At 68.8% G+C, this 113,559-nt stretch carries 107 protein-coding genes, 1 tRNA gene, 1 other RNA gene and 1 pseudogene (1 of these 110 only partly in view); 52 read left to right on the plus strand and 58 right to left on the minus strand.

Going from position 1 to position 113,559, the window contains the following annotated elements; translation table 11 throughout:
* The 3 genes in view from NF4_RS13585 to NF4_RS13595 are tightly spaced (each overlapping or abutting the next) and all read right to left on the minus strand, a layout consistent with a single transcriptional unit that may run on beyond the window.
* Positions 1-199, minus strand: partial view of a hypothetical protein gene (locus NF4_RS13585; protein ID WP_063127711.1) — the 5' end (the start) only. 494 nt of this gene lie to the left of the window's left edge; 199 of the gene's 693 nt are visible here — the first part of the coding sequence; it begins with the start codon at positions 197-199; its stop codon lies off the left edge, out of view.
* Positions 196-1,113, minus strand: coding sequence for an ABC transporter ATP-binding protein (locus NF4_RS13590; RefSeq protein ID WP_063127712.1), 918 nt, complete (start codon positions 1,111-1,113; stop codon positions 196-198). The genes NF4_RS13585 and NF4_RS13590 overlap by 4 nt, the downstream gene beginning before the upstream one ends.
* Positions 1,110-1,430, minus strand: coding sequence for a GntR family transcriptional regulator (locus NF4_RS13595; RefSeq protein ID WP_396941607.1), 321 nt, complete (start codon positions 1,428-1,430; stop codon positions 1,110-1,112). The genes NF4_RS13590 and NF4_RS13595 overlap by 4 nt, the downstream gene beginning before the upstream one ends.
* Positions 1,431-1,703: 273 nt before the next feature.
* On the opposite strand from NF4_RS13595, the gene NF4_RS13600 reads away from it, so the two are divergent.
* A complete protein-coding gene (locus NF4_RS13600; protein ID WP_232330452.1) occupies positions 1,704-3,254 on the plus strand; it encodes an FAD-binding oxidoreductase in 1,551 nt (516 codons plus the stop codon).
* A 7-nt stretch (positions 3,255-3,261) separates the two neighbouring features.
* On the opposite strand, the gene NF4_RS13605 is transcribed toward NF4_RS13600, so the two are convergent.
* On the minus strand, positions 3,262-4,086 hold the full coding sequence (locus NF4_RS13605; protein ID WP_063127714.1) for a cyclase family protein: 825 nt from the start codon (positions 4,084-4,086) through the stop codon (positions 3,262-3,264).
* A gap of 174 nt (positions 4,087-4,260) precedes the next feature.
* Complete coding sequence (locus NF4_RS13610) at positions 4,261-4,569, minus strand: hypothetical protein (protein ID WP_063127715.1); 309 nt, start codon at positions 4,567-4,569, stop codon at positions 4,261-4,263.
* Between the two features lie 373 nt (positions 4,570-4,942).
* Here NF4_RS13610 and NF4_RS13615 point away from each other — a divergent pair, with 373 nt between their 5' ends.
* Both NF4_RS13615 and NF4_RS13620 read left to right on the plus strand, forming a co-directional pair.
* Positions 4,943-6,082, plus strand: a complete 1,140-nt coding sequence (locus tag NF4_RS13615; RefSeq protein ID WP_063127716.1) for a C40 family peptidase — start codon at positions 4,943-4,945, stop codon at positions 6,080-6,082.
* A 111-nt stretch (positions 6,083-6,193) separates the two neighbouring features.
* Positions 6,194-6,484: a hypothetical protein gene (locus tag NF4_RS13620; protein WP_063127717.1), complete on the plus strand. Its 291-nt coding sequence runs from the start codon at positions 6,194-6,196 to the stop codon at positions 6,482-6,484.
* 138 nt (positions 6,485-6,622) lie between these two features.
* On the opposite strand, the gene NF4_RS13625 is transcribed toward NF4_RS13620, so the two are convergent.
* The gene (locus tag NF4_RS13625) at positions 6,623-6,841 is read right to left on the minus strand and encodes a DUF4287 domain-containing protein (RefSeq protein WP_030523994.1); all 219 of its coding nucleotides are present in this window, start codon (positions 6,839-6,841) and stop codon (positions 6,623-6,625) included.
* Between the two features lie 313 nt (positions 6,842-7,154).
* Here NF4_RS13625 and NF4_RS13630 point away from each other — a divergent pair, with 313 nt between their 5' ends.
* Together NF4_RS13630 and NF4_RS13635 are read left to right on the plus strand one after the other, a co-directional pair.
* A complete protein-coding gene (locus tag NF4_RS13630; protein WP_063127718.1) occupies positions 7,155-7,853 on the plus strand; it encodes an IQM protein middle domain-containing protein in 699 nt (232 codons plus the stop codon).
* A 3-nt stretch (positions 7,854-7,856) separates the two neighbouring features.
* On the plus strand, positions 7,857-8,459 hold the full coding sequence (locus NF4_RS13635; protein WP_063127719.1) for a hypothetical protein: 603 nt from the start codon (positions 7,857-7,859) through the stop codon (positions 8,457-8,459).
* A 206-nt stretch (positions 8,460-8,665) separates the two neighbouring features.
* Here NF4_RS13635 and glnA (NF4_RS13640) read toward each other — a convergent pair whose 3' ends face one another.
* Positions 8,666-10,102 (minus strand): type I glutamate--ammonia ligase, encoded by a 1,437-nt coding sequence (gene glnA, locus NF4_RS13640; RefSeq protein ID WP_063127720.1) that lies wholly within the window; start codon positions 10,100-10,102, stop codon positions 8,666-8,668.
* Positions 10,103-10,391: 289 nt separating this feature from the next.
* On the opposite strand from glnA (NF4_RS13640), the gene NF4_RS13645 reads away from it, so the two are divergent.
* Complete coding sequence (locus tag NF4_RS13645; RefSeq protein ID WP_063127721.1) at positions 10,392-10,847, plus strand: RDD family protein; 456 nt, start codon at positions 10,392-10,394, stop codon at positions 10,845-10,847.
* A gap of 28 nt (positions 10,848-10,875) precedes the next feature.
* Here NF4_RS13645 and NF4_RS13650 read toward each other — a convergent pair whose 3' ends face one another.
* Positions 10,876-11,613 carry a DUF4191 domain-containing protein gene (locus NF4_RS13650; protein WP_063127722.1) on the minus strand — a complete coding sequence of 246 codons (738 nt, stop codon included), beginning with the start codon at positions 11,611-11,613 and terminating at the stop codon, positions 10,876-10,878.
* Positions 11,614-11,751: 138 nt separating this feature from the next.
* Here NF4_RS13650 and NF4_RS13655 point away from each other — a divergent pair, with 138 nt between their 5' ends.
* Together NF4_RS13655 and NF4_RS13660 are read left to right on the plus strand one after the other, a co-directional pair.
* Positions 11,752-13,155: a M20 family peptidase gene (locus tag NF4_RS13655; RefSeq protein WP_063127723.1), complete on the plus strand. Its 1,404-nt coding sequence runs from the start codon at positions 11,752-11,754 to the stop codon at positions 13,153-13,155.
* Between the two features lie 48 nt (positions 13,156-13,203).
* Positions 13,204-14,064 carry an alpha/beta hydrolase gene (locus tag NF4_RS13660; RefSeq protein ID WP_232330453.1) on the plus strand — a complete coding sequence of 287 codons (861 nt, stop codon included), beginning with the start codon at positions 13,204-13,206 and terminating at the stop codon, positions 14,062-14,064.
* A 42-nt stretch (positions 14,065-14,106) separates the two neighbouring features.
* Here the strand turns inward: NF4_RS13660 and NF4_RS13665 are convergent, their stop codons facing one another.
* Complete coding sequence (locus tag NF4_RS13665) at positions 14,107-15,546, minus strand: neutral zinc metallopeptidase (protein WP_063127724.1); 1,440 nt, start codon at positions 15,544-15,546, stop codon at positions 14,107-14,109.
* A gap of 217 nt (positions 15,547-15,763) precedes the next feature.
* Here NF4_RS13665 and NF4_RS13670 point away from each other — a divergent pair, with 217 nt between their 5' ends.
* Positions 15,764-16,105: an HPr family phosphocarrier protein gene (locus NF4_RS13670; protein ID WP_063127725.1), complete on the plus strand. Its 342-nt coding sequence runs from the start codon at positions 15,764-15,766 to the stop codon at positions 16,103-16,105.
* Here NF4_RS13670 and NF4_RS13675 read toward each other — a convergent pair.
* The 3 genes from NF4_RS13675 to NF4_RS13685 form a co-directional block, all read right to left on the minus strand.
* A complete protein-coding gene (locus tag NF4_RS13675; RefSeq protein WP_063127726.1) occupies positions 16,048-19,059 on the minus strand; it encodes a bifunctional [glutamine synthetase] adenylyltransferase/[glutamine synthetase]-adenylyl-L-tyrosine phosphorylase in 3,012 nt (1,003 codons plus the stop codon). The genes NF4_RS13670 and NF4_RS13675 overlap by 58 nt on opposite strands.
* A gap of 248 nt (positions 19,060-19,307) precedes the next feature.
* Positions 19,308-20,645 (minus strand): type I glutamate--ammonia ligase, encoded by a 1,338-nt coding sequence (gene glnA, locus NF4_RS13680; RefSeq protein ID WP_063127727.1) that lies wholly within the window; start codon positions 20,643-20,645, stop codon positions 19,308-19,310.
* Positions 20,646-20,709: 64 nt separating this feature from the next.
* Positions 20,710-22,251, minus strand: coding sequence for an alpha/beta hydrolase (locus NF4_RS13685; RefSeq protein ID WP_439956753.1), 1,542 nt, complete (start codon positions 22,249-22,251; stop codon positions 20,710-20,712).
* A 157-nt stretch (positions 22,252-22,408) separates the two neighbouring features.
* Between NF4_RS13685 and panB the strand changes: the two genes are divergently transcribed.
* The 4 genes from panB (at position 22,409) to NF4_RS13705 (ending at position 25,663) form a co-directional block, all read left to right on the plus strand.
* Positions 22,409-23,281 (plus strand): 3-methyl-2-oxobutanoate hydroxymethyltransferase, encoded by an 873-nt coding sequence (gene panB, locus NF4_RS13690; RefSeq protein ID WP_063127812.1) that lies wholly within the window; start codon positions 22,409-22,411, stop codon positions 23,279-23,281.
* Positions 23,282-23,371: 90 nt separating this feature from the next.
* On the plus strand, positions 23,372-23,818 hold the full coding sequence (locus NF4_RS13695) for a hypothetical protein (RefSeq protein WP_063127728.1): 447 nt from the start codon (positions 23,372-23,374) through the stop codon (positions 23,816-23,818).
* The gene (gene pip / locus NF4_RS13700) at positions 23,818-24,789 is read left to right on the plus strand and encodes a prolyl aminopeptidase (protein WP_063127729.1); all 972 of its coding nucleotides are present in this window, start codon (positions 23,818-23,820) and stop codon (positions 24,787-24,789) included. Before NF4_RS13695 ends, pip begins: the two co-directional genes overlap by 1 nt.
* Entirely contained in the window at positions 24,782-25,663 is an 882-nt protein-coding gene (locus NF4_RS13705; RefSeq protein WP_063127730.1) for a CHAD domain-containing protein, read from the plus strand. Before pip ends, NF4_RS13705 begins: the two co-directional genes overlap by 8 nt.
* Positions 25,664-25,807: 144 nt before the next feature.
* Here NF4_RS13705 and NF4_RS13710 read toward each other — a convergent pair whose 3' ends face one another.
* Positions 25,808-26,104, minus strand: coding sequence for a hypothetical protein (locus NF4_RS13710; RefSeq protein WP_232330454.1), 297 nt, complete (start codon positions 26,102-26,104; stop codon positions 25,808-25,810).
* 422 nt (positions 26,105-26,526) lie between these two features.
* Here NF4_RS13710 and NF4_RS13715 point away from each other — a divergent pair, with 422 nt between their 5' ends.
* A complete protein-coding gene (locus NF4_RS13715) occupies positions 26,527-26,916 on the plus strand; it encodes a hypothetical protein (RefSeq protein WP_063127732.1) in 390 nt (129 codons plus the stop codon).
* Between the two features lie 114 nt (positions 26,917-27,030).
* On the opposite strand, the gene NF4_RS13720 is transcribed toward NF4_RS13715, so the two are convergent.
* The 3 genes from NF4_RS13720 to rnpB form a co-directional block, all read right to left on the minus strand.
* Positions 27,031-27,861 carry an NAD(P)H-binding protein gene (locus NF4_RS13720; protein WP_063127733.1) on the minus strand — a complete coding sequence of 277 codons (831 nt, stop codon included), beginning with the start codon at positions 27,859-27,861 and terminating at the stop codon, positions 27,031-27,033.
* Between the two features lie 57 nt (positions 27,862-27,918).
* Positions 27,919-28,458: a hypothetical protein gene (locus NF4_RS13725; protein WP_063127734.1), complete on the minus strand. Its 540-nt coding sequence runs from the start codon at positions 28,456-28,458 to the stop codon at positions 27,919-27,921.
* Positions 28,459-28,632: 174 nt separating this feature from the next.
* An RNA gene (gene rnpB, locus NF4_RS13730) (RNase P RNA component class A) lies at positions 28,633-29,047 on the minus strand.
* Positions 29,048-29,162: 115 nt separating this feature from the next.
* Here rnpB and NF4_RS13735 point away from each other — a divergent pair.
* Positions 29,163-30,050 (plus strand): alpha/beta hydrolase, encoded by an 888-nt coding sequence (locus tag NF4_RS13735; protein ID WP_063127813.1) that lies wholly within the window; start codon positions 29,163-29,165, stop codon positions 30,048-30,050.
* Between the two features lie 87 nt (positions 30,051-30,137).
* On the opposite strand, the gene NF4_RS13740 is transcribed toward NF4_RS13735, so the two are convergent.
* Complete coding sequence (locus NF4_RS13740; RefSeq protein WP_063127735.1) at positions 30,138-30,587, minus strand: DUF4870 domain-containing protein; 450 nt, start codon at positions 30,585-30,587, stop codon at positions 30,138-30,140.
* Positions 30,588-30,916: 329 nt separating this feature from the next.
* Here NF4_RS13740 and NF4_RS13745 point away from each other — a divergent pair, with 329 nt between their 5' ends.
* On the plus strand, positions 30,917-31,669 hold the full coding sequence (locus NF4_RS13745) for an SDR family oxidoreductase (RefSeq protein WP_063127736.1): 753 nt from the start codon (positions 30,917-30,919) through the stop codon (positions 31,667-31,669).
* 103 nt (positions 31,670-31,772) lie between these two features.
* Here NF4_RS13745 and NF4_RS13750 read toward each other — a convergent pair whose 3' ends face one another.
* Complete coding sequence (locus NF4_RS13750; RefSeq protein ID WP_084533107.1) at positions 31,773-32,903, minus strand: M20 family metallopeptidase; 1,131 nt, start codon at positions 32,901-32,903, stop codon at positions 31,773-31,775.
* 263 nt (positions 32,904-33,166) lie between these two features.
* On the opposite strand from NF4_RS13750, the gene NF4_RS13755 reads away from it, so the two are divergent.
* Complete coding sequence (locus NF4_RS13755; protein ID WP_063127737.1) at positions 33,167-33,652, plus strand: GNAT family N-acetyltransferase; 486 nt, start codon at positions 33,167-33,169, stop codon at positions 33,650-33,652.
* A gap of 69 nt (positions 33,653-33,721) precedes the next feature.
* Here the strand turns inward: NF4_RS13755 and NF4_RS13760 are convergent, their stop codons facing one another.
* Positions 33,722-34,348, minus strand: a complete 627-nt coding sequence (locus tag NF4_RS13760) for a Fic family protein (RefSeq protein WP_063127738.1) — start codon at positions 34,346-34,348, stop codon at positions 33,722-33,724.
* A 388-nt stretch (positions 34,349-34,736) separates the two neighbouring features.
* On the opposite strand from NF4_RS13760, the gene NF4_RS13765 reads away from it, so the two are divergent.
* From NF4_RS13765 to NF4_RS13780, 4 genes are read left to right on the plus strand one after another with little or no spacing between them, the layout of a single operon-like run.
* A complete protein-coding gene (locus NF4_RS13765) occupies positions 34,737-35,135 on the plus strand; it encodes a TOBE domain-containing protein (protein WP_063127739.1) in 399 nt (132 codons plus the stop codon).
* Between the two features lie 2 nt (positions 35,136-35,137).
* Positions 35,138-35,935, plus strand: a complete 798-nt coding sequence (gene modA, locus NF4_RS13770) for a molybdate ABC transporter substrate-binding protein (RefSeq protein WP_063127740.1) — start codon at positions 35,138-35,140, stop codon at positions 35,933-35,935.
* Between the two features lie 32 nt (positions 35,936-35,967).
* On the plus strand, positions 35,968-36,771 hold the full coding sequence (modB, locus tag NF4_RS13775; RefSeq protein ID WP_157120315.1) for a molybdate ABC transporter permease subunit: 804 nt from the start codon (positions 35,968-35,970) through the stop codon (positions 36,769-36,771).
* The gene (locus tag NF4_RS13780) at positions 36,768-37,817 is read left to right on the plus strand and encodes an ABC transporter ATP-binding protein (RefSeq protein ID WP_063127741.1); all 1,050 of its coding nucleotides are present in this window, start codon (positions 36,768-36,770) and stop codon (positions 37,815-37,817) included. Before modB ends, NF4_RS13780 begins: the two co-directional genes overlap by 4 nt.
* 110 nt (positions 37,818-37,927) lie before the next feature.
* On the opposite strand, the gene NF4_RS13785 is transcribed toward NF4_RS13780, so the two are convergent.
* Entirely contained in the window at positions 37,928-38,338 is a 411-nt protein-coding gene (locus NF4_RS13785; RefSeq protein ID WP_063127742.1) for a hypothetical protein, read from the minus strand.
* Between the two features lie 122 nt (positions 38,339-38,460).
* On the opposite strand from NF4_RS13785, the gene NF4_RS13790 reads away from it, so the two are divergent.
* From NF4_RS13790 to NF4_RS13800, 3 genes are all read left to right on the plus strand, one after another.
* Positions 38,461-39,291 (plus strand): helix-turn-helix domain-containing protein, encoded by an 831-nt coding sequence (locus NF4_RS13790; protein ID WP_063127743.1) that lies wholly within the window; start codon positions 38,461-38,463, stop codon positions 39,289-39,291.
* 191 nt (positions 39,292-39,482) lie between these two features.
* On the plus strand, positions 39,483-39,746 hold the full coding sequence (locus tag NF4_RS13795; RefSeq protein WP_063127744.1) for a type II toxin-antitoxin system Phd/YefM family antitoxin: 264 nt from the start codon (positions 39,483-39,485) through the stop codon (positions 39,744-39,746).
* Positions 39,747-39,760: 14 nt separating this feature from the next.
* Complete coding sequence (locus tag NF4_RS13800; RefSeq protein ID WP_063127745.1) at positions 39,761-40,036, plus strand: Txe/YoeB family addiction module toxin; 276 nt, start codon at positions 39,761-39,763, stop codon at positions 40,034-40,036.
* A 138-nt stretch (positions 40,037-40,174) separates the two neighbouring features.
* On the opposite strand, the gene NF4_RS13805 is transcribed toward NF4_RS13800, so the two are convergent.
* The 4 genes from NF4_RS13805 to cobC form a co-directional block, all read right to left on the minus strand.
* On the minus strand, positions 40,175-41,335 hold the full coding sequence (locus tag NF4_RS13805; RefSeq protein WP_063127746.1) for a bifunctional RNase H/acid phosphatase: 1,161 nt from the start codon (positions 41,333-41,335) through the stop codon (positions 40,175-40,177).
* Positions 41,336-41,382: 47 nt separating this feature from the next.
* Entirely contained in the window at positions 41,383-42,120 is a 738-nt protein-coding gene (locus NF4_RS13810; protein WP_063127747.1) for a zinc ribbon domain-containing protein, read from the minus strand.
* Positions 42,121-42,235: 115 nt separating this feature from the next.
* Positions 42,236-43,357: a Nif3-like dinuclear metal center hexameric protein gene (locus tag NF4_RS13815; RefSeq protein WP_063127748.1), complete on the minus strand. Its 1,122-nt coding sequence runs from the start codon at positions 43,355-43,357 to the stop codon at positions 42,236-42,238.
* A 97-nt stretch (positions 43,358-43,454) separates the two neighbouring features.
* The gene (cobC, locus tag NF4_RS13820; RefSeq protein ID WP_063127749.1) at positions 43,455-44,498 is read right to left on the minus strand and encodes an Rv2231c family histidinol phosphate aminotransferase CobC; all 1,044 of its coding nucleotides are present in this window, start codon (positions 44,496-44,498) and stop codon (positions 43,455-43,457) included.
* A 43-nt stretch (positions 44,499-44,541) separates the two neighbouring features.
* Between cobC and NF4_RS13825 the strand changes: the two genes are divergently transcribed.
* The gene (locus NF4_RS13825) at positions 44,542-45,048 is read left to right on the plus strand and encodes a low molecular weight protein-tyrosine-phosphatase (protein ID WP_063127750.1); all 507 of its coding nucleotides are present in this window, start codon (positions 44,542-44,544) and stop codon (positions 45,046-45,048) included.
* Entirely contained in the window at positions 45,048-45,917 is an 870-nt protein-coding gene (locus NF4_RS13830) for an SURF1 family cytochrome oxidase biogenesis protein (protein WP_063127751.1), read from the plus strand. Before NF4_RS13825 ends, NF4_RS13830 begins: the two co-directional genes overlap by 1 nt.
* A gap of 45 nt (positions 45,918-45,962) precedes the next feature.
* Here NF4_RS13830 and NF4_RS13835 read toward each other — a convergent pair whose 3' ends face one another.
* A complete protein-coding gene (locus NF4_RS13835) occupies positions 45,963-46,916 on the minus strand; it encodes a cobalamin biosynthesis protein (protein ID WP_063127816.1) in 954 nt (317 codons plus the stop codon).
* A 220-nt stretch (positions 46,917-47,136) separates the two neighbouring features.
* On the opposite strand from NF4_RS13835, the gene sigJ reads away from it, so the two are divergent.
* The 4 genes from sigJ to NF4_RS13855 all read left to right on the plus strand — a co-directional run bounded on the left by sigJ (position 47,137) and on the right by NF4_RS13855 (position 49,696).
* Positions 47,137-48,069, plus strand: coding sequence for an RNA polymerase sigma factor SigJ (sigJ, locus tag NF4_RS13840; RefSeq protein WP_063127752.1), 933 nt, complete (start codon positions 47,137-47,139; stop codon positions 48,067-48,069).
* Positions 48,070-48,136: 67 nt separating this feature from the next.
* Positions 48,137-48,652, plus strand: a complete 516-nt coding sequence (locus tag NF4_RS13845) for a gamma carbonic anhydrase family protein (protein ID WP_063127753.1) — start codon at positions 48,137-48,139, stop codon at positions 48,650-48,652.
* A gap of 175 nt (positions 48,653-48,827) precedes the next feature.
* Positions 48,828-49,013 carry a hypothetical protein gene (locus NF4_RS13850; protein ID WP_030524034.1) on the plus strand — a complete coding sequence of 62 codons (186 nt, stop codon included), beginning with the start codon at positions 48,828-48,830 and terminating at the stop codon, positions 49,011-49,013.
* 65 nt (positions 49,014-49,078) lie between these two features.
* Complete coding sequence (locus NF4_RS13855) at positions 49,079-49,696, plus strand: TetR/AcrR family transcriptional regulator (RefSeq protein WP_063127754.1); 618 nt, start codon at positions 49,079-49,081, stop codon at positions 49,694-49,696.
* Positions 49,697-49,702: 6 nt separating this feature from the next.
* Here the strand turns inward: NF4_RS13855 and NF4_RS13860 are convergent, their stop codons facing one another.
* On the minus strand, positions 49,703-51,538 hold the full coding sequence (locus NF4_RS13860) for an Eco57I restriction-modification methylase domain-containing protein (protein ID WP_063127755.1): 1,836 nt from the start codon (positions 51,536-51,538) through the stop codon (positions 49,703-49,705).
* 574 nt (positions 51,539-52,112) lie between these two features.
* Here NF4_RS13860 and NF4_RS13870 point away from each other — a divergent pair.
* The gene (locus NF4_RS13870) at positions 52,113-53,201 is read left to right on the plus strand and encodes a DEAD/DEAH box helicase family protein (protein WP_157120294.1); all 1,089 of its coding nucleotides are present in this window, start codon (positions 52,113-52,115) and stop codon (positions 53,199-53,201) included.
* A gap of 241 nt (positions 53,202-53,442) precedes the next feature.
* On the opposite strand, the gene NF4_RS13875 is transcribed toward NF4_RS13870, so the two are convergent.
* The 6 genes from NF4_RS13875 to aceE form a co-directional block, all read right to left on the minus strand.
* Entirely contained in the window at positions 53,443-54,876 is a 1,434-nt protein-coding gene (locus tag NF4_RS13875; RefSeq protein ID WP_063127758.1) for an acyl-CoA carboxylase subunit beta, read from the minus strand.
* A 123-nt stretch (positions 54,877-54,999) separates the two neighbouring features.
* Entirely contained in the window at positions 55,000-56,250 is a 1,251-nt protein-coding gene (locus NF4_RS13880) for a KasA/KasB family beta-ketoacyl-ACP synthase (RefSeq protein WP_063127759.1), read from the minus strand.
* Positions 56,251-56,260: 10 nt separating this feature from the next.
* Entirely contained in the window at positions 56,261-56,563 is a 303-nt protein-coding gene (gene acpM, locus NF4_RS13885; RefSeq protein ID WP_063127760.1) for a meromycolate extension acyl carrier protein AcpM, read from the minus strand.
* Between the two features lie 128 nt (positions 56,564-56,691).
* Positions 56,692-57,606, minus strand: coding sequence for an ACP S-malonyltransferase (locus NF4_RS13890; protein ID WP_063127761.1), 915 nt, complete (start codon positions 57,604-57,606; stop codon positions 56,692-56,694).
* A gap of 128 nt (positions 57,607-57,734) precedes the next feature.
* The gene (locus tag NF4_RS13895; RefSeq protein WP_063127817.1) at positions 57,735-59,069 is read right to left on the minus strand and encodes a PucR family transcriptional regulator; all 1,335 of its coding nucleotides are present in this window, start codon (positions 59,067-59,069) and stop codon (positions 57,735-57,737) included.
* 10 nt (positions 59,070-59,079) lie between these two features.
* Positions 59,080-62,037, minus strand: a complete 2,958-nt coding sequence (gene aceE, locus NF4_RS13900; protein WP_439956754.1) for a pyruvate dehydrogenase (acetyl-transferring), homodimeric type — start codon at positions 62,035-62,037, stop codon at positions 59,080-59,082.
* A gap of 96 nt (positions 62,038-62,133) precedes the next feature.
* Between aceE and NF4_RS13905 the strand changes: the two genes are divergently transcribed.
* From NF4_RS13905 to NF4_RS39265, 6 genes and pseudogenes are all read left to right on the plus strand, one after another.
* On the plus strand, positions 62,134-62,688 hold the full coding sequence (locus tag NF4_RS13905; protein ID WP_063127763.1) for an Rv2240c family protein: 555 nt from the start codon (positions 62,134-62,136) through the stop codon (positions 62,686-62,688).
* A gap of 129 nt (positions 62,689-62,817) precedes the next feature.
* On the plus strand, positions 62,818-63,240 hold the full coding sequence (locus NF4_RS13910) for a DUF3052 domain-containing protein (protein ID WP_030524044.1): 423 nt from the start codon (positions 62,818-62,820) through the stop codon (positions 63,238-63,240).
* A gap of 64 nt (positions 63,241-63,304) precedes the next feature.
* A complete protein-coding gene (locus NF4_RS13915) occupies positions 63,305-63,769 on the plus strand; it encodes a peroxiredoxin (protein ID WP_063059853.1) in 465 nt (154 codons plus the stop codon).
* A 31-nt stretch (positions 63,770-63,800) separates the two neighbouring features.
* Positions 63,801-63,872 (plus strand) — tRNA-Val (locus tag NF4_RS13920).
* 7 nt (positions 63,873-63,879) lie between these two features.
* Positions 63,880-63,993, plus strand: a complete 114-nt coding sequence (locus NF4_RS39260; protein WP_232330455.1) for a DUF2332 domain-containing protein — start codon at positions 63,880-63,882, stop codon at positions 63,991-63,993.
* A gap of 20 nt (positions 63,994-64,013) precedes the next feature.
* Positions 64,014-64,266, plus strand: a pseudogene (locus tag NF4_RS39265) (DUF2332 family protein); the annotation flags it as partial.
* Positions 64,267-64,703: 437 nt separating this feature from the next.
* Here the strand turns inward: NF4_RS39265 and NF4_RS13925 are convergent.
* From NF4_RS13925 to NF4_RS13950, 6 genes are all read right to left on the minus strand, one after another.
* A complete protein-coding gene (locus tag NF4_RS13925; RefSeq protein ID WP_198165329.1) occupies positions 64,704-65,951 on the minus strand; it encodes an MFS transporter in 1,248 nt (415 codons plus the stop codon).
* A gap of 77 nt (positions 65,952-66,028) precedes the next feature.
* Positions 66,029-66,646, minus strand: a complete 618-nt coding sequence (locus NF4_RS13930; RefSeq protein ID WP_063127764.1) for a TetR/AcrR family transcriptional regulator — start codon at positions 66,644-66,646, stop codon at positions 66,029-66,031.
* A 78-nt stretch (positions 66,647-66,724) separates the two neighbouring features.
* Positions 66,725-67,258 (minus strand): DUF3145 domain-containing protein, encoded by a 534-nt coding sequence (locus NF4_RS13935; protein ID WP_063127819.1) that lies wholly within the window; start codon positions 67,256-67,258, stop codon positions 66,725-66,727.
* A gap of 96 nt (positions 67,259-67,354) precedes the next feature.
* The gene (locus NF4_RS13940) at positions 67,355-68,185 is read right to left on the minus strand and encodes a serine hydrolase domain-containing protein (RefSeq protein WP_063127765.1); all 831 of its coding nucleotides are present in this window, start codon (positions 68,183-68,185) and stop codon (positions 67,355-67,357) included.
* Between the two features lie 284 nt (positions 68,186-68,469).
* Complete coding sequence (locus NF4_RS13945; RefSeq protein WP_039823507.1) at positions 68,470-69,600, minus strand: NDMA-dependent alcohol dehydrogenase; 1,131 nt, start codon at positions 69,598-69,600, stop codon at positions 68,470-68,472.
* 304 nt (positions 69,601-69,904) lie between these two features.
* Positions 69,905-70,969 (minus strand): phosphotransferase family protein, encoded by a 1,065-nt coding sequence (locus NF4_RS13950; protein ID WP_084533110.1) that lies wholly within the window; start codon positions 70,967-70,969, stop codon positions 69,905-69,907.
* 79 nt (positions 70,970-71,048) lie between these two features.
* On the opposite strand from NF4_RS13950, the gene pabB reads away from it, so the two are divergent.
* A complete protein-coding gene (pabB, locus tag NF4_RS13955; RefSeq protein WP_084533111.1) occupies positions 71,049-72,521 on the plus strand; it encodes an aminodeoxychorismate synthase component I in 1,473 nt (490 codons plus the stop codon).
* Positions 72,522-72,601: 80 nt separating this feature from the next.
* Positions 72,602-72,991, plus strand: coding sequence for a hypothetical protein (locus NF4_RS13960; RefSeq protein WP_063127767.1), 390 nt, complete (start codon positions 72,602-72,604; stop codon positions 72,989-72,991).
* 4 nt (positions 72,992-72,995) lie between these two features.
* Here NF4_RS13960 and NF4_RS13965 read toward each other — a convergent pair whose 3' ends face one another.
* Positions 72,996-73,481, minus strand: coding sequence for a hypothetical protein (locus NF4_RS13965; protein ID WP_063127768.1), 486 nt, complete (start codon positions 73,479-73,481; stop codon positions 72,996-72,998).
* Here NF4_RS13965 and NF4_RS13970 point away from each other — a divergent pair.
* Positions 73,480-75,567 carry a TerD family protein gene (locus NF4_RS13970; RefSeq protein WP_232330456.1) on the plus strand — a complete coding sequence of 696 codons (2,088 nt, stop codon included), beginning with the start codon at positions 73,480-73,482 and terminating at the stop codon, positions 75,565-75,567. The genes NF4_RS13965 and NF4_RS13970 overlap by 2 nt on opposite strands.
* Before the next feature lie 19 nt (positions 75,568-75,586).
* On the opposite strand, the gene NF4_RS13975 is transcribed toward NF4_RS13970, so the two are convergent.
* Positions 75,587-77,032 (minus strand): DUF1254 domain-containing protein, encoded by a 1,446-nt coding sequence (locus tag NF4_RS13975; RefSeq protein ID WP_232330457.1) that lies wholly within the window; start codon positions 77,030-77,032, stop codon positions 75,587-75,589.
* A 92-nt stretch (positions 77,033-77,124) separates the two neighbouring features.
* A complete protein-coding gene (locus NF4_RS13980) occupies positions 77,125-77,418 on the minus strand; it encodes a hypothetical protein (protein WP_063127769.1) in 294 nt (97 codons plus the stop codon).
* A gap of 220 nt (positions 77,419-77,638) precedes the next feature.
* Here NF4_RS13980 and NF4_RS13985 point away from each other — a divergent pair, with 220 nt between their 5' ends.
* A complete protein-coding gene (locus tag NF4_RS13985; RefSeq protein ID WP_030524066.1) occupies positions 77,639-77,914 on the plus strand; it encodes a hypothetical protein in 276 nt (91 codons plus the stop codon).
* Positions 77,915-77,957: 43 nt separating this feature from the next.
* Here the strand turns inward: NF4_RS13985 and NF4_RS13990 are convergent, their stop codons facing one another.
* The 3 genes from NF4_RS13990 to abc-f form a co-directional block, all read right to left on the minus strand.
* Positions 77,958-79,106, minus strand: a complete 1,149-nt coding sequence (locus tag NF4_RS13990; RefSeq protein ID WP_063127770.1) for a macrolide family glycosyltransferase — start codon at positions 79,104-79,106, stop codon at positions 77,958-77,960.
* 38 nt (positions 79,107-79,144) lie between these two features.
* Positions 79,145-79,753, minus strand: a complete 609-nt coding sequence (locus NF4_RS13995; protein WP_063127822.1) for a CatB-related O-acetyltransferase — start codon at positions 79,751-79,753, stop codon at positions 79,145-79,147.
* A gap of 94 nt (positions 79,754-79,847) precedes the next feature.
* Positions 79,848-81,455, minus strand: coding sequence for a ribosomal protection-like ABC-F family protein (abc-f, locus tag NF4_RS14000; protein WP_198165330.1), 1,608 nt, complete (start codon positions 81,453-81,455; stop codon positions 79,848-79,850).
* 154 nt (positions 81,456-81,609) lie between these two features.
* On the opposite strand from abc-f, the gene NF4_RS14005 reads away from it, so the two are divergent.
* Together NF4_RS14005 and NF4_RS14010 are read left to right on the plus strand one after the other, a co-directional pair.
* Positions 81,610-82,248, plus strand: a complete 639-nt coding sequence (locus tag NF4_RS14005; protein ID WP_063127823.1) for a TetR/AcrR family transcriptional regulator — start codon at positions 81,610-81,612, stop codon at positions 82,246-82,248.
* A gap of 215 nt (positions 82,249-82,463) precedes the next feature.
* The gene (locus NF4_RS14010; protein WP_063127772.1) at positions 82,464-82,703 is read left to right on the plus strand and encodes a DUF6374 family protein; all 240 of its coding nucleotides are present in this window, start codon (positions 82,464-82,466) and stop codon (positions 82,701-82,703) included.
* A gap of 43 nt (positions 82,704-82,746) precedes the next feature.
* Here NF4_RS14010 and NF4_RS14015 read toward each other — a convergent pair whose 3' ends face one another.
* Positions 82,747-84,477 (minus strand): BCCT family transporter, encoded by a 1,731-nt coding sequence (locus NF4_RS14015; protein WP_063127773.1) that lies wholly within the window; start codon positions 84,475-84,477, stop codon positions 82,747-82,749.
* A 343-nt stretch (positions 84,478-84,820) separates the two neighbouring features.
* Between NF4_RS14015 and NF4_RS14020 the strand changes: the two genes are divergently transcribed.
* Together NF4_RS14020 and NF4_RS14025 are read left to right on the plus strand one after the other, a co-directional pair.
* On the plus strand, positions 84,821-85,834 hold the full coding sequence (locus NF4_RS14020) for an NAD-dependent epimerase/dehydratase family protein (RefSeq protein ID WP_063127774.1): 1,014 nt from the start codon (positions 84,821-84,823) through the stop codon (positions 85,832-85,834).
* 141 nt (positions 85,835-85,975) lie between these two features.
* On the plus strand, positions 85,976-86,443 hold the full coding sequence (locus tag NF4_RS14025) for a MarR family winged helix-turn-helix transcriptional regulator (RefSeq protein ID WP_063127775.1): 468 nt from the start codon (positions 85,976-85,978) through the stop codon (positions 86,441-86,443).
* A gap of 23 nt (positions 86,444-86,466) precedes the next feature.
* Here the strand turns inward: NF4_RS14025 and NF4_RS14030 are convergent, their stop codons facing one another.
* A complete protein-coding gene (locus NF4_RS14030) occupies positions 86,467-87,261 on the minus strand; it encodes an acyl-CoA thioesterase domain-containing protein (protein ID WP_063814577.1) in 795 nt (264 codons plus the stop codon).
* Positions 87,262-87,344: 83 nt separating this feature from the next.
* Entirely contained in the window at positions 87,345-88,064 is a 720-nt protein-coding gene (locus NF4_RS14035; protein ID WP_439956755.1) for a TetR/AcrR family transcriptional regulator, read from the minus strand.
* A 131-nt stretch (positions 88,065-88,195) separates the two neighbouring features.
* Here NF4_RS14035 and NF4_RS14040 point away from each other — a divergent pair, with 131 nt between their 5' ends.
* The 4 genes from NF4_RS14040 to NF4_RS14055 are packed head-to-tail and all read left to right on the plus strand — an operon-like array spanning position 88,196 to position 93,095.
* Complete coding sequence (locus tag NF4_RS14040; RefSeq protein WP_063127777.1) at positions 88,196-89,692, plus strand: high affinity choline transporter 1; 1,497 nt, start codon at positions 88,196-88,198, stop codon at positions 89,690-89,692.
* 21 nt (positions 89,693-89,713) lie between these two features.
* Entirely contained in the window at positions 89,714-90,466 is a 753-nt protein-coding gene (locus NF4_RS14045; RefSeq protein WP_063127778.1) for a DUF1989 domain-containing protein, read from the plus strand.
* Positions 90,463-91,086 carry an urea amidolyase associated protein UAAP2 gene (locus tag NF4_RS39270; RefSeq protein ID WP_063127826.1) on the plus strand — a complete coding sequence of 208 codons (624 nt, stop codon included), beginning with the start codon at positions 90,463-90,465 and terminating at the stop codon, positions 91,084-91,086. Before NF4_RS14045 ends, NF4_RS39270 begins: the two co-directional genes overlap by 4 nt.
* An 8-nt stretch (positions 91,087-91,094) precedes the next feature.
* On the plus strand, positions 91,095-93,095 hold the full coding sequence (locus NF4_RS14055; protein ID WP_063127825.1) for a 5-oxoprolinase/urea amidolyase family protein: 2,001 nt from the start codon (positions 91,095-91,097) through the stop codon (positions 93,093-93,095).
* A 56-nt stretch (positions 93,096-93,151) separates the two neighbouring features.
* Here the strand turns inward: NF4_RS14055 and NF4_RS14060 are convergent, their stop codons facing one another.
* The 3 genes from NF4_RS14060 to NF4_RS14070 are packed head-to-tail and all read right to left on the minus strand — an operon-like array spanning position 93,152 to position 95,826.
* Positions 93,152-93,808, minus strand: a complete 657-nt coding sequence (locus tag NF4_RS14060) for an isochorismatase family protein (RefSeq protein ID WP_063127779.1) — start codon at positions 93,806-93,808, stop codon at positions 93,152-93,154.
* A gap of 53 nt (positions 93,809-93,861) precedes the next feature.
* A complete protein-coding gene (locus tag NF4_RS14065; protein ID WP_063127780.1) occupies positions 93,862-95,010 on the minus strand; it encodes an isochorismate synthase in 1,149 nt (382 codons plus the stop codon).
* A gap of 9 nt (positions 95,011-95,019) precedes the next feature.
* Positions 95,020-95,826: an SDR family oxidoreductase gene (locus NF4_RS14070; RefSeq protein WP_063127781.1), complete on the minus strand. Its 807-nt coding sequence runs from the start codon at positions 95,824-95,826 to the stop codon at positions 95,020-95,022.
* An 86-nt stretch (positions 95,827-95,912) separates the two neighbouring features.
* Here NF4_RS14070 and NF4_RS14075 point away from each other — a divergent pair, with 86 nt between their 5' ends.
* Positions 95,913-97,565 carry a (2,3-dihydroxybenzoyl)adenylate synthase gene (locus tag NF4_RS14075; RefSeq protein ID WP_063127782.1) on the plus strand — a complete coding sequence of 551 codons (1,653 nt, stop codon included), beginning with the start codon at positions 95,913-95,915 and terminating at the stop codon, positions 97,563-97,565.
* A gap of 47 nt (positions 97,566-97,612) precedes the next feature.
* On the opposite strand, the gene NF4_RS14080 is transcribed toward NF4_RS14075, so the two are convergent.
* From NF4_RS14080 to NF4_RS14115, 8 genes are all read right to left on the minus strand, one after another.
* Positions 97,613-97,855, minus strand: coding sequence for a phosphopantetheine-binding protein (locus NF4_RS14080; RefSeq protein ID WP_063127783.1), 243 nt, complete (start codon positions 97,853-97,855; stop codon positions 97,613-97,615).
* An 11-nt stretch (positions 97,856-97,866) separates the two neighbouring features.
* Positions 97,867-98,706, minus strand: coding sequence for a siderophore-interacting protein (locus NF4_RS14085; RefSeq protein WP_157120300.1), 840 nt, complete (start codon positions 98,704-98,706; stop codon positions 97,867-97,869).
* Positions 98,706-100,043, minus strand: coding sequence for an enterobactin transporter EntS (entS, locus tag NF4_RS14090; RefSeq protein WP_084533114.1), 1,338 nt, complete (start codon positions 100,041-100,043; stop codon positions 98,706-98,708). The genes NF4_RS14085 and entS overlap by 1 nt, the downstream gene beginning before the upstream one ends.
* Positions 100,040-101,038: an ABC transporter substrate-binding protein gene (locus NF4_RS14095; RefSeq protein ID WP_063127784.1), complete on the minus strand. Its 999-nt coding sequence runs from the start codon at positions 101,036-101,038 to the stop codon at positions 100,040-100,042. Before NF4_RS14095 ends, entS begins: the two co-directional genes overlap by 4 nt.
* 78 nt (positions 101,039-101,116) lie before the next feature.
* Positions 101,117-108,235, minus strand: a complete 7,119-nt coding sequence (locus NF4_RS14100; protein ID WP_198165331.1) for a non-ribosomal peptide synthetase — start codon at positions 108,233-108,235, stop codon at positions 101,117-101,119.
* Positions 108,236-108,387: 152 nt separating this feature from the next.
* A complete protein-coding gene (locus NF4_RS14105) occupies positions 108,388-109,233 on the minus strand; it encodes an ABC transporter ATP-binding protein (protein ID WP_063127786.1) in 846 nt (281 codons plus the stop codon).
* Positions 109,234-109,240: 7 nt separating this feature from the next.
* A complete protein-coding gene (locus tag NF4_RS14110; protein ID WP_063127787.1) occupies positions 109,241-110,320 on the minus strand; it encodes a FecCD family ABC transporter permease in 1,080 nt (359 codons plus the stop codon).
* A complete protein-coding gene (locus NF4_RS14115) occupies positions 110,317-111,285 on the minus strand; it encodes a FecCD family ABC transporter permease (RefSeq protein WP_232330459.1) in 969 nt (322 codons plus the stop codon). The genes NF4_RS14110 and NF4_RS14115 overlap by 4 nt, the downstream gene beginning before the upstream one ends.
* A 635-nt stretch (positions 111,286-111,920) precedes the next feature.
* Here NF4_RS14115 and NF4_RS14120 point away from each other — a divergent pair.
* On the plus strand, positions 111,921-112,565 hold the full coding sequence (locus NF4_RS14120) for an MspA family porin (RefSeq protein WP_063127789.1): 645 nt from the start codon (positions 111,921-111,923) through the stop codon (positions 112,563-112,565).
* Positions 112,566-112,631: 66 nt separating this feature from the next.
* Positions 112,632-113,294 (plus strand): MspA family porin, encoded by a 663-nt coding sequence (locus NF4_RS14125; protein ID WP_063127790.1) that lies wholly within the window; start codon positions 112,632-112,634, stop codon positions 113,292-113,294.
* The last annotated feature ends 265 nt before the right edge of the window (positions 113,295-113,559 follow it).

Genomic DNA, 113,559 nt, shown 5'->3' on the forward strand with positions numbered 1-113,559 from the left:
TCGCGCCCATGTAGAAGGCCATGGTCACACCGAGGATCGAGTAGACGCTGCCGGTTGTGTTCGACTCGGTCGGGTCGAGGAGGGCGAAGATCACCCATGGGATCACGAAGGCGGCGACGAGGATCGCCAGCGGCCAGGCGATCAGCAGCGGCCAGGCCACCGTGTGGATCCGGGACACAGCGAGAGCGCGGGCGATCATGAGATTTCCTTGCCGTGCAGGGGTGTGGTTTCGACGATGAATTGCTGCAACGAGACCGGTTCCACCAGCAGTCCCAGGGTTTTCGCGTGCCGGGTGTCGGTGGCGTTGTCGGTGGTGCGCAGCAGCACCCGGCTCTGGGTGCCCAGGGATTCGCGGCGCAATTCCGGCCTGCCCGCGACGAAACGATCGATATCGGGGGTCGGCCCGGAGACCGTGAGAGCGCCGTCGCGTATCTCGTCGGCGGACGCGTCGGCGACGAGCCGGCCGCGGTCGATGAGCAGTACGTGTTCGAGCAGGTCGGCGACCTCGTCGATCAGATGGGTGGAGAGCACGATCGTGCGCGGATATTCGGTGTAGTCGGCGAGCAGCCGGTCGTAGAAGAGTTGCCGGGCCACCGCGTCCAGGCCCAGGTACGGTTCGTCGAAGAAGGTCAGCGGGGCGCGGGAGGCGAGACCGACGATCACCCCGAGCGCGGAGGTCATCCCGCGGGAGAGCTTCTTCACTTTGCGGTCGGTGGGCAGATCGAAATCGCGCACGAGCTCGCGGGCGAAGTCCTCGTCCCAGTTCGGGAGCAGGTGCCGGGCCGCGTTCAGCACGTGCTTGACCTTGTAATCGGCCGGATAGGCCTGGCTTTCCTTGATGAACGACACCGACCGCAGCACCTCGGTGTTCTCGTGTGGCACCGCGCCGTTGATCCGGACCTCCCCGGATGTCTGGAACATCTGGCCGGTGAGCACCTGCATGAGCGTCGTCTTCCCGGCGCCGTTGCGGCCGAGCAGACCGTAGACGGTGTTCTCGCGCAGATCGAAGGTCACATCGTCGAGCGCGGTGACCGAACCGAAGCGCATGGTCACCCCGCGGACCCGGGCGAGTACCGCGTTGTCGAGTGCCGGATCGATGAAGGTGGTGTTCATCGGGTCCCCTCCCGTTGGTCGAGCAGGGTCTTGAGTTCGTCGATGCCCATACCGAGCTTGTCGGCTTCGGCGATGAGCGGGTCGATGTACTGCTGGGCGAATCGCTCCTTGCGCCGCAGTCGCAACGCACCGCGCGCACCGGCGGTGACGAACATGCCGATCCCTCGTTTCTTGTACAGAATCCCGTCCGACACCAGCTGGTTCAGGCCTTTGGCCGCTGTCGCGGGGTTGATCCGATGGAAGGCCGCGAGCTCGTTCGACGACGGCGCCTGCGCCTCCTCGGGAAGCGACCCGTCGATGATCGAGTTCTCGACCATCTCCGCGATCTGCAGGAAGAGCGGCTTACCGTCCGCGAGCACGGGTCCTCACCTTCCCTGGTTGAGTGGTTCATTACTCATGTAATGAACCATAGAGCCTGGGCTGGGTGCCGCGCAAGACGGAAGTCGGCCGTCGGCCGGCTCGAGCGCGCACGCAACCCCACCGGCAGCCGTGCCGCGACGACGACAGCAGCGGCAATCCACACCGAAAACCCCTGGTGGCGTTACGGTGATCACGCGAATCCATCGGATCGACTGCCAGGGGGTCGAGAATTGCTGTCACGCCGGAAGTTCTTCACCACCGCCGCTCTCGCTGCCGCCGCCGTGGGTACCGGTGGCGCAGCCGCCCACGCCACACCTGCTGTCCTACCCGGACAACGCGAGTACCGCACACTGACCATGCGCGGCTACAACCGGCGCTACGTCGCCCGGCCTCGGCAGATCCATCTACCGGCCACCGCGCAGGAGGTCCGGCAGGCCGTCGCGAACTCGGTCCGGGACGGCCTGCGTATCGCCGCCCGTTCCGGCGGCCATTGCTTCGAAGATTTCGTGGACAGCGCGGAGACGAAGTCACTGATCGACCTGCGGCGGTTGGACCGTGTCGACTGGGACGACGAACATCGCGCCTTCTCGGTGGGTACCGGTCTCACACTGGAAACGCTGTACACGGAACTCGCGCGATGGGACGTCACCGTGCCGGGCGGGATCTGCCGGGCCGTCGGGGTCGGCGGACATATCAGCGGTGGGGGTTACGGCCCGCTGTCGCGCAAGCACGGTGTGGTGGCGGATCATCTGTACGGGGTGGAAGTGGCGACCGTGGCGCGCGACGGGAGCGCCGGCCTGGTCACAGCGACCAGGAACGGGCCACACCGAGACCTGTGGTGGGCCCATACCGGCGGAGGCGGCGGCAATTTCGGGATCGTCACCCGCTACCTGCTGCGTTCTCCCGGGTCCGACGGTTCCGACCCGGCCGCCGCACTGCCCCGGCCGCCGCGTTCGATGCTGAGCACCACGCTCACTCTGCCCGTGACCACCGAGGACTCCTTCGTCCGGTTCATGAGCAACTACCTCGACTTCTATGCGCACCACCGCGAACCCGGAAACCGGTTCGACGGGCTCTACGCGCCGATCAGCTTCCGGCCCACCCTGACCGGACTGGGCGAGATGTTGATCATCCAGGCCGCCGACGGACCCGATGCCCGGGACCTGGTGGACGAGTTCGTCGCGACCATCTGCGCCGGTGTGACACCCGGTGCGATCGTCGCCCCGGTGGTCGAACGATCCTACGCCGATACCGTCGCCCACGTCTACTACGCCGGCACCGCGGACCCACCGCGGGTCAAGACCAAGGCGGCATACCTGCGCCGGCCCTACACCGCCGATCAGTTGCGGACCTGCTACCGGCATATCGTCTCCCCGGCGTTCGTCGGCGAATCGTCGCTGGAGTTCCTGCCGTTCGGTGGGGCCGTCAACGCCGTCGCGCCCGATGCCACCGCGATGCCGGTCCGCGATTCGTTCATGAAGATGCTCATCCATGCCGCCTGGCGGCTGCCCGTCGACGACGACCGGCATATCGGGGTGGCCCGGCAGCTGTACCGCGAGCTGTATGCGGGTACCGGCGGCGTGCCGGTACCCGACGAGCACAACGGCGGCAGCTATATCAACTATCCGGACCCCGATCTGGCGGATCCACAGTTCAACCGGTCCGGTATCCCGTGGCACGCCTTCTACTACGGCGAGAACTATCCGCGGCTACAACGGGTGAAGGCACAGTGGGACCCTGGCGACGTCTTCCGGCACCGACTCTCGGTCGCGCTGCCCTGAAGCCGGATCAGGTCAGCGCGAGTACACGGCACGGTCCGCCGGTGCCGCCCACGTGCTTGGGTGCGCCGACGACCACGGTGGCGCCCGCCGGTGGCACCGCGGCCAGGTTGGCGAGCAGTTCTACGCCGTAACGACCGGAGTCGAGGAAAGCGGTGTGGGCGCCGAAATCCGGGTCGGCGGCCCGGTCGAGGCTCAGGGTGTCCACACCCGCCCCCACGATCGCCCGCTCGCGCACCAGGAACTCGGCGGTCTCCGGCGCGAATCCCGGTGCGTGCGGTGTTCCCTCGCTGTCGAGGTTGACGAAGGCGCCGGGAACCTCCAGCCGTCGTTCCCATCCGGAGTACATCGCCACGAACGCCCGCTCCGGAATCCGGCCGTGCCGCGACTCCCAGGCGCCGATATCGTCCACGGTCACCGCGGTGTCCACATCGGTGCCGGCCCGGGCACTGATATCGATTACCACCAGCGGCGCGACCAGGTCACGGGCGGCGAGCATCTCGGTGGACTGCGTGCCGCGCCGGTGCGTCGGCGCGTCGACATGCGTGCCCGTGTGCTCCCAGTAGGCCAGCAGGTTCTGATCGAATCCACCTACCGCTTCCCAGGCGACCGGAACCATGGAGAACGGTGGTACTCCCGGCCACCTCGGAGTTCGTGCGCTGAGCGCATGGGTCAGGTCCACGACTCCGCCGTCGGCGGCGCGCGCGGGTACCGCGGGCACGGCCACACCCAGGGCTGCCGCCGCGCCGGCGGCACGGAGAAACGCACGCCGACCCGGACGGGGCAGGTCCTCGGCGGCCGCGCGCAGGTCTCGGATTATCTGTGGTGTGCACATTTCGCGGGGAGCTTATTCGAGCCGGGGCCCGATACGGCCGTATGCCACGCGCGAACGCGAAATCCACACGACGGGTTCTGCGCTCGCGGTCCGCACCGGCCACGGGCAGCCCGATACCCCCGAGCTCGTCACGACGCCCCCGGCGATCCGGTGGCGTAATTCGGCGGCGCCGATTCAGTTGGTGCGCCGGTAGGAGAGGTCCGGCCACGGCGGTCGCCGCAGCACGGCGAGAGCGGCGATCACGGCGGCGAGCAACCCGATCCATTCACCCAGCAGCGCGATCCGGTTGACGTCCACCGCGGGAACCCAGGTGGCGGCACTGTCGCGAATGACGAAGATTCCCGCGGGTCGTATCGCCGAACCGGGAAAGCTTCCACGGCGCGAGACGGTGATGACGATGGCACCGTCCGCTGTCTCGAACGGTTCGCCGTAGACCGGCGTGGTATCGACCGCGGCTGCACCCGATCGTTCCCGAATCACCATATGTACCTCTCCGATTCCTCGTCCCGATGTGCACCGTGACCGGTGCCGCGGTATCCGGAAGACTACGGCGCGGACGCGCGGGCCGGAGTCGATCCGTACTACCGGACCGACCCGGGACGACAGGGTGCTCCGGCTGTCACCGCCGTCGACTCGATACGACACCGTCCGGGGTGCGCCCCCGGCCGTTCGAATTCGGCAGCGTGGACGGGGCGGTGAGTGGGTGCGCGAGGGTCTTTCTCGGTGCCGGGAATGTCCGTAAATCGTGCTATAACGCACTGAGGTGCGGCTCCGAGCCGGGCAGGGTTGCCCGGAGCCGGTTCACACCCCGTATTCGTTGTCGTGGCTGTACGGCCGGCGCAGAGAGAAGTGTCCGATGAGTCCGACCACTGTCGAAAAGCTCGAGATCGACCCCCTGCCCCGTCCCTGGGGTGCCGAACGCCTGCACCCCCTCATCGGCGCAGTCGAGGAGTACATCAACCGGTCGATATTGCTGTTGGCTTCGGGAGATCCGGGCAGCGCACCGGATTTCAGCGAATGGGTCGACAGCAAAGGGCTGCCGGGTGACGAGGACTTGGACAACCCGACGAACAAGTCCGACATGATCGATAAGTACACCGCCAGAGAGCGGGATGTGACGCGTCTGACCACGGAGCTGGACCGGAAGAACAACGACATCAAGAACTCCGCTGTGGAGGCGTTCGACACCTCCAATGCGACATACAAGGAAATCACCACGATCGTCGACAGGTTGCGGGCGAAGCTCGAGGACGCGCCGGATCCGACGAGAGGTGAGGACGGTATCTACCGTTTGCCTATCGGCGTGGAGTTCGATCTGCTGGTGGCGCTCTGGAACGCGGCCGATCAGGTGGACGCGGAAGTCGAAGGCGCGGCGAGCGCTATGGAAGCCCAGGCTCGCCAGATCGATGGGTCGGTGCCGACTGTCCCGGCCAGCTATCGCACCAACGTCGGCGGTGTCGTTCCCGTGAGCGCCACTGCCTTCCAGCCCTCGCCCGGCAAAGTCGGCTATACGATCACCAACCCGAACGATCCGGCGGGCAGCACCCTCGAGGTGGCGCGAAGTCAGCTCGGCCTCACCGAGGGCTCCGGGAACCGGGTGAATGCGCCGTACAACATCAACGACGCGTGGTGCGCCTCATTCACCAGCTGGGTGTGGGACCAGGCGGGATACAACGTGGACTGGACCAACAAGAACTACGTGCCCGCTATCTGGAACGACGCCGTCGGCGAGGGTTGGAACAGGCAGAGCATCAACCAGGCCCAGCCGGGGGATCTGATCGTGTTCGACTGGAAGAGCGACGGCACCCCTGACCATATCGGGATCGTAGAATCTGTCAGCGGCGGAGTCATCCACACCATCGAAGGCAACACCGGGAACGGAAGCGGTCCGGACGGGGTGCTGCGAAAAGAGCGTCCCATCAGCGCAGGCAATATTGTCGGAATCATCGCACCGCCGCCCACAAAATCACCGGCAGGATCAGAGGTGCGGGTGTAGGTCGAGGACCGCTGTCACCGTGTCTTCACAGGGCGGCAGCGAGCCGAGCAGACGTCACGGTCGAGCCGAAAGCCCTGTCCCGCAACCTATGCGTATACGTATACTTCTTTTATGGATCCACTGAGCCTTGCGGTCGGCGCCGGCCTCGTCGCGATCGGCTGGCTAGGCGGCCGATTCGGATCACGGCGGCGGGCCGGCTCGACACCGAAACTCACGGCACGCTGCGGCTGCGGACACGACCTGGCGCTGCACGACCGCGAGACCGGGAAATGCCACGCCGAACTCTCCCGCAGAGGTATGCACGGCATGCGCGAATGGGTCGGCTGCAATTGCCGCCGCTATACCGGTCCCATCCCGCTGGAAGAGGTGTTCAGCCCACCGATCCTGCCGCCGGAGTCCTGAGCGCGGCGGGACTGTCGCGAGAGCACGCCAACTTCGACACCGAGGCCGTTCCGGCAGGAGCATCCGACGACGATGCGGAACGATCCGCAGCACCCCTCGTGCGTGTCGGTGCTCCTACCGGGACCTGAACGAATCAGGTCAGGCAGCGGCCCATTTCTCGGGATGGAGATGATGCTGGACGAGTGCGTTCGCGTGCCCGTGCCCGAAACCGTGCTCGGACTTCAGCAATTCGACGAGTTCCTTGTGCGAAGTCGACCCCGCCGCACGGAGGACCGTCTTCCACTCCTCGATGCTGCGGCCGTATTTGGCCTCGATGGACGGGAAGTAGGACGCGGGTCCCTTCGGGGTGGTCGCCATCTTCGATCTCCTTGCTGATTACGAACTCGGTAGGTGAGACGGGAGGCTCGTCGAGATCTCATCGGCCGCGCCGACTATGTGTCGCACGTCACTCGATGATCGTTACGGGCGAAGCTCCCCGCCCGGGGCGGTATCTCGCGCTCGCGCCACGCCGAGTTCGGGTCGACAATCGGTACGTGAGCACTCCCGCTCGAATCGAGCGGACGGCCTCCGACTCCGGACAGAGGCCCTCCTCCGGCAGGCGCCGGCACAGAATGCCCGGCATATCCGGCATGCGCAGGGGGTCCCGCTCCGATATCCCGGTAGATGCGCGATGGGTACCCTGACCCGGTTGGCCGGGAGCCTGCCCGGCAAGATCGCGGAATCCCTGCGGGGCGGATCGCGTTCGATTGCCGGAAGGCTCAATGACATGAGCGGCGGACTGCGGAATGCCGAAACGACGCATCGCGAGCTGCAAAGCCGGCTGCCCCGGGAATTCGATCGGGACGGGACCGCGTTCTTCGATTCGGAGTTCGGGGTCCAGATCCCGCGATCCGCGCCACCGTATTCGACTGTCCCTTTGCGGAGGGAATACGCGGGTGAGAACAAAAGAGGAAGCTGGGCCTGGGGATTCGGGCGAGTGAAGTATTACGACGAAACCAGACGGCAGAAGTTCATGGTGACGGTCCGCGACGGGCTGTTGTACGATTCCCGCGGCAAGCTGCTGTCCACCGACGGCAACGGCTGGAGCAAAGGAAGCTACGGCTTGTTCGTCATGGACGAGCAGGGCCGCGTCTTTGTCACGACCAAGGCCAAGCCCGGCCACTTCCATCACTCGACCCTCGTCGCCGGAGAACCCGTGGCGGCAGCCGGAACCATTCGGGTGTCGAACGGTGTGGTGGAGCAGATAACCGACGCCAGCGGGCACTATCGGCCGGACAGAGCGCACACCCTGCAGATGATCCACCGCCTCCGCAGCCTGGGCGTACCGAAGCTCGACCCCCACAATATCCAATTCACATTCGGGAGATAGCGGATGCCGCGGGAGACGAACGAGTGGGACAGCTTGGTTCGGGCCCTGCTGTATCACGTCCAGTTCGAGCCCGAGGTGGACGATGCGGTGGCACGCCGGGTGGCGACCGCTCTCATCGAGGACCCGCTGTGGCGACTCACGCCCGATCGGGAATACGAAATGATCGCCGCGGCACTGCGTTCCCGAAGCCCGCTACCGCCGGAGCGGCCGTCGCATATGAATGATGGAGAGGTACTGGCGTTCCTCTCCCTGATCGTTTCCCATATGGACGCATTGCGTCCATGGCCGGTCCGGGACTTGACCGTGTTACCAGAGGAAAGATTGGCCGAGTTCGCCTCGCTCGCACCGATCGCCACTGTTGATCTCACCGTGGACGATATCGAGGATCGGCTCGATATCCTCTTCGACTTCGACGAGGATTACGGAGATTTCCTGCTGATCCGTTTGAAGTCGGGGACCGAAGTCGGATTACTGAAACCGATCGACGCGGAGAACGGCCGGGTCGACGTCGTCGGTGCCGCCCCCACTGTCCCGGTGTGGACAGTACTCGACGAACTGGCAGCGGCATCGAATCTGGACAGGGCGTTGTTCGTCGAAGCGGCGTAAGCCACCTCGACGGTACCCGCCCGCGAGCAACGCTCACCGGATCAGCAACACCGGCGAAGCCGACCGGTTTTCGGTGCCCGGACGCAGACGAGTCCACCCGGACCGCAATCGCGGAACGGGTGGACTCGGCTACAGCTGTTGCGGACGTACTGCGGACGGAAGACGGTTCGTGAATGCTCCGCCGCAGGCCGGACCGCTATAGCGGCTTACACGTCGAAGTAGAGCTCGAACTCGTACGGGTGCGGCCGGAGGTTCACCGGGGCGATCTCCTGCTCACGCTTGATGCTGATCCAGGTGTCGATCAGGTCCTCGGTGAAGACATTGCCTTCGGTGAGGTACTCGTGATCGGCCTCGAGGCGGTCGATCACCGAGGCCAGGCTGGTGGGGGCCTGCGGGATGTTCTTGGCCTCCTCCGGCGGGAGCTCGTAGAGGTCCTTGTCGACGGGGGCCAGCGGCTCGATCTTCTTCTTGATGCCGTCCAGGCCGGCCATCAGCATGGCGGCGAAGGCCAGGTACGGGTTGCCCGAGGAGTCCGGCGCGCGGAACTCGATGCGCTTGGCCTTCGGGTTGTTGCCGGTGACCGGGATGCGGACCGCGGCGGAGCGGTTGCGCTGCGAGTACACCAGGTTGATCGGGGCCTCGAAGCCCGGGACCAGGCGGTGGTAGGAGTTCACGGTCGGGTTGGTGAACGCCAGCAGCGACGGCGCGTGGTGCAGGATGCCGCCGATGTAGTGGCGGGCCAGGTCGGACAGGCCGCCGTAGCCGGCTTCGTCGTGGAACAGCGGCTTGCCGTCCTTCCACAGCGACTGGTGCGCGTGCATACCCGAGCCGTTGTCACCGAACAGCGGCTTCGGCATGAAGGTGACGGTCTTGCCCTCGGCCCACGCGGTGTTCTTGACGATGTACTTGAACAGCTGCAGATCGTCCGCCGCGCCCAGCAGGGTGTTGAACTTGTAGTTGATCTCGGCCTGGCCGGCGGTGCCGACCTCGTGGTGACCGCGCTCCAGCTCGAAACCGGCGTTCTGCAGGTTGGTGGAGATCTTGTCGCGCAGATCCACGTAGTGGTCGTACGGAGCGACCGGGAAGTACCCGCCCTTGTTACGAACCTTGTATCCGCGGTTCGGGCTGCCGTCGGGGTTGGTCGCCGCGCCGGTGTTCCAGGAGCCGGAGATCGACTCGACCTCGTAGAAGGCGCCGTTCATGGCGGAGTCGTAGCGCACCGAGTCGAAGATGTAGAACTCGGCCTCGGCGCCGAAGTACGCGGTATCGGCGATACCGGTCGAGCGCAGGTACTCCTCCGCCTTGCGGGCGATATTGCGCGGGTCGCGCGAGTACGCCTCACGGGTGAAGGGGTCGTGCACGAAGAAGTTCATGTTGAGCGTCTTCGCCGCACGGAACGGGTCCAGCTGCGCGGTGCTGAAGTCGGGCAGCAGCAGCATGTCGGACTCGTCGATGGACTGGAAGCCCCGCACCGAGGAACCGTCGAAGGCGAGGCCTTCCTCGGCGAGGTCGGCGGTGAAGGCCTTCGCCGGGATGGAGAAGTGCTGCTGCACACCGGGCAGATCGCTGAACCGGATGTCGACATATTCGACCTCCGAATCCGCGATGTACTTGATGACCTCGTCGGCCGTGCTGAACGTCACTTAGTTCTCCTTACGGATAGATTCCCAGCCAGTATCGAGTGCAGGGCGTCGCGACCCGACGCTATGGACAGGGTGTTTCCCGCCAGTCAAGAGTGTGTTTCGCCAGTGTTACACGTCGTGTCGGTGGCGTGTCCTCGGCCACGCCACGAACTGCGGGTTCGCGCCTCGAGCCCTGGTCGGCGCCGTCCGGCGGCTGTCTGATTTGCCCGGAATCAACCGCTGAGCCCGCGTAACAGAGACCACCCGGGCGCGCGGCGGAGGCGGCTGCGGGCACCTTTATCCTGGGAGCATGGCACGTATCACCGGTTCCTGGCTCTCCGGACCTCCTGTCGCTCCCGGTGCGGGTTCCGGCGACGATTACGCCGGAGCCAGGCTGGGGTTGCCCCGCGAGGGCGCCGGATCGCTGCCGGGCATGTTCCGCCGCGTGGTCGCAATGCTGGTCGACTGGTTGATCGCGGTCGGGATCTCGGCGCTGATCGCACGGGGTATGCCGGCCTCGTCGGTGAACCTGATCCTGTGGTTCGTGATCGGGGTGGCGGCGGTGACGCTGTTCGGCTTCACACCCGGGCAGTACTTCCTGCGCATCCGGGTGATCCGGGTGGATGCCGAGGCGCCGGTGGGATTCCTACGGGCGCTCGGGCGGCAGGCGCTGCTGGTATTCGTGATCCCCGCACTGTTCACCGACGAAGACGGCCGCGGTATGCATGATCGGGCCACCGGCACCGCGGTGGTCCGCTCACGCTGAGCCCGGGACGGCGCGCGACCGCAGCGGGTCAGCGGCGGCGGATTGTGCGCTGCATACCCCGCATCTTGGCGTTGGTCGGCATCGGCCCCTTCGGCATCGCCGGACCGCCGCTGCGCGAGCTGAGGGCACTGAGCCGGCCCTCGATCTGATCCATCCGTTTGGTGTCGATATTGCGCGGGAGCTTGGTCAGGTAACGCTGGAGTTCCTTCAGCGGGACCTGTCCCTCCTCGTTGCCGATCATCACGTCGTAGATCGGGGTGTCGCCGATGAGCCGGGCGGTGCGCTTCTTCTCCTGGGCCAGCAGCGACCGCAGCCGTTGCGGCGATCCCTCCCCCACCAGGATCACCCCGGGCAGCCCGATCACCCGGTGCACGGCGTCGAGCTGGGTGGTGGCGGCGATACCGTTGCTGACCCGCCACTTCCCCTGCAGGTTGTCCAGCACCCAGGCGGCGGCGCCGGCCTGGCCCTCGGCTTTTCCGTAGACGGATTTCTGCACACGGCGGCCGAAGATGATGAAGGCGAACAGCAGCCCGAGCAGCAGCCCCAAAGGCAGCAGGAACCACTGCACACCGAAGAGGAAGCCGATCCCGAACAGCACCAGTGTGGTGACGACCACCGCGCCGATCATCAGCGGCAGCAGCAGCTTGTCCTCTTTGCGCTGCATCTGGAACGCCTGCCAGATCTGCTGACGACGTTCCTTCGACTGTGCTTTGCGCGCCGCTTTCGCCGCGGCCTTCGCCTCTTTGTCGGGCTTGCCTGCTGCCATGGCTCCCAGAATAATGCCCGGCCCGCGACGCTCCGGCCACGGGACGGACTCCGACCACAGGCGGCGGCGCCCGGGCACCGGCACCCGTACCGCCGGATGGTCCGCGCCGGAGGTTGCGCGGACGAGGAGAATGCAGGGATGTCCACCGAACTGGAGGCCGATCCGGCGGCCGGCGCACCGGTCGACGACGCGACGGCGGAGCGCTTGGCCGCGGCACTGCGTTGCGTCACGGTGTCCCGGGAGGAACCCGAACCGGGCCTCGACGGCTCCGGCCCGGCGGCCGATGCGGAATTCCGACGCCTCGCCGAGCACCTGGAGCGGTCCTTTCCCCGGGTGCACGCCGAACTGGAACTCGAGCGCTTCGGGCACAGCCGGCTCTACACCTGGCGGGGTGTGGATCCCTCGCGGACAGCCGCCATCCTGCTCGCGCACCAGGACGTGGTGCCCGCGGACGACCCGGCCCCCTGGACCCATCCGCCGTTCGCGGGCGTGGTGGACGAAGAGTTCATCTGGGGCCGCGGCGCGATCGACGACAAGAGCCGGATGCTGGCCATCCTGGAGGCGGTCGAATCCGCCCTCGCCGACGGGGTGCGCCCCCGGCACACCGTTCATCTGGCGTTCGGCCACGACGAAGAGGTGTTCGGCGACCGCGGCGCCGTGCGGATGGCCGCCCGGCTCCGGGAGCTGGGCGTCCATGCCGACCTGCTGCTGGACGAGGGCGGGGTGGTCACCGAGGGGATCGTGGACGAGGTGACCGTTCCGGTGGCCACGATCATGGTCGGGGAGAAGGGCTATGCCACGGTCCGGTTGTCCGTATCGGAGAAGGGCGGGCATTCGTCCATGCCGGGCCGGCGGACCGCGGTCGGGCGGCTGGCCCGGGCCGTGAGCCGGATCCAGGACGATCCGATGCCGTTACGGGTGACCCCCGTGGTCACCGATATGCTCGCCCGCCTGCGCCCACATCTCCCCGCGACCAAACGCCGGCTGCTCGGGTTCGCGGCGCTCGCGGCGCCGGTGATCACCCGGATCATGGCCTCGGCACCGCAGACCGAGGCGCTGGTGCGGACCACCACGGCACCGACGGTGATCCGCGGCGGAGTGAAGGCGAATGTGCTGCCGCAACAGGCCGAGGCGCTGATCAACTTCCGGATCCTGCCCGGCGATACGGTCGACTCGGTACTCGCCCACTGCCGCCGGACCGTCCGCGACCCCCGGGTGCGGATCGAACTGGTGGGGATGGCGTCGGAACCCTCCCCCGCGACCGGCCCGGGTCCACAGTTCGACCTGATCGCGCGCCTCACCGAAGAGGTGGTGCCCGGTGCCGCGGTGACCACCGGTCTCGTCCCCGGCGCCACCGACTCCCGCCACTACGACGATCTGGCCGCCACCCGCTGCAATTTCGCCCCGATCCGGCTCACGGCCGCGGATCTGGAACGGATACACGGAAACGACGAGCGGCTGTCCCGGGTGAACTACGCTCGCCTCATCGACTTCAACCGGCGCCTGCTCACCGCGCTCGCCGAGCCGAAACAGGCCGGCTGAGCGGCGATACCTCCGCCGATCGCACGTACCGACTTCGAGGGAGGCCTTGTGACCAGCGACCAGGACATACGAGTGGAGCGCGGGGAGTTCGAGCACGCCGGGCACCGGCTGAGCCGGCGTTCCTGGGTGCCCGTGACGGCGGCGCGCGGGGTGATCGTCCTCGTTCACGGCGTGGCCGAGCATTCGGGGCGCTACGAGTACGTCGCACGGACCCTGGCGACCGCCGGGTTCGCGGTGTACGCGTTCGACCATGTGGGGCACGGGGAATCCGCCGACGCGGGCGCGCGCGCCAATATCGGGTCGATCGGCAACGCCGCCGACAATGTGGCGGCTCTCCTCGATCTGGCGCGCACGGAACACCCCGGCGTACCGGCGTTCGTGATCGGCCATTCCATGGGTGCCCTGATCACCCTGTACCTGGCGACCAGGGCGCCACTGGAGGTGGCCGGGGTGGTGGTTTCGGCGCCGCCGTTGATCATCGACGCCGGGAATCCGGCGCAGCGGCTGCTGGCCCCGGTACTCACCCGGCTGGCACCGAATCTCGGTGTGCTGAAACTCGATTCGTCCCAGATCAGCCGCGACCCGGCGGTCGTGGCGGCCTACGACAGCGACGCGCTGGTGTTCCGCGGGAAACTGCCCGCCCGCACGGCGACCGAGATCCTCACGGCCGCCGGCGCCGTGCTCGACCGCCTGCCGGAGTTACGGGTTCCGACGCTCGCGCTGCACGGAACCGGCGACGCCATCGCCGCCCCGGCGAGTACGGACCGGATCGAACAGCGCGCGGGCACCACCGATCTCACCGTCCGCCGCTACGACGGGCTCTACCACGAGATCTTCAACGAACCCGAACGCGACGAGGTACTCGCCGATGTGGTCGCCTGGCTGGATGCGCGGGTCACCGGAGGGTGAGCGCCGGCGTCGCCGCCGCCCGGACCCGCTCGTTCCGTACGTCTACTCGTACTCCGCGAGGCAGGCGTTCTCGCCTTCGAGCACACCCAACCGGAACGCGTCCAGCCGCAGATAGCCCTCGGGGACCACATCGCCGTTGACATCACTGGCGGCCAGTCCGTCGGCGAGCAGGCCCGAGACCGCCTCGTCCAGATCGCCCGCGGACAGGCGCGGATTGCTGTTCTCCCTGCTCAGCGCGGTGGTTACCACACCCGACAGACAGGCGGTACGCAGTCCCGCCGTCTCGGCGCCGACCAGGGAGAGCTGTTTGCCGTTCTGGTAGGCGAGGGTGTAGCGGGAGACGAACACCACGAAGGCGTTGTAGTCGCCGGCGACGATGGCCGACAGCGGTTCGTCCGCACCGCCCGTTTCGCCTGCCCGCTCGGCCAGCGCATCGACATCCGTGCCGATCACATCGGTGACCGGGCAGTACGCGACCGGCTCGGTGGGGGTGGTATCGGAGCAGCGGGCCGGCACGCCGTCGTAGTCGTATTCGGGTGAACCGGGGGCCGGCAGGATATCGGCGAGGGCGGCGGCCATATCCGTGAGGGAATCCTCGGTGACCTCCAGCTGCAGGTACTCCTCTCCGGGTTCCTCGAAGGTCACCGGGAGGCCGGACCGGCGCTCCTCGATCTCCTGCTCGTCGATCTGCGCACACGCCTCGGCGCCGTTCGTATAGCCCGTCTGGACCGCCGTGACCCGCTCGAAGGCGCTGCCGTGCACATTGTCCGGGTCGTCGGGATCCCGGTCGCGGACCGCGACAGTCGCGCCCAGGACACCATTGAGACCCTCGGTGGTGTTGAGCGTGAAATGCCGGGAATCGCCCTCGGCCACATGCCGCAGGAAGACGCCGGCCAGGCAATCGGCCTGCTGTTCGGTGACCAGCCCCGGGGAGTCCTCGGTCGCGATCCCGGCGGGTATCTGCAGGGCGTGCCCGTATTCGTGGGCGAGCACCATCACCACGGCCATTTCGCCGAACTGCTCGACCAGTTCCGGCAGCAGTACACCGCGGTCCCAGCCGATGGTCTCGTCCGTTCCGCAATAGGCGGCGTTCACCAGTTCGTGGGTGCTGACCGTGCAGAACTCGACCGAGTCGCGTTCGGGGGCGGTGGCGTCCCAGGAGATGAGTTGCGATACCGGCCGGAACTCGCCCGGGAAGGTGGCCGAATAGTTCTCCGTCCAGAATTCCTCGATATCGGCGACCGCGTTGAGCGCGAGCCGGTCCATCTCGCCGCCGTCACCGTTTTCGGCCTGCCGGTCGGTGTCGGGTACGCCCTCCCGGGGACCGCTGGGCCCCGTGCTGGTCGTGGCCCCCGTGATCTGCCACGGGTTCTCGGCCTCCCGCTGCGTCGACTTCGCCTGCGAGCACGCCGACAGCGCCGAAACCGTCAATACCGCCGCCGCTACCGCGACGACCAGCCGTGACCACCGTGTCCTGGCCATTTCCGCCTCCCCGTTCCCGACCGGACCCGCGGGCCCGGCGCCGCCCGATCGCGATACCGCCGCGACCGCGCCGAGGAATATCGAATCACAAGGCGGGCAACGGCGTACAGCGCAGAAGGCGGGCGGATCGTTCACTCTGCGGTACAGGAGTCGGCGGGACGGCCGTCGGCACTCGGTCCTGTCCTACGCTGAACTCCATCCGTCCCGAGGAGGTCTGGTGTACATCGAGGAATTCCGCTCGCCCGGCCCGTTGACGGCCGCGGCCGCCGAGGAACTGGCCTTCTGCCTACCGGGCGGTACCTCGCAGGTCACCGTCGCCGCCAACGACCGCTCGGTGAACCTGCCGGTACTCCCTTGGTGCTGGTCCGAGCTCGGGATCGGAAAGGACACCCGGGTGACGATCACCGCGCAGGGCGGTTACCGCCCGGCCGATCTCGAGGACCGCCGAGCGCTGGAGGAACTCGTCACCCGGTTCCGGGCCCTGACCGCTCCGGACGCCGGTCAGACGCCGAAGACCCGCTCCACCACAGCCCTGGCCCGGCGGGTGATCCGCAGGTAGTTGTCGAGGAACTCACCGCCGTCGTGGGTGGGCCAGCCCGCCACCCGGGCCACCGCAGACAGGGTGGTGCCCGGACCGGGCAACTGGTCGGAGGGTTTACCGCGCACCAGGACCAGCGCGTTGCGGGCCGCGGTCGCGGTGAGCCAGGACTGACGCAGCAGGTCGGTGTCCATCGGGCTCAGCAGCTCCGCCTGTTCGATCACATCGAGCGATTCCAGCGTCGAGGTGTTGTGCAGTGCCGGGATCTCGTGCGCGTGCCGCAATTGCAGCAGCTGTACGGTCCATTCGATATCGGCGAGGCCACCGCGACCCAGTTTGGTGTGGGTGGCCGGGTCGGCGCCGCGGGGCAGCCGTTCGGAATCGACTCGGGCCTTGATGCGGCGGATCTCGCGGACCGCGTCGGCGGAGACACCGCCCGCCGGGTAGCGCACCCCATCGATCGTGTGCAGGAAACGCAGGCCCAGCTGCTGATCACCGGCGACCTGGTGGGCGCGCAGCAGCGCCTGGACCTCCCACGGCTGCGCCCACTGGCGGTAGTAGGCGTCGTAGGCGGCCAGGGTGCGCACGAGCGCGCCACTGCGCCCCTCCGGCCGCAGGCCCGCATCGACCTGCAGCGGCGGATCGGTGCTGGGGGCGCCGAGCAGTTTCTGCACCTGCTCGGCGATACTGTTGGCCCATTTCACGGCGACGTGCTCGTCCTCGCCGGGCCGCGGATCGCAGACGAACAGCACATCGGCATCGGAGCCGTAGCCGAGTTCCCGGCCGCCCAGCCGGCCCATCCCGATCACCGCGAAATCGGCGGGCGCGGGCGCGCCGCGTTCGGCGACGCTGGCCCGGATCACCGCGCGCAACGATGCCTCGAGCACCGCCACCCACACCGCGGACAGGGCGGCACAGACCTGCGGCACGTCCAGCAGGCCCAGCAGATCCGCCGACGCCACCCGGGCGAGTTCGTGCCGGCGCAGCGAACGGGCGGTGGCCACGGCCCGCCTGGGGTCGGTATAGCGGTCGGCGGCGGTGAGGATGCCGCCTGCCACCTCGACCGGCTCGGTGCGCAGCAGTAGCGGTCCGTGCGGACCGTCGGCGTACATGCGGATGGTTTCGGGGGCGTTGATCAGCAGGTCCGGGAGATATGCCGAGGAACCCAGCACCATCATCAGCCGCTGCCCGACCGCGCCCTCGTCGCGCAGCACCCGCAGATACCAGTCCTGATCCACCAGCCCTTCCGACACCCGCCGGTAGGCGAGCAGCCCGGCGTCGGGGTCGGGAGTCTCCCCCAGCCACTCCAGCAGGGTCGGCAGGAGTACCGCTTGGATCCGGCCCTTGCGCGAGACGCCGCTGGTCAGTGCGCGCAAATGGCTGAGCGCGTGCTCGGGCGCGGCATACCCGAGCGCGGCGAGCTGCCGGACGGCGGCGTCCGGGCTCAGGCGCAGCGCGTCGGAGTCCAGCCGGGCCACCGATTCCAGCAGCGGCCGGTAGAAGAGTTTGGTGTGCAACCGGCGGATCCGGCCCGTCTGCCGCCGCAGCTCGGCCTGCAATACTCCCGCGGCATCATGTCTACCGTCCGGGCGGATATGCGCGGCGCGGGCAAGCCAGCGCATACCTTCCTCGTCATCGGCGGCGGGCAGCGTATGGGTGCGTTTGAGCCGCTGCAACTGCAGCCGATGTTCGAGCAGCCGCAGGAATTCGTAGGAGGCCGTGAGATTGGCGGCGTCCTCCCGGCCCACATATCCGCGCGCGGCGAGCGCCGCGAGGGCTTCCACAGTGCCCTGGACGTGCAGTTTCGGATCGACCCGGCCGTGCACGAGTTGCAGCAGCTGCACCGCGAACTCCACATCACGCAGGCTGCCGCTGCCGAGTTTGAGTTCGCGCTCGCGCAGGTCGGCGGGCACGAGGTCCTCCACCCGGCGGCGCATCGCCTGCACATCCGGGACGAAGTCCGGCCGCTCGGAGGCCGTCCACACCAGCGCGTCGGTGGCCGACCGGTACTGTTCGCCGAGTTCCAGATCGCCGGTCATCGGCCGGGCCTTGAGCAGCGCCTGGAACTCCCAGGTCCGCGCCCAGCGCTGGTAGTAGGCCAGATGGGAATCGAGCGTGCGCACCAGGGCACCGGCCTTGCCCTCGGGCCGCAGCGCGGCGTCGACCTCGAAGAAGGCCGAGGAACCCACGGTCATCAGTTCGGCGGCCAGGCGGGTGGCGACGGCATCGGCGGGTTCGGCGACGAAGACGATATCGACATCGCTGACGTAGTTGAGTTCGCACGCGCCGCTCTTGCCCATGGCGATCACAGCGAGCCGCACCGGGCACGGCTCGTCGCGGCACACCCGGGCCACCGCGACCGCCAGCGCGGCGGTGAGCGCGGCGTCGGCGAGTGCGGTGAGCTGGCGGCCCACCAGCTCGTAGGGGATCACCGGCTCGTCCTCGACGGTGGCGGCCAGATCGACGGCGGCCAGCAGCATGAGCTGATCGCGGTAGCGCTTGCGCAGCGCCGCGACCACTTCCGGCCCGGAAGTGGTGGCCCGGTACAGCATCGGAGCGGCATTGGGTCCGGACTCCGGTTCGCCGCCGACGACCGCGAGCAGATCGTCGATCAGCTCGTCGCGGTCGGGCAGTTCCTCCCGGCGCAGCAGCACCCAGGCCCCCGGATCGGCCACCAGATGATCGCCGAGTGCGGTGGAGGAACCGAGCAGCGCGAACAATCGACCGCGCAGCATCGTCTCGGCCCGGATCGCCGAATCCAGCTCGGCCCAGTCGTTCCCGAGCGCCTCGGACAATCTGATCAGCGTGTTCAGCGCGAGGTCGGCGTCCGGTGACCGCGACAGCGACCACAGCACGGGAATGCTCTCGATGTTGTCCCAGCCGAGCGTTTTCAGCGAGTCGGCGGCCGACGGTTCGAGCAATCCCAGGCGGCCGACGCCGGGGACGGCGGACCGGGCGGACGGTGGGCGGACCATGAGCTCAAGGTACCGACAACCGGGCACGAAAGGTGCCGGACCCCGCGGTCGCGTGGGGGCGCCGGCCACACCGACGCGGAGTCACGGAACCGGCCGGCCCAGGGCGGGCCGACCGGCTACCGGACCGAGCAAGGCCGTGACCGTCCCCGGCCGAACCGCGGTGCCACCGGCCTCCTCGTCGACGCCGCCGCCCCGAGCGGATCGCGGGGTCTCCCGCCCGCCGGGGCGCCGGGCGTACGAAGAAGAGATCAGAGACCGAGGTATTCGCGCAGCTCGAACGGTGTCACCTGGGCACGGTAATCCGACCATTCCCGACGCTTGTTGCGCAGGAAGAAGTCGAACACGTGCTCACCGAGCGTTTCGGCGACCAGCTCCGAGCGCTCCATCGCGTGCAATGCCTCGTCCAGGGTGCCGGGCAGTTCCTTGAACCCCATGGCACGCCGTTCGGCGGCGGTGAGCGACCAGACGTCGTCCTCGGCCTCCGGCGGCAGCGTGTAGCCCTTCTCGACACCGCGCAGACCGGCCGCGAGCAGCACCGCGAAGGTCAGGTACGGGTTGCAGGCGGAATCGGGGCTGCGGATCTCGACGCGCCGCGACGACGCTTTGTTCGGGGTGTACATGGGCACCCGGACCAGCGCCGAACGGTTGGACCGGCCCCACGAGGCCGCGGTCGGCGCCTCGCCGCCGTGGATGAGCCGCTTGTAGGAGTTCACCCACTGGTTGGTGATGGCACTGATCTCGTGCGCGTGTTCGAGGATGCCCGCGATGAAGGCGCGTGCCGTCGCGGACAGGTTGTCCGGGTCGTCCGGATCGGAGAACGCGTTCGCCTCGCCCTCGAACAGGCTCATATGCGTGTGCATGGCCGAACCCGGGTACTGGGCGAACGGTTTGGGCATGAACGTGGCGCGCACGCCCTCGTCGATGGCCACTTCCTTGATCAGATAGCGGAAGGTCATCACATTGTCGGCCATCGACAGGGCGTCGGCGTAGCGCAGGTCGATCTCCTGCTGGCCGGGCGCGCCCTCATGGTGGCTGAACTCCACCGAGATACCCATGGATTCGAGCGCGTCGATGGCGTGGCGCCGGAAGTTCGGCGCGGAATCGTGGACCGCCTGGTCGAAGAAGCCGCCGGTGTCGGCGGGGACCGGGTCGACGCCGTCGGGCTGGTTCTTCAGCAGGAAGAACTCGATCTCCGGATGCACATAGCAGCTGAAGCCGACATCCCCCGCCTTGTTGAGCTGACGCCGCAGCACATGGCGCGGATCGGCCCACGACGGCGACCCGTCGGGCATGGTGATATCGCAGAACATCCGGGCGGAATGCTGGTGGCCTTTACTGGAGGACCACGGCAGCACCTGGAAGGTCGACGGATCGGGCCGAGCCACCATATCGGCCTCGGAGATCCGGGCGAACCCTTCGATCGCCGACCCGTCGAATCCGATGCCCTCTTCGAATGCTCCCTCGAGCTCGGCGGGCGCGATGGCGACGGACTTCAGATAGCCCAGTACGTCGGTGAACCAGAGACGTACGAAGCGGATATCCCGCTCTTCGAGCGTCCGCAGCACGAATTCCTTCTGGCGATCCATGACCGCGAGAGTAGGCACCCGGCGTTAAATCCGTGTTACATGACGCGCTGCGCTGTGTGTCGGATCAACAGCGTAGGCCCTCGGCGGGGGGCTCGAGGTCCACCAGGTAGCGCACGACCGCATCGTCCACGCAGGTGGAGCCGCCGTTGAAGACCACCGTGTGGCTGTCGCCCTCATGGGTGATCAGTGCCGCACCGAGCTGGTCGGCGAGGTCGACGCCCGCCTGGTACGGCGTGGCCGGATCGCCGGTGGTGGACACCACCACCAGCCGGGGCAGCCCCTCGACGGAGATATCGTGCGGCCGGCTGGTGTTCGGCACCGGCCACTGCGCGCACAGTTCCAGCGGCGCCGCTCCGGTGCCACGGCCGTCGTCCAGGAACGGGGCGGCCCGGCGGTATTCGGTGTCCTGCCGGCCGGCGACCGCGCGATCGGTGACCCGCGGGTCGTCCACACAGCGGATCGCGTCGAAGGCGTCGGTGAGATTGCTGTAGGTGCCGTCGTCGCGGCGGCCGTTGTACATATCGGCGAGCTGTAGCAGCGTATCGCCGCGACCCTGGGCCAACTCGGTGAGCCCGATGGTGAGCACCGGCCAGAAATCGTCCCCGTACAGGGTCTGCTGTACACCGGTGATCGCGTCGTCGTAGCCGAGGCCGCGGGGATCGGTGGTGGCGGCAGGTGCGTTCCACAGCGGATCCACCAGGGCACGGAACCGTGGCACCGCCTGCGCCGGATCGGTACCGAGCGGGCACTCCGGCGACCGGCCGCAGTCCGCGGCGTAGGCGTCGAAGGCCTTCTGGAAACCCGCTGCCTGGCGTAGCGATTCGGCGACCGGGTCCTGCGAGGGATCGATGGCGCCGTCGAGGACCATGGCACGGACATTGCCCGGGAACTTCTCCGCGTACGCGCTACCCAGCCGGGTGCCGTAGGAGTAGCCGAGATAGGTCAGCTTCCGATCGCCCAGTACCGCCCGCATGATGTCCATATCCTGGACCACCTCGCGGGTGCCGACATGGGCGAGGAATTCCGTACCGGTGCGGGCCACGCAGCGGTCGGCGTATTCCCGGTTCTCGGTCTCGGCCTCGGCGATCCCCTCCGGCGAATTGGGCGTCGGGGGTTCGGCCCGTTCGGCATCGGCTTCCGGTGGAGTCAGGCAGTCGACCGCGGGCGTGGAGGCGCCGACCCCGCGCGGATCGAACCCCACCCGATCGAACCGATCGGCCAGCTCGGTCCCCCCGGCCAGCATCACCGTGGACAGCCCGGACATACCCGGACCGCCCGGGTTGATCAGCACCGAACCGATCTTGTCTCCGGTCGCGCGCATCCTGGACACCGCGAGCCGCGCGGTCGGGCCGGCGGGGTCGGCGTAGTCGACGGGTACCTCGATCCGGGCGCACTGCGCCGCGGGCGGCAGCGCTTCGCCCGGGTCGGTGTAGCCGGCACACGACTCCCAGGCCGGTATCTGGCCGTAGAAACGACTCAGCTCGGCGGGGATCGGCGCGGGCTGGTCCGGTTGTTCCCGGGCCCCGCCCGCGCATCCCGCGAGCAGCACCGTCGCCGCAGTCAGCACCGCCAGCACACCCGCCGGCACTCCACACCCGCTCCGCACCGCCGCCATGCTAGCGGGACCGGGCCCGGGTCCCGGGGATGTGACCAACCGCACCTGGTCGCGGGCTTAATTCGGGCTCGGCCGCGGGTGCACACTGGAGGGCGTCAACCAGACCCGGGGACCCGATCAGGGCCTCGAGGAGACGAAAGGGACGATGATGTCCGAATCATCAGGCACGCCCGATTCCACATCGGAAACACCCGCCTACGGTGCCGCCGCGGCGGCGAAACCGGCCCGGCGACCCACCCGCGTCCAGCATCTGCAACAGATGAAGGCGACCGGTGAACGCTGGGCGATGCTCACCGCTTACGACTACTCCAGCGCCCGCCTCTTCGACGAGGCCGGCATTCCCGTACTGCTGATCGGCGATTCGGCCGCCAATGTGGTGTACGGATACGAGACCACCGTGCCCATCACCACCGATGAACTGATTCCGCTGGTGCGGGGCGTGGTGCGGGGCGCCCCGCACGCCCTGGTGGTGGCAGACCTGCCGTTCGGTACCTACGAGAGCTCCCCCGAGCAGGCCCTCGCCACCGCCACCCGGTTCATGAAGGAGGGCGGCGCGCACGCGGTGAAACTGGAGGGCGGCGAACGCGTCGCCGACCAGATCAGGAAGCTCACCGCCGCCGGTATACCGGTGATGGCGCATATCGGCTTCACCCCGCAGAGCGTCAACACCCTGGGTGGCTATCGCGTCCAGGGCCGCGGGGCGGGCGCCGAGGGGCTGCTCGCCGACGCGATCGCGGTCCAGGCCGCGGGCGCGTTCTCGGTGGTGATGGAAATGGTCCCGGCCGAGGTGGCGGGTCAGGTCACCCGCAAGCTCACCATCCCCACCGTCGGCATCGGCGCCGGTGCGGACTGCGACGCCCAGGTGCTGGTCTGGCAGGACATGGCCGGGTTCACCAGCGGGAAGACCGCGAAGTTCGTGAAACGGTTCGCCGCGGTCGGCGACGAACTGCGCGGGGCGGCCGCCGCCTACGCCGAGGAGGTACGCCGCGGCACGTTCCCGGGTCCGGAACACAGTTTCTGACCCCGGTCCGGGCTCGTGAAGGGTCCCCACTCCGGCGCGGGATGGCAAACTCGGTGTCGACGGTTTCGACTCTCGAGTTCTGAGGTACTGATGCGGCGACGCGCTTGGACAACACGGGGTGCCCTCACGGTGGCGGGAGTGTGCGGGGCGGTGCTGCTCACCGCGTGCGGCGGTGTGCAGACAGGTTCGGAGGACACTTCTCCGGCCGCCTCCACTTCTTCCGCCACCACCTCGGCGACCACGAGCAGCGCCGCACCCGCCACCCCGCTCGAGGTCTCCGACAAGGCGGCCCAGAACCTGTGCGACATGATGCGCCCCGAGCTGTCCAACTGGCGGGTCCAGGGCCCGACGCTGGGCCGGATCGGCCTCAACGCCATGGTCCACGAATGGGCGCTCACCAACGGCGGGATCAACGCCCAGGTCCTGGCCGACAAGGCCGTGGTGGACCGGGTGACCCTCGAGGCCTGCTCCGATGTGCACGACGAGGCCGTCCGGGCGCTCGAACTTCCCGACCTGGCCTCCGGCCTGGCGTTCTGATGCCTCCGCTGTACCCGCCGATCGAACCCTACGAACGAGGCATGCTCGAGGTCGGCGACGGCCAGGCGGTGTACTGGGAGACCAGCGGTAATCCGGACGGGAAACCCGCGGTGTTCCTGCACGGCGGTCCGGGCGGCGGCACCACCCCGCACAACCGCCGGTTCTTCGACCCGGACCGCTACCGGATCGTGCTGCTGGATCAGCGCGGCTGCGGCCACTCGACCCCGCATATCGCCGACGGCGCCGACCTCTCGGTCAACACCACCGCGCATCTGATCGCCGATATCGAAGCGCTGCGCACCGCACTCGGTATCGAGCGATGGCTGGTCTTCGGTGGTTCCTGGGGTTCGACCCTGGCGCTCGCCTACGCGCAGCGGTATCCGCAGCGGGTCACCGAACTCGTGCTGCGCGGGATATTCCTGCTGCGCCGCAAGGAGATCGACTGGTACTACAACGGCAGCGCCGGCTACGTCTACCCGGACGAGTGGGAGAAGTTCCTCGCCCCGGTGCCGGCGGCCCAACGCGGCGACGACCTGGTGGAGGCCTACCACCGGTTGTTCGAATCCGCGGATCCGGAGGTCGTCACCGCGGCGGCCCTCGCGTGGACCGCCTGGGAGGCCGCCACCAGTACGCTGCGCCCCGACCCCGAGCGAATGGCCGAAACCTCCGACAGCAGGTTCGCCCTCGCCTTCGCCCGGATCGAGAACCACTACTTCCGGCACGGCGGCTTCCTCGACGAGGCCCAGCTGCTGCGCGATATCGATGCGATCACCCATATACCCGCCGTTATCGTGCAGGGCCGCCACGATATCGTCTGCCCCGCGGTCAGCGCGTGGGATCTGCATCGCGCCTGGCCGGGGTCGCGCCTGCACCTCGTCGACGACGCCGCGCACTCCGCCGCCGAACCCGGTATCACCCATCATCTGGTCGAGGCGACCGATACCTTCGCGGCGGTGGAACACCATGGCTGAGGAACCGATCGCGGCGGCCGACGCCCTCACCGACGCATTACGTGCCGATATCGAACGTCTGCTCACCGCCGAACCGGAGGTACGGGCCGACGCCGACGATTCGGTCCATCAGATGCGGGTCGCGACCCGCCGGTTGCGCAGTGTGCTGCGCTCCTACAAGAAGCTGCTCGACCCGGACGCCGACAACCGGATGCGCACCGAACTCGCCTGGCTGGCCGGGCTGCTGGGAGTGGCGCGCGACGCGGAGGTCCGCGCCGGACGTTTCACCGCGCTGCTCGACCGCTATGCCGATCCCGGGTCGGCCGCCTTCGAACCCACCCGCGACCGCCTTGTCCGCGCCGAACGCGACCGGTACGCCGCCGCGCACGGCGAGGTCCTGACGGCGCTGGACAGCGACCGCTACCGCACCATGCGGCGCGAGCTGGAGAAATGGCGCGACGCTCCGCCGTTGCGCGAATCGGTGGACGCGATACCGGCCGGCGAAATGTTCGAGACGGTACTGCGCAAGGACCGGAAACGGGTGCGCGGCCTGGTGCGGGCCGAGCCGACCGTGGCACCCGCCGACCGGATCGAACTGCTGCACGACATCCGCAAGAGCGCCAAGCGTTTACGGTATTCCTGCGAGGCCGCCACCGCGGTCCTCGGCGATACCGCCGCGGATCTGGGCAAACGTGCCAAGCATCTGCAGACCGTGCTGGGCGATCACCGGGACGCGGTCGAATCCTACGATGCGCTGCGCGCCCGCGCGGCCGAAGCCCGTACCGCGGGCGAGGACACCGCCCTGTTCGAGATACTGGCCGATGCCGAGGACACCGCGGCCGGGCGCCACCTGGCGCAGTATCCCGCGGCGGCCGCCGCCATCGACACGGCCTGAGGCTCGGGCTCCGAAAGCGGAGTGGCAGAAAAGGTTTCGAGGACGCGGCGCAGCGGGCCCCCCTCGCGCCCCGGCCGGAAACGAGCCGGGCCGGTACCGGGTTGCCCCGGTACCGGCCCGACGGTACGGAATCCCGTACGGAGATTACTGCAATGCCAGCATCGAGCCGCTCAGTTCGTGCAGCGGTCCGAATACCGTGAAAGTCACCCGGCCGTTCGGGTAGGTGGAGGAAACGGCCGCGGCCGCGTCCAGCGCCTGACCGAACGACGGAGCCGACGGATGTGGAACACCCGCGACCATCTGCCCGATATTGTTCTGATCCACCCAGCGGGTATCCGCCGGGCTGAGGTCCACCCGCACTCCACCGGGCAGCGGTGTCACCGCGACGGCACCGGCCGAGCCGGCGCCCACGGTAGCGAGAACAGATGCGGCACCGGCCATCAAAGCTCCGGTTGCCAAGGTACGTGCTACCCGCATATGTGTTGTGACCTGTCTTCCGATAGGTATGAATCGGCTCGTTCCGCGAACTCCAGGGCACCGGGCGAGCCTGCCGACCCCGCATACTTTATGACGGCGATCACCATTTATGCCAGTTCTGCACGAATCCCGCCGGAAAAGATCGTGCTCACCGGGCAACTGATACTGTGGCGAACCGTAAGCGTCCGACTACATCCGAGCTGGAGTTTCCTCACGTATGTCCACTCTCATCTATGACTATCTGCTCCCCCTCGTCGGTCCGCAGCAGGCTGCGTCCCTCGCGCAGATGTTCGTGATCGGTCCCTCGGCCTGAGTAGCCGCTGGATGAACATCGTCCCCCGCCGGGCGGGGGGCGGTGTCCATCTCGCGGAGTTACTATCCGGCACGTGCACAGACCTCTGTCCTTACTCACCGCCGTCCTCGTCGCGGTCCTGCCCGCCGTCGCCGCCTGCGGAAGCGACGGCGCCGAATCGACCCCCGCGGCATCCCCGGCGACGGCCGCCGCGACTCCCGATACCGCGCAGTTGGACCAGGTCAAGGCCGGTTCCTTCGTGATCAGCTTCCGCGGTGCCTTCCCCGGTCTGGCCGAAGGCCGCGACGATGCGGCGATCACCGCGATCTTCACCGAAACCTGTGCCGAGATCCGGGCCGGCGAGCCGGAGGACGAGGTGGTCTCCGCGCTGTCCGACCGGCTCGCGGTCGGCGGTACCGAAGCGACCGACGCCGAAACACAGGCCGTGTATCAGATGGTCGCCGTCATGTGCTCGGATCGATAGCCACACGCCGATCCGCACCCCGGTGAATTTCGTAGCCGAGACACGCCGCGGAATTCACCGGAAAAAGACGAGTGGCACGAATCGAGCGGCCCGGGCGAAACGGTGGTTTTCCGATCAACGCCCGCGGGAGCCGGCCTCGCCGAAGAATTCGGTCGCATATCGCGCGGCCCATTGTGCGAAGGTCGTCGCCGGGCGTCCGACTATTTCTTCGACCACCCGGTTCGGGGGCAGCGTGTGCTCGTCCAGCCCGATGAGGACATTGTCGACATACCATTGCGCGTTGTCCCCCATCGCCGGGCGCAGCGCCCGCACGGTCTCCTCGGGAGTGACGGGCACGAAATCGATCGTCCGGCCCAGCGCGGCGGCGATCTCCCGCACCAGTTCGGCCCGGCTCAGTTTCTCCGGGCCGGTCAGCTCGTAGGCCCGCCCCCGATGACCGTCCTCGGTCAGCGCGACCGCGGCGACCGCCGCGATATCGTCCATAGCGATCGGCGTGCTACCGGCCCCGGGGTCGGGTTCGCGCACCGCGCCGGTCGCCCGGATCTGCTGCGCCCACATTCCCGTGTTCTCCATGAAATCCCCCGGCCACAGATGAGTCCAGGCGATCCCGCTGCCCTCGACCGCTGTCGCGATCGCGCCCCACCAGCTGTCCGGCTCCCCGGACAGGTCGACGATATGGCGCACCCCCGCGGCGCGGGCGAATTCGACCACCTCGTCCACCCCGTGGTGCATCGACGCCAGGTACATCCGGTCCACCCCCTCGAACGCGGCTGGCAGCGTTCCGGGTCTGCGCAGGGATCCGCGAACCGCTTCGACACCGGCCGGAAGCGCGGCCTTCGCCGGGTCGACGGTGAGCGCCCGGATTTCGGTCGCCCCTCGTGCCACCAGCTGATCGACGACCTTACGGCCGATGTTCCCGGTGGCACCGGTGACCAGAATCGCCATCCTCATCTCCTCCCTGTGCCCGCGGCAGTCACCGACCCGGCGTCCACCGCGATGCGCTCACCGGTGGAACTTCGAGAAATCTCCCTGCCACAACACACTGCCGGCGGTCACCACTGCCGGATTCAGTTGCGCCTTGGTCACCTTGTACGCATGTTTCACCGTCTGGCGGCTGCCGGGCGGGATCAAGCCTTGCACACCGTCACCGAACCCTTCCGAGGGTGACTTGACGTGGGGAGCCGGGGTGCCCCCATCGCCGTACACCACGGTCGGCGTCGTCCAGTTCTTGCCGTTCCACACATCGTCGGTGATGTTTTCGATCTGCAGGGTTATCACCGTCACGGGTCCCTCCTGCGAGTTCACCTCCTCCACCGACACGATGAACGCCGCCAGACCCGACTGACCGACCGCGGTTTCGGCCGGATCGTACAGCCCGCGTGTTTTCGTTGCCGGTGGTGGCACGCTCGCCGCCGAGGTCTCCTCGCTGGCGACCACCGTCATGGGCTGGACCTCGGTGGTGGGTGCGTCATCGGCGGTGCAGGCCGACAGTGCGCACACGGCGGCCCCGACTGCGACGGCGGCGAATTGTCTGGCTCTCATCGTGTTTCCCTGGGGACGGCACGGGGCACTCGGCAGCCCCCGCTGTGAAACAAAGATCGTACGCCCGGTTCCCCGCCGTCCGGTTTCCCCGCCACCACTGTCGGGGAACGGCAGTGGAACCCCTGGACCCGACGCCTGCTGCCGGGGCCCGCGCCGGAACGGATGAACAGAGTGCGGATGAGCCGGCCATAAGCCGGATCCTGTCCCCGGTTCGCACCGGGGGGCGGCCATCCATCTGGGCACACCGTCGCCGGGTACCTCGAGCGGTCCACCCGCAGGCTCGGGCGAGCAGCCCTCGAACACCTGCGCAACCGCACCGCGAGGTGCGATCTTCGACCTTGCTCCGGGCGGGGTTTACCGAGCCGCCCCGGTCACCCGGGGCGCTGGTGCGCTCTTACCGCACCGTTTCACCCTTACCGCACGGCCCTCGCGAGCCGTGGGCGGTCTGTTTTCTGTGGCACTGTCCCGCGGGTCACCCCGGGTTGCCGTTAGCAACCGCCCTGCTCTGTGGAGTCCGGACTTTCCTCGGCGCCGAGCGTGACACCACTGGGGTGTCCGTTCCCGGCGCCGCGACCGCCCGGCCGACTCATCCGCCGCATCAGGATACTCGGTGGCAGTCGACCGCCGCCCGCCCCCGGTCGCCGCGCACTCCTGCCAAGGCTGGGTGACTCATCCGGACCGATGACTCGGTACGGTCGATGATCATGGAGCGTGTCGAGGTCGGCTTCCCGTCGGGAGGTCAGAAATGTGCCGGCTGGTTGTACCTGCCGGCCGGCCCACCCAAGCCACGCCCCATCGTCGTGATGGGGCACGGGTTGGGGGCCAACCGGGAAATGGGACTGGATCGGTTCGCGCGGCGGTTCGCCGCGGCGGGGATGGGGGTGCTGGTCTTCGACTACCGGCATTTCGGGGACAGCGACGGCGACCCCCGTCAGGTGGTGAATCTCGCCCGGCAGCGCGAGGACTGGATCGCCGCGGTGGCCTATGCCCGGACGCTGCGCGGTTTCGATGCCACCCGTATCGCACTGTGGGGCACCTCGCTGGGCGGCGGGCACGCCCTGGCCGTCGCCCCGGACGACGCCTATATCGCGGCGGTGGTGGCGCAGGTCCCGTTCGTCAGCGGATTCTCCTCCGCACTGGCGAAGGGACTGCTGAGTTTCGTGAAGGTGGGCTTCCTGGCGGCGTCGGACCTGGTGTTCGGCACGGTCTTGCGCAAGCCGGTACAGATCCGGCTGGCCGGGCGTAAACGCGCCACGGCGATGATGACCGGTTCGGATGTACCCACCGGATTCGGCCGGTTGGCCGAGGAGAGCGCGAACTACCGGCCCACGATCGCGGCCCGCGCGGCCTTCTCGATCCTGTTCGCCCGGCCCGCCCGGCAGGTGAAGGAATTGAAGATGCCGGTGCTGTACGCACTGTGCGACAACGATTCGATCACCCCGGTGAAACCCGCGCTGCGGGCCGCCGAGAAGACCAAGCACGCGGTGGTGAAACGGTATCCCGCAGGTCATTTCGATCTGTACTTCGACGAACTCTTCGAACAGACCGTCTACGACCAGACCGAGTTCTTGATCTCGGTGCTGCGTCCCTGACCGCCGGTACCGGATAGAACTGCGCCCATCCGGTCCCGCGCGAATGTGCCCGGGCCGGCGCTACGACCGCCGGCCCGGGCACACCTGCTACTTCACCAGCGAGAGATTGAACGGGTACTTGTACTCCCGGCCGTTGTTGGCCGCGATACCGGCCAGCACCGAGAACACGATGCCCGCGATCCAGACGATCGGGAACAACAGCAGCCCGATCAGCACGATCATCAGCACCGCCGACACCACGTAGGCGATCGCCAGCACGATCTGGAAGTTCAACGCGTCCACGGCATGCCGGCGCACGAACTCGTCCCGGTCCTTGTACATCACCCAGACGATGAGCGGGGCGACGAAACCCAGCACGATACCGCCGAAATGAGCCAGCGCGGCCCAGAGCTTGGCATCGGCCGGGGAGACCGGCGCCTGATTCGGTGCCCCGTAGGGCTGCTGACCGGGGCCGTAGGCCGGTTGGGCGCCGCCCGGGGGCTGCGCGGGATAGGGTTTGCCCGTCGTCGGATCGTACGGGGACTGAGGAGTGGTCATCACATTCCAAACTGCCTGGTGAGTGGGGTGTTTCGAGAATAGATGGCCCACTACCCATTTGGGGAGTGCAGAAAACCCACACCTAGGTGAATAAACGGACAGGGCAGCGATTTTCCCGCCCGGCGCCGGCGCCTCGCGTGATACGCCCGGCCCGGTCCGGCACGCCCCGACGGGGCTCTGCCGGCCGCGGTGTGCGGCGGCCCGACCTGCACTGTCCGATACGCACAGCACCCGCGCGGAGATCTTGTCCGGCCACCCCCTCGATCCGCGACCCCACACGTTGTTAGATGGCGTAAGAACTATCGCCCACACGAGAGGACTTCGAACTGATGGCCGAGAGGATCGCAGTAGTATCCGGCGCCGCCCGCGGAATCGGGGCGGCCATCGCCAAACGGCTGGCCTCCGACGGACTGCAGGTCGGGGTCCTGGACCTCGACGAGGCCGCCTGCGCCGAGACCGTGTCGGCGATCGAGAACGCCGGTGGGAAGGCGATCGCGCTCGGCGCCGATGTCAGCAAGGAGGACTCGGTGAACGCCGCGGTGGAGCGGCTGGCCGGAGAGCTCGGCGCGCCCACCGTCGTGGTCAACAATGCCGGCGTGCTGCGCGACAACCTGCTGTTCAAGATGAGCGTCGACGACTGGGACACCGTGCTGGGTGTCCATCTGCGCGGCGCCTTCCTGCTGACTCGGGCCGCCCAGAAGTACATGGTCGAACAGAAGTGGGGCCGTATCGTCAATATGTCCAGCACTTCGGCGCTGGGCAATCGCGGCCAGGTGAACTACTCCGCCGCGAAGGCCGGGATGCAGGGCTTCACCAAGACCCTCGCCTTCGAACTGGGCAAGTACGGTGTCACCGCCAACGCGATCGCCCCGGGTTTCATCGTCACCGATATGACCGCGGCCACCGCCGCCCGGGTCGGCGTGGATTTCGAGGACTTCCAGAAGGGCGCCGCGGCGCAGATCCCGGTGAACCGGGTCGGCTACCCGGAGGATATCGCCCATACGGCGTCGTTCCTGGTCAGCGAGGGCGCGGGTTTTGTTTCCGGGCAGGTCATCTATGTAGCCGGCGGGCCGAGGGACTGAGCGCCACGCGGCGGGACGGCCCCGGGTGACCCGGCCGTCCCGCGGCCCGTAGGTCAACGAACCTTTCGACGGCTCCCGAACCCGGCCGGCCACCGTCCCTCGGTCACGCGCTCGGCGACCGGTGCCGCAACCGCTCCAGGAGGGCGGCGAGCAGGGCGACCCGTTCCGGCATGGCATTCACATCGACATATTCGTCGCGGGCGTGCGGGTGAGCACCTACCGCGCCGAGCCCGTCCAGCGTGGGGACGCCGATCGCGGCCGTGAAGTTGCCGTCCGAGGCGCCGCCGGACCGCACCGCCTGCAGTGGGGCCATGCCGAGTTCCCGGGCCGCCGCCGCGGCTTCGCGGTACAGCCCGCGGGCACTGGACTCCTCGAACGGCAGCCTGGCGATACCGCCGGTGATCGTCACCGTCGCTCCCGGCAGGCGCGGGGTGAGCGCGAACATCGCCCGGTCCACCTGTTCCAGATCCGCCACCGACCACGATCGCGCGTCCACCGAGCACTCCGCGGATTCCGGGACGGTGTTCACCGTGGTACCCCCGGCGAGGACCGCCGGCACCACCGAGGTGTCCCCGGAAGCCAGGCCGGCGATCGCGAGGATCTGATGTGCCAGCTCGACGCCCGCGTTCACCCCCAGCTCCGGTTCCAATCCGGCGTGGGCCGCCCGGCCGGTGACCGCGACGCGGTAGGCGGCCAGACCCTTGCGCCCGATCTTCACCGCGCCGCCGTCCGCACTGGGCTCACACACCAGCACCGCCCCGGCCTTCCGTGCCTGCTCCTCGAGCAACTGCCGCGACGACGCCGAACCGACCTCCTCGTCACTGGTCAGCAAGACGCTGATATGCGAGGTGTCCGCGAGGAGTTCGATCGCGGCGAGCGCCTGCACGATCCCGCCCTTCATATCGAAGGTGCCGGGACCCGTGGCGATCCCGCCGGTGATCGAGAAGGGCCGGTCGGCGGTGGTGCCCACGGGCCAGACGGTGTCGAAATGCCCGAGGATCAGCACTCGGGGATAGGGCGCTTCGGCCAGGACGTGCACGTTCTCATGCACGCGCGCCAATCGCACGGGGCGTTCGAGCGCCTCCGACAGCCACGGCCGGATCAACGCGGCACAGCGCTCCAGGCCCCGCGGATCGTTCGACGGGGATTCACAGTCCACCAGCAGACGGAACCGGTCCAGCATGGCGGGGAGTTCTCCCGCGGCGGCGTCCAGTAGGTCCTCGGCGCTACGCATCCGCTGATCCTCCTACGATCCCGGCGGGCGCGACCTCCGCGACACGAGACGGCCCGGATCGCGTTCGGCCGCGCCCCGGCCCCTCGGCCGCAGCGGGTTATCCACCGACCGGGCCACGCTCACCACGCCGGTGAACTGCACCGGATACTCCCCCGAAGATCCGCCCCCGCGATTGCGATCACTCTGCTCCCGGCCGCCAGGGCCGGCGCGAGCTTCGCGGTATATCCGTTGCCGCACAGAGATGTTCCCCGCACCATCGAAGAATGCGGATACGACGGATCGGACCCGAGGACTGGCGCATCGCACGCCTGGTCCGATTGGACGCACTGGCCGGATCGGCACCCGGAACCTTTTCCACCAGCCATACGGAGGCGCTCACCTGGGATGAACCGCATTGGCGGGAGTGGACCGCCCGGCGGGATCCGTTCTTCGTGGCCGGGCCCGATACGCACCCGGCGGGTTCGGCGGGGGCGATCGTCACCCCGGACGGTCCCGAACTGGTGTCGATGTGGACCGCGCCGCGGGCGCGCCGGACCGGAGTATCGGACGGGCTGGTCCGCGCCGTGATCGAATGGGCGACGCAGGCCGGTCACCCGAGCTTACGGTTGTGGGTGCTGGACGGGAACCGACCTGCCGAACAGCTGTACCTACGCAACGAGTTCATCCCCACCGGGGCGAGTAGACCGTGCGCCGAGGACGACCCTCGCCCGGAGAACGAGATGATCCTGCCACTGCCGGCGAGTCGATGAGTTGATCCGGACAGCGCTTAAGCAGCGTAGATGCATCGAGGCGACCGGCCGAAGCAGTCGGACCGGAAGTCACTCCCCCAACGGCCTCGTTCCGATGTACGCGGCGAGTTCGAGAGGATTACGGTGCCGGTCGTACTGCCTCAGCAACTCGATGTACCGCTGCTTGTCGAGGTCCCAGTCATAAAGATCTGGACTCTCCACATCTTGAGCTGCGGCGTACACGAGATCTGCGAGCAGGCGGGTGGTCCGGCCGTTACCGTCGGTGAACGGATGGATGCGGACGGTTTCGGCGTGCACAGCGATACCCAGCTGGCGCGGCGACCAATCGTCGGTGCAGTTCCAGCGGTAGTGGATGGTTTCCAGCGACATACGAAGTTCGACAGCGATCTGTTCCGGAGCCACACCTATATTGAGCTCGCGGCGGCGGAAGCTACCCGCCCAGATCCAGATGTCCCCGTAGAGGCGGCGGTGGAGGTCACGTAAGAAGTGGTCGGTGAGCAGCTCGTTCACATTCAGGCCACCGTCGATCACCGCGAGGAGGAGCTCCTCGGTCACCGAAGCCTGAACGGCCTGCTCGAGGTCGAAGACGGCGGCCTTGCCGATGGGCTCCCCGAAGAGCTCTCGCGCAGAGGAGAGCAGCATGCTCGCTTCGTCCTCGGATACCGGTGTTTCTCCGTAACCCGGCGCGAAGGACATCAGGCTTGGTGTCGACGCTCGGCCAAGAACTGCGCGACTCGTTCCGAACGCACGAAACCAGTGGGCACAGTACGCCGCTCCAAACGTGCCGATGCCTTGGTCGACCGCACAGCTGATCGCCTTACCGCTTCCTTCACCGTTGCCTCTGATTTCGCACGACGCTCCACTACCGACACCTCACTCTCTCGCCCAGCAATGGTACCGCTGCAGCCGAGCAGTGGAAGAACGGTCGATCGATCCGCGAATCGCGGTAATCGGCCCCAGGACGATAGAACAGTGAGCCGACGACGATCATCGAAAACGAGATGATCCTGCCGCTGCCCGCGGGTTGAGAGGTTTGCCGCTTTTCCCACTCTTATCCCGCATCTCCGGCTATATACTCCAGATTGTGACGTATCTGCGGATCAAGGAAGCCGCCGGGCTACTCGGGGTCAGCGATGACACCGTGCGGCGCTGGATAGATCAGGGACGGCTCCCCGCGGTCCGGCTGGAGAACGGCCGCAAAGGTGTGCGGGGCCGGGATCTGGCCGAATTCGCGCGGCAGCACGCCGAAGCGCCCGAACTCGGGGTGACCGTGGCGGCCTCGGCCCGCAACCGGATGCGCGGCATCGTGACCCGGGTGGTCACCGACACCGTGATGGCGCAGGTGGAGATGCAGGCCGGGCCGTTCCGGCTGGTCTCCCTGCTGAGCCGGGAGTCGGTGGACGAACTCGGTATCGAGGTGGGCAGTGTGACGGTCGCGTCGGTCAAGTCGACGCATGTGGTGGTCGAGATCCCGGAGAGTTGACGATGACGACGACAGTAGGGCGCGTGGTGCGCCGACTGGCCCCGGTGGCCGTGCTGATGACCGTGCTGGCGGGCTGCGCCGGCCAGGACTCCGGGGACGGCTCCGGCGGTTCGGGTAACGGGATCACCGGGACGGTCACCGTTTTCGCCGCGGCCTCGCTCACCGAAACCTTCACCACCCTCGGCGAGCAGTTCGAGCAGACCCATCCCGGGGTCGATGTGGTGTTCGGCTTCGGCGGCAGTTCGGCGCTGGCCGAGCAGATCGGGCAGGGCGCGCCGGCCGATGTGTTCGCCTCCGCCGCGCCGCGCAATATGGAGCAGGTGATCGAATCGGGCGATATCACCGCCGGGCCGGTCACCTTCGTCAGCAACCGGCTCGAGATCGCGGTGCCCGCCGGTAATCCGGGCAGTATCAGCGGGCTCGCCGATTTCGGCCGTCCCGGACCACGGATCGCGCTGTGCGCCGAACAGGTGCCCTGCGGGGCGGCCGCCGACAAGGTTTTCGCCGCGGCCGGGGTCACCCCGCGACCCGATACCCGCGAACCCGATGTGAAAGCCGTGCTCACCAAGGTGACGCTCGGTGAAGTCGATGCCGCGCTGGTGTACCGGACCGATGTCCGGGCCGCGGGCGACGAGATCACCGGGATCGAGTTCCCGGAATCGGCGCAGGCGATCAACGACTATCCGATCGCGCCGGTGGCGCAGGCACCCAACCCGGCCGCCGCCGCGGCGTTCGTCGCATTCGTCCTGTCACCGCAGGCGCGCACGGTCTTCACCACGGCCGGTTTCGATACACCGTGAGCGCCGGCCCGGTGGGGCGCCGGGCGACGGCACTGCGCCGGCGCCGGGCGGTCCGGGGCCGGCGGCCGATCGTCCTGGTCGCGCCCGCGCTGCTGGGACTGGTGTTCCTGATCGTCCCGCTGGCCGGGCTGTTGGTCCGGGCACCGTGGCGGGATCTGCCCGAACGGTTGGTCTCCGCGGAGGTGGGGCAGGCGCTGCGTCTCTCGCTGGTGTGCGCGAGCTCGGCCACCGTGCTGTGCCTGGTGCTGGGTATCCCATTGGCCTGGCTGCTGGCCCGCGGCGATCTGCCCGGCCGCGGCCTGGTGCGAGCGCTGGTCACTGTGCCCCTGGTACTGCCACCGGTGGTCGGCGGGGTGGCGCTGCTGCTGGTACTCGGCCGCCGTGGGCTGGTCGGCCGGTACCTCTACGACTGGTTCGGGGTGGCACTACCCTTCACCACCGCGGCGGTGGTGGTGGCGGAGGCGTTCGTGGCGATGCCCTTCCTGGTGATCTCGGTGGAGGGCGCGCTGCGCGGGACCGATCCCCGCTACGAGGAGGCCGCGGCGACGCTGGGCGCCTCCCGCTGGTTGACCTTCCGCCGCGTGACGCTGCCCTCGATCCTGCCCGGTGTGGTGGCCGGGACGGTGCTCTGCTGGGCGCGGGCGCTGGGCGAATTCGGCGCCACCATCACATTCGCCGGTAACTTCCCGGGCACGACCACCACCATGCCGCTGGCGGTCTACCTGGCGCTGGAAACCGACCCGGCCGCGGCGATCGTGCTCAGTCTGGTGCTGCTGCTGGTCTCGGTGGTGGTGCTCGCCGCGCTACGGGAACGCTGGCTGCGGGGAGTGCTGTGACGCTGACGGCCGAACTGCGGGTGACCCGCGGTGATTTCGCACTGGATCTTGACCTGCGACTCGCCCCCGGCGAGGTCGTCGCCCTGCTCGGCCCCAACGGCGCCGGGAAGACCACCGCCCTGCGTGCCCTGGCGGGACTCACCCCGCTCACGGCCGGAACGATCCGGCTCGACGACCGGATATGGGATGCGCCGCCGGGAGCGTTCGTACCACCCGAGCACCGTTCGGTGGGGGTGGTGTTCCAGGATTATCTGCTCTTCGCCCACCTCGACGCACTGGAGAACGTGGCCTTCGGGCTGCGCGCTCGCGGGCTGCGCCGGGCCGCCGCCCGGGCACGGGCCGCGCACTGGCTGCACCGGGTGGGTCTGGCCGAGCATACCGGCGCCCGGCCCCGGGCCCTGTCCGGTGGTCAGGCCCAGCGGGTCGCGCTGGCCCGCGCCCTGGCCGTCGAACCGGAGCTGCTGCTGCTGGACGAGCCGCTGGCGGCGCTGGACGCGGCGACCCGGGTCCGGGTGCGGTCCGAACTGTCCCACCACCTCGGCGACTACCCCGGCCATACCCTGCTGGTCACCCACGATCCGCTCGACGCCATGGTGCTCGCGGACCGGCTCGTCATCGTGGAGGGCGGGGTGGTGGTCCAGCAGGGGCCACCCGGTGAAGTGGCCCGGCGGCCCCGCTCCGACTATGTCGCGGACCTGGTGGGACTCAACCTGTTCCGGGGGACCGCGGCGGGGACCGTGGTCCGGCTGGCCGGCGGCGGTGAGCTCACCGTCGCCGAACCGGCCACCGGCCCGGTGCATCTCACCTTCGCGCCGTCCGCGGTCGGCCTGCACCCGCAGCGGCCCGCCGGCAGTCCGCGCAACACCTGGCCGGTGACGGTGGCCGGTCTCGAACAGCACGCCCACACGGTGCGGGTCCGGCTAGACGGGGCGATTCCGGCGCTGGCCGATATCACCCCCGCCACCGTGGCGGATCTGCGTATCCGGCCGGGATCGGAATTGTGGGCGGCGCTGAAGGCTACCGAGATCCACTGCTATCCGGCCTGACCCACGGGGGCACCAAGGAGGCCCCGCGCTGCCACCGGACGCATAGACCTCGTCGGCGTCCCCGATGGGGACCGGGCGCATGCGTTCGTCGAGCACCTGGGCCCGCACGGTCACCCGGTGATCCGCCGCAGACCGGTGTACTCCAGCACCGCGAACACCGCGACGACGAACGCGCCGGTCAGGACGAACGCCACGCCGGCACCGGTGAGCTCGAGCAGGCCGGAGAACGGCAGGGCGAGCAGCCCCAGCACACAGAGCGAGTTGAACGCGACCACCCCCGTCGCATGCCGCGACGAGATGACCGGATAACCGGCGATGAGCAGCAGAACCAACGCGCCACCGAGCATGGCGACACCGAATGGGACCGACGACGAGGTCGGGAAGCCCAGGGGGTCTCGCAGCGGTACGGCGCCGGCGAGCATCAGGACACCGAAGGCTCCGGTGCCCCAGCCGTCGAGGCGCAGGGTGCGGCGCAGCAGGTCGCCGGAAGTCGCGGGTGCGGACAGGGTCGCGGTGGTCATGATCGTCTGCCTCTCGGATCAGCACTGACTGTTGCGTCCCCGACTGTGCCGCCGGACGGTCAGCGGTTCAATGACCTCCGAGGTCATGGTCACCGCGTCCCGGCCCTCGATACGCTCACGATATGGAGGTGCGTGTGAGCGGGAGCCCGTCGCGGGTCGGTGCCCTGGTGCGGGAATGGCGGCAACGGCGGCGGCTGAGCCAGCTGGATCTGGCACTGGCGGCGGGTACCTCGGCCCGGCATCTGTCGTGTGTGGAGACCGGACGCTCGGCGCCGAGCCGGGAGATGGTGCTGCGCCTGTCGCAGACGCTGGACGTGCCGCTGCGGGAACGCAATACGCTGCTGGTCGCCGCCGGATTCGCGCCCGCCTACCAGGAGAGCAGTCTCGACGACGCCCATCTCGCCTCGGCTCGGGCGGCCCTGGAGCATATGCTCACCGCCCACGAGCCCTATCCCGCGGTGGCGGTCGATCGCTGGTGGGACGTGGTCACCGCCAATTCGGCACTGGCGGTGCTCACCGACGGCGTGCCCCTCCGCCTGCTGGCCGACCGGCCGAACGTCTATCGGCTGGTCCTGCATCCGGAGGGCCTCGCCGCCCGGCTCGCCAACCCCCGCCAGGTGCGCGAACAGTTGCTGGAACGGCTGGCCCGGCAGGCCGGCACCACCGGCGACCCCCGGTTGCGCGACCTCTTCGACGAGGTCAGCGGCTATCCGCCGGTCTACTCCGACCTCGAGGAGACCGACGGTACCGATTCCGGCCCGTTCCAGGTCCCGATCCGGGTGCGCACCCCGCACGGTGAGCTCTCACTGTTCGGCACCATGGCCACCTTCGGCGCGCCCGCGGACGTGACGTTGTCGGAGCTGGCGGTCGAATTCTTCTACCCGCTCGACGAGTTCACGGCAGAATTCCTCCGGGACCGGGCCGGTGCGCTCACGGCGGGTGCCCTCGGCTGAGGATGCGACCGCATCGCGGGCGGCGCCACCCTGACCCGCCGGAGTTTTCCGCCGACGACAGCATGAGAACCACGTGCGTGCACCAAAAAGACGCATCCGGCCCCCGCCCTACGCGTCACTCCACCAGCCTACTGACAGAAAACGGTACATAAGTGGTACGCTATCCAGTACATCTACCACGGAGTTACGCCATGGAAGCAATCACCACTACGGAAGCGCGAAAGAACCTGTTCAATATCGTCGGCCGGGTCGTTGCCGATCACGATGCCGTCGAGGTAGTGAGCAAGAGCGGGAACGTCGTCATTCTGTCGAAAGACGACTACGACGCGATGGTCGAAACCCAGTACCTCATGGCTTCGCCCGCCAACGCTATTCGCCTCTTGCGCAGTCTCGAGGCCGTGCAGCGCGGTGAGTACTCCGAACGGGATCTGAGCGAGTTCGACTTGGACCTGTAAGGAGAAATACCGCAATGAGGATCGCCTTTACCGATGAAGGCTGGGAAGACTTCATGTATTGGGCGCTCAAAGAACGTAAGCAGCTCAAACGCATCGGGAATCTGATCACCGACATCACACGCGATCCTTATGGGGGAATCGGCAAACCCGAGCGGTTGAAGTACTTCGCCGCCAACGTCTGGTCCCGCCGTATCGACGCGGAGCATCGGCTTGTCTATGCCATCGTCACCGACGATGACGAGACCACGGTGGTCGTGATGCAAGCGCGCTACCACTATGGCAACAAATAGGAGCGGGGAAGGAGACCCGGCCCGCTGACGGTCACGGGCCAGGTCCGCCTCGTGACCCTCCGGCCGGTTGAGCTCAGGCACCAACTGCGCACGAGCCGCTGCGCTACCGGCCGACACCCGCCCGATCCGTCGGGCGGCTCAGAGATAGCTCGTATCGTTGACCAGCCGCACCGACGAACCACCGTCCGGGTAGAACTCCGCGAGCGAGAGCGATGCCAGGTCCAGGTGCAGGCGGTACAGCAGCGACGGCCCGACTCCCAGCGCCAGCTGTAGCAGCGTTTTGATCGGCGTCACATGGCTGACCACAACGACATTCGCTCCGGGATACCGCGCGACGAGGTCGCGGCGCACCGCTTCCACCCGTTCCCGGACCGTGTCGAAGCTTTCGCCGCCGGGGGCCGGCAACGACGGATCGCCCAGCCAGCGGGCGTGCAGCTCCGGATCGCGTTCGGCGGCCTCCCGGAAGGTCAGCCCCTCCCAGTCGCCGAAATCGGTTTCGGTGAGACCGTCGACGACCCGTACCTCGATACCGAGTGCCGCGCCGGCCGCCTCGGCGGTTTCCCGGGCCCGGCCCAGCGGTGAGGTCACAATCGCGGAGATACCGCCCTTGGCGGCCAGCATTTTCGCCGCCCGGGCCGCCTGTTCCCGGCCCACCGCGGTCAGCGGCGGGTTGCCGCGACCGGAATAGCGCCGCTGCACCGACAGCTCGGTCTGGCCGTGCCGCAACAGCAGCAGCCTGGTCGGGCGACCGGCCGCACCGGTCCAGCCGGGGCCGGGCCCGGACAGGCGGGCCGACGCGCTCTGCGAATCCGCGACCGGGTCGGCGGCCGACGCGGGGGCGGCCGATCGTGCCGTGGCCGGATCCGCCGCATGGACCTCGGCGACCAGTTTGCCGTCGTCCATGGCCTCGTTGGCCAGCCGGTCGGCGTGGGAGTTCTCGGCGCGCGGTATCCAGCGGTAGGTCACCCGGTCGAAATCCGCGGCCAGCCGCCGCGCGCGATCGGCGAGCGGAATCAGCGCCGCGTGCTTGACCTTCCAGCGACCCGACATCTGCTCGACCACGAGTTTGGAGTCCATCCGCACCGCGACCACCCGGGCCCCGAGTTCGGCGGCCGCTTCCAGTCCGGCGATCAGCCCGCGGTACTCCGCGACATTGTTGGTCGTGACGCCCAGGGCCTCCCGGCGTTCGGCGAGCACTCCCACCCGGTCCGCGTCGAACACCACCGCCCCGTAACCGGCCGGGCCCGGGTTACCCCGGGATCCCCCGTCGGCCTCGACGATGACCTCGCGCACGCTCATTTCGGCCTCCCGCTCCCGCTACTCGGACTCCGCTGTCCGGCGCGGTCTCACAATCCGGATTCCTTGGTCCGCACCAGCACCGCGCCGCATTCCGGACAGCGCACCACCTGATCGGGTGCGGTTTTCGTGATCCGGGCGATCTCGCCGCGGTCCAGTTCGATCCGGCAGGCGCCGCAGCGGCGGGCCTGTAGCAGCGCCGCGCCGATACCGTGCGCGGCGCGCTGCCGGTCGTAGAGGGCCAGCAGATCTTCCGGAAACATGCCGACCAGATTCGCGCGATCGGTTTCGCAGCGTTGCTGGGCGACGTCGAGATCGGCGAGTGCCTCGTCGCGGCGGCCGCGGGCGGCGGCGAGTTCGGTCTCGGTGCGGTCCAGCCGGGCGCCGGCGTGTTCGTGGTCGGCGGCGGAGGCCTCGCGGCGTTCCATCACCTCGAGCAGATCGTCCTCGAGCACCGATCGGCGCCGTTCCAGGCTCGCCAGCTCGTGCTGCAGTTCGGACAGCTGTTTCGCGCCCACCGAACCCGCCTCCAGGACGCCGCGGTCGCGGTCCTCGCGTTTGCGGACGGCCTCGATCTCACCCTCGAGCTTGCGGATATCGCGGTCGAGATCGTCCAGCACGATCTCCACGGCCACGGCCGCGTCCTTGTGCGTGTTGCGTTCGGCCTCGAACCGGTCGACCTCCTGCTGTTCGGGGAGGACGCTGCGCCGGTGCGCGATCCGGGTCAGTTCGGTGTCGACCTCGGCGAGACGCAGCAGTTTGGCCTGGATCGATGGTTCGACATTCAACGCGAACGAACTCCCTGCACGCTGTGGACGGATAAGAACGTCCACCGTACTCCGCGCGGCGGCGCCGGTGTCGCCGACCGGTCCGAACCCGCTCTCGCGTCCTCGGGCGCCGCGGTCAGCCGCCGCAACCGACCGTCCACGGATCGGTGCGCACGGTGGAAACCCGTGTCTCCAGATTTGGGAGCCCGTCCCGGACCACCGCGGCAGCCTGCGCGCACCAGGGGAACTCGGTCGCCCAGTGCGCCGCGTCGATCAGCGCGGGACTCGACCGGCGCAGATGCTCGTCGGCGGGGTGGTGGCGTAGGTCGGCGGTGAGGTACGCGTCGACGCCGCGGCGGGCGGCGGTATCGAGCAGGGAGTCACCCGCCCCACCGCAGACCGCCACGGTGCGCAGTATCCGGTCGGGGTCGCCGGCGGCCCGCACCCCCCAGGTCGTCGCCGGCAGGGCGGCGGCGGCGCGGGCGGTGAACTCGCGCAGCGTCAGCGGTTCGGCGAGCGTACCGATCCGGCCCAGGCCCTGGTGTCCGGTGAGCGCGGCCCGTTCGGTCACGTGGTAGGCGGGCTCCTCGTAGGGATGCGCCGACCGCAACGCCGCGAGCACCGCGGCCCGGCTTCCGGCGGGGGCGACCACCTCCAGCCGGTCCTCTGTCACCCGGGCCAATTCGCCGATCGCGCCGACTGCCGGGTTCGCGCCGTCCAGCGGCCGGAACTGACCGGTCCCGGTGACCCGCCAGGCGGCCTCCCGATAGTCGCCGGAGCCGCCCGCGCCCGCGGCGAACAGCGCCGCCAGCACCGCGTCGGCCTGCTCCGGCGGCACCTGGACGGTCCACTTGTCCACCGCCGCCACCGGTTTCGGGTCCAGCGGGCCCGTCACCGTCAGACCGAGTGCCGCGGCCAGGGCGTCGGAGACGCCGGGGTCGGCGGAATCGGCGTTCGTATGCGCGGTGAACAGGGCGCAGCCCGCGCGGATCAGCCGATGCACCAGCGCGCCCTTGGGCCGGTCGGCCGAGACACTGTCGACACCTCGCAGCAGCAGCGGATGGTGGGCCACCACCGCCTGGGCGCCCCACTGCACCGCCTCGTCCACCACGGCGGCGGTGACATCGACGGCGAAGAGCACCCGCCGCACGGCCTCCGTGGGATCCCCGCAGACCAGACCCACCGAATCCCACGGTTCGGCCAGCCGCGGCGGATAGGCCGTCTCCAGCGTCGCGACGAGTTCGGCAAGGGTGGCCACGGCGCACCTTTCTCTCGGGAGTCCTCGGGTGAGTCGGCGACAATCATGTCGCGCGCACGCGGATCCGGCGCGGTGGACCGCCCACCGGCACCGGACGCTAGACCAGACGCCCGGCGTTTCCGAGTGCCGCCACCAGGCGTTCGACATCGGCCGGCGGCCGGACGGCCACCCGCACATGCTCCGGCCCCAGGCCCGGGAAGGTATCGCCGCGCCGCACCGCGATCCCGTGCCGGCGCAGGTATTCGCGCAGGATCTCCCCGTGTTCCACCTCGAGCAGCAGGAACGGCGCGTCCGCCGGGGTCTGCACCGCCACCCCGGCGCCGAGCAGTCGCTCGATCATCGCCGCGCGGTCCCCGCCGATCTCCAGCGCCCGCGCCGCACTCTCCGCGAGGGCACGCGGCGCGGCGGTGGCGGCGATCGCGGCGAGCTGCAGCGTGCCCACCGGCCAGTGCGCCCGGCCCCGGACCAATTGCCGCAGCACCTCGGGCGCGCCGAGCAGGTAGCCGCACCGCAACCCGGCCAGCGCCCAGGTCTTGGTGAGGCTGCGCAAGACCAGCAGCCCCTCCCCCGCTTCCCCGGCCAGCGACTCCGTTTCCCCGGGCACCGCGTCCATGAAGGCCTCGTCCACCACCACGACCCGCCCCGGGCGCAGCAGCGCGCGCACGACGTCGGCCGGGTGCAGCACGGAGGTCGGGTTGGTGGGGTTGCCGAGCACCACCAGGTCCGCCTCTTCCGGGACCAGGGCGGGATCCAGGGCGTAGGGCGGTTCCAGCAGCACCCGGTGCACCGGTACCCCGGCCTCGCGCAGGGCGAGTTCGGGCTCGGTGAACGACGGGTGCACCACCGCCGCCAGCCGGGGTGACAGCCGCGGCAGCAGCGCGAACCCTTCCGCCCCACCGGCCAGGGGCAGCACCTGATCGGCGGCGAGCCCGTGCCGGGCCGCCACGACTTCCCGGGCGTGCCGCTCGTCGGCGGCGGCGGGGTACCGGCCGAGCGAGTCCAGGGCGGCGACCAGCCGGTCGCGTAGCCAGCGGGGGGGCGCGGTGCCCTGGACGTTCACCGCGAAATCGAGCAGACCCGGCTGGGCTTCCACATCACCGTGATGACGCAGCCCGGCGAAATCAATATGTTCGGTGAGCATGAGACGCACCCTACGTGGCGCGCGGGCCGGCCGACCCGCCAGAATGGCTGTCGTGGGTGAGCTGCACATATCGTTCGTCTGTACCGGCAACATCTGCCGATCGCCGATGGCGGAGAAGATCCTGCTGGCACATCTGTCCCGGGCCGGGCTCGACGACCGGGTACGGGTCAGCAGTGCGGGCACCCACGACTGGCATACCGGGTCCGACGCCGACCCGCGCACCACCGAGACCCTGCGCCGCCACGGCTACCCCACCGGGCACCGGGCCGCCGGGTTCGGTGCCGAGCACACCGACGCCGACCTCGTCGTCGCCATGACCGCCGAACACGACCGTCACCTGGCCGTCCGCGGGATCCCACTCGAACGCCGCCGCCTGCTGCGCAGTTTCGACCCGCACGCCGACGGCACCGATGTGCCGGACCCGTACTACGGCGACACGGCCGGATTCGAGCTCGTCCGCGAGCAGATCGAGGCCGCGGTCCCGGGCCTGCTCGCCTGGGTCCACGCCGCGCTCGCCGCCAGAGCGCCGGTGACCGGTGGTGCGGCCTGATGCGCCGCCTCGCCTTCCTGCTGCGTCCCGGCTGGCTGATCCTGGCCGCGCTGGTGGTCGCGTTCGCGTACCTGTGTTTCACCGTGCTGGCCCCCTGGCAGCTCGGCAAGAACGAGTCCACCTCCGAACGCAACCAGCTGATCGCCGATTCGGTGCACGCCGATCCGGTGGCGGTCACCGCGATTCTCGACGGCACGGCGGCGGAGGCGGCCACGGAATGGCGGAAGGTCTTCGCCGAGGGCAGCTACGTACCCGATTCGACCGTGCTGGTCCGCTTGCGGCATCTCGACGGCGCACCCGGTTTCGGTGTGCTGTCCGCGTTCACCCTCACCGACGGCCGCACCCTGCTCGTGGACCGCGGTCTGGTGGCAGCGGTCGACGGCTCGCAGGCGCCGCCGATCGACCCCGCGCCGTCCGGCGTACAACGGATCGAGGGCCGGATCCGGGTCTCGGAGAACGTCGACCCGGAGCGCGCGCCCGCCGTCCAGGACGGTGCCCCGCACGTCTATTCCATCGACGTCCCGCAGGAGACCACGGTCCTCGGACTTCCGCTGACCCCGCTTCCGGTGGGTGAGCGCGGCTCCTACCTCCAGCTGTCGCAGGACCAGCCGGGCGCGTTCACTCCGGTACCGCTGCCCCAGCTCGACGCCGGGCCCTACCTCTCCTACGGGTTGCAATGGCTGGCGTTCGGCATCATGGCGCCGCTGGGTCTGGGCTATTTCGCCTGGGCCGAGATCCGCGAACGGCGTAAGCAGCGGCCCGCGGCGAAGGCCGCACCCGAGCCCGGCGAGCCGCGGTCGGCCGACTCCGAACAGCCGGTCACCACCGAGGTCCGCCTGGCCGATCGATACGGCCGCACCCGCCCCTGATACCCGGGCAGTCGAGGTCTCGGTGGCGAGATCGATGCCGGCGGGTTATCCGGCCCGAACCCGGGTGCGCCGGGCACGTAGCCGATCCCACAGCACCGCGACCGCTGCCGCCGAAACCACCGCCGCGTACTGCACGAGTTCGGACAACCGCACCGCGCGCCGCAAATCGCCGACCGTGGGCGCCGGCCCCGCACCCAGCTCCGGCCGCTGCTCGACCCCGTGCCGGTATTCGGTCCGCCCACCGAGGCGCACCCCGAGCGCCCCGGCCGCCGCCGCTTCCACCACCCCGGCATTCGGACTCGGATGCTTTCCGGCATCCCGTCGCCAGGTCCGCAGTACCATGCCGGGCCGGCCGCCGACCAGCGGCGCCACCAGCGCCGTGAGCAGCCCGGTCGCCCGGGCGGGCAACAGATTCGCCAGATCGTCCACGCGGGCGGCCGCCCACCCGAACCGCCGGTAGCGCTGGTTGCGGTAGCCGATCATGGCGTCGAGGGTGTTCACCGCCCGATAGCCGAGCAGTCCGGGAACACCGGCCACCGCGCCCCACAGCAGTGGCGCGACCGCGGCGTCGGAGGTGTTCTCGGCGATCGATTCCAGGGCTGCCCGGGCCAGGCCGTCCGCGTCCAGCGCCGCCGGATCGCGGCCGCACAGGGCGGGCAGCAGTTCACGGGCGGCGGCGAGATCCCCGGCTTCGAGCCGGTCGGCCATCAGCTGTCCGGTCCGCGCCAGGCTGCGGCCCCCGAGCACCGTCCAGGTCGCCGCCGCCACCGGTACGGCGCCACCCCGGCGCAGCGCCGCGCCCAGGCCGACCACGGACCCCACGAGCAGCAGTTCGTGTACCACCCCCGCCCGGCGATGGTCGGCATAGGTCATCGTCTCCACCGACGCGGCCACCAGCCCGAACCCCGCCACCGGATGCCCGCGCCGCGGGTCCCCGACCGCCCGATCGATGGCGAACCCGATCAGCAGACCCGCCGCGGTCGAAACACCTCTGCGCACCGGGTGAGCGTATCCAGCACCGGCCGCCCGGCCGTGCCGGGGACGGAATTCCCCCGAACGGTATGCGCGCCGGCAGAGGCAGCCGGCGCGGCCGGATACGGTCGTCACCGCACCACCGCCGGCGACCGGGACGCACCGATGTCACAGATCGGGCGCGCCCGTCGTCGACTCGGCGAGACCATTGCCCGCCCGCCGGGCATCGACCGAACGGGGAACCGCAGTGACCGACCGAGAAGATTCCGCCGAGCTGGCCCGGCGTTTCGAAGAACTGCGCCCGTACCTGCGCCGTCTCGCCTACAGCACCCTCGGCAGCCTCAGCGACGCCGACGATGTGGTGCAGGAGGCGTGGCTGCGGCTGCAGCGGCAGCAGGAGTCCGGCGGCGTACCCATCGACAATCTGCAGGCGTGGCTGACCACGGTCACCGGCCGCCTGGCCCTCGATCAGCTCGGTTCGGCGCGGATGCGGCGCGAACAGTACGTGGGTGAGTGGCTACCCGAACCCACCGTGACCGACTGGGAGGATCCCGCGGATCGGATCTCCCAGGACGAACGGGTCACCATGGCGCTGCTGGTGGTCCTGGAATCGCTCTCCCCGGCCGAACGCACCGCGTTCGTCCTGCAGGATGTGTTCGGCATGTCGGGCCCGGAGGTCGCCGAGGTGGTGGGCCGCACCCCCGCCGCGGTCCGGCAGCTCGCCTCGCGCGCCCGCAAACGGGTCGAGGACGGGACTCCGCGCTTCCCCGCGTCCCCGGACGAACAGGAAAAGGTGGTCTCGGCCTTCGCGGTGGCCTGGCGGTCCGGCGATATGAGTGCGCTGCTCGGCGTACTCGACGACCGGGTGACTCTCACCGCCGACGGTGGCGGCAAGGTACCCGCCATTCGTAAACCGGTCGCAGGTGCCGAGATCATCGCCAAGATGCTGCTCGGCTGGTACAACGTCCCGGCCGCGGCGGGCGGCTGGGGCCGGACCATCGAGGTCAACGGAATGCCCGGGCTGCTGGTGTTCGACGGTCAGCACCACGGGGTGTTCTCCTTCACCGTCGACGACGGCCGGATCACCGCCATCCATGTCGTCCGTAATCCGGACAAGCTGCGGGACCTGCCCGCCGATGCCGGGCCCGAATGGATTCTGCGTGACTCCGGCGAGAGCTGAGGCCGCCGAGGGCACACCTTCTCCACCGCCTCGCCGGTCACCGGAACGGGCGGGTTAGGTTGCGTATATGAGGATCGAAGTCAGTGGCCACCGGCCCGAGATAGACGAGACCGCCTGGATCGCGCCCACTGCGAACGTGATCGGCCGGGTGAAGCTCGGGGCCCAGGTCAGTATCTGGTACAACGCGGTCCTGCGCGGTGACACCGAACTGATCACCGTCGGCGAGCGCAGCAATATCCAGGACGGCTGCGTACTGCACGCCGACCCGGGCTTCCCGGCGACCGTGGGCGCCGGGGTCTCGGTCGGGCACAACGCGATCCTGCACGGATGCACGGTCGAGGACGACTGCCTGATCGGGATGGGCGCGACCGTATTGAACGGCGCAGTGATCGGCCGGGGCAGCCTGATCGCGGCCAATGCGCTGATCCCCGAGGGCGCGCAGATTCCGCCGGGTTCGCTGGTGGCCGGTGTGCCGGGCAAGGTCCGCCGCGAACTCACCGCGGAGCAGCAGCGCGGGGTGGAGCTCAATGCCATGGTGTATCTGCACCATATGTCCGAGCATCGGTTGGCGAAAGAGATCTGATCGCGGGCGCCATCCGGACACGTTATTGGACAAGCGTCCAGTAGGTGCCTGCTACCATGTAACAACGTATCCGGGGAGACGGGTTGACCCGAAACCCGCTGTCCTGCAAGGCGTCGGCATTTCGGGCGACCCGTCCAGGTGGGCACGGCGAGGTGCCCGGCAGGAGGTATGACGGGTGGCGTGCGAGCAGTCCGAGACGCGCCGGTCGGCCGGGCGGGTGAGCGTGGCGGATATCGCCGCGCAGCCAGGAGGTATCGAGGCGCTGCGACGCAGAGTCCACGAACTGCGTTCCAGGGGAGTCGATTTCGCGGCCAACGCGATCGAGCACGAGATGGCCGAACTCGATTTGCCGCGGGAGTGATACCCGGCACGAAACCAACGCGCAGGTCACCCGGTGCATCCGGTGTCGGATAAGGTGTGAGGACCATGTCGCCCGTACCGCCGATTCTGCAACGCATCCTGGCCGAGCCACCCGCCGACAGCGGGAAAGTGCTCGACAGCGCGCTCTCGGCGTTCCTGGACTTCGGCATCAAACGCACCAGCATGGGCGAGATCGCCCGCCGCGCCGGTATCAGTCCCGCGACCCTCTACCGCCGCTTCGAATCCAAGAACGACCTGGTCGAAGCGGTCACCGTCCGGGAGGCGCAGCGTTTCGTCACCAAGATCGACAACCGGGTGCGCACGGTGGCCGGCTCCGAGGATCAGCTCGTGGAGATCTTCGTCGCCTTCATCTCCGCCATCGCCGGCAACCCGCTGCTGATCCGGCTGCTGCGCACCGAACCCGATCTCGTACTGCCCCGGCTCACCACCGAAGCCGGCCCCATCCTGGCCGTCGGCCGCACCTATCTGGCCGCGAAACTGCGGGAACTGCACGACAGCGGCAATGATTTCGACCCGGACCTGGTCGCCGAGATCATGGCTCGGCTGGCGCTGTCGCTGGCACTCACGCCCGACGGTCTGATCCCCATCCAGGATGAGGCCGCCGGCCGTGAATTCGCCCGCCGCACCCTGCTGCCCATGGTCGCCTGGCACAGCCCGAACTGATCCGGGTCACCAGGCGAACGCCCGGTTCACCAGCTCGTCCAATTCCGCCTGCCCCGCCACGCCGGGCTCCGGTTCCGCGGCCAGTTCCCGCACCCGGCGCACGATCGCGAGCGCGGCCGGGGTCCCCGGATCCGGGAGCGGTAACCGGGACACGTACTGGGTGATCCAGCGCCGCCGTCCCGAATAGAGCCGGTTACCGCAGACCGCGTCGTAATAGCGCAGTCCCAGCGACGAGTTCGCGACACCCATCATCAGGCAGGCCATATTCTCGGCGCCGGCGTCGCCGCCCAGGTCTGCCAGCGAAATCCAGTAGCAGTCACCGTTGACCACCGCACCGGATCGGTCCAGCGCGAAACGGGCCCGGTCGCTGATATCCGGGAACACCACCTTTGGAGTCCGCCACAGATGCGGCCGCTGCGGCACCCAGTGCTCGAACCATTCCCGGCCTGCCCCGGTGAGATAACCTCGCGCCGCCAGGACCTCCCGATGCTGCTCCAGGTAGGCCGCGGTCCGCGGATACCGCGCCAAATCCACCGGCACCCGGCGTGTCCGCGTGAGGTCGTACGGATACAGCACCCGGGTCCGGCGGATCCGATCGATCTGCCACGGCCGCAGATCGTGATGGGTGATGAGGTCGCGCAGCAGCTCCGGTTCGGCCGCCGGATCACCCCAGTGCGCCGCGATGAAAACCTTGTCCGCATTGGTCTTGATTCCTACCCGGATACGTCCCAGGTCCCCGAAGGTGCGCCACATCCGCTCGGTGACCCCGCGCAACCAGTCGTCGTGCCCTACTCGCGACATCCGCCACCCCACCGCGGACGCCGCCGCGCCGGGCTCGGTCGCCAGCTCTCCCACCGTCACCGCAAAGCGGCGACCCTGCCGCCACACCATCGCATCGGCGCTTCCGGTCAGGGCCGCGAACAGCTCCCGCTCACCGTCCACGGCTGCCGGGCATCCGACGGGTCCGCCGCCGACTCCGCGCGATCCGCTTCCGGCGGGCCCGGCCACCGTCGCCCGTTCCTCCCGGGTCGTGCCGGCCGAACCCCACTCGCCAGGCCGCGCGGAGCCCCGGGTCCCCACGGTCGGTGCCGAGCCGGCCACGCCCCTGATTTCCCTGACCGGTGCGGCACCGGCCTCCTCCTCATAGACCGATACGTACCGGCAGTACCCACGCGTCCCGCCGCGCACGGCAATCGTCACCGCCGGCAGTACCGCCGCTTCGAACAGCTTGGTATCCCCCAGGTCGTACAGTTCCACCGGCATCAGATCGGCCAGCAGCACCTCTCGCAGATTCGCGCCCGCCTTCGTGGTGAGAAAACGATTGGCGCACAGCAGGCCCAGCACCGCGCCCGGCGCCATCAATCGCGGCAGCGCCGCGACGAACGGATGGGTGAGATCGATCCGGCCCCGCAACCCGAACTGCCCGCGCAGTGCCAGCGCCGCCTCCCCACCTAACTGCTGAGTGCGCACATACGGCGGATTCGCGATCACCGCATCGAACGATTCGGCGGGCATACCCGCGTAATCGGCCAGGAAGTCCCGCTTCCGCCATTCCGCCCCGATCCCCGATTCCGCGGCCCGCTGCCGAGCCAGCGCCAACCCATCCGGGTCCAGGTCGTAACCCACCAGCTCGACCGGAATCCCCGGCAGCCGGTCGGCCAACGCGTCTTTGATAGCGAATAACAACTCCCCGGAACCGCATGCCGGATCGAGGACCCGCACGGACCCCGAGGCGCCGATCCGCGCCGCCACCCGGCCCGCCAGAAAACCCGCAAGCGCGGCCGGGGTGTAGTGCCGGCCATGACGCTTACGCTCGCGAGCCCCCGCTCCATCGCGTCCCATCTGCGCATTGTCGTCGACAGAGCCGGGCGGCGGACGACTTCGCGCTATTCGACGCCGCCTCCGGCGTGGCGGGAGCCGCACAGCGGCAGCACCACCCCGAGCCCGCCGCAGCGACGGTATCGTGTGAAATCGTCGACGGCGGGCGACCCAGCGGCACCGCCATCGACCGCGCCGACCAGCCCGAGCCGGCCCTCACGAGATCTCTTCGCGCGCCGAAACATCCACGCCGACACGGCCATCCACGCCGTGATGCAGTGACCGACCGAGCTCGGGGTCGAATCCGGACCGACTGCCGGGCAGTCGCGAAAGCCCACGGGGTGCCATCCCGGCGTGCATCCCTCAACAGGATGTCCGACCTTGAATTCCGGGATGGATTTCGGGAAGATCCGGGGATGTCGCGCACCAGCACCGCCCGGATCGGCTGCGCCAGGGTGTCCGGCCGATCGCAGGATCGCCACCTCCAACGCGACGCACTGGCAGCGGCCGACTCCGCGAGATCATCCTGGAGACCGCAGCACGCGTGGCGACCGGCCATCAATCGAAGAATTCGAACTGCGGCCGAAGTCGCCACCGTATGAGATCAACTACCCGCGAGATCCTTCGTCAGATCGCCGACACTCTGGGAATAGAAGCGCAGAAAGTCTGCGAAATCATCACTGCCGACTATCGAGGTGAGATCGTTCACCCTCTCCGAAAGGGCTGCAACCTAATAGTCGGTACGGATTTTCCGTTTCCGGGTCGTCTGATCAGTTGGACTACCGGTGTCGGCCCTCGACCCTTCGCAGAAGAGAATTTGGAGAGAATAGCCGAGCTCCGAAAGTTCGCCGAGTGGCAGGCCGACACCGCCAACGGAACGGTTGGTCGTCTGACTGCTTTGGATAGAAACCCGACAGCGGAGGACTGGGCAACCGAGTACTTTCGCGTACAGAAATCGCGAATCGAATACAATGTCGAGAGCGCCAGCACCGTCCTCAATCGATATTTATCAGAGGACCTGATCACAGACGAAGACCCGAACTATGACTGGTTCGGGAACAATATTCTCCGCCACAACGCTGAATGGGACGGCAAAAATAAGGGCTGGCTAGGAGGGGAGCCTTCGCTCAGAAGTATTATCTACGACAAGACTGCTGAACGAGTTTTGAAGCGATTCCGTACCGAGGAAGTAGCCGGGGACGAGCTGCAGAATATGGTACGCCTGTCTGATGGCACAGAGGTCCCTGGCAATCGGCTCCTCAAAGATGAGAGCGCCAAACGGGCTGCAGTGGCCATGAAGGAACGCGCCGCCGATCACGGGGTCGATGTCAGCAAATGGGAAATTCCCACAGACAAGGAAGCTATTACGATTACGGCGACCGCGGACGCCAGGAGACGGATACTCCAGGATGCATTCGAGCAACTTGCCCAACCCGGTGAACTCACCCCCGGAAAATGGGCTGACGTAGCCTATAAGCTTTATCAGTCTCCGCAGACGAAGGCCGGCTCCGATTCGGTGATCCGAACTTTTCTCGTCGGTGCCGCCGAGTACCGTATGGGTCGGGTACCGGTTTTTCCGCACGATATCGACCTGCGTGCGTACACGATGAATCAATCGGACTTCGTCAAGTGTGTCGTAGAGGGCACGTTCGAGCGCTTGCTCCTGCCCTCCGGCATCGGAGTGTGAACGGCCCACAACAGCGAATCGTTTCCCGGACCCGGCGCATATCTCGTGCGCGAATTCGTAATGTGTTTTTGCCGATATACGGGGCGACATGCAGCCGGGCCACCATGCTCGGATGGCGGCGGGCGGTCACCGGGTACCGCCAGTTGGCCGAGGCGAACGCAGCCGGCGACGCGGTGTCGTCGGCGGGCGCGGCATCGGGATGGAGTCGTGCCGTTGGGCATTTGCTCCAGGTATTCGGCCTTTACAACGGGATGTTCTTGTGGTGGCTCGGTCGCGAGGGGGCCGCCGCCAGTGCGGCAGCGATCTTGCTGCGGGTGTGGGCCGGGTCGATGACCTCGTCGACCACCCCGATCGACACCGCCCGCTCCACACCACCGGCAATCGCTTCGTGTTCGGCGGTGAGCCGTTCGTGCAATGCTTGGCGCTCTTCCTCCGGTACAGCGGCCAGCGCCTTCTTGTGGAGAATGCCGACGGCAGCCTTCGCGCCCATCACCGCGACCTCCGACCCCGGCCAGGCGTAGACCGCGGTGGCGCCCAGGGAGCGGGCGTTCATGGCGATGTAGGCGCCGCCGTAGATCTTGCGGGTGACCAGCGTGACCCGCGGGACCCGGGCTTCGGCGAAGGCGTGCAGCAGTTTGGCGCCGCGGCGAACCACGCCGTCCCATTCCTGGCCGACGCCGGGCAGGTAGCCGGGGACGTCGGTGATGACGACCAGTGGGATACCGAAGGCGTCGCAGAGGCGGACGAACCGGGCGGCTTTCTCGGCGCTCTTGGAGTCCAGGCAGCCGCCCAGCCGCAGCGGGTTGTTGGCGAGGACACCGACGGTGCGTCCGGCCAGGCGGCCGAGGCCGGTCACCATGGAGCGGGCGTAGCCGCCCTGGAGTTCTTCGAAGCTGGATTCGCCGTCGACATTGTCGAGGAGTTCGTGCACCAGCGGTTTGACGTCGTAGGCGCGTTTGGCCGAGGCCGGCAGCATGGCCTGCAGGTCGACATTGCCGTGCTCGGCGGCGACGAGGTCGAATTCGCCTTGTTCGGCGAACATCGAGACCAGGCGGCGGGCGCGGTGTACGGCGTCGGCTTCGTCGTCGGCGACGATATGGGTGACGCCGGATTTCTTGCCGTGGGTTTCCGGGCCGCCGAGGGTGGCCATATCGACCTGTTCGCCGGTGACGCTGCGCACCACATCGGGGCCTGTCACGAAAACGCGGCCCTCGGGGGCCATGATCACGATATCGGTGAGCGCGGGGCCGTAGGCGGCGCCGCCGGCCGCGAACCCGAGTACCACCGAGATCTGGGGGACCCGGCCGGAGGCGCGGACCATGGCCTCGAAGACCAGGCCGACCGCGTGCAGGGCCTCCACACCTTCGGCGAGCCGGGCACCACCGGAATGCCACAGCCCGACCACCGGCGCGCCGGAATCGATGGCGGTGTCGATCGCGTCGACGATATGCCGGCAGCCCTCCACGCCCATCGCGCCGCCCATCACGGTGGCGTCGGAGCAGTATGCGACGGTGCGGACGCCGTCGACCTCACCGACGGCCGCGAGCACACCCGACTTGTCGCGCGCATGCAGCGGCAGCACCGTTCCGGGGTCGAAGAAGCGTTGGAGCCGCCCGAGGGGATCACGCGGATCGGTCGCAGTGTCCTGATGGCGGGCCGGAGCGATAGTGGTCATCGCGTTCTCTCCTCGAAAGTGTGCGCCCGAAACGCGGGCCACTTGGTGTCGAAGCCCGGACGGGGCCGCCCGGAAGAACCCGGCGGCCCCGTCTATGGGTCGTCGAACAGTTCGGGCGGACCGTCAGGCCCGGCCGAAGGCGAGCGCGACATTGTGCCCACCGAAACCGAACGAATTGTTGATCGCGTACTCGATCTCCTGGCGCCGGGCTTCGCCCTTCACCACATCGAGGTCGATCTCAGGATCCTGGTTCTCCAGGTTCAGGGTGGGCGGCACGATACCGTCCCGGATGGCCAGCACGGTGAGCACGGACTCCAGCGCGCCGACGGCGCCGATGGAATGTCCGAGCGCCGATTTGGGCGCGTAGACCGAGGCGTGGTTGCCGACGGCCTTGTTGATCGCCTTCGCCTCGGCGGTGTCACCGATGGGGGTGGCGGTGGCGTGGGCGTTGATATGGGTGATGTCCTGCTTGGACAGACCCGCGGTCTGCATGGCCCGGGTCATGGCCCGGGCGGCGCCCGTGCCCTCGGGGTCCGGCGCGACCAGGTGGAAACCGTCGGAGGTGATACCGGCGCCCAGCAGCCGGGCGTGGATGGTGGCACCACGCGCCTTGGCGTGCTCCTCGGTTTCGATGACCATGAGCGCGCCGGCCTCGCCGAAGACGAAGCCGTCGCGGTCGGAGTCGAAGGGACGCGAAGCGCCCTTCGGGTCGTCGTTGCGGGTGCTCATCGCGCGCATCATCGTGAACGCGGCGATCGGCACGGCGTCGATGAAACCTTCGACGCCGCCGGTGACGACGATATCGGCATCGCCCATGACGATCATGCGCCACGCGTTGGCGATACCTTCCGAGCCCGACGAACACGCCGAGACCGGAGTGACCACTCCTGCCCGGGCCTGCAGCTCGAGACCGACGACGGCGGACGGCCCGTTCGGCATGACCATCTGAACAGCGAGCGGTGAGATCTTGCGATATCCGCCGTTCTTCAGTTTGTCGACCGAATCGATGAGCGCGTCACCGCCACCTAGTCCAGTGCCGATGGCCACACCCAGCCGATCCGGATCGACTTCCGGGCTGCCCGCATTACGCCAGACCTCGCGGCCGAGCACGGTCGCGAGCTGCTCGACGTAGGCCATCCGGCGGATCTCGACCCGGCTCAGCAGGCTGTCGGGACGAACTTTCAGATGGCCGCCGATGCGGACCGGTAGGTCGTATTCCTCGATGAAGGAATCCTCGAGAACGTCGATACCGCTCTCGCCGTTGAGGAGACCCTTCCACGTCGCATCGACGTCACCCGCGATCGACGTGGACGCCGCCAGGCTTGTGACGACGACGTTCGGGAAGTTCCCGTTCAAGGTGGAAGGAGTGGTCACGGTGTCGGCCCTACTCGGCGTTGTCGAACTTGGCCTTGAGCTCGGCGGCGGCGTCGGAGTTCTCCGCCTCGAGCTTCTGGATGTAGGCGACGGCGTCGCCGACGGTCTTCAGGCTGGCCAGATCCTCGTCCGGGATCTTGACCCCGTACTTGTCCTCGGTCTGGACCGCGATCTCGACCATGGACAGCGAGTCGATGTCCAGGTCATCGACGAAGGACTTCTCGACGGTCACCTCGGAGGGTTCGATACCCGTAACCTCTTCGATGATCTTGCCGAGTTCCTCGACGATTTGTTCCTGGGTCAGAGCGGCCACTTCGTGGCTCCCTTCTAATTTTCTCGTGTAGGGCTCTACATATTTCTTCGGGCCGAGACGACGCACGGTTACGACGCTCGGTGCCGTGCTCCCGTCGAGGGTTCGTCGGAAACACGGCCGTAGGCAAGCTAGCCGGAGCTCGTGAGCTCGGCCAGCGCGGGTATGTCCTCCGGGGTCTTCAGCGCCAGGTTCGGGGTGCCTTTGAGTTCCCGTTTGGCAATGCCGACGAGGGTTCCCGCCGGTGGCAACTCCGCCACCGCCGAAACACCGGCCTGCCGGACGGTTTCGGTGCACAGGTCCCACCGGACGGGCCGGGTGACCTGCGCGGCGAGCTTGGCCACCGCGTCCGCGCCGGACTCGACCGGCTTGCCGTCGGCGTTCGACAGCAAGGGGCGAGTCGGCTCGTGCGGGGTGATGTCGGCGATCGCCGCCGCCACCGCCTGTTGAGCGGGAGCCATGAACTCGGTGTGGAACGCGCCCGCCACGGGAAGCGCCCGCACCCGGGCCTTCTCCGGCGGATTCGCGGCCAGTTCGGCCAGTGCGTCCAGGCGTCCCGCCGCCACGATCTGACCGGTGGCGTTGCGGTTGGCCGGGACCAGTTCCAGTTCTTCGAGCCGTGCCAGCACAGCGGCCTCGTCGCCGCCGAGCACCGCGGACATACCAGTTGCCTCCAGCGCGCACGCCTTCGCCATTTCGGCACCGCGGATGGCTGCCAGCGTAACTGCTTGGTCGGCGGAGATCACGCCGGCGACCGCCGCGGCGGCGAGTTCGCCCACCGAGTGGCCGGCCACGAGGGTGTCTGCCGGTACCCGCGTCTCGCCGATTTCGGCGAAGGCGAGCAGCGCGGCGGCCACCACGAGCGGCTGGGTCACCGCGGTGTCGGTGATCTCTTCGGCGGTCGCTTCGGTCCCGAGCCGGATCAGATCCAGACCGGATTCCTTCGACCACAGTGCGAGGCGGTCACGAGCGCCGGGCAGGTCGAGCCAAGGCGCGAGCATGCCGGGTGTCTGAGAGCCCTGTCCAGGGGCGAACAACGCGATCACGTACCTAAGAAAACACTGTGAGACCGTATTTGCGAGATGTCGACGTGAATAGAGCTTCCGGACAGCTTTTGTATGGTCTCCACAAAAGCCCGCGTGGTGTGTCCGGATCGACCGAATCGGGGTTCGCGTTACAGCCCGTCTTTGTCCAATGGGACAAAAGAGTCCTCTGGGGTTTGTGATGACGATTCGTTACGCGTTCGTGTCAAACGACCCACTGTGGCCGCGATTCGTAACACATACGCATCCCGCGGGTTGAGCGGGTCACGACCGGTTACTTCCCCGATGCGCTTCAGGCGATACCGCACAGTATTTGGATGAACGTACAGTTGACGCGCACACATCTCGACCGCACCGCCGCATTCCAGGTAGGCATCCAGGGTGTCCGCCAGGGCGGAACCGGCAGAAGCCAACGGAAGGACAAGGTACTCGACGAGCGCGTCGACCGCAGCTCGATCGCCGAGCAACGCCCGTTCCGGCAGTAGCTCCATGGCGTGGACCGGGCGCGGCGCCTCCCGCCAGCCGATCACCGCCTCCATCCCGGCGAGCGCCTCCAGGGCGCTGCTGTGCGCGGCGCCGAGGGTGCGCGTGGTCGGCCCGATCACCACCGGACCGTCCGAGAACGCCTCGGTGAGCAGATCGGCCATGAACGGCGAGGTGTGCAGGGTATCGCCCAGGGGACCGCTCACCACCATCACCAGACGGGCGCCCTGCACCACCGCAAGCGCCGCCCGTCCGTGCCGGGCCGCGATGGTGTGTACCGCGCCGACCACCGACACACCCTGATCCCGGGGAGGCGTACCCACCAGCACCGTCGCGGGTGCGGTCGCGTCCCAGTTCAAGGTGGCCGCCCGGGAGAGCATGTCGGGACCGGTGTCGCCGCGCACCACCGCGTCCACCACCAGCGCTTCGAGCCGGGTATCCCAGGCGCCTCGGGATTCGGCCGCGCTGGCGTACACCGAGGCGGCCGCGAAACCGAGCTCACGCCCGTATCGCAGCACCGCCTCGGTGAGCGCGACCAGTTGCCGGTCGTTACGCGCCAGCGCGGGCAGCCACTGTTCGAAGAACTCCATGGCCACCCGCACCATGTCCACGGTCTGCCGCAGCGTCAGCCGCCGCGCCAGATCCTGCGGGATGACCTGGAAGGCATCCAGGCTGAACCGGATATCGCTATCCGGGTCCTGGAGCCATTCCAGGAAGTTGACCACCGCGGTCTGCACCAGCATCTGCACGCCGGCCCGCTGCGCGGCGTCCAGATCGGCGAAGAACGGCAGCCGATCCTGCATCGACCCCACGGCTTCGGTGGACAGCCGCCCGGAGAACTGCTTGACGCGTTTGAGCAGCGTGTCCGGTAGTGGGTCGCGGGTCTGCCGGTTCGGCGACAGCGCGCCGGTCGGCAGGTACACCTCGTGCTCGCTGGAGCCCTCGGAGACCCGGCGCGGACGTGGTGGTCTGCGTTCGATCATCGAACCGCCGTCACTCCGCGTCTCCGGCGCCGCCCGCGGTGAACTCCGGCGCGGCCGACACATCGTCGATGCGGTACCGGGCGGCGGCCTCGGCGGCCTTCGCCGGATCCAGCTTGCCGATCCGGCCCAGTCCGGCCAGGGCGGCGACCACGATGGATTCCGCGTCGACATTGAAGACCCGGCGCGCGGCCGGCCGGGTATCGGAGAACCCGAATCCGTCGGTGCCCAGCGTGGTGAAATCGCCCGGAACCCATTTACGGATCTGATCCGGTACCGCGCGCATCCAGTCGGTGGCGGCCACGAACGGGCCCTGTGCGTCGGCCAGCGCCCGGGCCACGTACGGCTGCCCCGGATCCTCACCCGGGTGGTGCAGCGCCTCGATCTCGAGTTCGAGGGCCTCCCGGCGCAGCTGACCCCAGGAGGTCACCGACCAGACGTCGGCGGCCACACCCCAGTGGTCGGCCAGCAACTGCTGGGCCCGCAGCCCGTCGGGCACGGTGACACCGGAGACCAGGATCTGCGCCCGGACCTCACCGGCGCCGCCCTTCTTGTACAGGTACAGGCCCTTGAGCAGACCGTCCACGTCGAGATCCTCGGGCTCGGCGGGCTGCTGGTAGGGCTCGTTGTAAAGGGTGAGGTAGTAGAAGATGTTCTCCCCACCGAACCCGTCCACACCCGGCGTCCCGCCGTACATCCGGCGCAGGCCGTCGCGCACGATATGGGCGATCTCGAAGGAGAATGCCGGATCGTAGGAGACCACCGCCGGGTTCGTGGCCGCGAGCAGCAACGAATGGCCGTCGTTGTGCTGCAGGCCCTCACCGGTCAGGGTGGTCCGGCCGGCCGTCGCGCCGAGGACGAAACCGCGGGCGAGCTGATCGGCGGCGGCCCACAGCCCGTCACCGGTGCGCTGGAACCCGAACATCGAATAGAAGATGTAGAGCGGGATCATCGGCTCGCCGTGGGTGGCGTAGGAGGTACCGACCGCGGTGAACGACGCGGTGGAACCGGCCTCGTTGATGCCCTCGTGCAGGATCTGCCCGACCGCGCTCTCCTTGTAGGCGAGCATCAGTTCCGCGTCGACCGACGTGTAGAGCTGGCCGTTGCGGTTGTAGATCTTCAGCGAGGGGAACCACGAGTCCATACCGAAGGTGCGGGCCTCGTCGGGGATGATCGGCACGATGCGCTTGCCGATCTCGGGATCGCGCAGCAGTTCCTTCATCAGCCGCACCAGCGCCATCGTGGTCGCCACGTTCTGCTTGCCCGAACCCTTGCGCACCGATTTATACGCGTCGTCACCGGGCAGTTTCAGCGGTGCGACATTCGTACGCCGCTCCGGCAGGAACCCGCCCAGGGCCTTGCGGCGATCCAGCATGTACTGGATCTCCTTGGTCTCCCGGCCCGGGTGGTAGTACGGGGGCAGGTACGGATCCTTCTCCAGCTCGGCATCGCTGATCGGGATCCGCTGCAGGTCGCGGAAGTCCTTGAGATCCTGCAGGGTCAGCTTCTTCATCTGGTGGGTCGCGTTGCGGCCCTCGAAATGCTTACCGAGGGTGTAGCCCTTGATGGTCTTGGCCAGGATCACCGTCGGCTGGCCCTTGTGCGCCAGCGCCGCCGCGTAGGCCGCGTACACCTTGCGGTAGTCGTGCCCGCCGCGCTTGAGGTTCCAGATCTCCTGATCCGACAGGTCCTGCACCAGCGCCTTGGTGCGCGGGTCGCGGCCGAAGAAATGGTCGCGGACGTAGGCGCCGTCGTTGGCCTTGTAGGTCTGGTAGTCGCCGTCGGGCGTGGTGTTCATCAGGTTCACCAGCGCACCGTCGCGGTCGGCGCCCAGCAGCGCGTCCCACTCCCGGCCCCAGATCACCTTGATGACATTCCAGCCGGCGCCGCGGAAGAACGACTCCAGTTCCTGGATGATCTTGCCGTTACCGCGGACCGGGCCGTCGAGGCGCTGCAGGTTGCAGTTCACCACGAAGGTCAGATTGTCCAGACCCTCCAGGGCCGCCACATGGGCGAGACCGCGCGATTCGGGTTCATCCATCTCACCGTCGCCGAGAAACGCCCACACGTGCTGATCGGAGGTGTCCTTGATCCCGCGATCGTGCAGGTAGTGGTTGAACCGCGCCTGGTAGATGGCGTTCATCGGGCCCAGGCCCATCGACACCGTGGGGAATTCCCAGAAATCGCTCAGCAGCCGCGGATGCGGATACGACGGCAGGCCCTTGCCGAGTCCGCCGTGGCTGTACTCCTGGCGGAAACCGTCGAGCTGATCGGTGCTCAGCCGGCCCTCGAGGAAGGCGCGGGCATAGATACCGGGCGAGGCGTGACCCTGGATGAAGATCGAATCGCCGCCGCCGGGATGGTCCTTGCCGCGGAAGAAGTGGTTGAACCCGACCTCGTAGAGCGCCGCGGAGGACGCGTAGGTGGAGATGTGCCCGCCGACGCCGATACCCGGGCGCTGCGCGCGATGCACCATGATCGCCGCGTTCCAGCGGATCCAGGCCCGGAAGCGCCGCTCGGTCTCCTCGTCGCCGGGGAACCAGGGCTCGTTCTCGGTCGGGATGGTGTTGACGTAATCGGTGGACGTCAGCGAAGGAATGGAGACCCGCCGCTCACCGGCGCGTTCGAGCATCCGGAGCATCAGGTAGCGGGCACGGCCGGGACCTTCGCGCTCGAGCATCTCGTCGAACGACTCGAGCCATTCGCTGGTCTCCTCCGGATCTATATCCGGTAGGTAAGAGGCCACTCCTTCACGAATCACACGGACTCGGCCACCGGCGGGCGCGCCGTTGGCGTCGCGAGGGGTGGGAGCGGAACCCGGCACAGCGGATTCCGCCGGGACGCCAGAGTGGATCAGATCGGTCAAAACTGCTCCTCGTACAGGGGGTGGTCGAGCTGATGGCTGCGGTGACCCTGAGTGGCCCGCTGGTGTGCGGATCACTCGTGACGACTTTTCCGGGCGCGCCCGCATCCTCGCGTGGCGCGTCCCACATCATCATGTCAGTCGCCGATCCAGTACCGTTCGACAGGCACGTCTCACTGCGGTTACCGAGGAGTCGGGAGGACGATGGAAGGGCTGGACCCGCGCCGTTTCGGACTGGTGTGCGCCGCGACGGCCCTGGTGGCAGGCGCCGCCGTGGCCGGCTGCGCGCAGCAGGTGGAAGGTATCGCCACGCCGAACGCGGCCGAGGCGACCTCCTATCGGGAATACGCCTCGTCCTCGTCCGCCGCCGCCACCTCGTCGCAGATCGCGGCCGCCCGGGACAAGGCCATCTCCGACAACTGCACGCTCTTCCCCGGCACGACCGGGGTCGGGGTGAGCAAGTACAACGAGTTCGTCGACGCCCACGACAACGACGCTCCCGACTACGACGCCAAACGCGACGGCGCCGTGACCGCGCTCGAGGACGCCGCCAAACAGGTCGAGGGCGGAGTGAACACCGCGGGCCCGCAGCTGCCCGAGGAACTGCGGACGAAGTTCGTCGCCTACGTCGACTCGGCCCGGGCCCTCGCCCAGGCCACCCGGGAGATGACCTACACCTCCCCCGTCGGTCCGCTCAACGACGCCAGCAAGCGCGTCAACGACGCGCGCAACGCGGTACGCGATGCCTGCCCCAAGTAACGCGGATCGCCCGTCACCAGCGGTTTCCCGCGACATCGAAAATTCGATCCACCCGATCGGCTTGCGTTAGGGCCGATAACCATGTTCGCTTGCAGATATCTGTAGTCGGGAGTTGAGGAGGACGCCACCGTGGTCGCCGCGGCGGACGATCAGAATTTCGCTCAGAAGCTTGGCATCACCCACGGCATGGTTGTCCAGGAGCTGGGCTGGGACGAGGACACCAACGACGACCTCCGGGCCGACGTCGAGGAGACCTCCGGCAGTGAACTGCTGGACGAGGACTCCGACGAGGTCATCGATGTCGTCCTGCTGTGGTGGCGGGACGGCGACGGGGACCTGGTCGACGAACTGATGGAGGCGATCGGCCCACTCGCCGACGACGGCTTCATCTGGGTGCTCACCCCCAAGACCGGTAACGATGGCCATGTCGATCCCAGTGAGATCGCCGAGGCCGCACCCACCGCGGGGCTCACCCAGACCTCCGCCATCAAACTCGGTGAGTGGTCCGCCAGCCGGCTGGTGCAGCCCAAGGCACCCACCAAGCAGCGCTGAGCCGCCCATAGCTGTCCGCGCACCCCGCTGCGGGGTGCGCGCACCCGAGATCTGGAGGATTCCTATGCCCCTAGAGGTCGGCGCCCAGGCGCCGGAGTTCACCCTCAAGGACCAGAACAATCAGGAAGTCTCGCTGTCGGACTACCGCGGCGAGAAGAACGTCCTGATCGTCTTCTACCCGCTCGCCTTCACCGGCATCTGCCAGGGCGAGCTGTGCAAGGTCCGCGACGAACTGCCGCGGTTCCAGAACGACAACACCGAGATCCTCGCGATCTCCGTCGGCCCGCCGCCCACCCACAAGATCTGGGCGGCCGAACAGGGCTACACCTTCCCGCTGCTGTCGGACTTCTGGCCGCACGGCGCGGTGGCCCAGCAGTACGGCGTCTTCAACGACGTGACGGGTTTCGCCAACCGCGGCACCTTCGTCGTGGACCGCGAGGGAATCATCCGTTTCGCGGAGATGAACGGCCCCGGAGAGCCCCGTGACCAGGCGGCTTGGGAGAAAGCGCTCGCCGCGCTAGATTCATAGACCGTTCCCCCGGACACGCTCCGGGGGTCCCGGGCGTATAGCTCAGCGGTAGAGCTCTGGTTTTACACACCAGCGGTCGGGGGTTCGAACCCCTCTGCGCCCACAAAACTATGAGCACGGCACAGCGATATCGGCGATTCGCACAACTGGAAGCGCACGAATCCTCGCCCGCCTACGAACGGCTCGGGCTGGGCATCGCACGCACCACCACATCGACCCAGTAGCGGGGCCGTCGCCGGTCCTGTTGACCTGTGCCACCACCGGCAACCCACCCCTACCCGACAGGCTTCCTACCATCGCGTACCGCGCGGGCATCGACCTCGATCCACTCGACGTCACCGACGACAACCACATGGCGTGGCTCGACAGCCTCATCTGGCCCGAACACCACGCCCGCCGCGAACGCCTCCGCCATCGCCCGAGACGATCCACCTCATCTCGTCCGCGGCGACCTCGACGCCGCCATCGCCGACCTGGTTCACCACGCCCCTTCCGACACGACGGTTGTCGTTTTCCACAGCGCTGTGCTCAACTACGTCGATCTCAGCGCCCGCGCGCCTTCGAAGACACCGTCCGAGCACTGCCGTGCCACTGGATCGAAAACAAAGGGCCTGGCGCCCTTCCGGGAATCATCCGCCGGCTCACGACATCCGTCGGGCACATCGGTGGACGGTTCGTCGTTTCCTTCGACGGCCACCCGGTCGCACTCGCCGGAGGGCACGTACAGTCTCTCGACTGGCTCGGCTGAACCACCGGGAACGCCACCGCACCCGACGAATGCCCACGCACCGACAATTCCCCGCCGGCGAGGTCCGTCGCCCGGTTCGATTCCAGCGGGCCGATGGTGTTGTGGGCCTTTCAATGCGTCGGCCAGATCAGACACCACAGGAGCACGAGGAACGGTGCGATGCCGAGCAGGGGAGCTACCGAACCCTCACGCGTTCACGTACCGGGTCTCCTCCCGCGCGGCAGGCTCGGGGTCGGCACCGTGGCGCAGGTACGGGGAGCGCAGGGCCGGCAGGATCGCGGCGACCGCGAGTACGGCGAGCACGATGCCGAGGACCAGCGGCGCCCGGAGTCCGTGAGCGGGCAGGAGACTCGAACCGACGGCCGAGCCGAGGATCACCCCGAGCGTGATGAAGGAGGTGTGCACCGTGTTCACCAGGACCCCCGTGCCGCCCGCGCGCTGCACCCGCACGGCCATGGCCGGGTTCATCGTCACGCCGACGAGCCCGACCCCGAGCATGAAGACCACCGCCGCGGGCTTGGACGCGGTGCAGGCCGCGAAACCGGTGAGGAACACGATATTGAGCAGTGTGCCGATCAGCAGCGTGGCGACGGTGTGGCGATCCGCGAAGCGCCCCACGACGGCATTGCCCACCACCGTCGCGGCACCGTAGGCCAGGAGCAGCAGGGGCACCGCGCTGTCGGCGAACCCACTGATCCGGGTGAGTACCGGGGTGAGAAAGCTGAAGACGGAGAAGGTCGCGCCGATGATCAGCGTGCTGGAGACGAGAGCGAGCAGCAGTTGGGGGCGGCGGAAGGCACGGAGTTCGGCGGCCGGTGACTCGGCGGCCGGGCCGTCTCCGGCGCCCGGCCGGCCCGGGTCGCGGACGAAGGCCAGGGTGAGGGCGGCGGCGAACGCGGTGAGCACCGCCACCGTCCAGAAGGCCGCCTGCCAGCCGAGGCGGCCGCCGATGAAGGTGGCCAGCGGCAGTCCGAGCAGGGTGCCCAGCATGAGTCCGCTCATCGCCACGGATACCGCGCGGCCCAGCAACTGTTCGTCGACGAGCCGCATGCACAGCGATACCGCGAGGCCGAAGAACGCCTGGGCGGCGACACCGGTGACGATCCGGGCGACCACCATCACCGCGTATGAGGAGGCCAGGGCCGCCAGCAGGTTTCCGGCGAGGAAGATCGCGAAGACGATCATGAGCGCGGGTTTCGGGGAAATCCGGAGCAGCGCCGCGACGAGCACCGGGCCGCCGAGCGCCATGGCGGCGGCGAAAACCGTGACCAGGTAGCCGATTCGGTCGATACCGGTGTGCAGGCTCTCGGCCAGTTGCGGCATCAGGCCCGCCACTGCGAATTCGCTGGTCACCATGGCGAAAATGCCTGCGGCCAGGACGTAGACGGCGGCGGGAACCGCGGCGGTACGCGCGGCGGGGAGGGTCGGTGGCACGGGAGGTTCTCCTGGGTTCTGTAATGATCGATACAAAATTCGGGCGCGAAAACGGCGGCGATCGGCTTCTCAACGGTTCAGTCGTTCGCCGGATCGGGCCGCAGCGCGCGCAGCGTGGCCGTGATGATCTCCCCGGACCACGGGGCCGCGACCCGGCCCTGCGAGGAGATACGCAGACCGGCGACCGCCGAGTTCACGAAAGCGGCGAGCCCTTCGGCGGACACGCTTTTCGTGACCTCCCCGGCGGCCTGACCCGCCCGCAGGACGGCACTCAGCAATTCCAGCCGGGCGGCGGTATCCCGGCCGATCCGCTCGACATTCTTCTCGTGCACGGGATCGTCGGCCAGTTCGGCCACCGTGTTCACCGCCAGGCAACCCCGCGGCGCCCCGGACCCGGCCCGTTCGACCTCCTCGGCCACGACCCGGCGCAACAGCACCTCGATACGTTCGACGGTGCCGAGCGAACCATCACCGATGATCTCCTCCGCGCGCGCCAGGGTGCTCTCCAGATAGGCATCGAGGCACTGCGCGAAGAGTTCGTCCTTGCTACCGAAGGTGTTGTACAGGCTGCTGCGTCCCAGCCCCGTGACCCGGCAGAGATCCTCCGCACTGGTGGCGTGCAGGCCGGCGCGCTGGAACTGACTCGTGGCGGCCGCGAGCACCTTCTCGTGTTCGAAGCTGCGTGGTCTGGCCATGCGCCGACCATAACGCATTATGTAACGAACTGTCCATAACCCGTTGGGCCGGGCCCGGCCGTCCGACGTGCGCGCTCGTCAGCCGACGTCGCGACGCAGCCAGGTGACCTCGGCGCCCTCGCTGCCGGTCCGGTAGACCTCCAGATCCTCGTCCCAGGCCGTACCCAGCGCCCGATCCAGTTCGCCGGCCAGATCGAACCCGGCGTACCGGCCCAGTTCACGGTCGGCCTGCAGCAGGACCCGCAGGCGCATCTCCCCCACCATCACGTCCCCGTTGGCGCTGGTGGAGCCGTGCCACAGGCCCAGCGACGGCACGAAACTGTACCGCTCCCCGTCGACCCCCTCGCTGGGATCCTCGGTCACCTCGAAACGCAGAACCGGCCAGGAACGCAGCGACTGCGCGATACGGGACGCGGTACCGGCCGGGCCGACCCATTCGGTCGTTGCCCGGAGTTGGCCGGGGGCGGCGGGCTGCGCCGTCCAGCGCAGCGAGGCCGGAGCCCCGAGAGCGGCCGCGAGCGCCCATTCGATATGCGGGCACAGCGCGGCGGGCGACGAGTGGATGTACACCACACCCGCCGTTGTCTCCGCGTATCGGGACGATCCGCGCACCACGTACACCTCCGGTTTCGACGATGCTCGTCTTCCCCAACGGGTCCGTCGAAAAGGCGTTGCCCGAGTGTACTCGAGTGCCCGGTGTTACACGTGTTACTTCACTTTCGCGTTGCGCGCGAGTGTTGCCTCCGCGATGACCGAATCACTGAACGGAGGCCATACTTCGCGCGACCAGTCGCCGAAATTCTCGTCGCTCAAGGCCACACACGCCACGCGGGGGCGCGGATCCACCCACAGGAACGTCCCGGACTGCCCGAAATGACCGAAGGTCTCGGGCGAATTGGTGGCGCCGGTCCAGTGCGGCGACTTCCCGTCCTTGATCTCGAAGCCCAGGCCCCAATCGTTGGGCCGCTGCGAGCCGAAACCCGGCAGGACACCGTCGCTGCCCGGGAACTGGACGCTGGTGGCCTCCGCGAGGGTCTGCGCCGAGATCAGGCGCGGTTCGAGAAGTTCGGCGGCGAAACGCAACAGGTCGGCGAGGGTGGAATTCGCGCCGTGCCCGGCCGAGCCGGTCAATTCCGAATCGACCATGCCGAGCGGTTCGAAGACGCCCTCGCGCAGATACTCCGGGAAAGGGATTCCGGTGTGTTCGGCGACCGTGTCGGCCAGCAGTTCGAAACCGGCGCTCGAATAGATCCGTTTGGCACCGGGCCGGGCCAGGATATCGGTGGTGTCGAAGGCCACGCCGGAGGTATGGGCCAGCAGGTGCCGGACGGTCGCGCCGGGCGGTCCGGCGGGCTGATCGAGCTCGATCGCCCCCTCCTCCACGGCGACCAGCACCGCGTAGGCGGCCAGGGGTTTGGTGACCGACGCCAGGCGGTAAACGCGGTCCGCTTCACCGGCCGACCAGCGCCCGTCCCGGGTGATCACACCCGCCGAGGCATGCCTGACCGGCCATTCCTGGATCTGCTCGAGTGCGCGCACACCCCGAGGTTACGAGACGGAACCGGGGCCGCGGAACCCGGCCGAGCAGTTACCGGAGAACGGTGGAATGCCGCCACACGCCGACGGTCGGCCCGGGTCACGCAAATGCGCTGCGGCGGAGTAGATCACCAGGTCGTACGCGTCAGCGGGCCGCGCGGATCGGTTCATCCCGCGCCGGCCGGCGGGGTACATCAGGTGGGGAAATCAGAGCGACGCAGCGGGCGAGCACGGGGTGGGCCGGTGAGGGGTCGGCCCACCCGGGAACGCGCGGATACGCTCGCCGATCAGCGGTCGGCGTCGGTGTACTTGATGATGCCGCGGATGTTCTTGCCGTCCAGCATGTCCTTGTAGCCCTGGTTCACGTCCTCCAGGGAGTAGCTACGGGTGACCATATCGTCCAGGTTCAGCTGGCCGGCCTTGTACATGGACAGCAGGCGTGGAATGTCCTGGCGGGCATTGCCGCCGCCGAAGATGCAGCCCTTGACCGTCTTCTGGAGCATGCAGAGCAGGAAGTTGTTCATCTTCACATCGGCAGCGTCCATCCGTCCCATGGAGGTGACGACCAGGGTGCCCGCCTTCGCGGTGAGGATCAGGCCCTCTTCGATGTATTCGCCCTGCATCTCGCCCATGGTGAGAATGACCTTGTCGGCCATCCGGCCCTCGGTCGCCTCCATCAACGGCATGATCGCCTCGGCCATGCTGGCATAGGTGTGGGTGGCGCCGAACTTTTTGGCCTGCTCGAGTTTCCACGGGTTCGGGTCGATGGCGACGACCTTCTGCGCCCCGGAGAGCACCGCGCCCTGCAGCGCGCTCATCCCGACGCCGCCGATGCCGACGATGGCCGCGGTATCGCCGGGCATCACATTGGCGACATGGGTGGAGGAGCCGAAACCGGTGGGCACACCGCAGCCGACCAGGCAGGCGACCTCGAACGGGATCTCCGGGTCGATCTTGACCACCGAGCTGTAGTGCACCGTCATGTACGGCGAGAACGTGCCGAGCAGGCACATCGGGATGACGTCCTTGCCGCGGGCCTGGATGCGGTAGCTGCCGTCGCTGATGGACTGCCCGGACAGCAGGCCCATACCGAGATCACAGAGGGCCATGTTCCCCGATACGCACGCCGGACAGCGGCCACAGGCGGGGATGAACGACAGCACCACGTGATCGCCGACGGCGAGGTCGGGCGGGGTGCCGGGGCCCAGTTTGGTGATGACGCCCGCGCCTTCGTGGCCGCCCATGGCCGGGAACGACGGCATCGGGGTGGCACCGGTGACCATATGGTGGTCCGAATGGCACATTCCGGCGGTTTCCAGCTGGATCTGCACCTCACCGGCGCGGGGGTCACCGAGTTCGATTTCCTCGACCGACCACGGTTCGTCGATCCCCCACAGGATCGCGCCCTTCGTCTTCATTCGTGTCCGACCTCTCGCATGCGCGGGCTTTCATGTGACGGCCTCCACACTACGATACGAACTGGAACACGTTCTAGTGGTTTGGCGAAGATTTTCCCGGGAGAACTGGTCAGCCGACCATCGCACGGCGGGCGACGGTGGAAACCCACCGCCGGCCGCCTGCGAGCAACTACCGAATCGTCCGCTTCCACCGCCGATACCACCGGGACCCCGCCTACGGAACAACCCCGCCGCGATACCGCCCGGCCCAGGCCGGGGGAAGCGCCGGCACACGCCGGACGTGCCGAATTGATGAAACCTGTTCTTACTCCATGAGTCCGCGTGCCCGCGCGAAGAGTTCGAGCGTGTTCGCGTGCAGGAACTCACCGACCCGCTTCGGCGCCTTGCCCGCGAAGGACCGCGCGTAGGTGCCCTCGAGCACGATGCCGAGTTTGAAGCAGGCCAGCACCGTGTACCAGGTGACCGCGCTCAGATCCCGATCGGAGAACTTGCCGTAGTGCTCGACCATCTCCGCGCCCGTCGGCAGCGCACCGGCCTCGCCGAGCTTGCCGATCAGCGCCGCTCCGGAGGTGCCCGGTTCGGGCCGGGTCGCGATCTGCCAGCCGAGATCCAGCAGTGGATCGCCGATGGTCGACATCTCCCAGTCGACCAGGGCCGCGACCTCGGGCCGCTCGTAGGAGAACATGATGTTCGCCAGATGGCAGTCGCCGTGCAGGATGCCCGGGGTCCACTCCACCGGACGGTGGCGTTCCAGCCAGTCCGCCACCGCGTCCAGACCCGGTATCTGCGGGCCCGGGTATCCCTCGTTCGCCGAGTACGACTCCAGCTCGTGGGTCCAGCGGCCGACCTGCCGTTCCAGGAAGCCTTCCGGTTTGCCGTAGTCGTCCAGGCCCAGCGCCCGGTAGTCCAGCGCGCCCAGCCGGGCGATGGCCTCCACCGCCGACAGGCCCATCTGCCGGCGGGCCTCGGGGTCCTCGGCGAAGGGAGCGGGCAGCTCGGTCTGCGGGTTGAAGCCCTCGATCGGCTCCATCAGGTAGAAGACCGCGCCCAGCACCGATTCGTCGGGTTCCGCGGCGATCACCCGCGGGGCGCGGACATCGGTATCGGCCAGCGCACCCAGCAGTCGCGCCTCCCGCCGGATGACCTCGTTGCTCTTCGGGCGCAGATGCGCCGGGCCGCGGCGCAGCACGTAGTCGCGCCCACCCCGGGTGAAACGCAGCATGATGTTCTGCGTGCCGCCGCCGAGCGCCGTCACGTCCCGGAACTCACCGCCGGTGAGCCCCCGGTCGTCCATCCAGTTCCCGACCACGGTGAAGTCGACGTGCTCACGATCCACGCCTACCGGCTGCGCAACAGACATGCCTGACATTGTGCCCCACCCGGCCGGATAAACTGCGGGCAACCGACAACAGTTCGATGCCCGCCCGCGGCGTAGGGTTCGGGCCACGATGTCTTTCTCCGTGACCCTCCAGCACCGCGTACTCGAGCGGGCCGTCGACACCGAGGCGGCCTTCCTGCGGTTGTACGGCGCCTCGCCCGCCGCCTTCTGGCTCGACAGCGAGCACGTGGAACCGGGAATGGACCGCTTCTCGTTCCTCGGCGACGCCTCCGGCCCGCTGGCCGAGGTGATCGGCTACCGGGTCGGCAGCGGTACGGTCACCGTCCGCACCGCCGACGGCGGCGTCCGCGAGGTCCGGGGCACCATCCTGGATCATCTGGCCGAAGCGTTGCGAACCAGGCCGGTCCCCCTGCCGGAAGACTTCCCGTTCGATTTCGCGGGGGGCTACGTGGGGTATCTGGGTTACGAGGTCAAGGCCGATTGCGGCGGGTCCGCGGCACACCGCGCCCCGGCGCCCGACGCCCAATGGATCTTCGCCGACCGGGTGGTGGCCGTCGACCATCTCGCCGGCCGCACATATCTGCTCGCCCTGGCCGACGATTCCGGCCGCGCCGCGGCCCAGACCTGGCTGCGCACCACCGCGGCCGTTCTGGAGACACTGCCGACCTGGTCGAACCCGCCCCCGATCACCACGGCGGGCGATGCCGCCGGCCTGGAGGAACACCTGGTCCGCGGCCGGGCACGCTACCTGCGCGATATCGCCGACTGCGGGGCCGCGCTGCGGGCCGGTGAATCGTACGAGATCACGCTGACCGACCAGCTCGTCTTTCCCGCCACATCGGGCGGACTCGACGTCTACCGCACACTGCGCCGGGCCAATCCCGCGCCCTACTCGGCCTACCTGCGGTTCGGCGATCTGGAGATCGCCTGCTCCTCCCCCGAACGCTTCCTGAAGATCGACCGCGACCGGACGGTCGAGACGAAACCGATCAAGGGCACCGCCCGCCGCGACCCCGACCCGATCGTCGACGAACAACTGCGCCGCGCGCTGACCGAGGACCCGAAGACCCGCGCCGAGAACGTGATGATCGTGGACCTGCTGCGCAATGATCTGGGGCGGGTCTGCGAGATCGGCAGTGTGCGGGTCCGCGAACTGCTGGTCACCGAGACCTATTCGACCCTGCACCAGCTGGTCTCGACCGTGCGCGGCACCCTGCGCGCCGATACCGGGGTCGTCGACTGCCTGCGCGCCTGCTTCCCCGGGGGTTCCATGACGGGGGCGCCCAAGATCCGCACCATGCAGATCATCGACACCCTGGAAACCCGGGCGCGCGGGGTGTATTCGGGGACGATCGGTTTCCTGGGGCTGGGCGGCACGGCCGACCTCAATATCGTCATTCGCACCGCGGTGCGCTATGCCGGGACCTGGCAGATCGGTGCCGGCGGAGCCATCGTGCTGGACTCGGTGGCCGCGGCGGAATACGACGAGATGCTGCTCAAGGCCGCGGCGGTGTACCGGGCCCTGGCCACCGGCCCGGTCGGCGCCGCCGCGCCGGCCACCGAGGTCACCGCCGCCGGATGAGCGCCGCGGGCCGGCCGAGAAGTATTGCGGGCCATCGGAAACGAGCGACCCGATCCGGCGAACAGCGCGACAATGGAGCGATGGCACAGCTCTGGGTGAGAACACATGGTGGGGACTGGCTTCGGGCCGACCAGATCATCGAGATCGGCACGGAATCGGTACGTGAACGCGGCCAACACGACGGTCCGGGCGCCGTCGAGGTCGTGGCCCGGCTGGCGGTGGCGACCGGCAGCGGGCAATGGGACTACGACCGGGGCAGCGGCACCGTCGGACCGAGTGTCCGCGTCCTGGGACGGTACCCCAGCGGGGAGGCCGCCGAACGGATCGCCGACCAACTGGTACTGATCCTGCTCAGTGCGAACAAGAACGCGCAGATCACCTTCGACGACGCCGAAGTGCAGGTACGGCCCGTCCACGATCGCACCACCCACGACACCCCCTACAACGGCCGGGCGCTCGACTCGGCCTGAGCGCTCATGATCGGCGCCGGGACCGTTTCTTCGGTTCGGGTTCCGGTTCCGGAGGTTCGGCCGCAGTGAATCCGGCCATCCGGCCGAGCCGGCCGACACCGGGCAACCGGGCCAGCGCGCCGAACAGATCCTCCCCCAGTGCGATCATCGCCTCCAGCCGCGGCAGCAGCCGGTCGTAGGCGGCGAACGCGGGGTCGGCGAGGGCCAGGGTGCGGTCGAGCCGGTCGATCGTGGCATTGAGCCGGTCGATGGCATTGGACAGGTTCTCCAGCACATCGGGCAGTTGCGCGGCCAGCTGCGCCGACGCCGGGGGCAGCCGTACCGCGGCGTCGAAGGCCTGGCCGGCGGTCAGCTGAGCGGCCTCCAGGGCCTGTCCGGCCGCGGACTGCGCGGCGTCCACCGCGGACTGCGCGGCGGCGAGCACATCGGCGGGTGTGGGAACCCGCCGGGCGCCCGGCCTCTTGTCCCCCGGCTGCCCCGGATCGGTCATGCGACAACTCTGCCGCATCGATCACGAAAACCGCTACGACCTGCACACCTGCGGGCGTGTCGGCGGCACATGGCATAGTTCGACGACGATGGAACTGAGCAAGGGCGCCAATACGCCGATACCGACATCGCTTCTGGCCGTGGTGATTTCCTGGCGGTCGGACCATACGGTGGACGCGCACGCCCTGCTGCTGGGCAGCGACGGGTCGGTGCGCGGCGACCGGGATCTGGTCTTCTACAACGCGCCCCGCCACATCTCCCAGGCCGTCACCCTCGACCAGGACCCCGATCCGGGTACGGCGCGGCTCAGCGTTTCGCTGCCGCGTACCGAGTCCGAGGTGGACCGCATCGTGGTGTCGGGCTCCCTCGAGGAGGCGACCTTCAGCGATCTCGGTGAGGTCACCCTCACGGTCTTCGCGGTCGACGGCCCGGTCGCGGTGTTCACCGTCGACGATTCGGAATCGGTCTCGGCCATGATGTTCGGCGAGTTCTACCGCCGGGAGGGTGGCTGGCGGTTCCGGGCCGTCGGACAGGGCTGGGCCGCCGGGATGGCGGGCCTGATCACCGAGTTCGGCATCCAGGTCGACGAAGGTCCCGCGGCACGACAGGCCACCCCGCCGGCGCGTCGCGGCGAGAGCCCGGCCCGGACGGCGGCCGAGGACGCCACGGAGCTACTGCGACCCGCCGCCTCCCCGGCCGGGGACCGGAGTACCGCGGTCCTCGACCGGCCCGCCGACTCCGGGCACCGCCGCACCGGTGTCGCGGCCGACGACCCGGCCGGTGAGCGGGTGGCCTCCCCCCGTGGCCCGGGCCGGACCAACGCCGCCGCGAACGGTGCCCGCACCGCATCCCCTGGAACGCATCCGGGCAACGCCCACTACCGCCTCGACGAGAACCCGCCCGCCGCGGCTCCCGCCGCGCCCTGGGACCGTTTCGCCGAGCCGCAGCCCACCCGGCAGCTCCCCGGCACGGTCACCCTGCGCCGGCTCACCACCACCGAACCGGTACGCCTGCCCCCGCCTCCCGACCCCGACCGCGCCGACTGGTACCGCGACCCCGAGGATCCGGCGCGCCTGCGCTGGTGGGACGGGGAACGCTGGACCGCCGACCGGCGTCCGGCCGCACGACCGCACGCCCACGACTGCGACCGCTGCGGCGCGCGCCGGCGGCGCCGCGTCTTCGGCGGTCATCACCCGTGCTCATCCTGCGCGGCGGAGACCGAGGAATTCCTCATCCACTGGCACACCCGGGTGGCCCGGTTGCTCGCCTCGTCCGGGCCGCGCGGCGCGGAATGGGAGGCACTGTGGGCCTCCCTGCGCTACCAGCGCATCGACGCGGCCGCGGCCCGCGCCGCGCTGCAACCCGCGGCGCTGCAGTACGTGGAGCGGCGGGTCGCCTTCGCGTTCGCCGACGGGCAGATCACCGCCGAGGAATTCGACGAGGTCGAATACGCCGTCACCGAGCTCGGCCTGAGCGGCCCCCTGATCGATGAGCTGCGCTCGCGGATGGCACGCGGACGCGCGCTCTCGCGGTTGCGGGAGGGCGATCTGCCCGCGATCGCCACACCCGGCCTGCATCTGGACGCCGAGGAACTGGTCTACCTCGATATCGACGCGACCCATATCCGGGAGCTGGCCCGCGGCCCCAAGCACACCGACGGCCGATTGATCGTGAGCACCAAGAAGCTGCGTTTCGTGGGCGCGGGAGCGGGCGTCGAGCTGCCGTGGTCGCGGATCGTCTCGGTGGCCGCCGAATACGACACCGTGGTGGTCGCGGCGACATCGGCGCGCGGTGGCGCAACCTTCGCCGTCGCCGACCCGGAATACCTCGCGGCCGCGCTGGAGGGCGCGCTGCGCATTGCGAAACGACTGGTCCTTGCCCCGGGCCAACGGGATTCACGCAGTATCCCGCAGGAAGTGAAAGCGGAGGTGTGGCAGCGCGACGGTGGCCGCTGCGTGGAATGCGGGGACAGCCACTATCTGGAATTCGACCACGTGATCCCGCTCAGCCGCGGCGGCGCCACCAGCGCGGCCAACCTGCAGATCCTGTGCCGCGGCTGTAATCGCACCAAAGGGGCCAATATCTGATCGCGGCGGGGCCGGAGGCCTAGGACACCAGCGGCGGCGGCGACCAGCTGCCGTCCAGCACCCGGCGTTCCGGCTCGTACAACCGCATGATCAGCGAGAACTGACCCTGCTCGGGAATCGGCAGCCAGTTGGACCGCGGAACCTCGGGGCCGGGGTCGGCGGCCTGCACCGCGAACTCCAGCGCACCGTCGGGTGCGAACCGCGGTGCCACCGGATGCCCGATGGTGTGCAGGTCCGCCGGGTTCTGCACCAGGTAGGCGTCGGCCCCGTAGGCGGTGATCGACCAGAGCGCTTTCACCGGGGGCGCTTGTCCGGGTTCGAATCGCAGGGTGAACTCCCGCGGATCACCGTTCTCGTCGGCCTCGTCGAACAGCGCGGGATAGAGCATGGCCTCGGCGATATTCGCGCCGACCCCCCTTCTGGCGGTCGTGGCGCGCAGCAGATAGTTGGTGCCGTACCGGCCGACGTTCAGCGCCACCAGCCACCCGTCGCGCATCCGGGAGGCCGGATCGACATAGGCCGCGATCTTCTTCTTCGCCGCGTCGACGCCCGCGTCGAGTTCGCCGGTGCTCACGCCTTCCGGGGACCCGCCCGGGCGGATGCCGATGGTCGCGAACCGCCGCATCGCCGGTTCGTCCTCCGGTGCCGGCGGATTGTCCACCATCAACTCGCACAAGCGGTCGAAGTATTCGCGCGACGACATCGCGGCGACCGAATCGCGGCCCACCGGTTCCGACCAGTCCTGGTTACCCGGTATCGACTCGGATTCGGTGGCCGCCCGCGTGTTCCACGCGCTCAGTGGCGCCAGCCGGAGCTGGGCCTGTAGAGCGCGAACGGCGGGAACGTCCGCGCTACCGCGCACCTCGATCCGCCCGTAGAGCCAGGCATCCGCGGTCGGCACCGGGAGGTGCACGACGCCGGCCGGGAGTTTTCCGGCCCAGCCCGGTCCCGTGACCGCGTAGGTATAGGGCGGCACCGCGCCGGGCTCGGCCTCCGGTCGCACACTACTCGGCGTGGACACCGTATTGGACCAGGCGTCGAGGACCTGCATCACCCAGTACCGATCCCGGATCTCCGGTACCTCGAACAGCACCGGTTCCTTGCGCAGATCCAGCCAGCCCACCGAATACAGGGTGTCCAGGTCGATCCGGACCACCGTGCGCTGGCTTGCGGGAGGCAGGGCGGATGTGTGCTGAAACCGATTCGTGGATGCGTAGTCCAATGCCCGCCGGCGAAACGTATCGATCAGGATCATCGGGTAGCCGAAGATATAGGCGTCGGCCGCCACCTCCCGCCGGGCGGCCGGGGTGCCCGATGGCGGAACCTCGGTACCGGAGTCCTCACCCCCGCAGGCTGCCAGACCGGTGACGGTAACGAGACCCAGCATCGACCGCCGGGTCATGCGGAACCGGTCAGCCACCGGCTGCGTCATGTCTCCGGCTGCCGCGGCGGGCACTTCGCGCATTCGCACTCTCCCTGCTCATCGCTGTCGACGGACTGCGAGCAGGATACGCGGAGATTGCTGGAACGTAGCGGATACGGGCGGCGCGGCCGCTCTCAGATGGCGAGAACCGTATTCATGATGGTGCCCGCACTGGTGGCGACGATACCGCCGATCATGGCACCGGCCACCATCTTCGGCGATTCCATTCCGCTACCGGACCACTTCTCCCAGGCGAACTTGGCGCCCGCGAAGATGATGCTGACCGTGCCCGACAGAATAGCCAGCCAGGTGCCGTACCCGACGAACCGATCGATCTTGTCCGCCAGCGGCGGCGGTTCCGGGGTGGGGTCGCTGACCTGTGCGTAGACCGATACTGCGTCCACAACCGACGCCGCGATACTGCTCACCGTCTGCTCCCTCGCCGATACCGTCCGGGGCGCACGGCCCCGCCTCCATCATCCAGACCGATACGGGTACCGCGCAAGTTCTTGCCGCGCAGCGACTTTCACGCTATAACCGCTGGTGACCCGAACACCTGCCCGGACCTGGGATTACTGCACACCACCCGGCGAGCGGTTACGATGCGTTAGCGTTCCCGCCCACCCCGAAACCAGAGTGAGCTGCGAGATGATACTGGCCGCCGTGACCGATACGCTTGCGCAAATCGGTAACCCCACACCCGAAGCACCCCCCATCTCGGACAAATTCCTGCAATTGGTCCGGTATCTCACCTGGTTCGTGCTGCTCGCCGGGATCTGCGCGATCATCTACGCCGGCGGCAAGTTCGCCTGGGAGAAATGGTCCGGCGGCGGTCTGGAGTCCCCGAAGATGGTGGCCGGAGCCATGATCGGTGGTGTCATCGCGACCAGCGCGGGCACGATCATGAACGCCGTGATCGGCTGACGCACCCCAACGCGCTCGGTTTCCGGGTCGCCTCGGCCGGAGATCAGGGCAGCAGGGCCTCGATCAGATCGGCGGCCCGCCTCGTGCCGCCTTCGTTCCGCGCCTCGGCACGCAGTCGCGCCGACCGGTCGGCCACCCCGGCGTCACCGACGAGGTCGATCAGCGCCGCACGCAGGTTCTGGGGAGTGGCGTCGTCGGTGTCGATGCGACGGGCCACACCCAGTTCCACCAGGCGGTCGGCATTGAGGAACTGTTCGGCGGCCTGCGGTACGGCGATCATCGGGACACCGGCCAGCAGGCCTTCGCCGCAACCACCCATACCGGCATGGGTGAGGAACGCGTCCGCCCGGTCCAGGATCGCCCGCTGCGGGACCCAGGAGTGCACTTCGACATTGGCCGGGATATCACCGAGTTCTCCCGGGTCGGTGTGCTTTCCGATCTGCAGCACGATATGCCAGCCGGGCAGGTCGCCGAAGGCGCGCAGGCAGCGGCGGTAGAACTCGGGGCGGTGGGTGTAGGCCGAACCCAGCGAGATCAGCAGGACCTTGTCCGCCGTGGCCGGGCGCACCCAGCCGCCGTCGGACCCGTCCGGGTCGAAACAGGGCCCGACGAAGGTCACCGTGTCGGTGTTCACCCGGTCGGCCTGCGGTTGCATCGCCCGGGGTATCAGGGCCAGGGCCCGATCGGGCAGACCGGAGAAGGCGTCCACATCGGTGGTCACCGCACCGCACTCGGCGAGCCACCGGGCGAATCGCGCCCGGTAGGCGTCGGCACCCGGCAGTTGCCGCAGGTGTGCCGCGACCTCCTGCTCGTACCCGTCCCAGCCCACGAATGTCGGGGACAACTGCAGGACGGGACGGCCCTGCGTTTCGGCGAGCGCGCGTGCGGCGTACGCGCCGATGTCGTACATGTACAGGTCGGCCGGATCGTCCCGGTAGGCCGCCGACAACTGCGGAAGGGCCGCGACGGCGTCATCGAGGAAAAGGTTCATCGCGGCGATCGGGTCGTCGGGCCAGTTGTCGTCGGCGACCGGCAGCCGGGACGTGCACGGGACGAACTCGGCGCCGGTGGCGGTGATCGGATCGGCCACCACCGGATCGTTGGCGTAGGTGACACGATGGCCCCGGGCCACCAGTTCACCGATGATCGCGAGGCTCGGCAGAACGTGACTGATGATCGGAATACCGGCCATCGCGATATGGGCAGGGCGAGAAGGCACAGTGGTTCTACTCATTTCAGTTCGGTGGCAGCGGCTTCGAGGTCGGCGATACTGCCCGCCATGATCGCGCGCACATGCCGGGTGATGTGTTCGACGGGCCAGTCCCACCAGGCCACCGCCAGCAGCCGGGCGATATCGGGCTCCGCGTAGCGAGTACGGATGAGGCGGGCCGGATTACCGCCGACGATGCCGTAGTCGGGAACGTCGCCGGTGACCACGGCGCCGGTGCCGATGATCGCGCCGTGGCCGATGCGCGCACCGGGCAGGACCGTCACGCCGTTACCGATCCAGACGTCGTTACCGACGACGGTATCGCCCCGGTTCGGGAGATCGCTCAGCAGATCGATGTGGTGCGCCCACCCACCGCCCATGGTCGGAAACGGGAACGTCGACGGACCGTCCATGCGATGGTTGGCGCCATTCATGATGAACCGCACGCCGGTGGCCAGCGCGCAGAACTTCCCGATGATCAGTTTCTCCGGCCCGTAGTGGTAGAGCACATTGCGGGTTTCGAACGCGGTCGGGTCGTCGGGGTCGTCGTAGTAGGAGAACTCCCCGGCCTCGATCAGCGGTGAGCTGATCAGCGGTTTCAGCAGGACCACACGCGGCTGCCCGGGCATGGGACGCAGCACGGTGGGGTCGGCGGGAAGTGTGACGGGGTCGGCAGGCAAGCGGAACTCCTTCGATACGTGGGTGTGCCGGTTTCGGCGAGCGTCAGACGGATACCGTCGCCCGCAACGCGAGCCGGTCCCCGTGCCAACGCGCGCGCAGCCGGCGGTCGTGGCTGACGATCACCAGCGCGCCCGGGTAATCGGCCAGCGCGGTGTCCATGTCCTCCACCAGCCCGGGTGACAGGTGATTGGTGGGCTCGTCGAGCAGCAGCACGTCGAACGGTTGCACGACCAGCCGTGCCAGGGCGAGCCGCTGCCGCTGCCCAGTGGACAGCTCCGCGACCCGGGTCGTGAGCTGCGCGCGGTCGAACAGGCCAAGAGCCAGGAGTCGTTCGGCGTGCCCTTCGGTGTCACCGGTGCGGCCGCGGGCGAAGGCGGCCAGTAGCGTCTCCCCCGGCTCGGCGGGCGGCGGTTCCTGCGCGAGATAGCCGACCCGGCCGCAGCGGACGACGGTGCCGTCGTCCGGTGCGAGGACCCCGGCCAGCACCCGCAGCAGCGTGGACTTGCCCGCGCCGTTCGGGCCGGTGATCAGCAGGCGGTCCCCGGCGGCGAGAGTGAGGCTCGTCGGGTCCAGCCGGCCGGCGACCGTGACCGCGGTGGCGTCGAGCACGGTGCCGTGCGTGCCGCCGGACCGCAGCGCGGGGGTGAAGCGTAGCGGCTGCGGGGGCGGCGGCACCGGGTCGGCGAGCAGGCGGCGCAATCGTTCCTCGGCATTGCGGACCCGCCCGGCCAGCGACTGCTGCACCCGGCCGCCCGCCCGGTCGTAGGCCATCTTGTTGTTGTCCTTCATCGCCCGGCCCGGGGCGACCCGGCGGGCCGTGGTGGCGGCGGTTTCCCGCAGCCGCTCGATATCGGCCTGCCATTGTTCGTGGGCCTGGACCCATCGCTGCCGCGCCGCCGCCTTTTCGGCGCGGAAGCCCGCGTAGCCGTTGCCGTACCGGACCACGCGCCGCCGGTCCGCGTCGACCTCCAGCAGAGAGGTCGCGACCCGCTCGAGGAAGACCCGGTCGTGGGAAACCGTCACCGTGGTGCCCCGACGGGTACGCAGGTGGTCCTCCAGCCAGGTCAGGGCGTCGTCGTCGAGGTGGTTGGTGGGCTCGTCGAGCAGCAGTACCTCCGACCCGGCCGCCAGTACCGCCGCCAGGCGCAGCCGGACCTGTTCGCCGCCGGAGAGCCCGCCGACCCGGCGGTCGCGGGCGACCAGGCCCAGGCCGAGACCGTGCAGGGCACGCTCCACCCGGGCATCGGCGTCGTACCCGCCGCGCAGTTCGAACACGGTCGTCAGTTCGCCGTATTCGGCGAATCCGGACTCGTCCCCGGCCGCCATGGCGGCCTCCAGGGCACGCATCCGGCCTTCGATCGCGCGCAGCTCGCTCAGGGCCCGGTCGATGACCTGCTGGACGGTCGTCTCCGGTGGCAGCTGCTCGTCCTGGGCAAGATAACCGACACCGCCGTCGGCCTGGACGACGATCTCGCCGGCGTCGGGCCGCTCCCGCCCGGCGAACAGGCGCAGCAGGGTGGACTTACCGGATCCGTTCTCGCCGATGATGCCGGTGCGCTCGCCCGCGGCGAGCGCACACGTCACCTCATCGAGAACGCGTCGGCCGTGGAAGGACTTGGTGGCCGCGAGCGCGGTGATCTGCGTGGGCATGGACACTCTCCGAAGCATTCGAGTACGACGCGGCCCCGGGGGACCACAGGACGGGGTGAACGCTTCGAATGAGCATCGGCGACCTCACTAGTGCGACGAATGTTGCATTAGCATGGTGCCACAGCCCGCCCCCCAGAGCAACCGGATGATCGATATGACTTCTGCACCCCCCACGGACGAAGCCCCGCGCCCGGCACCGCGACCGGGCGGCCGCACCGCTCGTATCCGCGCCCAGGTCCTGGAAGCCGTGCACGCGGAACTGACCGAGCACGGCTACGACGCACTCACCGTGGACGCCGTCGCCGCGCGCGCGGGCGTCCACCGCACCACCGTCTACCGCCGCTGGCGCGACGTCGGCGGCCTGATCACCGACGTCTTCGCCGCGGCCGCCGATATCGATTGGCACCCCCGCGACACCGGCTCCCTACAGGGGGATCTGGCCGCGCTCAACCAGGAGATCCAGGACTCGCTCACCGAGGATCCGTCGATCGCGGCAGCCCTGATCGCGGTCTCGTTCCGTTCCGAGGAGGCCGCCCGCGCCCTGCGGCAGTTGTGGGAGAACCGATACGCCCAGTCCGAGATCGTTGTCGAACGAGCAGTGCGCCGTGGCGAATTGACTCCCGGTGTCGACGCACGGGCCGTACTGATCGCGGCCACCGCGCCGGTCTACCACCAGTTGACCCTGCTGCGCACCCCACCCGACCCGCACCTTCCCGACCGTGCGGCGACAGCCGCGGCACTGGCCGCGCGCGGCGGCGCGTTCACCGGCCCGCGGGCGGCGAGCCACGACTGAGGCGCTCACGCCTAAGACAGTGCGCCAGAGCTATCGCTCTGAAATGAGGGCGAGGAGACCGACTCATGCACCCTTGCCGTACACCGCGGAGCGAACATCCACCACCGCCGCTCCACGACCGATTCTTCGCCGCCGCAACCCGCCTTGGACCAGGTGCCAGGCAGGGCGATTGACATCTATCGAAAATATGTTCGAATTCGGGTACGGTAACCCGCATGCCCGAACTCGCCCCCATACCGTTCGCCCGGCTCAACCTCGAACAGGTACGGGAACGACTCCTCGCCGCGGCGGCCTTCGGCGAGTCCCTCTCCCCCGATCAGCTCGAGGCACTGGCCGGCAAGCTCAGCACCGGCCTGAGCATCTACATCGAGGCGACCCAGAACAGCGCACCCCGCACCCACCGTCCGGCGGTGCCCGGTCGGGCCTGCCTGGATTTCCGCGGACACCCACGCTGAACCCGGTCCGCGCCGCGGCACGGACCGGGCCGGCGCGATCGGGTCACCGGCCGTCCTCCACCACCGGCTCCCCGTCCACGACCTCGATGGGCGAGGTGACGAGTTCGAACTCGCCCTCGTGCTTGGCCACGCCCTGGAGCACCGCGCCCTCCACCAGTTCGACGCCCAGATTCGCCCGGACGATGAGCGGATCGGTGCGGACATCGCGGTAGAGCGAGACGCACATCAGCACCATCACCACCATGAACGGCAGCGATACCACGGTGGTGAGTGCCTGCAAACCGGTCAACGCGCCACCGAGATCGCTCGAATCGGCGATCACCAGCATGATCGCGGCGACCGCGCCGGTGGCGGTGCCCCAGAAGATCACGGTGAGCCGGGACGGTTCGATACTGCCCCGCTCCGACAGCGTGCCCATGACGATCGAGGCGGCGTCCGCGCCGGAGACGAAGAAGATACCCACCAGGATCATCACCAGCACGGTGGTGATCGAGGTCAGCGGATACTCCCCGAGCAGGTGGAAGAGCGCGAAATCGGGGTTCACGCTGCCGTCGGCCTCGGTGAGGTCGTGGGTATCGGTCTGCTGGCGGATGGCCGCACCGCCGAAGATCGCGAACCAGACCAGACTCACCATGCTCGGCACCAGCAGGACACCCGCCACGAACTGCCGGATGGTGCGGCCCCGGCTGATCCGCGCGATGAACATCCCGACGAAGGGGGTCCAGGAGATCCACCACGCCCAGTAGAAGATGGTCCAGTTCGACAGCCACGCCTCCATTTCCTCGCCGCCGGCTATTCCGGTACGCGAGGCCATGGTCGGTAGCTCGGCGACGTAGTCGCCGACCGCGGTGGGCAGGAAATTCAGTACGAACAGGGTGGGTCCGGCGATGAAGACGAAAGCCGCCAGGATCACCGCGAGCACCATGTTGATATTCGACAGCCACTGGATACCGCGGGCGACGCCGGAGACCGCGGACAGGACGAACGCGACGGTGAGCCCGGTGATCACCGCCACCAGCCCGACCTTGCCGACAGCGTCGACCCAGCCGTTGAACTCGAACCCGGCCCCGATCTGCAACGCGCCCAGGCCGAGCGAGGCCGCCGAACCGAACAGGGTGGCGAAGATGGCCATCACATCGATCGCCTTACCGCCCGGACCCTCGGCGCGCCGGCCGAGCAGGGGCCGGAACACCGACGAGAACAGCTGCGACCGGCCACGCCGGAACGTGCCATAGGCAATGGCCAGACCGGCGACGGCGTAGATGGCCCACGGGTGCAGCGTCCAGTGGAACAGCGTGGTCGCCAGCGCGACCTCGGCGGCCTGCGGACTGCCCGCCTCGGCGGTACCCGGCGGCGGGGAGGTGAAATGCGTCAGCGGCTCGGCGACACCCCAGAACATGAGGCCGATCCCCATACCGGCGCTGAACATCATGGCAATCCAGGAGACCGTCCGGAACTCCGGCTGTTCGTCGTCGGCGCCGAGCGGGATCTTGCCGTACCGGCTCAGCGCCAGCCAGATCACGTAGACCACGAAGGAGGTGGCCACCAGGACGAAGAGCCAGCCGGTATTGGTGATCACCCAGGACTGGGCGTTCGACGCGAAGGTGGCCAGACTGCCCTGGTCGAAGATCCCCCAGAGTACGAAGGCCACAGCCCCGACCGAGGTGATGCCGAAGACCAGCCGGTCGAGGCCACGGCCCACCGGTCTGTGCCTGTTCGGGCCCGGCACGCCGCCGTTGCGCGTCGCGGATTTCCCCCCGGTGTCGATCGCCATGGACGAGTCCTTTCAGATCGCACGTGCGTCCGGCACCGAGGTCGCGGGACCACGCGGACCAGCCGTTACCCGGCCCTTCCGCGCACCGCGACCACGCCGCCGAACCGGATGTTCCGGAAAAAACCGTACTCGCCCCCGACTCGCACGCCGCGTCGCACACGTGAACAGCGGGCGGCGCGCCCTTGCCGGAGGCCGCCGGATACGGCGCGGAAAGTCCCGGATCGGCGGTTCGGACAGTTGCCCGAACGCCAGTACGGACGTTCGACCGGTTTCCTGTACAGAAATTGCCCGGCCCTGCGACACTCGTACCCGGACCGACCAACCGATCAGGAGGCGCACCGGTATGGCCGACCCGGCGAAACTGGTGGTGGGAGCCTCGGGATTCCTCGGCTCGCACCTGACCCGCCAACTGGCGGCGACAGGAGCGCCCGTCCGCGTCCTGGTACGCCGTACCAGCGATCTCCGAGCCATCGCGGACCTACCGGTGGAGATCCACTACGGTGACCTGTTCGACGATCACGCGCTGCGTACGGCCATGCGCGACTGCGACGAGATCTATCACTGCGCGGTGGATACCCGGGCATGGCTACGCGATCCCGAACCTCTCTTCCGGACCAATATCGCCGGCCTGCGCCACGTACTCGACGCCGCCTGCGCCACCGCACCGCGGCGGTTCGTCTTCACCAGTTCCGCCGCCACCATCGGACGCCGGCCGGGCGGCATCGCCGACGAGACCGTCGCGTTCGACTGGCCCCGCCTCGGCGGTCCGTACGTGCGCTCCCGGGTCGAGGCGGAAAATCTGGTACTGCGCTACGCGACCGAACGCGGACTGCCCACGGTGGCGATGTGCGTCGCGAACACCTACGGCCCCGGCGACTGGCAACCGACACCGCACGGCTCCTTCGTGGCCGCCGCCGCGCTCGGCAGACTCCCGTTCCGCTTCGCCGGCACCGGATCGGAATCGGTGGGGGTCGAGGACGCGGCCCGGGCCTTGATCCTGGCGGGCGCAGCCGGACAGCCAGGCGAACGCTATATCGTCTCCGACCGTTTCCTCACCAATACCGACCTGCTCACCGCCGCTGCCCACGCGGCCGGCCGGGAACCGCCTCGGGTGGCCGTCCCACTGCCCCTGCTGTACCCCGCCGCCGGTATCGCCTCGGCTGTGGCCCGGGTACGCGGCCGGGACAGCCGGTTCACGGTGACCTCGGTGAATCTGATGCACGTCATGTCCCGGCTCGACCACGGCAAGGCCGAGCGGGAACTCGGGTGGAAACCCGAACCGGTGCTGGACGCGGTGGCCCGGGCGGCGCGGTTCTTCCTCGCACGCCGATCGCGGCGGGCCGCGGCCGGCGACTGACGGCGGCCGGTGCGCCCTACACAGCAATTGCACCCTACATACAATGTGTAGGATGCAATATACTCCTGGCCGCGTGGTATAACGACTGGCGGGACGCCCGCCGCGCCGCCACGGCATCCGAGTACGAGCAGGACACCCGCCATGGACAAACCCACGCATCTGATCGAATTCGAGACCATGCTCCTGGGCCGGCACAGCCTCAATGCCCATCTGCGCCGCCCGAACCACCTCGAGCGCAGTGCCTATCTGGTGCTGCGCCGGTTGCGGATCGAGGGACCCATGTCCATCGGCGAACTCAGCGAGGCCTTCGGCCTGGACAACTCGACCGTGCACCGGCAGACCGCGGCCATGCTGAAAGCCGGCCTGGTGGAGCGCATTCCCGATCCCGAGGGTGGCCTGGCACGCAAGTTCCGGATCAGCGACGAGGGCGAACGCCGGGTCCTGGCCGACCGCGACTACAACATCAACGCCCTCGACCGGCTCCTGCGCGGCTGGAGCCGCGAGGACGTACAGACCTTCGCCGCCTACCTGGAACGATTCAACACCGACCTCGAGGCCCGGGAGGCGCGCCCCTGGCCGCGGTCCTCCCGCACCGAGCCGCGGTCCTAGGCGCGGCGGTCCGCCACACCGAATCAGTAGCGCCGCATATCGACCTGGCGGCGCACATTGGACAACGCGGTCACCACGGCAGTCCCCAGCGGGCCGCTCCGGTCGTAGAGAGTGGTGGTGCCGACCGCGACACCCGCATAGGCGACCTGATCCTGCGCCAGCACCCCGATACCCGGGCCGGACGGCACCCGGGCAAGCGTCAGTGTGACGTCGGAGTTGATATAGCCGATACCTTCGGTGCCCCAATTGCACATGAGGCTCGCGGCGTCCCCGGCCATCCCCGCCCGCTGTAGCGGCGTCACCGGCTCCCCCGCGACCACCGGCAGCATGTTCTGCCAGATCGCCTTGCGCTCGGCGTTCTGTGTGGCCGCGAAATCGCGGGTCCAGGCGCCGTCACCACTCTTGAACAGCGGGTGCGCCCCCGCCTCCGAGGTGTCGGGGATCTCGGGCACCGGGAAATCGTGCGGCGGCTGCCACAGGTCGCCACCGGGCACCTCGCCGGTGCGCAGGTACACCACGGTCGCCCGCGACCGCACCTCCCCGCGCTGCACCAGTTCGGCGTCCGCGACGCAGATACGTTTACCTTCCCGGACCACCACGCTGCGCAGCGTGGCCGGCTCGTCGACGACCGGGCGGAACAGGTCCACGGTCACCCGGGCGGGGACGAACTCCGCACCCGGGGATCGCGTTTCCAGCTCGCGCGCCAGCAGCCCGCAGATCGCCGGCCCGCCCACCTGGGTCGGGCTCCAGCTGGACATGGCTATGCGGGTGGGCAGGTACTGCTCACCCTCTCTGGTGAAGAACGCGAACACGCCCATCGGCTCCTCTCACGCGGACCCCTGTCCCAGAATTACAACACGTTCTAGTTTTGGGTCGCGTGAAGGGCCCGGCCCTGGACGATTCACACCGGCAGCTCCTGAGCGAGGACTTCGGCCGCCTCCCGGACCTCGGCCGGATCGCCGTCCCAGCCGAGCACCCGCAGCACCGCGGCGGCGATCGCCTGCCGCACCTCCTCGGCCACCCCGCCGGCGTCCGAGCGAATATTGATCACCGTCTCCACCAGCCGGAACGGGAGGGTCTGCGCTTCGGGCACCCCGTCCGCGCCGAGCCCGGCCACCACCCACGCGGCCAGCCGTTCGTAGCTCGTGCGCAGCGTGTCGCGGCGTGACCGGAACCGGGCGAACCGATCTCCGCGCAACTCCGGCAGGAAGTACAGCGCACCGATGTTCCAGCGCGCGTCGCACAGCTGGCCGATATCGAATCGGGCCAGGGCGTACAGCCGGACCGCGGCCGGCTCCGATCGCCGCTCCAGGCGCATCGCGAGTTCGGCCGCCCCCGCGATGGTTTCACCGAGCAGTGCGTCGAGGATGTCGTCCTTGGCCGCGAAGTGGTGGTACAGCGAAGCCTGGCGGATACCGACCGCCTCGGCGATGGCCCGGGTCGAGGTACTTCCGTACCCGTGGGTGGTGAACAGTTCGGCGGCGGCGTCGAGGATTTCGGCGCGCGGAGTCCGCCCCTGGCGACGGCGCGGCGCGAGACGCGGGCGGCCCGGACCGAGTTGGGTCATGGCTCCATTGTCGCCGACCAGCGGATCGGCGCCGCGGGGGGAGATTTCTGTCATTCGATAGAAATATCGGCAACGCAGACGTTACGCACCGCCGCGATACGGATACATCGCCGTCACCACCATGTCGCGGGATACGAGGAACCTTTCAACCGATAGATATTCGTGTCGGATGAAGGGCCCCGGCCATGATCATTCTCGGAATCGCGATCAGTGTGCTCGCGGTAATCGGCATCGGCCTGCTGGTCGCCCGCAAGGTCGACGGTGACAGCGTCAACTTCCTGGTCGCCGGCCGATCACTGGGCCTACCGCTGGTCGCGGCGGGCCTGATGGGCCAGGCGGTCGACTCCAACGCCACCCTCGGCAACACCGATCTGGCCGGCTCGGTCGGCTTCTGGGCCGGGGCGTCGCTACCGCTGGGCCTGGGTCTGTGCCTGCTGCTCACCGGGCTCTTCTTCGCCAAGCCGATGAACCGGATGGGCCTGCTGACCCTGCCGGACTTCTACCGGATCAAATACGGCCGCGGGGTGGAATTCAGCGCCTCGATCCTGATGATCTTCAGCTTCTGCATCCTGCTGGCGGGCAACCTCGTCGCCGGCGGCTTCCTGTTCGAACGCTTCCTCGGGATCCCCTACACCGCCGGTGTCCTGCTCATCGTGGCGATCGTGCTGACCTACACCGTCACCGGCGGCATGTTCAGCGACGCCTACACCGCCCTCGCCCAGATGGTGATCACCGTGATCGGGTCGCTGGCCCTGCTCATCTGGGTGGCTTCGACCTACGGAATCGATATCCCCGAGGGCATGGGGCCGTTCGACCTCGGGCAGCTCGGCAACAGTTCCGAAGGTGCCGTAGTGAACTGGGCGACGCTGATCGCCCTCGGTATCGGCGATATCGTCGCCATCGATTTCATGCAGCGCATCTTCTCCGCCCGCTCCCCCGAGATCGCCCGCCGGGCCTGCTTCGTGGGCGCGGCCGGAACCGCCGTGGTCGGTATCCCCTACGCGCTGGTCGCTCTGGCCACCACCGATCTCGTCGGTGCGGGATCGGGTCCGCGGCTGCTGACCCTGCTGGACGAACACGCCCCGGCGGGTCTGGCGATCCTGGTGCTGTCGGCGATCGTCGCGGCATCGTGCTCCACCGCCAACGGCGCCATCCTGGGCACCGCCTCGGTAGCGACCCGGAATATCGCCGGTCGCACCGACCGGACCGACGCCGCCGGACGCGACACCCTGCTGCGGGATGTGCGGCTCACCATGATCCCGGTGGTCGCGGTGGCGATCTTCTTCGCGGTCGAGGTACCGCAGACCGGCATCCTGCTCACCCTGGCGTTCGACCTGATGCTGGCCGCACTGATCGTCCCGTTCGTCGCGGCCCACCTCACCTCGCGGATCACCACCGCCGCCGCGGTCGCGGCCATGGTGGCCGGGCTCGGTGTCCGGCTGGTCCTGTTCGTGCTCACGCCCACCATGTACGGGGTACCGAACACCGTTCTCCATATCGACAATTCACTGATCGGCCCGGGGTTCGACGGCTGGCCCACCTTCTTCGGCTTCCTCGCCTCACTGCTGGCCTTCCTCGGCACCCTCGCCGTGCAGCGGTTGCGCGAACCCGCCGAAAAAGCCGCGATCCCGGCAGATATCGCGCCACTGCCCGCACCGGAACCCGTTGTCCAGCACGGCTGACCCGACGAGCAAGGAAAGATCATGACACCCACCACCGCTTCGACGACCGGTGCCCGCGCACACGCCCGCGCCCAGGCATCGACAATCGCGGCCACCCCCGCACTGCCCGACGGGGTCCCGATCGACGCCACCACCTGGACCGTCCGGCTACCACCCGGCGGCTACACGAGCGCCGTGCTCGGACGCGGCACCCGGCTACGACTCGCCGACCCGCACGGCGCGGCCTGCGCACAGCTTTTCCTGCTGCGCGCGGACGCACCATGGGAACGTCTCAATGTCGCCGACACCGTGAAAGTGCCCTGGCAGGCCTACCTCGGTGCCGGGCACCCACTGCTGTCCGATCAGGGCCGGTTGCTGGCCACCGTGGTCGCCGACACCTCGGGCCACCACGACGCGCTCTGCGGGCCCACTCCCGCAGGCCGGCTGCTCCTGGAACGCGCGGCCGCGAAACACGGGCTGTCCCCGCGCGATATCGGTCCCACCCTCTCGTTCTTCCGCGGTGTGCGGGTCGACGGCAACGGCACCCTCACCGCCACCGGCTCGGCCGGTGCGGGCACCTACATCGACCTGATCGTCCAGCTGCCGGTGATCGTCCTGGTGGCCGCCACCCCGCACCCACTGGACGACGCCCCGCTCACCGACCTGGATCTGGTCGCCTGGCCGGGCGACCGCGCCGCCGCGGCCGCCGCGAACAGCGACCCGGAATACCTACGCGCCGTCCAGAACACCGAACAGGCCTGGTCGGCCGCCCGCACCCGACAGGAGTGGATATGAACACCGCGATTCCGGCCGCGACCGTCGTGCTCGACGAAGTGGTCCCGGCCTGCGCACCGTGGTCGGCGGTGGTGCGGGCGGGGCACCGTCTCGACATCATCGATCTGCACGGCAACCAGGCCGTCGACTGCCTGCTCTACGCCGCGGCCGACCACACCGACCGCTACAGCGCCCAGGCCACGGTCACCGCGCAGCGCAATATCTTCCTCACCACCGGCAGTGTGCTGCGCACCGACCGGGGCACGGCGCTCATGACCGTGATCGCCGACGAGGTCGGCAACCACGACACGATCGCCGGAGCCTGTTCCCAGGAGTCCAATACGCTGCGGTACGGCCATCACACCCGTCACCAGCACGCCTGCGTGGAGAATTTCCTGGCCGAGGCGGCGAAATGGGGTATGGGCAAACGGGATCTGGTGTCCAACATCAACTGGTTCATGAACGTTCCGGTGGAGGCGGACGGCACGCTCGGTATCGTCGACGGCCGGTCCGCACCGGGCAAGACGGTATCACTGCGCGCCGAGACCGACACCCTGGTCCTGGTGTCCAACTGTCCTCAGATCAACAACCCCTGCAACGGCTTCGATCCCACCCCCGTACGCATGGTGGTGACCCGGTGACCGCCCCGGTGACGCTCGCCCCGCCACCCGCCGCGGCGACCACCACCCGCCAGGCGGTGGTCGAACGCCCCGGTCTGCTCACCACGGTGCAGGACTGGCCGGGCCGGACCGGCTACTGGCATGTCGGCGTACCGCCGTCGGGTCCCATGGACGATCTGTCGTTCCGGCTCGGCAACCGCGCACTGGGCAATCCCGAGGGCGCGGCCGGACTCGAATGCACCATGGCCGGTCCGGCATTGCGGTTCGCCGAGCCGGCCTGGGTGTGCGTGACCGGCGCTCCTGTCACGGTGACGGTGGACGGGCGTGCGGTGCCGCTGTGGCGGCCGGTATTCGTACCCGCCGGGCAGGTTCTCGATATCGGCGCGATTCGCGGCCCGGGCATGCGTTGCTATGTGCTGGTTTCCGGCGGACTGGCACTCCCCGAGTACCTCGGCAGCAGCGCCACGTTCACCCTCGGGCGCTTCGGCGGCGTGGGCGGGCGCGCACTGGCCGCCGCGGATGTTCTCCCGATCGGCCCTGCGCCGGGCCCGCCGACCGGCGCGGTGCCCGGCGGTGAGCAACCCGTACTGACCCACGACTGGGAACTCGCCGTCACCGAGGGACCGCACGGAGCGCCCGAATTCTTCACCCGCGCGGATATCGATACGCTGCTCGCCACCGTCTACGAGGTGCATTTCAACTCCGATCGCACGGGGGTCCGGCTCATCGGCCCCAAACCTCGCTGGGCCCGCCCGGACGGTGGCGAGGCCGGACTACATCCGTCGAATATCCACGACACCGCCTACAGCGTGGGCGCGCTGGATTTCACCGGCGACACCCCCATCCTGCTCGGCCCCGACGGGCCGAGCCTCGGTGGCTTCGTCTGTCCGGTGACGGTGACCGCCGCCGACCTGTGGAAGCTCGGTCAGTTGTGCCCCGGTGACCGGGTGCGTTTCGTGCCGGTGCGCGCGGAGCGGGCCGCGTCACCGGCCGAACTGGGCCCCGCGCGCCGGGCGGGCTGGCCGATCGTGCTGTCCACCGGCGGCGACGGCGACGACGGAATCCTCCGGCACGGGGAAACCGCGGACGGCACCCCGGTCATCTACCGCCGCGCGGGCGATGACGGCATCCTCGTCGAATACGGCGCCATGACCCTGGATCTCGAACTGCGCGCCCGCGTCCACGCACTGCACGAGCACCTGCGCGAGCGCGGTGAACAGGGCATCACCGAACTCACCCCGGGCGTCCGCTCGCTCCAGGTCCGGGTCGAGCCGCGCAGGCTGCGTATCGGTGCGGCCCTGGATCTACTGGCCGAGGCGGAGGCCGGGCTTCCGGCCGCCGAGGACCTGGTCGTCCCCAGCCGCACCGTGGATCTGCCGTTGTCCTGGGACGACCCCGCGACCCGGGAGGCGATAACCCGCTATATGCACGGTGTCCGCGCCGACGCACCGTGGTGCCCGTGGAATATCGAGTTCATCCGGCGGATGAACGGACTCGATACCGTCGGCGATGTCTTCGATACCGTGTTCGCCGCCGAGTACCTGGTACTCGGGTTGGGGGACGTCTATCTCGGTGCGCCGCTGGCCACCCCGATCGACCCCCGGCACCGGCTGATCACCACCAAATACAACCCGGCCCGGACCTGGACCCCGGAGAACGCGGTCGGTATCGGCGGCGCCTACCTGTGCATCTACGGAATGGAGGGCCCGGGCGGATATCAGTTCGTCGGCCGCACCACGCAGGTCTGGAGCCGGCGCACCGATATCGAAACCCCCTGGCTGCTGCGCTTCTTCGACCGGATCCGCTGGTATCCGGTGAGCGCGGCGGAACTACTCGACCTCCGGGCCGATATCGCGGCCGGTCGCGGCGAATTGCGCACCGGCCCGGGTGAATTCCGTCTGGCGGAGCACCGGCGGTTCCTCGCCCGGGACGCGGAGTCCATCGAATCGTTCCGTATCCGGCAGTCGGCGGCTTTCGCGGCCGAACGCGAATCCTGGCGCCGCTCCGGGGAACTGCGCCGGACACACTGAACGCCAGGCCGCCGCCCGGCCACCCCGGCCTGCGGCGCCGGGCGCGCCGGCTCGGTTCAGGCCCCCGAAGCCACCACCGAGGGCTGCAACTGGCTCAGCATCTCGTCGGTACCGAGCACCATGCCGCAGCGGCGGGCGGTGTACTTGGAGGCGATCAGATGTTCTTCACTACTGAAATCGGCCACCGCGTCATGGGCCAGGAACGCGTGGATATCGTTCATGAACGCCTCGGCCGCACTGAGCATGCAGCCCATATGGGCGTAGACGCCGGTGACCACGAGCTGGTCCCGGTTACGGTAGCCGAGCAGTTGACGCAGATCCGTGCGCTGGAACGCCGAATAGCGCCATTTGGTGACCTGGATGTCCTGCTCGTGCGGCGTCAGTTCGGCGGTGACCTCGGTATCCGGGCCGTCCGACATACCGGTGCCCCAGAAATCGGCGAGCAGGCCGCGGCGGTCGGGATGCTGATCGCCCGGCTGCATACTGTAGATCACCGGTATGCCCAGCTCATGGCACCGATCGCGGAGCCGGACGATATTGTCGATCATCGTCCGGGCGGGATCGCGATCGAGCTGGTAGGCAGTGAGGAAGTAGTTCTGCATGTCGTGGATCAGCAGGGCGGCCCGATCGGGATCGAGTTTCCAGGCCACTCTGTTGGTGATCTCGTCGTCCAACGGCGGCATCGCATAGGGTGCGATCGGCTGCATGGCCATGTCCAGAACTCCTCATTTCTTGTGGCCCGGGCGCGGTGGGGAAGGGTGGTAGGTCAGGGCACCGCCGCCGGGCGGCCGGTCACGCCCAGCGGCCCGAGGACCCGCTGTAACTTCCCGGTGGTCTCGGCCAGTTCGTCCTCGGGATCGGATTCCGCGACGATGCCGCCACCGGCGTAGGCCACCAGGGTCCGGTTGTCGGCGGCGAGTTCGGCGCAGCGGATGCTGACCATCCATTCCCCGTTGCCCTCGGCGTCGCACCAGCCGACCGCGCCGGCGTAGAAACCGCGTTCGCCTTCGAGTTCGGCGATCAGCCGGGCGGCCGCCGCGGTGGGGGTACCGCAGACCGCCGGGGTCGGATGCAGTGCGGCGGCCAGTTCCAGTGCCGACGGTCCGGCTACCGGGACGGTCGCGCCGATGGTGGTGCCGAGATGCCACATGGCCGGTGTCTCGGTCAGATCGGGGCGGGCGGGCGTGCGCACATCGGTGCACCGGTCACGCAACACTCCGGCCACATGGTCTACCACGAAGCCGTGCTCGTGCTGATCCTTCGCCGAACCGAGCAATGTCTCGGCGGCGATCCGATCGGCCAGCGCGTTCTCCGGCACCCGCCGGGCCGAACCCGCGAGCGGATGGCTGGTGACCTCGGTGCCGATACGCCGCACCAGGATCTCCGGGCTGGAACCCACCAGGTGGCGGCCGGTGAACAGACCACCGGCCGCGGACAGGTCCACCAGGTAGCCGTTACCGGCGGGATCGGTGGAGACCAGGAGATCCAGCAGGTCGGCCGCGCGCACCGTCCGATCGGCCCGGGCCCGCAGCGCCCGGGCGAGGACGACCTTGCGCAGCGGCTGGGCGGGATCGGCCAGCAGCCGCACCGCGGCGCCCACCCGGCGCAGATGCTCCTCCGGCTCCGGAAGGTGTTCGGTGACCGCGATATCGGGTGCGGTGACCGGCCGGGCGCCCCGGGGGCCGTCGGTCACCGAAATGGTGTCGGGAGCCCACAGCGCGGCCGGCGCACCGGGGGTGAACGGCAGCGCGCCGACGATATGGGTGACCCGGCGCGCACGCAATTGCGCGACGGCCTCGGCGGGGCTGTGGAAGACACGCCCGCCGGCAGACGCGGTCACGGTGCGCTGCGGCCGGGACAGGACAAAGGCGGGATCCGCTGAATACGCGGGGTTCTCGGCGTTGATGGTGATCATCCTCTCGTGTCACATATCCAGCGTTGCGCCGCCGTCGACCCGCAGGTCGTGCATGGTGATGTGGCGCGCGGCATCGGAAACCAGGAAGCGGACGGCGGCGGCGATATCGGCGGGATCGGCGATCCGCCGCAACGGGATGCCCAGCCGGTAGTTCTCGGGGTCGCCGTCGAGGAGGCCGGCCCGTCCGGCCTCGCCGAGTCCGTTCTCGTCGGAGTCCGCGTACATTCCGCGCAGCATCGGGGTATCGGTGGAACCCGGGGAGACCAGGTTGACCCGCACCCCGTGCGGTGCCACCTGAAGCGCGAGCGAGCGGGTGAACGCCGTCGCCGCGGCCTTCGCGGCGCCGTAGGCGGCGAGGTTCACCCGGGGGACGGTGGCGGAGTTGGAGGAGACGACCACGATGGATCCGGTTCCGGCCGCGACCATTTCGCGGGCGGCGCGCTGGGCCACGTACACGGCGCCGCCCGCATTGACGGCCACACAGCGCTGCCATTCCTCCGGGGATGTGTCCAGGGCGGAGCCGCCGATCATCGCGCCGGCGGCATGAACGACCACCCGGGGTGTGCCGCGTTCGGCGAGCTCTTTGTCGAATGCTTCGGCGACCGCTGCCGCGTCACTGATATCCACTTCGGTGGATGTCACGCCGGTGTCCTCGTGGCGGCGCCCGAGCCGGGCCGCGACCTCGTGCACCCGGGAGTCCCGGTCCCACAGGGCGATATTCGCGGAATCGCCGGCGAGTTCGGCGGCGATCGCCGCACCGATCCCGCCTGCGGCTCCGGTGACGATGACCCCTTCGCCCCATTGCTTCGTGGACATTAGGTTAGCCTAACCTGAAATTACACCGTAAGCCTAGCGTTCCGGTGTGACGTGTAACAAGATCGCTGATCGGAAAGAGGTGCTCCATGTCATCGCCCGCCCTCCCCGGTTTCACACCGTGGCCGCCGGACCAGATCGATCATTATAGAGCTGAAAATCTCTGGAAGGGCGAGACATTCGGATCTCTGCTGACCGCTCGTGCTACCGCGAGACCCGAGGCGATCGCGGTCGTGGACGCGGCGAACCGCTGGACCTACGCCGAACTGGACCACCGGTCCCGGTCGCTGGCCACCGGATTCGCCCGGCTGGGCATCCGGCCGCGCGACCGCGTCCTCGTCCAGCTGCCCAACCGCGCCGAATTCGTGGAAGTGATCTTCGCGCTGTTTCATCTCGGCGCTCTGCCGGTCTTCTGTCTGCCCGCGCACCGGGAGGCCGAACTGATCCCCATCGCCACGGCGAGCGGGGCCGTCGCGATGGTCACCTGCGACCGGCATCAGCGATTCGACCATGCCGCACTGGCCGATACGATCCGGCGCGAGGTCGAGACGCTGCGGCACGTACTGCTGGTCACCGACGACCCCGCGCACGAATTCGCCGAGGATGCCGCGGACCTCGCCGACTACCGGGACGAGCCCGGCGAACTCACCGGGCCGGACGCCGGCGATGTCGCGTTCCTGCAATTGTCCGGCGGCAGCACCGGAATCCCGAAGCTCATCCCCCGCACCCACGACGACTACCTGTACAGCGTGCGGCGCAGTGCCGAGATCACCGAACTGGGTCCCGATACCGTTTACCTGGCGACGCTGCCGATCGCGCACAATTTCCCGATGAGTTCCCCGGGCATCCTCGGTGCGCTCTACGCCGGCGGCTCGGTGGCCATGACACCCGACCCGACCCCGTCGACGGCGTTCGCGGCGATCGAGCGATTCGGTGTCACCATCACCGGCCTGGTACCGCCGCTGGCGCGGCTCTGGGTCGAACGGGCCGAGAAGGGCGGCGAACTCCCCGATCTGTCCAGCCTGAAGGTGGTCCAGGTGGGCGGCGCCCGCTGCCCGGACGAACTGGCCCGCCGGATCGGCCCCGCGCTGGGTGTCACCCTGCAGCAGGTGTTCGGTATGGCGGAGGGCCTGGTCTGCTACACGCGGCTCGACGATCCGATCGACGTGGTGGTCGGCACCCAGGGCCGGCCGATGTCGGAGTACGACCGGATCAAGGTCGTCGACGACGCGGACGTGGACGTGGCGCCGGGCGCCGACGGAAATCTGCTGACCCAGGGTCCGTACACGATCCGCGGCTACTACGACAACCCCGAGGCCGATGCCCGCTGCTTCACCGCGGACGGCTGGTACCGCACCGGCGATATCGTCTCGCTGCGGCCGGACGGGAACCTGGTCGTGAAGGGCCGGGCGGGCGACTGGGTCAACCGCGGCGGCGAGAAGGTGTCGGCCGAAGAGCTCGAGGCCCATCTGCTGGAACATCCCGGAATCCGGGACGCGGTGATCGTCGGTACTCCCGACCCCGTACTCGGACAACGCATCTGCGCTTTCGTGCAGCCCCTCGATCCGGATACACCGCCCACCCTGACCACGGTGCGCACCTTCGTCCGGGAACGCGGTATCGCGGCCTGGAAGATGCCGGACGCGGTGGTCACCGTCGCCGAATTCCCCGAGACGGGAGTGGGCAAGACCAGCCGCCGCGATCTGCGCCGGCTGCTCGCCGAGGGGCACAGCACCGCGTGACCCCCGGTGCCGCGGACTGCGCCGGGCGCGCGGTCCGCGGTGCCCGGTCACGGGCACAGCACCTCCAGCCAGGACTCCAGAACGGGGTCACCGGCCAGTATCAACGGGTCGACGGTCTCGTGTCCCTCCGACCGCCACTTCTCCACCAATTGCATGATGCGCACCGAATCCAGTCCGGCGTCGAGCAGATTGGTGTCGGTGGACAGTTCCTCCGGCGCCACGCCCAGCAGATCGGCCACATCGCGGATGAAGTGGTCGCGGTCGGCCACCGCGGTCGGCTCGTTCGTCATCTCTGTCCTCCTTATTCTTCGCGGTCGAAATCCGCGACTCCGTGCTTCCAATAGCCCGCGATCAAGCAGTCCTTCGCCGGCACACCGAGTTCGCCGCGCACCCATTTGCGGATCGGTCGCAGCAGGCCGGCTTCTCCGGCGACCCAGGCGTAGACGTTCTGGCCATCCGGCACGGTGACCGTGCGGATCGCCTTTTCCAGCAGGTCGCCGGTCCCCGCCCGCGCGTCGCCCCGGTGCAGCCACCGGACCTCCACCCCCGCCGGGGCCGCCAATTCGATCTCCTGGGTCTCGTCGACCACTTCGACGAACACCCAGCCGGTCTTCTCGCGCGGCAGCCATTCCAGCCAGCGGGCGATCGCGGGCAGCGCGGTGATATCGCCGGCGAACAGGTAGTTGTCGTAACTGGTGGGTATCACCACGCCGCCGGGCGGGCCCGCGATGTGGATGCGGGTGCCCGGCTGCACGGCCAGCGCCCAACCCGAGGCGAGACCGCCGGGATGCAGGGCGAAATCGATATCGAGTTCCCCGGCCGCCGCGTCGTAGCGGCGCACCGTGTACTCCCGTGAGATCGGCCGCGGTGCGGGCCAATCCAGCGACAGGCCGTCGGGGATCGGCAGCCGCAGCATGCCGTCGGTATCCGGGAACACCAGGCGCACATGCTCGTCGGGCACATAGCTGTGGAACCCGTCGAGTTCGGGACCGCCGAAAGTGATCCGGATCAGCCCCGAACCCACCGGGGCGGTGCGGATCACCTCCAGTTCCCGCAATCCGATCGGATAACCGACCTTCGCACCGTGCGTGCCGGCGAGCACTTCGGCGATCCGCTCACGGTAGGCTCCGCGATCCACCATCACACTCCGTCCTTCTTCTCCTCGACCACGGTCCCGGCGGCCTTCTCTTCGACTACGGTGCCGCCGACCGGAACCTGCGTCGGCGGCGGTGGCTGCGGCGGCCCGCCCGCGGGCGCGGTGAGCCCGTACAGCGGCCACACCAGCACCAGCGCGAACACGAACAGCACCAGCACCGCCGCCCCGTAGACGACCAGTGCGGTACCGGGTTCGACGAGGTTGCCGATCGCGCCGGCCGCCATGGACCCGACCGCGGTACCGGCCACCGACTGCACCATGAGCAACCCCGACATCCGCCCGCGCATATCCTCCGGCGCGTTCTGCTGCAGTACCGCGTAGCGCAGGATGCCGTTGACCGCCCGGGCGACGCCGAACGCGGCCAGTCCGAGGAAACTCCACGCGGCCTGCGGCCAGATACCGGCCATGACCACGCCGAGCGGCATGAGCGCCAGCGAGCCCAGCAGCACCAGTCCGTTGCGCCGTGTACGGCCGATCCAGCCACTGGTCAGCGATCCCAGGACGGCACCCGCCCCGGGCGCGGCATAGAGCAGGCCCAGGGTGGCGGGACCCGCGTCCAGGGCCCGGTCGGCGAAGGCCGGGAGCAGTACCAGGGGTCCGCTGACCAGCATGGCCAGCAGGCCGCTCACCAGTACCGCGCGAATAACGTGGTGCCGCACCGCGAACGCGATACCGTTCCCCAATTCCACCAGCGGATTGCGGATATCACGGGCCGGCGGCGGGGCGGGCCCGATGGCCCGGATGAGCGTCACGGTTGCCACGGTGGCCGCCGCGGCGGCGAAGAACGCGAACGACACCCCGATCTGCGCGATGAGCACGCCGGCGATCGCCGGGGTGATCATGGTGCCCAGATCGGAGGTCAGCGTCGTCAGCGCACCGGCGGCCGGTACCTTCTCCCGGGCCACCAGCATGGGCACCAGCGCCATCATCGCCGAACCGCTGATCCCTCCGGCCAAGCCGTCGACCACCGCCGCGGCGTAGATCACCGCGAGGAATGGATCGGGCAGCAGCGCGTTCACGCCCAGCGCGAGGAACCCCAGGCCCGCCGCCGACCGGGACAGCGAGATCACGGTGCGCCGGTCGTACCGGTCGGCGATCACCCCGCCGCCGAGACTGCCGGCGAACAGTGCGACCGCCATCGCCGTGGATACCCCGGCGACGTGCAGACTCGACCCGGTGAGCTCGTAGACCTGCACCGGCAGGGCCACCATCAGCAGGCCGATGCCGAGAACAGAGACCAGTCGCGCACCGAAGGCACAGCGGAACCGCCGGCTCTCCCGCAGCGGAGAGATATCGATGAGGAGGCCGGCGGGGGCTTTCACTTGAACTGCTCCTGGATCAGATCGAGGGTGTCCATGACGCCGCGGTAGTCCGGCCGGTAGCTGGTGGCCGGCAGTTCGTAGATCTTCTTGTCCTTGAACGCGGGCAGCTGGGCGTACAGCGGATCCTTCGCCAGATCGGCCGCGCCCTTGGCGCCGCTGAGCGGCACGACGAACACCACGGGCGCGTCCACAACCTCGGTCAGCAGTTCGGGGCTGAAACCGAACCAGTCGGCCGAGGGGTTCAGCTCGGGATTACCGGCCTTCGCGAGGACCTGGTCATCGGCCTTGAAACCCAGTTCGGCGAGCAGCGTCGGCAGCGCGGCATTCGGCAGGATCATCTTCGGCTGCCCGTCGGCGGCCGACTGGAAGTAGCCGACCTGCTGTTCGGGGACCTCGATCGCCGCGGAAACCTGCTTCACCTTGTCGTCGTAGGCCGAGATCAAATCGGCGACCTTGTCGGCGCGATTGACCACATCGGCGATCTGCTTCAGCTGATCCTGCCAGCCGGTGACATTGCCGGGCAGCAGTACTGTCGGCGCGATGGCGCTGAGCTGGTCGTAGGCGTCCACCGACTGTTTGGCCGGGAAGCCCTGGCCGCCACCGATGATCAGGTCGGGCTGGAGGGAGGCGACGAACTCCACGTTCACGGCCTGTCCCACCGGCACCATCTGGGTGCCCTGTTCCTTCGCGGCGTCGGCCCAGGTCTGCGGGAAGTCGGCATTACGGCCACTGACCCCGAGCACCCGCGGGTCCGCCGCGGCCACCGGAACGTCGAGGTCGTAGAGGTAGCCGGCCAGCGCGCCGTTGAGCACCACCACCCGCTGCGGATCCGCGGGAACCTCGATGGCGCCCTTCTCGGTCTGGACCGGGCGGGTCCCGGAGGCGGCGGCGGGTTCGGCGTCGGAGCTACAGCCCGCGACCGCGACCACCGCGACGAACAGACCGACCACGAGGCGTAGCCAGGCCGCGAAGCGGCTGTGGGATAACAGCGACATAGGTGTTCTACTTTCTTTCTCGGACCGCCGAGGCACCGGATGGTGCCGCGGCGAAGCCTCGGGGACCGGGACGCACGGTCAGGTCCGCAGCGCCGCTTCGGTATCCAGCAGCGCGGCGACCTCCGACCAGCCGTCCTCGGAAACGATCCCGAAATGGGAGTAGGGCAATCGGCGCGAGGTGATCCGCGCACCGGCGGCGCGCCAGCCCGACAGCTGGGCGGCGACCCGCTCGGCATCGTCCTCGCCACCGGGATCGGCCGCGTACAGCGCCATCGGCCCGGCATAACTCGGTGCCTCGGAGACGGTGACCATACGCAGCAGTTCACCGGCCGCGCCCCGGATGAGCGCCGCGAGATCCGGGGCGTCGTCGGGGAGTTCGGGCAGCAGGGCCGCCAAGCGCTCCGGATCCGCCAGCGCCGCGGTGGCCTGGTCCGCCAGATTCGCCAGCGGATGCGAATCGACCAGGCCCACGAATGCGACCTGCGCGCCGCACTCGGCGAGTGCCGCGGCGATCGCGTGCACGATATTGCCGCCGAGTGAGTACCCGAGCAGGTGATAGGGCCCCTCGGGCTGGATCTCACGGATGGTCGCCAGATAACGCGCGGCGAGTTCGTCGATGGTCGTGGCGCCCGATTCCGCGCCCCGCAGCGTCGGCAACTGCAATCCGATCAGCGGCCGGTCGGCACGCAGCCGCCGGGCCAGCGGGGTGAACTGCCAGGCGGTGCCGCCCACCGGGTGCACACAGAACAGGGGTTCGGCCGAGCCACGGGGACGCAGTTCGAGCACATGGTCGAGGCGCCGGCCGAGCATGGCGATCTCCTCGGAGGGCGTGGCGAGATCCGCTTCCGGAACCGGAACGACCTGCGGTGCCGCCACCGGGGCGCCGCCGTCGATCCGGGCCGCCAGCTCCCGGGCGGTGGGCGCCTCGAAGATATCGTCGACCACCACCTCGTGACCCGCCCGGCGCAATCGGCCGACCAGCCGGACCGCGGTGAGCGAATGACCGCCCGCGGCGAAGAAATCGTCGTCCGGGCCGATGGCCGCCCCTGCGAGCACCGCGGCCATGGCCTCGAGCACCGGCCCGGCGGCAGTGGACAGCGTCGGGTCCGCGACCGCGGTGACGGCGACGACGGGGGCGTCCACGGGATAGTCGGGAACCGGGAGCGCCTTGCGGTCGAGTTTGTCGCTGCTCGTCATCGGGATCTCGTCGAGTTCCACGAACGCCGCCGGAATCATGTACTCCGGCAGGGCTTCGCGCACCGTGGCCCGCACCGCGTCGACGTCCAGGGCGGCGCCGGTCCGCGTCCGCAGATAGGCCACCAGGCGTTGATCACCGGGGTTGTCCTCGCGCAGGATCACCGCCACCTGGGCGATCTCGGGGCGGCGCAGGATCGCCGACTCGATATCGCCGAGTTCGATCCGCTGTCCGCGCAGTTTGATCTGGCTGTCGGTGCGGCCCACGTACTCGAGTTCGCCGTCGGCGCCCCAGCGGACCAGATCGCCGGTGCGGTACATCCGTTCGCCGTTCCCGGCGGGATCCGCGACGAAGGTACGGGCGGTCTGCTCCGGGCGGTGCAGGTATCCGCGGGCGAGCTGCACTCCGGTGAGATACAGCTCCCCGACCGCCCCGGACGGCACCGGCCGCAACCTGTCATCGAGCACCCGCACACCCGCGCCACCGGGCGGACGGCCGATCGGGACCGTCACGGTGTCGGCGTCGTTCGTCGCGTGATAGGTGATGCAGACCGCGGCCTCGGTGGGGCCGTACAGGTTGTTCACCCGGGCCCCGGTCGCGGTCCGGAACCGCTGTGCCGTCGCGGGCGGCAGCGGTTCGCCGCCGGTGAACACGCAGCGCAGCGCGCCGCACCCGGACAGATCGCTCTCCTCGGCCGTGGTGGTGAGCATGGACGAGGTCATCTGGATCGCGGTGACCCGTTCCTCGGCCATCAGCCGTGCCTGATAGTAGGGGTCGCGGTGACCGTTGGGGCGGGCCACCACGATCCGGGCGCCCACCAGCAGCGGCAGGAAGATCTCCAGCAGCGAGGCGTCGAAGGTCGCCGGGGTCCGGTACAGCACCGTGTCACCGATCCCGAACCCGTGCTGCTCCTGCAACCAGGCGAAGGTGTTCACGATGGCCGCGTGCGGGACCGTCACGCCCTTGGGTACCCCGGTGGAGCCGGAGGTGAACAGCAGGTAGGCCGCATTGTCCGGCCGCAACGGCGCGAGCCGGTCGGCGTCGGTGAGCGCGGTGTCCGCGAAATCCGTGGTGTCGAGCGTATCGACGGGAACCACGGGCGCCCGGCCGGTGTCGAAGGCGTCGGCGGCCGTGGTCAGCACCAGCGGTGTCGCGGCGGCCGCGAGGATGGTGTCCACCCGTTCGGCGGGCTGCCCCGGATCCACCGGCAGGTACACCCCGCCGGCCCGGCAGATGGCGTGCGCCGCGATCACCTGATCGGCGCCGCGCCGCATGGCCACCGTCACCACGGTCTCGGGACCGATGTCCCGGGCGACCAGCCAGCGGGCGAGCCGGTTGGCGCGCGCCTCGAATTCGCGGTAGGCGATCGTCGCACCGTCGACCGTGATCGCGGGCGCCGCGGGATCGAGCGCGGTGTGCGGACCCCAGTCGGCCATGGTGCGGCCGCGGGTGTCCGGGTGACGGGTGGCGGCCAGCACGGCGCCGGCGGTGGCGCCGGGCTCGTCGACCAGGGCGGTGAGTACCGCACCGAGCCGGGCCGCCATCCGCGTGGCGGACGCGGCGTCCACCGCGCCGGGGTCGTGATGCAGCATCAGGCGGAATCGGTCGCCGGGCAGGGCCGTCACCGTCACCGGGTAGTGGGTGAGGCTGTGCACCGTCACACCGGTCACCTCGACCTCGTGCGAGTCATTGCCCTGCACACCGGTTTTCGGGAAGTTCTCGTAAACAACGAGGGTGTCGAACAGCCGGCCGATTCCGGCCGCCCGTTCGACCGTGGCCAAGCCCAGGTAGCCCTGGTTCTGCAGGTCGAGTGTGGTCCGCTGGAATTCGGCGAACTGCACGGCCGCGGGCCGTGCGGGATCCAGGGTCAGCCGGACCGGGACGGTGTTGCTGAACAACCCGACCATGCCCGCCACACCCGGCAGCTCGCTCGGCCGGCCCGACACCACCGCGCCGAAGACCACATCGTCGCGACCGAGTTGCTCGGCCAGGACCAGCCCCCACGCACCCTGCAGCAGGGTGTTCATGGTCAGTCCGTTGGCCCGGCCGAACGATTCGAGCGCGGCCGCGGTCGCGCCGGCCAGCGGCACCTCGAGCCCCACCGCGGCCGACCGCGGCCCGGGCGCGCCGACCAGGCTCGGCGCGGACAGTCCACCCAGGTATTCGGCCCAGCGGCGGACGGCCGCGTCGTTGTCGCGGGCGGCGAGCCAGGCCAGATAGGTGCCGTAGTAGCCCGGTTCGGACAAGCGCTCGCCGTGGTAGAGCGCGAGCGTCTCGCGCAGCACGATCGGCACCGACCAGCCGTCGGCCAGCAGATGGTGGGCGGTCAGCACCAGTCGGTGCGCGGTATCGGACAGCCGGATGAGCAGTGCCCGCAGCAGCGGTGGTTCGGCGATATCGAAGGTCCGCGCACCGGCCAGCTCTTCCAACTCCAGCGCGCCCGCCGCGGCCGCGGCCGGTGACCGGTCGCGCAGATCCTCGACCTGCCACGCCACCCGCGGTGTCCGCGGGATCACCTGCACCGGGCGGTCGAACTGCTCGTACCGGAAGGCCGCGGCCAGGTTCGGATGCCGTCGCAGCACCGTCGCGTACGCCGCGCCCAGCCGGTCCGGGTCCAGCGGTCCGGCCAGTTCGAAACGGGCGGTCAGCGTGTAGACATCGGCCGCGCCGTCGCGCAGGGCGTGGAAGAGCAACCCCTCCTGCAACGGGGAGAGCGGCAGCACATCGGCGATCGGTCCGTACGCGGCGGTCGATTCGGCGGCGTCGCCCGGCGGGAGCGCTATCGAGACGGCGGCCGCGTCCGGTGGCTGCTCCGTCGCGGAAAATGCCGTGGGAACGGCGTTTTCGGCCGCCGCGGCCAGATCGGCCAGACTGCGGCGGGTCAGCATGTCCTGCGGGGCCAGGACCAGTCCCCGTTCCCGGAGCCGGGTGCAGACCCCGATCGCGGTGATGCTGTCCCCCCCGGCGCCGAAGAAGTCGTCGTCGATATCGACGGTCGCGCCGCCGAGCAGTTCGGCCACCACCTCGGCCACCGCGTGCTCGGCCGCGGTGGCCGGCGCGCGCCCACCGGCCGGTTCGGCCGGATCGGGCAGGGCGGCACGGTCGACCTTGCCGTTCACCGTCCACGGCAGTTCGCCGAGCACCACGATCCGGGTCGGGACCATCGGGTCGGGCAGGGATTCGGCCAACCGGTTGCGTATCCGGGCCCCGAGGTCGCCCGGGCCGCCGCTGCCGTCCGGCGCTCCCCGCACCGGGACGACGTAACCGACGAGACTCGCCCGCCCCGCGATATCCCGGATATCGGCGGCCGCCGTCGCGACCTCCGGGAGCCCGCTCAGCGCGGCCTCCACCTCACCGATCTCGATCCGGTGTCCGCGAATCTTCACCTGGGCATCGGCGCGGCCGGAATAGAAATAACCGCTACCGGGCTCCCAGCGCGCCAGATCGCCGCTGCGGTACATTCGGGACCCCGGCGGGCCGAAAGGATCGGCCACGAAGCGCGCAGCGGTGATTCCGGGTGCGCCCAGATAGCCCTGCGCGATACCCGCGCCCGCCAGATACAGCTCGCCGGGCTGTTCGTCGGCCACCGCTTGGAGACCGTTGTCCAGGAGATAGGCCCGCACCCCGGGCAGCGGGACACCGATATGCGGGTCCGGGCCGCGCACCGGCGCGCCGATGGCGTCGACGGTGGCCTCGGTCGGGCCGTACAGATTGACCGCGGTGATCCCGGCGCGCTGCACCTGCTGCCACAGATCGGGCGGGCAGGCTTCCCCGCCCAGGACGAGCAGCCGCGGCGCGAGCTCGGCCAGCCCGTGTGCGAAGAGGGCGGCGGCCAGCGTCGGGGTCCCGTCCACCACCTCGATTCCGTCGGTTCGCAACGCGGCGACCAGCGCCGCGGGATCACGCCGGATCTCGCTGTCGTACAGATGGATCCGATGACCGTCGAGCAACCACAGCAGTGGATCGAGAGCCGCGTCGAAGGCGAAGGACGTCGTATGCGCGACCGCGAGCCGCCGGCCCCCGGCCCGTTCGACGGTCTCGGCGTAGATCCCGGACCGGTGCCCGGCCACCAGCTGCGCCAGCGCGGTGTGGTCGATCACCACACCTTTCGGCGTACCGGTGGAGCCGGAGGTGTAGAGCACATAGGCGGGGTGATCACCCCGGACTGTCCCGGTCTCGGCCGCGGTCGGCGGTGTGCCCGGATAGCCGCGCAGCGCCGCGCGCACCGGATCGCTGTCGAGTATCACCGCCGGCCCTTCGAGAGCACCGGCCAGGGGGCTGTCGGTGAGCACCAGGACCGGAGCGGCGTCGTCGATCACGGCCTGGAGCCGGGGCACCGGATGTTCGGGGTCCAGCGGCAGATACGTGCCGCCCGCGCGCCATACGGCCAGCAGCGCGACCACCAGATCCGCGGTCCGCGGTAGCGCGACACCGACGAGCCGGCCCGGTGTCACGCCCCCGTCCCGCAGATACCGGGCCAGCCGGTACACCTGCTCACCGAGTTCACCGGCGGTGTAGCGCTGTGCGCCGCTGACCAGGACCGTGGCATCGGCGTACTCCGCGACCATCCGGTCCAGCGCGGCGGGCACCGGTTCGGCGGTGCCGGCGGCGGGCGGGCCGCAGCGCGCGGCCAGCAGGTGGTCGCGGTCCGCGCGGTCGATCAGTTCCAGGGTCCCGACGGCCACCTTGTCCAGTTCGGTGAACGCCTCGATCACCCGCACCAGACCCGCCACCCGGCGGTAGGCGGTCTCCGGATCGTTGGTCCGGGCATCGCATTCGAAGCCGAGCAGCACCGATTTATCGGGGAGGGGGGTCACCACCAGTCCGAGATCATCCGGCGGACCGCCGGCCACGTTCCGCAGCACACCCTTGGCGCCGTCGAAGTCGAGCGCGAAATCGAAAACCTTGAGATTCATGCCGATTCCGTGCAGCAGTTCACCCGCCCCGAAACCGCTGAGGTCGCGGGCCAGGTCGGCACCGCTGTAGCGCTGATGCCTGCGCATCTCCCGCAGCGTCTCGGCGACCCGCACACCGAGTTCGCCGACGGTGTCGTGGGCGTGCACGGTCAGCCGCAGCGGCAGCACGTTGACCGCCATCGCCGGGGTGCTCAGTGCGACCCGGCCGACCCGGCCCATCATCAGCATCGAGAGCACCACATCGGAATTGCCCAGCAGCCGCTGCACATAGGCGGCGTAGCAGGCGATCAGGCCGTCGGCCCAGGTGATCCGGTAGCGCTCGGTGCAATTGCGCAGCCGTTCCAGCGTTTCCGCCGGCAGGATCGCCTCGGCGCGGAGGGTGCGCTCCACCGCGCCCCCGAGGGCGGTCCCGCGGCCGTCGAGCGAGGGTGCGGGGCTCAGCTGTTCGCGCCAGTAGCGCCGGTCGGCGGTGAATTGCTCGCTGTCGCGATAGTTCTGCTCGTCGGCGACCAGTTCGGCGATGGTGCCGAAGGTCGCCCGGGGCGGTTCCGTCTGCCTGCGTAGGGCGGTGTAGTGCGCGGCGACCCGGCGCGACAGCAGGGCCGCGCTGTAGCCGTCGACGATCAGGTGGTGGTACAGCTGCACACACCAGACCTCGGAGTCGGTGAGCCGGATCAGCGTGTAGTTGTACAACCGCCGGTCCACCATGCCGCGGCACCGCTGCGCCGCCTGATGACGTTCCAGTGCCACCGCCTCGTGGGCGAGCGAATATGGTTCGGCCGCACCGCGCAGATCGATCATCGGTTGCAGGACGGCGGGCTCGTCGCAGACGTACTGCCGGGGACCGGCCGCGGTATCGCGGAAACGCAGCCGCATGTTCTCCGCCTCCGCCACCGTGCGGCGGATCGCCTCGGCCAATGCCCCGACGTCGATGGGAGTATCGCCGGAGATCTCGAGGACTTCACCGACCAGATAGCGCCCGGAGTCCGGATCGAACAGCTGCGCGTTCCATATTCCCAGCTGAGGGCCGGTGAGCGGTAACCCGGGATCGCTGGCCTTCGAGGCATCCTGCTCTGCCGCCGGCACGGCAACTCCCTTCACTGTGAACCACATTCGGTGTGGTGCCGATACCGGTCCCTCTATCGACCGGCACGACACACGACCACAGTTGAGGTTAGCCTAACCTTTACTGAAGTAAAACACCTATCAGGCAATAGGTTTTGTCCGGTTTGTCGCGTTCAGCCCACGCGCACCGCGTTCTCGGCCAGCGGAACCACCAGCGGGGCTCCGGTTTCGGGATCGTCGATCACCCGGCAGCCCAGGTCGAACACCTTCTGCACCAGTTCGGCGGTGACGATCTCGCGCGGCGCTCCGGCCGCGATCACCGCCCCGTCGCGCATGGCGATCAGATGATCGGCGTACCGGAACGCGTGATTCAGATCGTGCAGGACCGCGACCACCGTCCGCCCGGTCTCCCGGTTCAACTCGCGGCACAGATCCAGCAGCTGGATCTGGTGGGCGATATCGAGGAAGGTCGTCGGTTCGTCGAGCAGCACGATCGGCGTCTCCTGCGCGAGCACCATCGCGATCCACACCCGCTGCCGCTGACCACCGGACAGTTCGTCCACCAGCCGCCCGGACAGTTCGGTCACCCCGGTGGCGGCCATGGCCGCGGCGACGGCCTCCTCATCGCGGCGCGACCACTGCCGGATCAGCGATTGATGCGGATACCGGCCGCGCGCCACCAGATCGGCGACCCGGATCCCCTCCGGCGCGGTCGATGTCTGCGGCAGCAATCCGATCCGCCGGGCGACCTCTTTGGCCGGATAACTGCCGATCTGCTTCCCGTCGAGCAGCACGGCGCCGGATTCGGGTGCCAGCAGCCGCGACAGCGCCCGCAGCAGCGTGGATTTCCCGCAGGCGTTCGGGCCGATGATGACGGTGAAGGTGCCGTCGGGGATATCGACGGTCAGTTCGTCGCTGATGACCCGGCTGCGGTAGCCCAAGCGCAACCGGTCGGCGCGCAATCGGGCCGGCGCGGCGGCCCCGTCGGCGGCACTGTGCCCGAGTTTTTCGTCCACCATGATTCCCTCAGTTCCGTCGAGCCTCGGCCACCAGCAGATAGGCCAGATATGCGCCACCGATCGACGCGGTCACCACCCCGACCGGCAGGGTGGTCGGCGCGAACGCCCGGCGCGAGATCCAGTCGCAGACCACCAGCAGCAGCGCACCCATCGCCGCGGCCGGCAGGATCGCGATCGTCGGGGTGCGCGCCAGGCGCCGGCCCAGTTGCGGCGCCGCCAGCGCCACGAACGCGATCGGGCCGGCCACCGCGGTGCCGACCGCGGTGAACGCGACACTGAGCACGGTCAGCACCAGACGGGCCCGCCCCACCCGGATCCCGAGCGCCTGCGCCGTATCGTCCCCCAGCTCCAGCACCTGCAACCGGTAGGCGGCGGGAACCACCGCGACGGCCAGGATCGCCAGCACCACGAGGGCCGGCACGATTTCGTCCCAGGTGAGGCCGTCCAGCGTCCCGACTCCCCACGCGGCGGCCGACATCGCCTCGTCGAGGTCGGCGCGCAGGATGAGCCAGGTGTTGACCGCGGCCAGCATCGCGCCGACACCGATACCGACGATGATCAGCCGGAAACCCTTGACGTTCTGCCGGAAGGCCAGCAGGAAGATCGCGAGCGCGGTGAGCAGCCCACCGCCCAGCGCACCGGCCGCGGTGGCGTAGTAGCCGCCACCGGACAGCAGCACCAGCAGCGCACCGGTGTAGGCGCCGGAGTTGAACCCGACGATATCCGGACTGCCCAGCGGATTACGGGTGACCGATTGCAGGATGGCGCCGCTGATCCCGAGCGCCGCGCCGAGCACCAGCGCCATGAGCACCCGGGGCATTCGCCATTCCCGCACGACCAGTTCGTCGCCACCCACCCCGTTGCCGAGCAGCGCCCGCACCACCCGGTCCGGCGGAATCGCGAAATCGCCGGTGCCCAACGCCAGCAGCGCCACCACGCCGGCGGCGGCCAGCAGCACGACCGTCACCACGAGGCCGCGCATCCCGAAACGAGTGGTGACACCGCGCAGGCGCAGCACCCGGACCGACCGGCCGAAATCGATGGTCGAGGCGGCGCCGAGGCGCGGCGGCCTGCGCACGGTGGTCACGACTGCCTCATCTCCGAGCGGCGGGCCAGCCAGATCAGCACCGGCGCGCCCAGGAACGCGGTCACCACACCGGCGGACAGTTCGTCGGGCGGGATGGCGATCCGGCCCACCACATCCGCGAAGAGCACCAGCGCGGGCGCCAGGACCAGGGAATAGGCGACGATCCAGCGGTGATCGGGGCCGACGATCCAGCGCGCGATATGCGGCACCGCCAGGCCCACGAAGGTGATCGGGCCGACCGCCGCGGTGGCGGTGCCACAGAGCAGGATCAGCGCGAGCGCGGTACAGGCCCGGGTGCGGGTCACGTGCACGCCCAGCGCGCGGGCCAGATCGTCGCCCAGCGCCACGGCATTGAGCGAGCGGGCGGCGACGAAGGCCAGGATCAGCCCGGCCACGATGAAGGGCGTGGCGCCGGCGAGAACGTCGTAGCCGCGGCCGGTCAGCGCACCGGCGTCCCACTGCCGCATCTTGTCGAAGGCGGTCGAGTTCAGCAGGATCAGCCCCTTGGTGACACCGGTGAGCACGGCGGTCACCGCGACACCTGCCAGAGTGAGCCGAATCGGATCGGTACCCCCGCGCCCGACGGTTCCCAGCCGATACACCGCCACCGACACTACAGCGGCGCCCGCGAATCCGAACCAGACATAGGAAGCGATCCCGTCGGCGCCCAGATAGGCGACGGCGACCGCGATGGCGAACGCGGCGCCCGCATTGATACCGAGCAGGCCCGGATCGGCGAGCGGGTTGCGGGTCAGACCCTGCATCAGGCAGCCCGCGACCCCCAGTGCGCTACCGGCGAGCAATCCGAGCAGCGTACGGGGTAGGCGGTATTCGCTGATGACCAGGTCGTCGGGCGATCCATCGGGCTTCCACAGTGCACTAATGATTTCCGTGATCGGAATATGCGCCACCCCGACCCCGAGGCTCAGTAAGCAGGCGATTACCAGAAAGACTGCTCCCAGCAACCATCCAGACCACCTGCGGACACCCACATATGTGTGGTATTCATAGGACGAACCGGCAGTCATGAGGCGGTGTCACAACTTCTGTGCATCGAATCGTCCCTTCCGGTCCGTGTGATGTAGGCCACTGTCATCGCTCACAAAAAACGTTAACAAGGCTTTATAGTGAGCGAAGGCTAACCTAACTTCAGACGGGCTGGCAACAGACTGCGCCGACACCGCACCCACGGTGTCCGCGAGCGGTGCCCACCCCGAACGGGGTGAGTGCCCGTCCGGCGCAACGACGCACGAGCGAGAGGTGTGAGGGATGTGGACTCCGACGCTGCTGACGCCCGTGCGCCTGCCTTCCCCCTCGCCGACAGTTTCCGGCCGAACCCGGCCGGGTTGTAAGAAGATGGACAGGGATGAGGGATAGATGACGCAGCCATTCGTCACCTGATCGCCCAGGAAGACGATCCGACACCACCGGTGGGTTTTCGTAACCCCCGGATTTCACCTGCGATTGCGCAGTAATACCCCCCGAACCGCGGTCTACGCGCGTGCGCGTACAGGCCCGGGGATCACTGCTGCCCTTTTCGCCGGACGGCACCGTGCGGCCGAAATAGGGCGACAATTCGCAAAACCATGAGGGAACCACGATGAATATCAAGTCGATTGCTGCCACCGCGGCGATGACGGCGGCGGTACTGGGCGTCGCCGGAGGCATGGCGAATGCCGACACCTTTGTGCCGCTCCCCGGCGGCGAAAAGCTCGGACCCGGCGTGAAATTGAGCCGTGTCGACGAGAGCGCGCTCATCTCGCCGTCGCTGTCGGCCAACGGCGCCGGCCGGGTCGCCTGGCTGAGCGGACGCGTCTTCGCCGACGTCAGCCAGACCCCGGAGGGCACCCCGGGCCCATGGAAGGGCCCCACCAACGCCCCCGGCACCAACAACTCGTCCACCCACGGCACGTCCCGCGTCAGCGCCGGGTACATCGTCGGCTGCCAGGTCAGCATTGCCGACGACGCCATCTCGGCCGGCGTATCGGCCAGCCTGAGCACCTCCAGCCTGGGTGCCAGTGGTTCGCTCGGCATCAAACTCGGCCCCGGTGAGGTCAAGTTCGTCAATGTCGAAGGTGTCGATATTCCGAAGCCCGGCGTGTACTGGGTCGACTACAAAGACGTCGAAATCAATATCGAAGGGTGCGCCGGATACGCGCAGGCCCGTTCCTACGCCGTCGTCGAAATCATCGGCGACCATTATTCGAAGACCACCCTGTACGGAGCTCCGTTCAGCGTCGGCTGACGCACGTCGTATCTGGTCGATCCAATCCGTCGCTGAACGGAATTCTTTTCCGAGAGGGAAACTGTCATGTCTGTAATCAAGAAAAGCGTCGTACGGGCCGCGAGCCTGGCGGCCGCGTCCGCGGCCGCGGTGGGCCTGTTCTCGACCGGCGCGGCCGCTGCCGACACCTTCGTGCCGCTGCCGGGTGCCGAGCTGAACCACACCCTGCCCAACGGCCTGAACATCACCGCCCGGATCGCCAACGAGTCGGCGCTGATCAACCCCTCGATGGGTTCGACACCGCTGCACCGTAACGCCTGGGTCTCCGGTAGCGCACAGGTCGAGGTGCACGGTCCGCACAAGGGCACCAAGATCACCCCGGGATATGTCGTGGGCTGCCAGGTCGATATCAGCGGTGGCGCCGGCAACAGTGGCGCCGGTGTGACCTCTTCCGGTGACAAGGTGACCGGCAGCCTCAGCTCCGGCGCCAACCTGACCCTCGGCCCGGGCCAGGCCACTTCGTTCCTGCTGCTCGATATCGAGAAGCCGGACGTCTACGGCGACGAGGGCCACACCTTCGCCAACAAATTCACCGGCCCCAACGGCTCGGTGACCTGGACGGATTCCACCATCGGTCTCAACGGCTGCGCCGGTTACGCCCAGGCCCGTGCCTTCGTGCGGGTCGAGACCACCACCGAGCAGGGTATTTCCGAGTTCCGCGTGTGGGGTCAGCCCTTCAGCCTCGGCTGAGCCCGGTCCAGCGGTTCCGCTCGACGGCGGTAGCCCCGGCCCGATGGCCGGGGCTATCGCTGTGGGCGCAGCCGCCATCGTCCGCGGGATAGAACCGCTCCGGCCATCCGGTTCGATACAGCCGAGGATGCAACGCCGCCGCCTCACGAGACGTTCGGGTTCCGGCGTATTTGTGACACCGCACAAGAACACTCGGATCGACCGGAGCATTCCCCGCGCCTGTGCCGGCACCTGTAGCTCCGGGCCGTGCGTACGTCCGCCGCCG

Origin of the sequence: Nocardia fusca NBRC 14340, from assembly GCF_001618425.1 — a bacterium.
Classification (GTDB): Bacteria; Actinomycetota; Actinomycetes; order Mycobacteriales; family Mycobacteriaceae; genus Nocardia; species Nocardia fusca.

Coding starts and splice junctions, on each gene's coding strand:
- NF4_RS14060 (WP_063127779.1), bottom strand. CDS start 93,808: ATGGCCATGCAGCCGATCGCACCCTATGCGATGCCGCCGTTGGACGAC.
- NF4_RS13625 (WP_030523994.1), bottom strand. CDS start 6,841: ATGGCGACCACCCCGAAGGGACCCGCGTCCTACTTCCCGTCCATCGAG.
- NF4_RS13745 (WP_063127736.1), top strand. CDS start 30,917: ATGGCCGAGAGGATCGCAGTAGTATCCGGCGCCGCCCGCGGAATCGGG.
- NF4_RS13650 (WP_063127722.1), bottom strand. CDS start 11,613: ATGGCAGCAGGCAAGCCCGACAAAGAGGCGAAGGCCGCGGCGAAAGCG.
- NF4_RS13710 (WP_232330454.1), bottom strand. CDS start 26,104: ATGGCCGGTGCCGCATCTGTTCTCGCTACCGTGGGCGCCGGCTCGGCC.
- NF4_RS13860 (WP_063127755.1), bottom strand. CDS start 51,538: ATGGGACGCGATGGAGCGGGGGCTCGCGAGCGTAAGCGTCATGGCCGG.
- NF4_RS13705 (WP_063127730.1), top strand. CDS start 24,782: ATGGCTGAGGAACCGATCGCGGCGGCCGACGCCCTCACCGACGCATTA.
- aceE (WP_439956754.1), bottom strand. CDS start 62,037: ATGCGGGCGCGCCCGGAAAAGTCGTCACGAGTGATCCGCACACCAGCG.
- panB (WP_063127812.1), top strand. CDS start 22,409: ATGTCCGAATCATCAGGCACGCCCGATTCCACATCGGAAACACCCGCC.
- NF4_RS14040 (WP_063127777.1), top strand. CDS start 88,196: ATGATCATTCTCGGAATCGCGATCAGTGTGCTCGCGGTAATCGGCATC.
- NF4_RS13695 (WP_063127728.1), top strand. CDS start 23,372: ATGCGGCGACGCGCTTGGACAACACGGGGTGCCCTCACGGTGGCGGGA.
- NF4_RS13675 (WP_063127726.1), bottom strand. CDS start 19,059: ATGGTCCGCCCACCGTCCGCCCGGTCCGCCGTCCCCGGCGTCGGCCGC.
- NF4_RS13970 (WP_232330456.1), top strand. CDS start 73,480: ATGCGACAACTCTGCCGCATCGATCACGAAAACCGCTACGACCTGCAC.
- NF4_RS14045 (WP_063127778.1), top strand. CDS start 89,714: ATGACACCCACCACCGCTTCGACGACCGGTGCCCGCGCACACGCCCGC.
- NF4_RS13830 (WP_063127751.1), top strand. CDS start 45,048: ATGCGCCGCCTCGCCTTCCTGCTGCGTCCCGGCTGGCTGATCCTGGCC.
- NF4_RS13855 (WP_063127754.1), top strand. CDS start 49,079: ATGTCGCCCGTACCGCCGATTCTGCAACGCATCCTGGCCGAGCCACCC.
- NF4_RS14015 (WP_063127773.1), bottom strand. CDS start 84,477: ATGGCGATCGACACCGGGGGGAAATCCGCGACGCGCAACGGCGGCGTG.
- NF4_RS13845 (WP_063127753.1), top strand. CDS start 48,137: ATGAGGATCGAAGTCAGTGGCCACCGGCCCGAGATAGACGAGACCGCC.
- NF4_RS13595 (WP_396941607.1), bottom strand. CDS start 1,430: ATGGTCGAGAACTCGATCATCGACGGGTCGCTTCCCGAGGAGGCGCAG.
- NF4_RS14075 (WP_063127782.1), top strand. CDS start 95,913: ATGTCATCGCCCGCCCTCCCCGGTTTCACACCGTGGCCGCCGGACCAG.
- NF4_RS14120 (WP_063127789.1), top strand. CDS start 111,921: ATGAATATCAAGTCGATTGCTGCCACCGCGGCGATGACGGCGGCGGTA.
- NF4_RS14085 (WP_157120300.1), bottom strand. CDS start 98,706: ATGGTGGATCGCGGAGCCTACCGTGAGCGGATCGCCGAAGTGCTCGCC.
- abc-f (WP_198165330.1), bottom strand. CDS start 81,455: ATGCCCACGCAGATCACCGCGCTCGCGGCCACCAAGTCCTTCCACGGC.
- NF4_RS13630 (WP_063127718.1), top strand. CDS start 7,155: ATGGGTACCCTGACCCGGTTGGCCGGGAGCCTGCCCGGCAAGATCGCG.
- NF4_RS14080 (WP_063127783.1), bottom strand. CDS start 97,855: ATGACGAACGAGCCGACCGCGGTGGCCGACCGCGACCACTTCATCCGC.
- NF4_RS13755 (WP_063127737.1), top strand. CDS start 33,167: ATGCGGATACGACGGATCGGACCCGAGGACTGGCGCATCGCACGCCTG.
- NF4_RS13825 (WP_063127750.1), top strand. CDS start 44,542: ATGGCTGTCGTGGGTGAGCTGCACATATCGTTCGTCTGTACCGGCAAC.
- NF4_RS13590 (WP_063127712.1), bottom strand. CDS start 1,113: ATGAACACCACCTTCATCGATCCGGCACTCGACAACGCGGTACTCGCC.
- NF4_RS14065 (WP_063127780.1), bottom strand. CDS start 95,010: ATGATCACCATCAACGCCGAGAACCCCGCGTATTCAGCGGATCCCGCC.
- NF4_RS13735 (WP_063127813.1), top strand. CDS start 29,163: ATGGAGCGTGTCGAGGTCGGCTTCCCGTCGGGAGGTCAGAAATGTGCC.
- NF4_RS14020 (WP_063127774.1), top strand. CDS start 84,821: ATGGCCGACCCGGCGAAACTGGTGGTGGGAGCCTCGGGATTCCTCGGC.
- NF4_RS13760 (WP_063127738.1), bottom strand. CDS start 34,348: ATGTCCTTCGCGCCGGGTTACGGAGAAACACCGGTATCCGAGGACGAA.
- NF4_RS13990 (WP_063127770.1), bottom strand. CDS start 79,106: ATGGCCGGTATTCCGATCATCAGTCACGTTCTGCCGAGCCTCGCGATC.
- NF4_RS13725 (WP_063127734.1), bottom strand. CDS start 28,458: ATGAGAGCCAGACAATTCGCCGCCGTCGCAGTCGGGGCCGCCGTGTGC.
- NF4_RS13870 (WP_157120294.1), top strand. CDS start 52,113: ATGAGATCAACTACCCGCGAGATCCTTCGTCAGATCGCCGACACTCTG.
- cobC (WP_063127749.1), bottom strand. CDS start 44,498: ATGCTCACCGAACATATTGATTTCGCCGGGCTGCGTCATCACGGTGAT.
- NF4_RS13655 (WP_063127723.1), top strand. CDS start 11,752: ATGTCCACCGAACTGGAGGCCGATCCGGCGGCCGGCGCACCGGTCGAC.
- NF4_RS13960 (WP_063127767.1), top strand. CDS start 72,602: ATGGCACAGCTCTGGGTGAGAACACATGGTGGGGACTGGCTTCGGGCC.
- NF4_RS13635 (WP_063127719.1), top strand. CDS start 7,857: ATGCCGCGGGAGACGAACGAGTGGGACAGCTTGGTTCGGGCCCTGCTG.
- NF4_RS13785 (WP_063127742.1), bottom strand. CDS start 38,338: ATGACCACCGCGACCCTGTCCGCACCCGCGACTTCCGGCGACCTGCTG.
- NF4_RS13965 (WP_063127768.1), bottom strand. CDS start 73,481: ATGACCGATCCGGGGCAGCCGGGGGACAAGAGGCCGGGCGCCCGGCGG.
- NF4_RS13800 (WP_063127745.1), top strand. CDS start 39,761: ATGAGGATCGCCTTTACCGATGAAGGCTGGGAAGACTTCATGTATTGG.
- NF4_RS14025 (WP_063127775.1), top strand. CDS start 85,976: ATGGACAAACCCACGCATCTGATCGAATTCGAGACCATGCTCCTGGGC.
- NF4_RS13605 (WP_063127714.1), bottom strand. CDS start 4,086: ATGTGCACACCACAGATAATCCGAGACCTGCGCGCGGCCGCCGAGGAC.
- NF4_RS14105 (WP_063127786.1), bottom strand. CDS start 109,233: ATGGTGGACGAAAAACTCGGGCACAGTGCCGCCGACGGGGCCGCCGCG.
- NF4_RS13995 (WP_063127822.1), bottom strand. CDS start 79,753: ATGCCCGGGCAGCCGCGTGTGGTCCTGCTGAAACCGCTGATCAGCTCA.
- glnA (WP_063127727.1), bottom strand. CDS start 20,645: ATGGATCGCCAGAAGGAATTCGTGCTGCGGACGCTCGAAGAGCGGGAT.
- pabB (WP_084533111.1), top strand. CDS start 71,049: ATGTCTTTCTCCGTGACCCTCCAGCACCGCGTACTCGAGCGGGCCGTC.
- NF4_RS13930 (WP_063127764.1), bottom strand. CDS start 66,646: ATGGCCAGACCACGCAGCTTCGAACACGAGAAGGTGCTCGCGGCCGCC.
- NF4_RS14035 (WP_439956755.1), bottom strand. CDS start 88,064: ATGACAGAAATCTCCCCCCGCGGCGCCGATCCGCTGGTCGGCGACAAT.
- NF4_RS13875 (WP_063127758.1), bottom strand. CDS start 54,876: ATGACCACTATCGCTCCGGCCCGCCATCAGGACACTGCGACCGATCCG.
- NF4_RS13750 (WP_084533107.1), bottom strand. CDS start 32,903: ATGCGTAGCGCCGAGGACCTACTGGACGCCGCCGCGGGAGAACTCCCC.
- NF4_RS39260 (WP_232330455.1), top strand. CDS start 63,880: ATGAGCACGGCACAGCGATATCGGCGATTCGCACAACTGGAAGCGCAC.
- NF4_RS13665 (WP_063127724.1), bottom strand. CDS start 15,546: ATGGCCAGGACACGGTGGTCACGGCTGGTCGTCGCGGTAGCGGCGGCG.
- NF4_RS14005 (WP_063127823.1), top strand. CDS start 81,610: ATGACTTCTGCACCCCCCACGGACGAAGCCCCGCGCCCGGCACCGCGA.
- NF4_RS14125 (WP_063127790.1), top strand. CDS start 112,632: ATGTCTGTAATCAAGAAAAGCGTCGTACGGGCCGCGAGCCTGGCGGCC.
- NF4_RS13795 (WP_063127744.1), top strand. CDS start 39,483: ATGGAAGCAATCACCACTACGGAAGCGCGAAAGAACCTGTTCAATATC.
- modA (WP_063127740.1), top strand. CDS start 35,138: ATGACGACGACAGTAGGGCGCGTGGTGCGCCGACTGGCCCCGGTGGCC.
- NF4_RS13740 (WP_063127735.1), bottom strand. CDS start 30,587: ATGACCACTCCTCAGTCCCCGTACGATCCGACGACGGGCAAACCCTAT.
- NF4_RS13805 (WP_063127746.1), bottom strand. CDS start 41,335: ATGAGCGTGCGCGAGGTCATCGTCGAGGCCGACGGGGGATCCCGGGGT.
- NF4_RS14070 (WP_063127781.1), bottom strand. CDS start 95,826: ATGTCCACGAAGCAATGGGGCGAAGGGGTCATCGTCACCGGAGCCGCA.
- NF4_RS14095 (WP_063127784.1), bottom strand. CDS start 101,038: ATGTCGCTGTTATCCCACAGCCGCTTCGCGGCCTGGCTACGCCTCGTG.
- NF4_RS14010 (WP_063127772.1), top strand. CDS start 82,464: ATGCCCGAACTCGCCCCCATACCGTTCGCCCGGCTCAACCTCGAACAG.
- NF4_RS39270 (WP_063127826.1), top strand. CDS start 90,463: ATGAACACCGCGATTCCGGCCGCGACCGTCGTGCTCGACGAAGTGGTC.
- NF4_RS13975 (WP_232330457.1), bottom strand. CDS start 77,032: ATGCGCGAAGTGCCCGCCGCGGCAGCCGGAGACATGACGCAGCCGGTG.
- NF4_RS13905 (WP_063127763.1), top strand. CDS start 62,134: ATGGAAGGGCTGGACCCGCGCCGTTTCGGACTGGTGTGCGCCGCGACG.
- NF4_RS13620 (WP_063127717.1), top strand. CDS start 6,194: ATGGATCCACTGAGCCTTGCGGTCGGCGCCGGCCTCGTCGCGATCGGC.
- NF4_RS13950 (WP_084533110.1), bottom strand. CDS start 70,969: ATGTCAGGCATGTCTGTTGCGCAGCCGGTAGGCGTGGATCGTGAGCAC.
- NF4_RS14030 (WP_063814577.1), bottom strand. CDS start 87,261: ATGGGCGTGTTCGCGTTCTTCACCAGAGAGGGTGAGCAGTACCTGCCC.
- pip (WP_063127729.1), top strand. CDS start 23,818: ATGCCTCCGCTGTACCCGCCGATCGAACCCTACGAACGAGGCATGCTC.
- NF4_RS13615 (WP_063127716.1), top strand. CDS start 4,943: ATGAGTCCGACCACTGTCGAAAAGCTCGAGATCGACCCCCTGCCCCGT.
- NF4_RS13895 (WP_063127817.1), bottom strand. CDS start 59,069: ATGATCGAACGCAGACCACCACGTCCGCGCCGGGTCTCCGAGGGCTCC.
- NF4_RS13790 (WP_063127743.1), top strand. CDS start 38,461: ATGGAGGTGCGTGTGAGCGGGAGCCCGTCGCGGGTCGGTGCCCTGGTG.
- NF4_RS13945 (WP_039823507.1), bottom strand. CDS start 69,600: ATGAAGACGAAGGGCGCGATCCTGTGGGGGATCGACGAACCGTGGTCG.
- NF4_RS13915 (WP_063059853.1), top strand. CDS start 63,305: ATGCCCCTAGAGGTCGGCGCCCAGGCGCCGGAGTTCACCCTCAAGGAC.
- NF4_RS13645 (WP_063127721.1), top strand. CDS start 10,392: ATGGCACGTATCACCGGTTCCTGGCTCTCCGGACCTCCTGTCGCTCCC.
- NF4_RS13985 (WP_030524066.1), top strand. CDS start 77,639: ATGATACTGGCCGCCGTGACCGATACGCTTGCGCAAATCGGTAACCCC.
- NF4_RS13720 (WP_063127733.1), bottom strand. CDS start 27,861: ATGGCGATTCTGGTCACCGGTGCCACCGGGAACATCGGCCGTAAGGTC.
- NF4_RS13610 (WP_063127715.1), bottom strand. CDS start 4,569: ATGGTGATTCGGGAACGATCGGGTGCAGCCGCGGTCGATACCACGCCG.